The sequence below is a fragment of the Micromonospora kangleipakensis genome, from assembly GCF_004217615.1.
Classification (GTDB): domain Bacteria; phylum Actinomycetota; class Actinomycetes; order Mycobacteriales; family Micromonosporaceae; genus Micromonospora; species Micromonospora kangleipakensis.
This window is the reverse complement of the sequence record NZ_SHLD01000001.1, coordinates 3,844,263-3,957,352: the sequence shown is the minus strand read 5'-3', so window position 1 is coordinate 3,957,352 and position 113,090 is coordinate 3,844,263. Positions and strand designations below refer to the sequence as shown.

Sequence of the window (113,090 nt, the reverse complement as noted above, 5' to 3'; positions counted from 1 at the left end):
GTCTTGATCTGTTCCGCCTTGGACACCGTCTCGTTGGCTCGGTCGACGGCGGTCTGGATCTCGCTGCGCAGCTCGGGACTGTCGCGCAGCTCAGCGACGGACTTCTCGGGCAGCTTCCGCGCGGCCCGCCAGTGCGGCCACACGTGTTCGTCGATGGTGACCAGCGCGGTGACATAGGGGCGGGCGTCGCCGACGAGCATGCACTGGCTTACGAGGGGATGCGCCCGGATCGTCTCCTCGATCGGCGCCGGGACGAGGTTCGTGCCCGCCGCCGTCACGATGATCTCTTTCTTCCGGCCGGTGATGCGCAGATACCCGTCGTCATCGAGACTGCCCAGGTCCCCGGTGCGCAGCCACCCGTCACCTGTGTACGCCGCCTGCGTGGCCTCGGGGTTGTTCCAGTAGCCAGGGGACACCACCGGGCCGTACGCGAGGACCTCCCCGTCGTCGGCGATGCGGATCTGCACGCCGGGCAGCGGACGTCCAACGGTGCCGATCCGCATCGCCGAGGGCAGGTTCGCCGTCAAGGCCGGCGAGGTCTCGGTCAGCCCGTACCCTTCCAGCGCCGTCAGGCCGGCGCCGCGGAAGAAGTGCCCCAGCCGCTCCCCCAGCGGCGCCCCGCCGACGATCGCCATCCGGCACCGTCCGCCGAGGGCGTCGCGCAGTTTCCGGTACGCGACAACGTCGCACAGCGCGTGCGCCAGTCGTAGCAGAACTCCCGGACCTCGGCGGGTGTCCATGGCGCGGCTGTAGCGCACCGCCACCTGGTCCGCGAGGCTGAACAGCCATCCTCGGTGCGCGTCGTCAGCTCGCTGCCGCGCTCTGGTGTGCATCTTCTCGAACACCCGCGGCACGGCCAGGATGAACGTCGGGCGGAACCTGCGTAGCTGCTCCAGCACACCGGCCATTTCGGCGCTGTGCACCATCGTCGCGCGGGTGTGCACCATGCCGACCTGGATCAGCCGCGCGAACGCGTGCGCCAGCGGCAGGAACAACACGGTCGACGCACCTGGGTGCAACAGTTCAGGCAACACGCCCGTCGCGGCGCTGACGTCGCATTGGATGTTGCGGTGCGTCAGCACGCAGCCCTTCGGCCGCCCGGTGGTGCCGCTGGTGTACACGATGGTCGCCACATCCCCGCCCGACACCGCCCGCCGGCGGACGTCGACCTGCGCGTCGTCGATCACGCGGCCGTCCCCCGCCAGGGCGATCAGGTCACCGCCGTCGATCTGCCACACCCGGCCCAGCGCCGGCAGGTCATCGCGCAGACCGGCGAGCGTCGCGGCGTGTCCGGCGGTCTCCACCACACACCCCACCGCACCCGAATCAGCCAGGATCCATTGGAGCTGCTCCGCGCTCGAGGTGTCGTAGATCGGGACGGTGACCGCGCCGATCGACAACAGGGCGTAGTCGACGAGGGTCCACTCGTAGCGGGTGCGGCTCATCAGTCCCACCCGGTCGCCGTGACTCACGCCGGCGGCGACGAAGCCGCGCGCAAGGGTGAGCACGTCGTCGCGGAACTGCAGACAGGTCACCGGCAGCGCACCGCCGCGCGCGGACCGCTGCGCGGGCCACGACCGGGGAACCGGATCCGGACGCAGGAACTGCACCGCATCGGGATCTTCCCGGGCGTTGTCCCACACCTTGTCGCCCAGTCCGGCCACGTCGGTGTCGATGGCCTCAGGTTCGACCGCCATATCGCGCACGTCCACTCCCCGTCCTGGCCACAGCCGATCCGGAGGCCTACCGGGGCGGCCTCGCGGCCATCATGGCCCGGCCGACGGCTCAGGCGGCGGTGAACGGCAAAAGCTGTCGAGGTGCGGGTCCTCTTCGGTCGGCATGCCAACGATCCGGCAACAACTATTGACTACGGTATCCGTTGCAGTTCTATCCTCCGACGGAAGAATTCGTAGCCACTGGCCGCTCGGGTCACCATGATCCGTAGAAGAGTTGGAGCCTGTCGCCGTGTCGGAACCCGCGATCCGCCTGACCGGTCTGCGCAAGTCGTTCGATGCCGTGGAGGCCGTCGCCGGCATTGACCTGGACATCGCCGACGGCGAGTTCTTCTCCATGCTCGGGCCGTCCGGTTCGGGCAAGACGACCGTGCTGCGGATGATCGCCGGATTCGAGCTGCCGACCGCCGGCACCGTCACGCTCGCCGGTCGCGACGTCACCCGGCTCGCCCCGTTCGACCGGGACGTCAACACCGTCTTCCAGGACTACGCCCTCTTCCCGCACATGACCGTCCAGCAGAACGTCGAGTACGGCCTGCGGGTGCGCAAGGTGGCACGCGCCGAGCGCCGGGAGCGCGCGGCGGCGGCGCTGCGGACGGTCCGCCTCGACGGGTACGGCGAGCGCCGGCCCAACGCGCTCTCCGGCGGCCAGCGCCAGCGCGTGGCGCTGGCCCGCGCCCTGGTCAACCGTCCGGCCGTGCTGCTGCTCGACGAACCGTTCGGCGCGCTGGACCTGAAGCTGCGCGAGGAGATGCAGGTCGAGTTGAAGGCCATCCAGCGTGAGGTCGGCATCACCTTCGTCTTCGTCACGCACGACCAGCAGGAGGCGCTGACGATGAGCGACCGGGTGGCGGTGTTCAACCAGGGCCGGATCGAGCAGGTCGACACGCCGGCCGAGGTGTACGAGCGCCCGGGCACCCCGTTCGTCGCCGGCTTCGTGGGCACCTCCAACCTGTTCGAGGGTGGAACCGCCCGCGCCGTGCTCGGCCGCGACGGCGTGTTCTCCGTGCGTCCGGAGAAGATCCGCCTCGGCGGCGCGCCCGCGTCCGCCGAGGAGATCAGCGCGGCGGGCCAGGTCGTCGAGGTGATCTACGCCGGAGCGGCGACCCGCTTCGTGGTCGACCTCGACGCCGGGGCGCGCGTGGTCGCGATGCAGCAGAACCAGCAGACCTCCCCCGCCGACGTGGCGGCGCTGCGCGGCAAACCGATCCGGCTGACCTGGCGGGCCGAGCACGTCGTCGCGGTTCCCGCGAACTCCCGTTGACACCACCCGACCCCCGTCGGCAACCAGAAGGAGAGCGTAGATGCGCACCACCCGAGTCTTCACCGCGCTCGCCGCGGCCGGCCTGCTCGCGCTGGCCGGATGCGGCGACGGCGGCGGCGCCACCGGCGGCTCCGGCCCCGGCGGCATCAAACCGCCCAAGATCGACAAACTGGCGTCGCTCGGCGCCGGGGAGGGCCAGGTCAACATCGTCGCCTGGGCCGGGTACGTCGAGAACGGCTCCACGGACCCGAAGGTCGACTGGGTCACCGGCTTCGAGAAGGAGACCGGCTGCAAGGTCAACGTGAAGGTCGCCGGCACCTCCGACGAGATGGTGACGCTGATGAAGACCGGCGACTACGACGTCGTCTCGGCCTCCGGCGACGCCTCGCTGCGCCTGATCTACGGCGGTGAGGTCGCCCCGGTCAACACCGACCTGATCGCCAACTACAAGGACGTCTTCGACGGCCTGAAGCTCAAGCAGTGGAACTCGGTCGACGGGGTGGCGTACGGCATCCCGCACGGCCGCGGCGCGAACGTGCTGATGTACCGCACCGACAAGGTCACCCCGGCGCCGACGTCCTGGAGCGCGGTGTTCGACGCGAACTCGCCGTACCAGGGCAAGGTGACGGCGTACGACTCGCCGATCTACATCGCCGACGCGGCGCTCTACCTGATGAAGCACCAGCCGGAGCTGGGCATCAAGAACCCGTACGCGCTGGACGACAAGCAGTTCGCCGCCGCCGTGGACCTGCTCAAGAAGCAGAACGAGCTGATCGGTGAGTACTGGTCGGACTACACCAAGGAGGTGCAGGCCTTCAAGTCCGGCAACTCGGTCGTCGGCACCGCGTGGCAGGTCATCGTCAACCTGGCCAAGGCCGACGGCGCCCCCGTCGAGGCGGTCCTGCCCGAGGAGGGCGCGACCGGCTGGTCCGACACCTGGATGGTCTCCGCCAAGGCCAAGCACCCGAACTGCGGCTACCTCTGGATGAACCACATCATCGCCCCGGCGGCGAACGCCGCGGTGGCGGAGTGGTTCGGCGAGGCCCCGGCGAACAAGCTCGCCTGCGACCAGACGGCCGACAAGAACCACTGCACCACGTTCCACGCCGCCGACGAGGCGTACTTCGACAAGGTCTGGTTCTGGAGCACCCCCGTGGAGCAGTGCCTCGACGGCCGCACCGACGTCAAGTGCAAGGACTACGCGGCCTGGACCCAGGCCTGGACCACGATCAAGGGCTGAGACAGGTGACCGCTCTCTCCACCCTGGACCGGCCGGCGGGCGAGGACAGCATCCCCGCCCGCGGGCCGGTCCGCCGGCTCTCCTCCTGGCTGCACCGACACCGCGGCGCACGCCTCGCCGGGCTGCTCTCGGCGCCACTGCTCTGGCTGCTCGTGGCGTACCTCGGCTCGCTGGCGGTGCTCTTCGTCTCCGCGTTGTGGACGGTCAACAGCTTCACCGGCGACCTGGTGCGCGAGCCGACGTTCGCGAACTTCCGCACCATCCTGACCGAAGCGGTCTACCGCACCGTCACCCTGCGCAGCCTCGGCGTCGCCGCCGCGGTCACCGTCATCGACGTGCTCATCGCGCTGCCGATGGCGTTCTTCATGGCGAAGGTCGCCTCCCCGCGCAGCCGCCGGTTGCTGGTCATCGCGATCCTCACCCCACTGTGGGCGAGCTACCTGGTCAAGGCGTACGCCTGGCGGGTGATGCTCGCCAACGGCGGCCCGGTGGACTGGCTCTTCGGGGGTGCCGGCAACGGCCCCGGGTACGGGCTGGTCGCGACCGTTCTCGTGCTGAGCTACCTGTGGCTGCCGTACATGATCCTGCCCATCTACGCCGGGCTGGAGCGGCTGCCGGATTCGCTGCTGGAGGCGTCGGCGGACCTCGGTGCCCGGGGCGGGCGCACCGTCCGCTCGGTGGTGCTGCCGATGATCGTGCCGTCGGTGATCGCCGGCTCGATCTTCACGTTCTCCCTGTCCCTCGGCGACTACATCACCGTGCAGATCGTGGGCGGCAAGACGCAGCTCATCGGCAATCTGGTGTACGCCAACATCGGCGCGGCCAACAACCTGCCGTTCTCGGCGGCGCTCGCCACGATCCCCGTACTCATCATGGTCGGCTATCTGGTCGCGGTGCGCCGGTCCGGCGCGTTGGAGGAGCTGTGACGCTGTCACGCGGAGCGCGCTGGCTGCTGCGCGGAGCCATGGCGGTGGGCCTGGCCTTCGTCTACGTGCCGCTGGCCATCGTGCTGATCAATTCGTTCAACGCCGATCGCACCTTCGCCTGGCCGCCGCCGCGCTGGACCACCGACTGGTGGCTGCGGGCGTGGGAGAACGCGGGGGCCCGCGAGGCGTTGTGGACCTCGACGAAGGCGGGCCTCGGCGCGACGGCCGTCGCGCTGCTGCTCGGCACGCTGGTCGCGTTCGCGGTGCAGCGCTACCGGTTCTTCGGACGCGACGCCGTGTCGCTGCTCGTGGTGCTGCCGATCGCGCTGCCCGGCATCGTCACGGGGATCGCGCTGGACACCGCCTTCCGCTCGCTGATCGAGCCGCTCGGGGTCGGCAAGGGGCTGTTCTCGGTGATCGTCGGGCACGCGACGTTCTGCGTCGTGGTGGTCTACAACAACGTGCTGGCCCGGCTGCGCCGGCTCGGGGGCAACCTGGAGGAGGCGAGCGCGGACCTCGGCGCGGACACCTTCCAGACGTTCCGCTACGTGACGTTCCCGCTGCTGCGCTCGGCGCTGTTCGCCGGCGGGCTGCTGGCCTTCGCGCTCTCCTTCGACGAGATCATCGTGACGACCTTCACGGCCGGGCCGGGCGTCCAGACCCTGCCCATCTGGATCTTCAACAACCTCTTCCGACCCAACCAGGCGCCGGTCATCAACGTCGTCGCGGCGGTGCTGATCGTGCTCTCGATCGTGCCCATCTACCTCGCCCAGCGCGTCTCCGACACCGCCGCCGGTGGTCGCCTCTGACCCGCGCGCACCCGCTCCCACGGGGGCGTCCATGCCGAGCTCTCGGGTAGCGGGACACCGCAGCTTCCGCCGCCGACTCCGCGGTAAGTAGCTCGCCGGTTGCGTACCGCTACGGCGAGACGCACGACGTCGCCGTGAGCCATGGTGGGCGTACGCAGCGCAAACGCACCGCCGCCGAGGTGTTGACGTGACCTGATGCACATCGTTCAATGTCGGAATGGTGGGATGCGTCGAAGCGGCCTCGACACGTACCACGGTCACGGTCACTTCGATCGATTCCATTGTCACGTCATCGGGAGCCATCGTCAGGTTGCCGTGGGTGCGGTGGACAACCGGGTGACCGAGCGCCGGCGAAGGATGCTGCTCAGCGCAGCGCTGCACGTCGTCTCGCACGGGATCGCGGTCAGCTACTGCCTCATGACGTGGCACCAGCCACACCGGTCCCTCATGCTGGCGGCCTACGGCTTCGGAATGGCGTCCGGAATCGTGGGCCTGTGGGCCGCGAGGACAGTGACCACGAAGACCTCGGGGTACCGCGTCTCGTTCACGATCCTGCTGATCACGCTCGCCGTGGCGGCGCTCGGCGCGTACTGGGACGGCGGCGCCGCCTCACCGGCCGCCGTGGGTTTCGTGACCACGGCCGTGTTCGTTGCCAGCCACACCCCACACCTGCGGCTGATGATGGGGCTGGCGACGCTCACCGTCGGGTCCTACCTCGCCGTGGCCGCCACCGGACGACCGGTGCCCCCCGGTCACGTCTTCATCTACGTCGCGGCCATGGTGGTGCTGATCTCGGTGTGCTCCGCGCAGGCGCGGATACTGGCGCGGCAGCGATCCCAGCTCCGTTCGCTCGCAGAGCTCGACCCGCTCACCGGCGCCCTCAACCGGCGCGGCCTGGCCGAGTTCACCAGGCACCTGTTCCGGAACGGCTGTCGCCCCGGCCCGTCCCTGCTCTGTCTGGATCTCGACGACTTCAAGCTGGTCAACGACCGCCTCGGCCATGCCGCCGGCGACCGGCTGCTACAGCGGACGGTGGCGGCGACCCGTGAAGTGCTGCGCGCCGGGGACGCCATCGCCCGTATCGGCGGTGACGAGTTCGTCGTCGTGCTGGTCGACGCGGACGACGTCACGGCGCGGACGGTGCTGACCCGGATCGACGCGGCGGTGCGCCCGCATGCCCGCGCCAGCATCGGCTCGGCCACCGCTCCGCAGGACGGCGACACGCTCGATGCCCTGATGCAGGTGGCCGACCAGCGCCTCTATCGCATGAAACAGGAGCACCGGCCGGCCGGCGCCCCGCCCCGGGAAGACCGCCACGGCCTGCTGTCCAGCCGCTCGGACGCGCTCGGCGTGCGGGCGGCCGGTCAACGGCCGGGGTGGTCGCCCGGGTAGTCCCGCGAACCCGTACGAGGATCGGCGCCGCGGCCGGGCGGGGCCTTCCGTCGCACCGCCCGGCCGTGGCGGTCAGTAGAGCAGGTAGGGCTGCCGCTGCCGGTCGAACGTGGCCAGCTCGTCGGCCCAGGCGCCGACCACGTCGGCCACGTCGGCGCCCGCGTCGATCATCGTGCGGAGGCGGGGCGAGCCGGTGAGCTTGTCGATCCAGTACGGCCGCAGGGTGTCCCACGCGTCCTGCCGCCAGGCGAACGCCGGGTACTTCCGCGCCTCCACCAGCATCGCGACCCCGGTACGGATCGGGTCGTACGCGCCCCGGTCCACGATCTTGACCTCGACGCCCGCGCAGGGCTTGTTGAGCAGCGCCGGCTTCTGCCCGGCCGCGGTCGGCGAAAAGTACGCCTCCCGGAACTGCACCCCCGGCAGGTTCCGGGCGTTGAGCCGGTCACCCCAGTGGTAGTCAAAGTCCGTCGCCAGGCCACCGATCAGCTCGAACGGGCGGCAGGTGCCCCGCCCCTCGGTGATCGACGCGACCCCCTCGAAGAGACAGGTGCCCGGGTAGACGAGAGCGGTGTCCGTGGTCGGCATGTTCGGGCTGGGCATCACCCAGGGCAGATCGGTGTCGGCGGCGAGCCTGTCCCGCTTCCAGTGCCGGCACCGCACCACGTCCAACTCGACCGGCAGGCCCGCCTCGGCCGGCAGGAATTCGGCGTTGAAGAAGCGCGCCAGTTCGCCGACGGTCATGCCGTGCTGCTGCACGATCTCCTTGAGCCCGACCCCGGAGGTGTAGCCGGCGGTCATCATCGGGCCGTACGCCCGGCCGCCGACCGGGTTCGGCCGATCGAGCACGACGTACCGCTTGCCGACCCGCGCGGCGGCGACCATCGAGGTGTACATCGTCCAGATGTACGTGTAGAAACGCGCCCCCACGTCCTGGATGTCGAAGACCACCGTGTCCATTCCGGACTGCGTGAACATGGCCTCCCATTTGGCCTGCGAGGCGCCGTACGCGTCATAGACGGTGATGCCGGTCCGCGCGTCCGTGCCGGTGCCCTCGCTGCCGCCCGCCTGGGCCGAACCCCGGAAGCCGTGCTCGGGACCGAACGCCGCGACCACGTCCACCTGGCCCGAGCTGTGCATCAGATCGACCAGGTGCCGGTAGGCGGAGTCGACACCGGTCGGGTTGGAGATCACTCCCACCCGCTGCCCCCGCAGGTCGGCGAAGTCGGAGTGCACCAGCACGTCCAGGCCGGTCTCGACCCGGCGAATCCCGGGGTCGGCGCTGCCGGGCGAGCCAGTCACGGTCGTGGCGAGGGCGCCGGCGGTGACCGCCCCGGCGCCGGTGAGGAAGGTTCTGCGCTCCATCGCGTGCCTCCAAGCAGCTCAGCTCATCGAAACTTAGCTACATGCAGGTGGTCGGTCAAGGAAAGATACCTACGGGTGTTCAGTAGTCACCGGTGCTCGCCACGGCCTCGGCAGCGGGCCGGCCGTGCTCCTGCCGATGGGCGAGGTCGTCGAGGATGGCGGCGGTGGCGGTCGCACCGAACCGGGTGACGCCGATGGCGGCCATCGCGCGGAGGGTGTCGAGGGTGCGGACACCGCCGGCGGCCTTGACCTGGATGGCTGGTGACACCGCGGAGCGCATGAGAGCCAGATCCTCCATCGTGGCGCCCCCGGGCGCGAAGCCGGTCGAGGTCTTGACGAAGTGGGCGCCCGCTCGCTCCACCGCCCGGCAGCCGGCGACGATCTGTTCGCCGGTCAGGTAGGCGTTCTCGAGGATCACCTTCACGGTCGCGCGGTCAGCGGCTGCCACGACGGCGCGGATGTCCGCCTCGACCTCGCCCAATTTCCCGGACCGGAGCCAGCCGATGTTGATCACCATGTCGACCTCTGCGGCCCCCTGGCTGACGGCGAACGCGGTCTCCGCGGCCTTGATCCGGGTGGTCGTGCTGCCGTGCGGGAAGCCGGCCACCGTGCCGACGAGCACGTCGGTTCCCCGCAAAAGGTCCACCGCGAGGTCGACGTCGCCGGGCCGGACGCAGACTAATGCGACGTCGTAGCGGGCGGCGAGCGCGCAACCCTCGCGCACGTCGTCTCCGGTGAGTTCGGGCGCAGCAGGGAATGGTCGGGTCGCTGCACGAAGCAGTGACCGCGCTCGGCCGTACTCCGACGAGAGGGATGGCGACGCTGGCCGCCCGGCCGGCCACTCGGGACGACGCGCAGCTGCTCGGCGTCCCCGTGGGCTCGGCGTTGCTGGTCGAGCAGCGCGTCATCCTCGACGACCGGGACGAGCCCCTGGAGCTGACGGAGTCGCGGTACGCGGGCGAGCGATACAGCTTGAACGTGTCCTTCGGCGTCGAACGCCGCGCTGACCCGAAGCGGTCACGGCATCGGACCCGTAGACCGCGCTGCCCGGCCGCCCCAGGCCGATTCCGACCCGCGACGGGCCAGCCGCTGCCAGACTCGACCGGTGGGCGGCGACCGGTGGACCGGTCGGCTGGGGCCTGCCATCCCGGTCGCCCCAGCCGCGCGGGTGGACAAGTTCGAGGTGTTCTTCGACCTCGTCTTCGTCGTGTCGTTCTTCATCATCACCCGGGCCACCGCCGCCAACGTCAGCGGGCGGCAGCTGCTGCACGCGATGCTGGTGCTGGCCGTGCTCTGGTGGTGCTGGGTGGTGCACAGCGTGGTCGCCAGCCAGCTCCGCCTCGGCGAGGGCTTCGTCCCGGTGCTGATGGTGGTCGGCATGATGGCGCTGTTCACCTTCGCCCTGGCGCTGCCACAGACCTTCGGCAGCCTGCACCAGGGCTCGGCCGGACCCATCCTGGTCACGATCAGCTACGTGGTGGTCCGCGCCGTGCACCTGGCGCTGTACGTGCACGCGACGCGGGGCAGGCCGGACGCCCGCCGCAAGCTGCTCCATTTCGTGCCGGAGATCGTGATCACCACCCTCCTGCTGCTGATCGCGGCGCTCCTGCCACCGAAGATCGAGGATCCCGACCTCGGACTGTGGCTCCGCGACGGCCTGTGGATCGCCGTCGTCGTCCTGCAGTACGGCAGCGGGCTGACGGGCGGCACCAAGGGTTGGACGGTCACCTCCGCCGAACACTGGACGGAACGGTACGACCTGATCCTCATCATCGCGCTGGGTGAGTCCGTGATCTCGGTCGGGGTCGGTGGCAACCTGATCGGCCAACCGGTGACCTGGCCGGCGGTCCCGGCGGCCATGCTGGGGATCCTGTTCACCGCGGCGCTGTGGTGGGCGCACTTCGACATGATCGGGCCAGCCGCCCGGATCGCGCTGCACGCCGCACAGGGCGGCCCACGGGTGGCGATGGCCCGCGACGCCTACGCCTACCTCTACCTGCCGATGATCGCCGGAGTCGTCCTGTTCGCCATCGGCGCCGAGGAGCTCCTGCGTACGATCACCGACCCGGCGGGTGGGGTGGCCGAGCGGGCGCACGGCCCGGCCGTCCCGATGCTGTTCGGCGGGGTGATGGTCTACCTGGCCGCCGACGTGGCATTCCAGCTGCGCACCCTGCACACCGTCACGTGGACCCGGGTCGGCGCGCTCCTCGCGCTGGCGGCCGGGCTCCCCGTCGGTCGACGCCTGCCCGCGCTCGGCGCGCTCGGGCTGCTGACCGCCATCTGCGTCGCGCTCGTCGCCATCGAGGTGGTGGTACTGGCGGACTCCCGACGCGCCCTGCGCACAGCGGTGTTCGAAGAGCGGACCGAACACGAGGCCAGCGAGGCCGCCTGGCGCGCCCGCTGGCACGACGACGGCCCGCCGCAGCCGGCGGACTAATCCCCGGCACGCTCCGTAGTCGCCCGGGTTGCCCTGGCCCGCCCGGTCAGTCCGGCGGGATCGCCGCCACGATCCGGCGCACCCGCTGCGGATCGGTGAGGACGTCCACGTTGTCCAGGTACTGGTCGACGGTGCCCACCGGGGGCCGCGCGCGCAGCGCCGGGTCGCCGATCGCGGCACGCAGCGCGGCGGCGAACCGGCCGGCATCGAGTACCAGGAACGGCCGCCCGTGGAACTGCCGGGCCGTCGGGTCCACCGGCGGGGCCAGCCCCAGGTCGTTGGTCCAGCCGGCCACCGTCTCCAGCGCCCCGACCAGTCCGGCCTGCCGCTCGGACCAGCCGTCGGGGCCGAGCGCGCGGGTCAACGCGTCGACCACCGGGTCCGCCGGCGGCAGCCGGGCGAAGACGGTGCCGAGCCATTTCGCGTAGGGGGGCCAACGGCGGTGCAGCAGCAGACCGAGCCGCATCAGGTCCCGGGCCAGCCCGGCGGTCACCACCCGGCTGCCCAGCTCGTCGCCGACCTCGGCGCACCGGCCGGCCAGGTGCTCGGCCTGGCCGATCCGGGTCCAGGCGGCGGCCAGCACGTGCCGCCACACGTCGTCCGGGTACCAGGCCAGCCGGGCCCGGACGGCGGTGAGCGCCCCGTCGAGGCCGTCGTGGAAGACCGCGCCACCGGTCAGCTCGGCCAGCCGCTGGGTGGTCGTGGCGAGCCAGTCGTCCACCTCGACCCCGGTCCGCGGGTCGAAGCCGAGCCGGCCGCGCAGCCAGCCACCCAGCTCGTCCACGCTCACCCCGTGCCGGTCCCCGTCGGCGTCGACCACCCCGAGGCGGACGTCGGGGCCGCCGGCGAAGTGGGTCGGCCAGCCGAGGAACTCCGCCGGCAGCTCGCCGTCGAGGACCGCCCGGACGGGTCCCACCTCGTCCGGGGCGGCGACGAAGAGCTGGGTCCGCGGACCCCAGTCGTGGTCGGTGGAGCGCGTGGTGTCCAGGCCGAGCAGCTCGGACCCGCCGTCGAGCAGGCCGGCGGCATAGCGCAGCCCGGGCAGCCGCCGGGCCAGCAGCGGCGCCACCACCTCATCGTGGAACCGCCGGGCGAGCGCCAGCCCGGGTACGAACGTCATGCCGTCAGTCTCCCCGGCGGACGCGCCCACCACTCACCCCTCGGCCAACCGCGGACGCCCCGGCGAGGGATCGCCGTCCCCCACCTCGTCGTACGGCTGTGCCAGGCTGTCCGGGTGGCACAGCGACCCCCGATCCTGCTCATCGACTCCCCCAGCCTCTACTTCCGGGCCTACTTCGGCATTCCCGAGTCGGCCGCGAAGACCGAGGACGGCCAGCCGGTCAACGCCGTGCGCGGCTTCCTCGACATGCTCGCCCAGCTCGTCCGCACCCGCCGGCCGGACCGGATGGTCTGCGCGCTGGATTACGACTGGCGGCCGGCCTGGCGGGTGGCGCTGCTGCCGTCGTACAAGGCGCACCGGGTGGCGCCGGAGGGCGGCGAGGTGGTGCCGGACACCCTCTCCCCGCAGGTCCCGATGATCCTCGAGGTGCTGTCCGCGCTCGGCATCACCTTCGTCGGCGCCACCGGCTACGAGGCCGACGATGTGCTCGGCACGCTCTCGGTCACCCAGCCCGGCCCGGTGGAGGTGGTCTCCGGCGACCGGGACCTGTTCCAGCTCGTGGACGACGCCCGCCAGGTCCGGCTGCTCTACGTCGGGCGCGGGGTGGCCAAGCTGGAGGACTGCGACGACGCCGCGGTCCGCGCCCGGTACGGGGTCCCCGCCGACCGGTACGCGGACTTCGCGGCGCTGCGTGGTGACCCGAGCGACGGGCTGCCCGGGGTGCCCGGCGTGGGCGAGAAGACGGCCGCCCGGCTGATCGAACGGTACGGCGGGCTGCCCGGCATCCTCGCCGCCCTGGACGACGGGGACGCCGGCTTCGCGCCGGGGCTGCGGAACAAGCTGGCGGCGGCCCGGGACTACCTGGCGGTCGCGCCGAAGGTGGTGGAGGTGGCGCGGGACGTACCGCTGCCGAAGCTGCCCACCGCGCTGCCGACGGCGCCCGCGGACCCGGACGGGCTGCTGGAGCTGGCGCAGCGGTGGAACCTGGCCGGCTCGTGCCGGCGGCTCGTGGACGCGCTCGCCGCGCGTTCCTGATCAGACCCGACGAAGGGCGGCGTCCCGGTGACCGCCGCCCTCCACGCACACCCGTGTCAGCGGGGCGGGTTGCCCCGGCGGGACGGGAACGGCGTGCCGGGCTGGCCCAGGGTGGACCGGCCGCGCAGGCCGACCGGGTCCGGGGCGGGCTCGGGCGAGGCGACCGCCGTCCGCTCCGCGCCCCGCCGCGCGTCCAGGTACGCCGCTCCGGCGCGGTCGTCCTCGGTGGGCGCGGCGAGCAGCGCGTAGACCAACCCGACCACCCCGAAGATCACCGCGAGCACGATCGGCACCAACAGGCCGCTGACCTCGGTCCCGGCGAGTTGCCCGCGGCGCTCGTGCAGGTGCACCGAGAGCGCGCTCATCCCGGTGAAGTGCATCCCGTTGACCGCGATCCCCATCACCAGCGCGGAGGCGGCGATCGCCAGGCCGCGGCGGACGGTCATCGACAACCAGAGCGCCACCGTGGCCGCCACCACCGCGATGAGTACCGACAGGGCGACCCGGATGCGGTCGTAGCCGAGGGTGCCGTCCAGCCGCATCGCCGCCATGCCGGTGTAGTGCATCGCGGCCACGCCGAGGCCCGTGAAAAGGCCGCCGGCGACGAGCCGGAGCGCGTTGAGGCGGCCGGTGCCGACGATGGCCAGCCCGATGCCGACCGCCACGACGGCGATCCCGGTGCTGGCCGCGGTGATCGGTACGTCGTAGCGAATCCTCGTCCCGTCGACGGCGAAGCCGAGCATCGCCATGAAGTGCATGGCCCAGATTGCCGTGCCGCCGATGGCCCATGCGGCCAGCAGTCCCCACCACGTCCGCTGGCCGGCGCTGCGCGCGGCGCGGATCCGCCCGGCGCAGACCAGCCCGAGCGCCGAGCCCAGCACGGACAGGGCGTAACTGAGCGCGGGCGTGATCGACCCGTACTCGAAATGCTGGATGTGCGCCATCGCAGTCGTCCCCCCGTTGACTACCGTCGCGCGGCAAGGCTGCCCGAGCCATGATCGGGGAGGTGGATGAGCAGGCGCAATCGTACATCCGGGCGAATCCGGGTATCCGTCGCGGTGACGCTGCGATGCGTCGATGTCCGACGAGCGGCGCCCGAAAGGGATGATCAGGCGGCGGCGTGGTACGCCAGCACGCCCCGGTTGACGGCCGCGATGGCCTGGCGGGCGGTGGAGCGCAGCTCCGCCGCCGCGCCGCCGGAGTCGGCGAGCTGGCCGAGCAGGTCGACCACCTGCCGGGCCCAGCGCACGAAGTCGCCCGCGGGCATCTCGCCATCGATCTGGTGGCCACTGGCGAGCACCTTGGCGAGCGCCTCGCCCCGCGCCCAGCGGTAGATCGGCCAGGCGAAGCCGAGGTCCGGCTCGCGGGTGACCGCGAGGCCCCGGGCGGCCTCGTCCGCCTCGATCTCGCTCCACAGCTTGAGCGTCTCGTCGACCGCGTCGACGACCGCGCCGCGCGGCACCGAGGCCCGCTCGTCGACGTCCCGGCGGGCCTCGAAGACCACGACGGAGACGGCGGCCGCGAGCTCGGCCGGGGAGAGCCCGTCCCAGACCCCCCGGCGCAGGCACTCGGCGACCAGCAGGTCCGCCTCCGTCCAGATCCGGCCGAGCATCCGGCCCGCGTCGGTGACCCCTCCGTCGGCGGCGAGGTAGCCGCGGGCGGTGAGCAGCGCGACGATCCGGTCGAAGGTCCGCGCCAGCGAGCCGGTCCGGCCGGAGACCCGCTGCCGCAGCTCCTCGGTGTCGCGTTCGAGGCGGCGGCGCCGCTCGGCCCAGCGGGCGTGCTCCTCCCGCTCCGGGCAGCCGTGACACGGGTGCCGGCGCAGCTCGGTGCGGAGCTGGCTGAGCCGGTGGTCCTCGCCCTCGGCCTGCCGGGACCGCCCGCCCCGGCGACCGCCGTGCCGATCCAGCCCGGTGCCGCTGACCTCGGCGGCGAGATCCCGCCGGGCGGCCGGGGACCGGTGGTTGAAGTGCTTCGGCACCCGGATCCGGGCGAGCACCTCGGCCGGGGTGGTGAAGTCGCCGGGACTGACCCGGCCGGCCCACCGGTCCTGGGTGAGCACCAGCGGGCGCGGCTCGCCGAAGCCGCCGGTGGCGGGGTCGAGGACGACGGCCAGCCCGGCCCGCCGCCCGGACGGCACCCGGATCACGTCGCCGATCCGCAGCCGCTCCAGCGACGCGACGGCCGCCGCCTTGCGCTGGGTCTGGCCCTGCCGGGCGATGGCCCGCTCCCGGTCGGCGATCGCCACCCGCAGCGCGAAGTACTCGTCGAAGTCGCCGTGGTGGCAGGCCGCCTCGACGCCGTACGCCTCGATGGTCTCGGTGTTGCGCTGCACCTGCCGGGCCAGGCCGACCACCGAGCGGTCCGCCTGGAACTGCGCGAAGGACGACTCCAGCAGCGCCCGGGCCGGCTCCGCGCCGACGGTACCGACCAGGTTGACCGCCATGTTGTACGACGGCCGGAAGCTGGACCTCAGCGGGTACGTCCGGGTGGAGGCGAGCCCGGCGACGTGCCGGGGGTCGGTCTCCGGCGACCAGACCACCACGGCGTGCCCCTCGACGTCGATGCCGCGCCGGCCGGCCCGCCCGGTGAGCTGGGTGTACTCCCCCGGGGTGAGGTCGACGTGCGCCTCGCCGTTGAACTTGACCAGCCGTTCGAGGACGACGCAGCGGGCCGGCATGTTGATGCCCAGCGCCAGGGTCTCGGTGGCGAAGACCGCCTTGACCAGGCCGCGGACGAAGAGCTCCTCGACGACCTCCTTGAAGACGGGGAGCATGCCGGCGTGGTGGGCGGCCAGGCCGCGCTCCAGCCCGTCGAGCCACTCCCAGTAGCCGAGCACCGACAGGTCCTCGCCGGGGATGGCGGTGACCCGGGACTCGACCACCCGACGGATCTCGGCGCGCTCCTCCGGAGAGGTCAGCCGGAGCCCGGCGGCGAGGCACTGCTGCACGGCCGCGGCGCAGCCGGCCCGGCTGAAGATGAACAGGATCGCCGGGAGCAGGCCCTCCCGGTCGAGCCGGTCGACGATGTCGGGGCGCATCGGGCCGCGCCAGCGGGGGCCGCGGCGCCCGGCGCCGGGGCCGGCGCTGCGCCCCTCGCCGAGCTCCAGGCGGCGCACCGTGTCGCGGGTGTAGCGCAGCAGCTCCGGGTGCACGTCGTGCTTGCGGGCGGCGTCGGCGTCGTGGAACAGGTCGAACATCCGCTTACCGACCAGCATGTGCTGCCAGAGCGGCACCGGCCGGTGCTCGCTGACCACCACCGCGGTCTCGCCGCGCACGGTGACCAGCCAGTCGGCGAACTCCTCGGCGTTGGAGACCGTGGCGGAGAGGGAGACCAGGGTGACCGAGGCGGGCAGGTGGATGATCACCTCTTCCCAGACTCCGCCCCGGAACCGGTCGGCGAGGTAGTGCACCTCGTCCATCACCACGTAGGCCAGGCCCTCGAGGGTGGTCGAGCCGGCGTAGAGCATGTTGCGCAGCACCTCGGTGGTCATCACCACCACGGGCGCGTCGCCGTTGATCGCGTTGTCGCCGGTGAGCAGGCCGACCTGCTCGGCGCCGTAGCGGTCCACCAGGTCGTGGTACTTCTGGTTGGAGAGCGCCTTGATCGGCGTGGTGTAGAAGCATTTGCGCCGGGTGGTCGGCCCCTCGGCCGCCTCGGCCGCCGCCGGCTGCCCAGGCGTGCCACGCAGGGCCAGGTGTACGGCGAACTCGCCGACCACGGTCTTGCCCGCGCCCGTGGGAGCGCAGACCAGCACGCCGCTGCCCCGCTCCAGGGACTGGCACGCCTCCCGCTGGAAGTCGTCGAGGTCGAACCCGAGGTCTCGGGCGAACTCGTCCAGGGCCGGGAAGGCGAAGGCCTGCGCGGCCCGGCGGCGCGCCGCGGCGTACCGCTCAGCGGGGCTCGACATGCCTCCAAGATTAATCGGTACGACCGACCACCACCTGACAAGGCCGTCCGGCAGGACGGTCGGAGGAGGTCGGTAGGGTGCACGACGTGCCGGACCATGCCGAACCGCCCCACGCCTCGAGCGGCGCCGACGACGTCGTCCGCCCGAGCACGTCCCGTCGGCCCGTGGAGGCGGTGCTCTTCGACTTCCACGGCACCCTCGCCCAGGTGGAGGAGGCGCGCGCGTGGGTGCTGGCGGCCGCCGCGGCGTGCGGGGTGGAGCTGGACCGGGTGCGGGCCACCTCGCTGGCCGACCGGCTGCTCACCGCCGGGCGGGCCGGCGGGCCGCTGCCGGCGCGGGTCCCGCCCCGGCTGGCCGAGCTCTGGGCCGATCGGGATCTCTACGAGCACGCCCACCGGGGCGCGTACACCGGGCTGGCCGAGACGGTGGACGCCGGCATCGACGGGTTCGCCGAGGCGCTCTACGAGCGGGTGCTGGTCCCGGAGGGCTGGGTGCCGTACCCGGACACCGAGGCGGTCCTCAAGGAGCTGCGGCGCGCCGGGGTGAAGGTGGCCGTCGTGAGCAACATCGGCTTCGACATCCGGCCGATCTTCGCCGCCTGGGGCCTCGACGGCCTGGTCGACGCGTACGCGCTCTCCTACGAGGTGGGGCGCTGCAAGCCCGACCCGGGGATCTTCCTGCGGGCCTGCGGGATGCTCGGCGTCGACCCGGAGCGTGCGCTGATGGTCGGCGACACGCCGGCCGACGCGGGCGCGGTGGCCGCGGGCTGCGCGGTGCTGGTGCTGCCGGCCGGCGACGCCGGCCGGGCCAACGGGCTCGGCGCGGTGCTCGACCTGGCGGTGGGGTCCTGAGCTGCTGTTTCCGGCGCTAAGCGGCGACCGGGGCCTCTCCCCCGCCACCCGGGAGGCCGTCCTCGCCGCGATCTGCGCCGACAGCCCGGCCGCCCGCGCGGTACGCCCACCCGACCGGCCGGTCCGCCATGCCGTCGCGCTGCGGGCCGCGCTGCCCGAGGTGGCCGGCGACCTGAGCCCGGCCGAGCGGGCGCTGCTGGCTGAGTGGCTGGACCGCTTGGCCGGCGCGCGGCCGTCCCGGGAGGGCACCCGCTGATCCGCCCCGGCGGGCCGCGCTGCGCTGTGGGCGCCCGCAAGCTGCCGTACGATGCTGCCTCGGTCGTCAACAGACCTCAGGAGGACGCGATCCTGCCACGTCAGGTGCTCGACACCCAGCTGGTGCCGGAGGCCGACCGCTTCGACCTCTGGGCGGACTTCGTCGTCGGCGCCACGCCGGCCAGCATCTGGACCGACCGGGCGACGCCGTTCAACGCCTTCGCGCAGCTGATCGACCTGGGCGGCGTACACCTGACCTCGTTCCGGTACCCGACGCTGCGCACCAGGCGGACCGCCCGGCAGATCCGGCAGGCCGACGCGGAGATGTTCCAGCTCGCCCTGCCGATCGCCGGGTTCAGCGCGATCAGCCAGGCCCGCAACGAGTCGACCATCGACCAGACCGGGTTCACCTTCTTCGACAGCTCCCGCCCGTACGAGGCGGAGCACCGGGTGGACGAGGAGACCTACACCTCGACGATCTGCGTGCGCATCCCACACGCGCGACTGCCGCTCTCCCCCGACCGGGTGAACCGGCTGCTCGCGGCGAGCATGCCCGCCGACCGGGGGACGGGCGGCCTGCTGGCGCAGTTCCTCCAGCAGGTGGCGGCGCACCCCGAGCAGTACGAGCCGACCGAGGCGCTGCGGTTGGGCGGCGTCGCCCTCGACCTGGTGTGCGCGACCCTGGCCAGGCATGCGGACGCCGAGGAGGCCCTCTCCCCGGAGACGCGACAGCAGGTCACCCGGCTGCAGGTCGTCCAGTTCATCGAGCGGCACCTCGCCCGCCCGGACCTCGACCCGGCCGCCGTGGCCCGGGCCCACCACGTCTCACTGCGCACCCTGCACCGGCTCTTCGCCGACGAGGACGAGACGGTCGCCGGGCTCATCCGCCGGCGTCGCCTGGAACACTGCCGGCGCGACCTGCGCAACCCGCTGCTGCGGGACCAGCCCATCCACGTCATCGCGGCGAGGTGGGGGTTCCCGGACCCGGCCCACTTCAGCCGCGCCTTCCGGGCCGGGTACGGAGTGCCGGCGCGGGACTACCGGGCCGGGGTGGCGCCGACGACCGGCGGGCCGCGCTGAGCGGCGGGCGCGACGTGACCCGCCCCCGGACCGGCCGGCCCGGCGAGCCCGGTTCCCCGGCGCCCGTCTAGCGTCACGGGCATGACGACCAGGCCGCACCCGTCGACGCGGCACGCACCGCGCGGCGGCCAGCTCGGAGCGGTCGGGCTGGTGCTCGGCGGGGCACTCTCGGTGCAGTTCGGGTCGGCGGTCGCCGCCCTGCTCTTTTCGCGTACCGGGGTGGCCGGGGCGGTGACCCTGCGGCTGACCATCGGCGCGTTGCTGATGCTGGTGGTGTGCCGGCCGCGGCTGCGCGGCCACGACCGCGCCGACTGGGCGGCGGTGGTGGCCTTCGGGCTGGCCCTGGCCGGCATGAACTCGATCTTCTACCAGGCCATCGACCGGATCCCGCTCGGCCCGGCGGTCACCCTGGAGGTGCTCGGACCGCTCGCGCTGTCGGTCTGCACCGCCCGCCGGCTGGCCGCCTGGTGCTGGGCCGGATTGGCCCTGGCCGGGGTGGCCCTGCTCGGCCAGGGCGGCTTCGACCGGCTCGACCCGGTCGGCGCCGCGCTCGCGTTGGGCGCGGGGGCGATGTGGGCGGCGTACATCGTCTGCTCGGCCCGGGTGGGCGGCCGGTTCCCGCGCGCCGACGGGCTGGCCCTGGCGCTCGCGGTGGCCGCCCTGATCACCCTGCCGATCGGGCTGGTCGGGGCGGGCGCCCGGCTGTGGCATCCGGCCGTGCTCGGGCTGGGCGCCGGGCTCGCCGTGCTCGCCTCCGTGCTGCCGTACACCCTGGAGCTGCTGGCGCTGCGCCGGCTGCCCACCGCGACCTTCGCCGTGCTGATGAGCCTCGGCCCGGCCATCGCCGCCCTCGCCGGCTGGCTGGTCCTGGACCAGGAGCTGCGCGCGGCGGAAGTCCTCGCGATCGGCCTGGTGATCGTCGCCAGCATCGGCGCGGTCCGGGCCGGCGCGCCGGCCGCCGAGCCGGTCGGCGGGCCCGACGCCACGCGGGCCGGCGCACGGTTCGACGCGCCGGCCGGCGGGGTGGACGGCACCCCGGCCGCCGGGGCCGCGGCCGGCAACGGCGGCGACGAGCCGGACAGCTCCGCCGCCGCGGGGTCGGACGGGCGGCTCAGCGCAGCAGCCGCACCGCCTGCGGCACGGCGCTGATCCGCACCGGCAGGTCGAGGGCCCGCTCCCCGTCGGCGTACGTGGTGATGCCCTCGGCCGCCAGCTCCACGGTCCGCGCCCGGTAGCTGCGCACCAGCGGGTGGTCGACGTGGGTGCCCTGGTAGATGCGAGGCTTCACCCGCATCAGGGTGCGCCGGTCGAACCGCCCGCCGACCACCACGTCCAGCAGCCCGTCGGTCGGGTCGGCGTCGGGGCAGATCCGCATGCCCCCGCCGTAGCTGGCGCAGTTGCCCACCGCGACCAGCACGGCGTCGAGGTTCAGCTCCTCGCCGTCGAGGCGCAGCGTGTACCGGCGGGGGCGCAGCCGCGCCAGCTCCACCAGGATCGCCAGGTCATAGCGGCGGGGGCCGCGCGGCCAGCGCATCCGGTTGGCCCGCTCGTTGACGATCGCGTCGAAGCCGGCGGCCAGCACCGCCCCGTACCAGCGGTGCCCGCCGTCCGGGGAGCTCATCCGGGCCAGGTCGACCGGGCGGGTCCGGCCGTCGCGCAGCGCGGCGGCGATCACGTCGACCGCGGCCAGCGGGTCGGCCGGGTAGCCGGTGTCGACCGCGAAGTCGTTGCCGGTACCGGCGGGGACGGGACCGAACGGCACGGCCGTACCGGCGACCGCCTGCAACGCCCGGTGGACCGTGCCGTCGCCGCCGACCGCGACCAGGGCGCCGACGCCGTCCGCGACGGCGGCGTGGCACGCCGCCTCCGCCTCCGCCGGGGTGCCCGCCGTCAGCACCCGCACCGGGCGGCCGCCGGCAGCCAGCCGCTCCAGCAGCCGGGGCAGCAGGCCACGGTGCCGGCCCCGGCCGGCGGTGGGGTTGGCGAGCACGGCGACGGGGCCGGACGGAACATGATCGTGCGCGGTCACGGCGAGCACCGTACGGTACGACCCACGCCGTCCACCAGGGGAGACGCCGCTACGGCCGCCCGGCGGGTCCCGGCGTCCCCATGCCGACCGGCGGCGCGGCCCGCGCGATGATCATCTCGACCGTCGGCGTGGCGAGCGCCCGGGCGACCCGGGCCAGCCAGGTCACCTGGTCAGCCGCGCCGAGGTCACCGGCCTTCGGGTCCTGGAACGGCACCTCCACGGCCGGATCTCCGGGCACGGCGGCGGATCCGCCCTGCCGCCGGGCGCGCAGCGCCGCCCCGATCACCGCGGCTTCGACGACCACGGCCTGCTCCTCGACCGGGAGGCCCTGCTCGCGCGCCACCCGCCGGGCCGCCGCGGCCACCTCCGCCGACATCCACGGCCGCAGGCCCGCGTACCCGTCGAGGATCTCCACGGTGATCCTGACCCGCCGCAGCGAGGCGTCCCGGGCGACGGAGAGGAAGCCCCGCAGCCCGGACGGCGGCGGGAGAAGCGCGATCTGCGGCAGCACCGCGTGGATGCGCCGCCACAGCGGATGGAGCCGGTAGTAGTCGCGCAGCGCACCCGCCCACGCCCACAGCCGGTACAGACCCACCAGCGGCCCCCAGGACGGGATGGTGGAGCCGATCAGCGCCAGCAGGATCGAGGTGGTGAAGCAGAGGATCACCAGCGAGTCGACGGCCGGGACGAGGCCCGGCTGGAACACCCCCGCGACGACGGCGACCAGTTTGCCCGCGACGTACAGCAGCCCCCACATCGCGGCGACGGTGATCAGCCGGAGTCCGAAGCGGAGCAGCGGCCGGTGGGCGATGCCGGCGTACCGGTTTGCCAGGAGCGCCATCTGCGCGAGCGACCAGCCCAGGTAGGCCAGGTACACGTAGAGGCACGGGGCGTCGAACGGTTCGGCGTAGTAGGCGCGGGAGAGCACGCGCGGATCGGCCAGGTCGGCCGCGGGCGGCGTGCGGATGAACAGGACGATCATCGTGGCCACGGCGATCGCGAGGAGCACCGAGCGCCGTCGGACGCGCCGCTCGGTGGCGGCGTCCGTGCCCGTCATGTAGAGGTGGAACGCCTGCCCCGCGGTGACACAGACCAGGGTGAGGCAGTTGCCGGTCAGCCGCGCCACGTCCAGCACGCCCAGGCGCTGGTCGAGCCACGGCCCGACCGGCTGGACGGTGAGCGCAAGGGTGATCGACCACAGGGCCACGCAGAGCGCGCGCAGCGGTCGGTTGCCGGGATCGCGGGCCAGATCGCGCAGCTTGTAGAGGCTCATCCCCCAGCAGGCCAGCGGTACGACGACCATGGCGACGGGGACGATCCCCGACATCAGGGCCACCGGCCTTCCAGCGTGGCGATCAGCCGGGCGGAGACCTCGGGGTCCGCCGGCGTCGTGGCCGGAATCTCCGACCAGGACTCGGCGCGCTGCACCGCGACGGTCCCGAAGATCTCGGCCCGGCGTTCGACCGGTTCGTCGTACCCGCTGCGGGCCAGCATGATCTGCGGCACGGACGGATCCACCGCCGGCATCAACATGGCCGCGAGCTGGTCGAGGTCGCCCGGCACGGAGACGTCGTCGAACATCATGTGCCCGTACTCGTGGCCGATGATCAGGCTCTGCCGTACCTTGCTGGCGCTGGCGTCGTAGAACACGTAGTCGGCGAACTCGCCGGCCACCCACAGGCCGTGCGGGGCGAGCGCCGGCAGATGTTGGGCGATCAGGTGCACCGGGCGGCCCCGGCGGCGCTCGATCCGGTCGTGCAGCTCGGCGAAGGTGAACGTCGCGGGCAGGTCGAGGGCGGCCAGGAGTCGCTCGGACTGGTCCCGCAGGTCGCCGAGGGCGCTCCTACGTCGCATCGCCTTCTCCCGTCGACCGCGGCCGGCGTGGCCGGTGTTCGAGCACCGTGGCAGGGTTCGCCAGCACCCGCTCCGCGCCGGCGGGTGGGCCGGGGCGCGCGACGACGGCCAGCTGCCGCACCCGGGTGGCGAAGACCTCGGCCTGCCACTCCTCGTCGGGCGTGTAGACGACCCGCGTCGACCGCTCGCGCAGGGCCGCCAGGTCGGCACCGTCCAGCACGCCACGCAGGCCCTGCGCGACCGCCGGGTGACCGACGTGGCCGAAGACCATGTGCCCGACGCCGTGCAGGGCGAGATGGTCCCGGTGCAGGCTCGGACCCGGCGACCCGACCAGGATGTGGTCCGCGGTGGAGCCGCGACACCACGGGGCGGTCCCGCCGAGCCGCCACCACCGGTCCAGGCGTACGCAGCCCGGGGTGACCGCTCGGTGCCCGGGCGCCAGGACGTCAGTCACCGGCGGCGGACCGTTCGAGGTCGTGCCGCTGGTCGTCCCGGCGGCGGCGCGCCGCGGCCTCCAGCCGTTGCACCTGCTCGATCATCGCTACCACCGCCGCGTGCCCCTCGGGTGACAGCCGGGCGTCGGCCAGCCGCATGGCGACCTGCTTGATGTGCGGATCGGCCAGGGCGTGGACGAGGTCACCCTCGTCCTGGCTGCCGGCCTGCTCGGCGAAGAAGGCGGGCGGTCGCCCGAAGAAGCCGGCGATGGCGTCCACGACGGACCGCCGCGGGTCGGGGGCCCGCCCCTGCCGCAGGTTGCTCAGATGGGTGTGGGAGATCCGGCAGCCACGGCGGGTCAGCTCGGTGGCCACGTACCGGACGCTGTACGGCCTGCCGGCCGGATCCCGGGAGGTGCGGAACAGCCAGTCGAGACGCTCGGCGAACGTGTCGCCAGGTGGCTCGGGGGCTTCAGGCATGGGGACTCCTCGCGCGGCGGAAGCCAACGTTTACACGAGAGCCCGAACCGGAATCAAGCATTGACAGCTCCACTTTACGCATGCGTACGATTACGACCGCCTTTGGCAACCGCCGTGGCCACGCCCGTTCGGGGTTGGCACGACGTGATGCCAGGGCGCTCCCCCGGCGGCCTCCGGAGGACGTGGCGAGGAACGGGGGCGCGACGTCGGCCGCAGGTGGCCGGAGGGAGCACGGCGCGGCAGGTCGTCGTCGGTCGGGCCCGGTGGCTCCGTCCCGCCGACGAGCTGCCCGCCCGGCCACGCAGCGTAACCGCGGACAGTCCGGCGGCGCGCTGCGTGGCCCGTATTTCTGCCTCGGTGGTTGGCCCCAGCCCGCCGTCGACGCCCCGGACCGGTGACGACCCTCGTCAGAAGGTGATGCGGACCTTGAGCGCGGTGCGCTCGTCCATCGCCCGGTAGCCGTCCGGCACCTGGTCGAGGCTCGCCGACCGGTCGAAGACCGGCGACGGGTCGATGGTGCCGTCCAGCACGCCGGCGAGCAGCTCCGGGATGTACGCGCGGGCCGGCGCCACGCCGCCGCCGAGCGCGACGTTGCGGCCGAACATCTGGCCGATGTCGACGCCGGCGCTGCCGCCGTGCGGCACGCCGACGTAACCGACCGCGCCGCCGTCGCGGGCGATCGAGATCGCGGTACGCATCGACTCCTCGGTGCCGACGGCCTCCAGCACGGCGTGCGCGCCCTGCCCCTTGGTCAGCTCCCGGACCGCGGCGATCGCGGCGTCGCCCCGCTCGGCGACCACATCGGTGGCGCCGAAGGAGCGGGCGATGTCGGTGCGGGCGCTGTGCCGGCCCAGCGCGATGATCTGCTCGGCGCCGAGCCGCCGGGCGGCGAGCACCCCGCAGAGCCCGACGGCGCCGTCGCCGACCACGGCGACGGTGGCGCCGGGGCGGACCCGGGCGGCCAGGGCGGCGTGGTGGCCGGTGGACATCACGTCGGACAGGGCCAGCATCGCGGTGAGCAGCCGCTCGTCGCCGGCCGCCTCGGCGGGGAGCTTGACCAGGGTGCCGTCGGCGTGTGGGACGCGGACGGCCTCCCCCTGGCCGCCGTCCGAGCCGGGCTCGCCCCAGAAGCCGCCGTGCGGGCAGGAGGTCTGCAGGCCCTCGCGGCAGAAGTCGCAGACCCCGTCGGACCAGACGAACGGCGCCACCACCAGGTCGCCGGCCCGGACCGAGGTCACCTCGGCGCCGACGGCCTCGACCACGCCGAGGAACTCGTGACCGATCCGCTGCCCGGGCTGGCGCTTGGCCACTCCGCGGTACGCCCACAGGTCGCTGCCGCAGATGCAGGCGAGCACGGTGCGGACGACGGCGTCGGTGGAGGTGCGGACGGCGGCGTCCGGCACCTCCTCGATGCGGATGTCGTTCGGGCCGTGGATCACGGTGGCGCGCATGAAGGGAGTCCTCCGGGTGGGCGGTGATGGGCTGTCGGGCGCCGACGGCGCGCCCCGGCGAACGCTAGACCGACCCGGAACGACCACCAACCCGCCGCGCCGCGAGGGTGGCCGGGCTCACCATCGCCCGCCGTCCGCGTGGGCCAACCCGCTGCCGATCACGTCGATCCGGCCCCACCGCCCGGGGATGTCCAGCAGCTCCACCCGGCCGAACCGGGCCGGCACCCGCGGCGCCATCACCAGGTGCTCCCCGGCCGGCTCCAGCCCGAGCAGGGCCCGCAGCAGCAGGAACGTCGCGCCGGTGGCCAGCGCCTGCGGGCTGTTCGCCGCCGGATAGCGCACCGGGTAGCGGGTCAGCTCCCGGGGATAGCCGGCGAACGCCTCCGGCAGCCGGCCCTGGAAGTGGTACGCCGCGTCGATGATCCCCTCGGCGATCCGCCCCGCCTCCTCGGCGAGGCGGTAGCGGCGCAGCCCCCAGGCGATCAGCGCGTTGTCGAACGGCCAGACCGCGCCCACGTGGTGGCCCAGCGGGTTGTACCGCGCCTGCCCGTCGGCCAGCGTCCGCACCCCCCAGCCGGAGAAGAGCCGGGGGCCGAGCAGGTGCGTGGCGACCTGCGCGGCCCGGGACTCCTCGACGATGCCGCTCCACAACAGATGCCCCATGTTGGAGGCGAGCGCGTCGACCTGCCGGCCGTCGGCGTCCAGCGCGAGCGCGTAGTAACCCCGGTCGGCGATCCAGAAGTCCCGCTCGAAGCGCTCCCGCAGCGCCGCCGCCTCCCGCTCCAGCCGGTCCGCGTACGCCGGATCGCCCCAGAACTCGCGGGCCAGCCGGGCCCCGCGCAGCTTCGCGTCGTACGCGTACCCCTGCAGCTCGCAGGTGGCCCGGGGCGGTGCCGGCAGCCGGCCGTCGGCGTAGCAGATCGCCTCCGGCGAGTCCTTCCAGCCCTGGTTCTCCAGCCCGGTCCGCGCGTTGCGCCGCTGGTAGCGGACGTAGCCGTCGCCGAGGAGGTCGCCGTACTCGTCAATCCAGTTCAGCGCCGCCCGGGCCTCGTCCTCGAGGTCCCGCACCAGGGCGGCGTCGCCGGTCCACCGCTCGTACTCGTCGAGCAGCACCACGTATAGCGGGGTGGCGTCGGCGCTGCCGTAGTACGGCGACTCGGGTCGCTCCTCGAAGGCCGCCTGCTCGCCGTAGCGGAACTCGCGCAGGATCTTGCCCGGCTCCTCGTCGCGGAAGTCGTCGAGCACCGAGCCCTGGTCGATGCCGAGCATCCGCAGGGTGGCCACCGCCAGCTCCGGGGCGACCGGCAGCGCCTGGAAGCTGGTCAGGATACTGTCCCGCCCGGTGATGGTGGCGACCCAGGGCAGGCCGGCGGCGGGCATCGCCTGGTCCGGGAGGGTCAGCGGGGAGTACCGCAGCGCGGCCAGGTCGACCAGGCTCCGGCGGTAGGTAGTGGTCACGGCGTCCCAGTCGCAGCTCAGCTGCGGCGCCCGGGCCAGCCAGCCCGCCAGGTCGTCCTGCTGCTCCGCGTTGGTCCGCCGGGGGGGCCGGTCCAGCTGCTCCCGAACGTCCCGGCCGTCCGGCCGCAACACCAGCGCCCGGACCCGAAGGGTCGTCGTCCACTCCCCGTTCGCGTCCACCCGCACGGTGTACGTCAGCCCGTTCTCGTCGACGGCCGCCGGCTCGTCGGCCGAGATCACCGTCTCCCGGTGGAACTTCTCCCGGCGGTAGCCGAGCCGCAGACAGCCCTCCTCGACGCGCCGATAGAGCCGTCCCACCGGCTCACGCTCCTCGCTGACCGCTTGGATCGGGGCGAAGTCGCTCGCCGCCTCCAGCCGTACGCTGAACTCCACCGGCTCCCGGTCGTGATTGAGCACGGTCAGCCGCTCCTCGAAGATGCCGCCGGTGATGGACCGCTCCCGGATCACCGAGGCCTTCGCGTCCACGTAATGGGTGGGCTCGCCCGGCACCAGGAAGAATCGCAGTGCGAAGTAGTCCCGTTCGGCGATGGAGAGCGGGTTCAGCCGTTCGCCGTTCAGCCGGAGGCGCCACAGCGACAGGAAGCGGGTGTCGAAGTCGAAGAAGCCGCACACGTTGGCGGCGGTCGCCTCGATGTCACCGTTGTCCCCGCTGAGCACGAAGATGTTGCCGTCCAGCACCCGGGCCACATTCGGGTTCACGCCGACTCCTGCCGGTCGCCAGCCATGGCGCGCGGGTGCCGGGCCCCCGGCGGCGCGGCGACGAGCCGCTCCAGCAGGACGACGAAGCCGAACTGCCCATCGATGGTGAGGTCATTGCGCAGCCACGCCGCCAGCGGCTTCGCCTCGCCCCGGGTTATCCGCGCGAAGGTGGCCCGGTCGGTGCAGATCAGCGCGTCCGCGTCAAGCGGCTCCCGGGACACCGCGACCCGCCCGTCGGCGATGGTCAGGTGCCAGAGGTCGACCCCGTCGTCTCCGGTCAGCTCGAACCGGACGGTACCGCGGGTCTTGCGCAGCAGACGCTCGTACCCGCCGCCGGCGAGTCGGTCGAAGAACGCTCCGATGGGATCCGACACCGCACCGCCTCCCGCGAGATCGCCGTCGGGGCGGACGGCCCCGAGGTGGACCGTGGCGACCCGTGCAGCGGCGACGACCGACGCGTCCGTGCCCTCCCGGCGCCGACCCAGCCTATCGCCGGGCCAGCGTGGAGAGGTCCGGATCGGGCAACTGCGGGGGCGGCGCGGGGTGCCTGCGGTGGGCGGGCAGGATGGCGGGATGCGCCTGGTCTCCCTGCTGCCGTCCGCCACCGAGATCGTCTACGCCCTGGGCCTCGCCGAGGACCTGGTCGGGGTGACCTTCGAGTGCGAGCTGCCGGCGGCCGACCGGGCCGGCAAGACCGTCGTCGTGGGCGGCCGGGACACCCGGGGGATGAGCCCCGGCGAGATCGACGCGTACGTCAAGGGGCAGCTCGCCGCGGGCGCCGACCTCTACACCCTGCACGCGGGCGCGCTCGCCGGGCTCGACCCCGACCTGATCCTCACCCAGGACCTGTGCCGGGTCTGTGCCCTGCCCGCCGGGCGGGTCGCCGACGCGTTGGACCACCTCGGCTGCCGGGCCGACGTGCTGTCGCTGGACCCGTACACGCTGGAGGAGGTGCTCGGCACCATCCTCGCGGTCGGGGCGGCGGCCCGCGTACCGGATCGGGCGGAGGCCCTGGTGGACGGCCTGCGGGCGCGGCTGGCCGGGGTCAGCGCGGCGGTGGCCGGCCGGGCCCGGCGCCGGGTCGCGGTGGTGGAATGGGTGGACCCGCCGTTCGGCGCCGGTCACTGGATCCCCGACCAGGTCCGGGCCGCCGGCGGCAAGCCGGTGGCCACCCACCCCGGCGCCCGCTCGACACCCACCACCTGGGCGGCGCTGCGGGCGGCGGCGCCGGAGGTCGTGCTGGTCACCCCGTGCGGCTTCCACCTCGACGGGGCGGCCGAGCAGGCCGCGGCGGTGGTCCCGCACTTCCCGGACGCGGAGGTCTGGGCCGTCGACGCGGATGGGCTGATCGTGCGGGCCGGCCCCCGGCTGGTCGACGGGGTCGAGGCGATCGCGGGGATCCTGCACCCGGGCGCCGTGCCGGCCCCGCCGGCGGGCAGCATCCGCCGGGTGGCCTGACGCCGCCCGGCCCGGTCCGCCGACGCGCGGTCGGGTCGCCGCCCGTCGGTGGGCCCGCTGGCACAGGTCCCGCTCGGCCCGGCCGGCGAGGTAGTCGCCGGCCGCGGGCGGGTCAGGCAGGTCGGTGCGAGGGCCGGCCCTCGGGGCCGAGCGGGGCGAGCCGACGCCAGCGCGGCAGCTCGGTGACCACGGTGGACAGCGCCACGGCGGTCACGACCAGCGCGGCCGGCCACGGCCACGCGAACCAGGCCGACACCGCCGCGGCGACCAGTTGCAACCCCACCAGCGCGATGGTGACCGCCCCGGGCACGGGGACCAGGACGTGGTTCTTGTCGCCGGGGGTGGCGAAGACGGTCGGCAGCCCCACCAGGACGACCACCGAGGCGACCGCCAGCGGCACCGAGTGCGGGGCGAGCGCCCACGGCGTGGCCACCCAGGCGATCAGCTCGCTGAGGAACCGCAGCGCGGAGGAGAGGTCCGGTCGGCCCGGCGATCCGTTGTCGATCACCGGGCCAGTATGCCGGGACTGATCACCGTCGTGCCGGTGCACCCGAGCCGGATACCGGTTGCCGGCCGGCGCGGGCGCGGGCAGGGTATCGAGATCGGCGGGAGGTGGGCGGTGGATCTGCGGACCAGCCTGCACCGGGCGGCCGGTCTGCGGGCGCGCACGGTGGTGTTGGTGGAGGGTACCAGCGATCGCCACGCGCTGGAGGCGGTGGCGCGGCGGGGTGGGCGATCCCTGGCCGGGGTGGCGATCGTGCCGATGGGCGGGATCACCAACATCGGGCACTTCCTCGACCTGTTCGGCCCGCGGGGCCTCGGCCGCGACCTCGCGGGCCTCTACGACGTCGCCGAGGAGGGATTCGTCCGCCCGCTCGCCGCTCAGCTCCACCGGTTCATCGGCACCCGGTCCGGACGGAAGGCGCGGTACGCCGACCTGCTCGCCGGCGCGCTCCCGCCCGCCCGGGTGCCGCCGGCGCTCGACCGTCTCCTGGCGCGGCTGTGACCGGTCCGGCGCACACCCCCGGCTACGCCGAACGCCGCCCCGGTCGGGGCGGCGTCCGCGTCGGTGTTCCGAGGAGCCCGGTCAGGTCATGTCGTCGTAGCGGCGCTCGATCGGCGCGGGCGCGGCGACCGGCTCCGGCGCCCCGACCGGGGCGACCGTCTCCACCCGCGCACCGGCCTCGACCGGCTCGGCGGTCAGGTCCAGCGGCGACACCTCGTCGTCGCTGAGGTCCGAGTAGATCTCCCGACCCCGGCCGCGCCGCCTGTCGTTGAGGAAGGCCACCGCCACCGCGCCGAAGTAGAGCGCGGAGAGGCAGATGGCCAGCGCGGTCATGCCGAACGGATCGGGCGTCGGGGTGACCACCGCGGAGAAGGCGAAGAAGACGAAGATCGCCACCCGCCACCAGCCGAACAGCCGCTTCGCGCTGGCCAGCCCCACGAAGTTGAGCATCAGCACGATCAGTGGGAACTCGAACGCCACCCCGAACAGCAGGATGAGATTCGTGACGAACGAGATGTACCGGGTGATGTCCAGCGTCGTGGTGATGTCACCGCCACCGGAGACGTTGAGCAGGAACTCAAGGCCCTTGGAGGTGACGAAGTAGGCCAGCACCGCGCCGCCGCCGAACAGCGGCGCCGCCAGGCCGGTGAAGAAGTACGCGTACCGCCGCTCGTGCCGGTGCAGGCCCGGCGCGATGAACGCCCAGAGCTGGTACAGCCAGATCGGCGCCGCGATGATCAGCCCGACCCAGAGCGCCACCTTCATCTGCAACAGGAACAGGTCGGCCGGCCCGAGCTGCACGAAGTTGCAGGTGCCGTTGACGAGCCGCGCCTTCGGCAGGTCGCAGTACGGCTTCTGCAGCAGGTGCAGCACCGGACCGGACAGCCAGACGCCGAAGCCGAAGCCGACCACGATCGCCAGGGAGGCGCGGAACAGGCGGTTGCGCAGCTCATGGATGTGCTCCATGAGCGTCATCGAGCCGTCGGCGGCCCGCTCGAAGGTGCTCGGGCCGCGCTTACGGAGCGCGAAGGCCACGGTGCTGAGCCCTTCGGTCAGTTGTCGCGGACGCGCTGCACCGGGTCGACCGGCGGGGCGACCGGCTGCTGCGGCTGCGGGGCGTACTGCTGCTGCTGCGGGGGCTGCTGCGGCGCGTAACCCTGCTGCGGCTGCTGACCGGCGTACGGCTGGAGCGGCTGGTAGCCGGCCTGCGCGTCGGCCTTCTCGGCCAGGTCACGGTCGTCGTCGTGCAGGCTCTTGGTCTCAGCCTTGATGATCCGCAGCGAGCGGCCCAGCGAGCGGGCCGCGTCGGGGAGCCGCTTCGCGCCGAAGAGCAGGATCAGCACGACCACGAGTACGGCGATGTGCCACGGCTTGAGGGCACCCATGGGAAGCTCCAGTCGCTCTGAGTCGTTGAGGGGCGGTCGCAGCCCATCGTACGTGCGTCGAGAGCGCTTGCCACCCCGCCGGGTCGGTCGGTGCGGGCCCGGCCGGTGAAGTCTCGACCAACCCGGAGTGTCCCGTCAACCGTCTGCGGGGCGCGTTCCTGCGCGCAACGGCCGCCGAACGCGCAGCTGACGCGCCCGGGACCGACACCGATCGATCACTTACCCCGCTTGGCCTTGATCAACGCCACCCGCTCCTGGGCGGTGGCAGCTCGGGCCTGCAACGCCTCCGCCTCGGCCTGCCGCCCCTGCAGCGCCACCGCAGCCCGGCGCAGCCGGGGCAGCCGCGCCAGCACCGGCCGCACCGCCAGGGCCAGCACGACGAGCGCGAACAGCACCACCGCGAGCACGATCCACGTCACCACGGCGGTCAGCCTACTGGGTGACCGCCGCCCCCGCCGGATCGGCGGGCGCCGCCGGCGTCGCGTACGCGTCGAGCGCGGCGACCGCCTGGGCGCGGACCTGCTCGGCCAGCTCCGCCGGGGCGACCACCGTGACGTCCGGGCCCAGCCCGAGCACGAAGCGGCGGGCCCAGCCCAGGTCGGTGACCCGCAGGGACACCAGCCACTGCTCGCCGTCGGCCTCGACCCGCTCGCACGGGTAGTACTCGGTGATCCACCGCTCGCCCCGGCCGATCCGCAGGGTGATCAGCGGCAGGTCCGGCGAGGGGCGGAACACCCCGTCGGAGAGGTCGTGCGGGCGGGCCTGCGGCGGCACCACCGCCGCCTCCGCCAGCTCGGTGACCGCGTCGATCCGATCGGCCCGGAACAGCCGGACCGCCTCGGCCCGCCGGCACCACGCCTCGACGTACGCCCGGCCGCCCACCATCAGCATCCGCAGCGGGTCGATGGTCCGCTCGCTGGTCTCGTCCCGGGCCGCGGTGTAGTAGGTGATCCGCAGGGCGCGGCCGCGCTCGACCGCGGCGCGCAGCTCCCGCACCCGGGCGGTGTCGCCGGGCAGCCGGACCTCCACCGGGGCGGCCACCAGGTCACCGGCCGCGTTCTCGATCTTGGCGAGGGCCCGCTCGACGGCCTCCCGGTTGGCCACGCCCGGGGTCTCCGCGAGCATCCGCAGCGCCACCACCAGGGCGAGGGCCTCGTCCGGGGTGAGCCGCAGCGGCCGGTCGATCCCCGCGTCGTAGGTGATGGTCACCCGGTCACCGTCGAACGCCATGTCGATCAGGTCACCCGGGCCGTAACCGGGCAACCCGCACACCCAGAGCAGCTCCAGGTCCTCCCGCAGCTGCCGCTCGGTCACCCCCAGGTCACCGGCCGCCTCGGCGATCTCGATGCCGGGCCGGGCCAGCAGGTAGGGCACCAGGTTCAGCAGCCGGGCCAGCCGGTCCGCCGAGGCGCGGCCGCCGCGGGCCGCGGGGCGGGTCACCGGGCACCCCCGGCCACCGCCAGCTCGTCGTGCCGGGCGGCGATCTCCTTCAGCCGCTGGATGACCGCCTCGCGGACCTCCGGCGGATCCAGCACCCGCACGTCGGGGCCGTACCCGACGAGCTGGCCGGCGAGGGAGTCCGGATCGGCGTACGGCAGGACCAGCCGGTCGCCGTCCGGCCCGGTGGTGCTCTCCACCGCCCAGCGGCGCAGCCCGGCGGCCCGGCCCGGCGCGACCAGCACGGTGGCCCGCCCGGTCCGCTCCACCGGCCCGGACCAGCGGGCGACGTGGCTGATCAGGTCCACCCCGGCGGGCGGATCGTACGCCCCGGGCTGGCCGGTCACCCGGACCGCGCCGACCACCCGGGACAGGCGGAAGCAGCGGGTGGCGTCCCGGTCCAGGTCGTGGCCGACCACGTACCACCGGCCGCGCCAGCAGACCACACCCCACGGCTGCAGCCGGCGGCGGCTCGACGCGTCCCGGTCCGGCACCCGGTAGTCGAAGTTGACCTCCCGCCGGTCCCTGGCCGCGGCGGTCAGCGGGGCGAACGCCGGGTCGACCGTGACCATCGGCTCCAGCCCCAGGGTGGCCTGCGGGTCCACGTCCACCCCGGCGGCGCGCAGCTTGGCGAGCCCGGAGGAGGCGGCCGCGGCCAGGCCGGCGTGCTGCCACAGCCGGGCGGCGATGCCCACGGCGGCGGCCTCGTCCGGCTCCAGGGGGATGTCGGGCAGCGCGTACTCGCGGTGCGCGATCCGGTAACCGGGCTCGGCGTCGAAGACGCTCGCCGTTCCGGTCTCCAGCGGCACCCCCAGCTCGCGCAGCTCCGCCTTGTCCCGTTCGAACTTGCGCTGGAACGCCTCGTGGTCCTTGGCGTCGTCCGGATCGTGCTCATAACCGGGCACGGTCGCGGCGATCTGCGCGGCGGTCAGGAACCGTCGCGTGGAGAGCAGGCAGATCACCAGGTTGACCAGGCGTTCAGTACGGCTCCGCGACACGTGTGAACGCTAGCAGCCCGCGCGCCGTGGGTGTGCACCCGCGGGCGCGGCGCGCGGAGCGTCGGGGCCGGGGCGAGCCACGCCACAGCCTGTGGACCGGTCTCCAGTCGTCGGGCGGCCGGCCGGAACCGGCCATAGGGTGAGCGCATGGCGGAAGCGGAAGCCAGGACCGAGAGCGTCCGCACGGTCGTCGTCGCCGGCGCGGCGAACCTCGCCATCGCCGTCGCCAAGCTGGTCGCCGGGCTGATCTCCGGGTCAGCCGCGATGCTCTCCGAGGCCGCCCACTCCGTCGCCGACACCACCACCGAGGTGCTGCTCTACCTGGCGCTACGCCGGGGCGCGCGGCCCGCCGATACCCGCCACCCCTTCGGGTACGGCAAGGAGAGCTACGTCTGGGCTTTCCTCGCCGCGCTGTTCACCTTCGTCGCCGGCGCCGGCTTCGCCATCACCCACGGCGTGACCACGATCATCATGCACGAGCACACCGGTGCCTACCTGGCGTCGTACCTCGTGCTGGCGGTCTCCTTCGTGATCGAGTCGGTCTCCCTGACCCGGGCGGTCCGGCAGGTCCGCCGGGAGTCCCGCCGCTGGCGGGCCAGCCCGCGCCGCTATCTCCGGCTGACCGCCGACACCACCGTCAAGGCGGTCTTCCTGGAGGACAGCGCCGCCCTGATCGGTCTGCTGATCGCCGGCGCCGGACTCGGGCTCTCCCACCTCACCGGGGACGAGCTCTACGACGGCATCGCCTCGATCCTCATCGGCGTGCTGCTGCTGACGGTCGCCACCATCCTGGCCCGGAGCAACGTCTCGCTGCTGGTCGGCCGCGCCGTCTCGGAACGCGTGCACCGGGAGATCGAGCGGGAGCTGGCCGGACTGCCGACGGTGGACCGGGTCGACACGCTGATGACCATGCTGCTCGGCCCGGAGGACATCCTGGTCGCCGCCAAGGTCGACTTCCACGACGACGCCACCGGCGCCGACATCGAGGCCGCCGCGGACGAGGCCGAGCGCCGGCTCACCGACCGGTACCCGGAGATCGGGTACGTCTTCCTCGACCCCACCCGGTCGATGCCCGGCGCCGGCGGCCGACGCGCCCGCCGCACCCAGGACGAGGGCGATCGTCCGGCGGATCAGGAGGCCGGCGCCGGCGGCCAGTCCTGACCCGGGGACGCCCGGCCCGGCGGACGCGGATAGCGTGCCGGGCATGGTGCGATGGCGGTCCGGAACGGTCACGGCGGTGCGGCGGCGGTGGGCCGGCGCGGCGGAACTCGACGTCGACCTGCCCGACGGCGCCCGGATGCGCGCCCTGGCCTACCCGGCGCTGGTCGGCGACCCCGAGCCCGGCGACCGGGTGCTGCTCAACGCCGGCGCCCTGCTGATGGGCCTCGGCACCGGCGGGTACGCCCTGGTCGTGGCCCTGCCCGACCGGCTGCCGCCGGACCCGCCGCGGGCCCTCGACACCCGCGACGCCGGCCACCTGGTGAAGGCCCGCTACACCCCGCTGCAACCCATCCTGCTCGGCGTGGACGAGGAGGCCTCCCCGCACCACGACCTGCTCGCCGCCGCGGAGAGCCTGGACGGGATGCCGGTGGTCACCGCCGACCTGCACTCCGCCCTGCCGGCGATCCTCGCCGGGATCCACGCCGACGCCCCGGACGCCCGGGTGGCGTACCTGCTCACCGACGGCGGGGCGCTGCCCGCCTGGTTCTCCCGCACCCTCGCCGGGCTCGCCGACCACCTCGCCGGCACGGTCAGCGTCGGCCAGGCCTTCGGCGGCGACCTGGAGGCCAGCACCCTGCACAGCGGGCTGCTCGCCGCCCGGCACGTGCTCCGCGCCGACGTCGCCATCGTCGCCCAGGGACCCGGCAACCTGGGCACCGGCACCCGCTGGGGCTTCTCCGGCGTCGCCGTCGGCGAGGCGGTCAACGCCGTCGCCACCCTCGGCGGCCGCCCGGTCGGCTCGCTGCGGATCTCCGGCGCCGACCCCCGCCCCCGGCACCGCGGCGTCTCCCACCACAGCCTCACCGCGTACGGCCGGGTCGCGCTCGCGGCGGCGGACCTCGTCGTGCCCGACGGCCTGGACCCGGCGCTCGCCGCGGCGGTCGACGCGGCGCTCGCCCCCCTCGCGGGGCGGCACCCGATCGTCCGGGTGCCCACCGACGGCCTCGACGCCGCGCTGCGCGCCGCCCCGGTTGCGCTGTCCACCATGGGTCGCGGCCTGGCCGCCGACCACGCCTACTTCCTGGCCGCGGCGGCGGCCGGCCGGCACGCGGCCCGCCTCAGCGGCTGACCGGCGGCGGGGTCAGCCCGCGTCGTAGCCGTGCGCCACAAGGTGCCGGGCCGCCATCTCGTACGCCCGCGGATCCTCCGGCGTGAACGCGGCCAGCCCGTCGACGTACCGGTTGTACATGCAGAACGCGGCGGCGATCAGCACCGTGTCGTGCAGCTCCAGGTCGGTGGCGCCCGCGGCCCGGGCGGCGTCGACCAGCTCGCCGGTCACCTCCCGGCCGCCGCGCTGGACGGCGGCGGCGATCCGCAGCAGGGCCCGCAGCTTCTCCCCGACCGGCGCGGCGTCCACGTCGGCGCGCACCTGCTCGACCAGGGACATCCCCGCCGGCAGTTGGGCCGCCGCCGTCGCCGAGTGGGAGGCGCGGCAGAAGCCGCAGTCGTTCAGGGCCGACACGTACGCGGCGATCAGCTCCCGCTCCCCCGGCGTCAGGGTCGGGTGCGGCGCCCGCAGCAGCGTCTCCGCCAGGGCGTTGAGCGGCCCGGCGGTCTCCGGGCGGAACCGGGTCAGCCCCCGGATGCCGGGGTGCTGCCGCTCGTCGAAGCCGAGATCGATGTGCGCGATGACGTCACGCTCCCTTCCGCTCCGCGACCGGCATGTCCCACCCGCGATCGAGCCCGGCGAAAGACATAGACGATCATGACCCGGCGGCACTGTCAAGGCCGTCCCGGCCGCGCCACCCTCAGCCGACCCGCACCTCGTCAGGCTGGGCGACCAGCCGGGAACGGGTCAGCCGGCGAAGAGGATCAGCGCCAGCCAGGCGCCCACGATCAGGACCAGCGCCGCCGCCAGCACCCAGGTCGGCACCGTGTACTCGCCGCGGCGGTTGCGGTCGATCTCGGCGCGGATCTTCTCGCGGCGGCGGTCGATCCAGTTCAGCTTCTCGGTGCCGCTGTCGCGGCCGGAGGGTTCGGAAGTGTTCATCGCGTCGCCAGCGTACCGGGACGGGCGGCGCCCCCCGGCACCCGCCGCCTTCGCCGTCACATGCTGGCGATCAGCCGCTCCACCCGCTCGTCGTACGCCCGGAACGGGTCCTTGCAGAGCACGGTCCGCTGCGCCTGGTCGTTCAGCTTCAGGTGCACCCAGTCGACGGTGAAGTCCCGCCGCTTCTCCTGCGCATGCCGGATGAACTCACCGCGCAGCCGCGCCCGGGTGGTCTGCGGCGGGGTCTCCTTCGCCTCGAAGATCTCCGGGTCGGTCGCCACCCGGTCCACCTCGCCGCGCCGCTCCAGCAGCCCGTACAGGCCGCGGCCGCGCCGCAGGTCGTGGTACGCCAGGTCCATCTGCGCCACCCGCGGATGCGACAGCGGCAGGTCGTGCTTGCGCTGGTACCGCTCGATCAGCTTCAGCTTGGTCACCCAGTCGATCTCCCGGGCCACCGGGTCCAGGTCGCCGGTCTCCACCGCCCGCAGCACCCGGCCCCAGAGCTCCACCACCCGCTTCGCGGTCTGGTCGCCGCCGCGCCGCTCCACGAACTCGGTCGCCTTGGCCAGGTACTCCTGCTGGATATCCAGCGCGCTGACCTCCTTGCCGGAGGCCAGCCGCACCTTGCGCCGGCCGGTGATGTCGTGCGACACCTCGCGGATCGCCCGGATCGGGTTCTCCAGCGACAGGTCCCGCATCACCACCCCGGCCTCGATCATCCGCAGCACGATGTCGGCGGTGCCCACCTTCAGCAGCGTGGTCACCTCGTTCATGTTCGAGTCGCCCACGATCACGTGCAGCCGCCGGTACCGCTCGGCGTCGGCGTGCGGCTCGTCCCGGGTGTTGATGATCGGTCGGCTCCGGGTGGTCGCCGAGGAGACGCCCTCCCAGATGTGCTCGGCCCGCTGCGACAGGCAGTAGACCGCCCCGCGCGGGGTCTGCAGCACCTTCCCCGCTCCGCAGATCAACTGCCGGGTGACCAGGAACGGGATCAGCACGTCGGCGAGCCGGCCGAACTCGCCGTGCCGGGAGACCAGGTAGTTCTCGTGGCAGCCGTACGAGTTGCCGGCCGAGTCGGTGTTGTTCTTGAACAGGTAGATCTCACCCGCGATGCCCTCGTCGTGCAGCCGCTTCTCCGCGTCGACGAGCAGCCCCTCCAGGATCCGCTCACCGGCCCGGTCGTGAGCGACCAGATCGGTGACCGAGTCGCACTCCGGTGTCGCGTACTCCGGGTGCGAGCCCACGTCCAGGTAGAGGCGGGCCCCGTTGCGCAGGAACACGTTGCTCGACCGGCCCCACGACACCACCCGCCGGAACAGGTACCGCGCGACCTCGTCGGGGGAAAGCCGGCGCTGCCCGCGATAGGTGCAGGTGACGCCGTACTCGGTCTCGAGGCCGAAGATTCGCCGCTCCATGATGTGACATTAGCCGCCCGAGGCCCCACATGGGCAGCGCTCAACCCAGCCGTCTCATCGGCGGCCGTCCCGCGCGCCCCGCGGCACCGGCGGTCCCGCCGCGCCCCGACCGGCGAGCCGGTACGTTCCCAGCCGTGAGGATCCTCGTCACCGGCGGCGCCGGCTTCATCGGATCGGCGTACGTGCGGCGGCTGCTCCGCGGCGCCGAGCCGGCCCTCGACGTCGACATCGACGCGGTCACCGTGCTCGACGCGTTCACCTACGCCGGCACCGAGGGCAGCCTCGACGCCGTCCGCACCGACCCCCGGCTGCGGGTGGTCCACGGCGACATCCGCGACGCGCCCCTGGTCGACGCCGTCGTCGGCGGCCACGACGTCGTCGTGCACTTCGCCGCCGAATCACACGTGGACCGGTCCATCACCGGCGCCGCGGCCTTCGTCACCACCAACGTGGTCGGCACCCAGACCCTGCTCGACGCCGCGCTGCGGCACGGCGTACGCCGCATGGTGCAGGTCTCCACCGACGAGGTGTACGGCTCCGTGGCCACCGGCTCGTGGACCGAGCGGGCGCCGCTGGACCCCAGCTCGCCGTACTCGGCCGCCAAGGCCGGCGCCGATCTGCTCGCCCTCGCCTACCACCGCACCCACGGCCTGGACGTCGTCGTCACCCGGGGCGCCAACACCTACGGCCCCTACCAGTACCCCGAGAAGATCGTGCCGCTCTTCGTCACCAACCTGCTCGACGGGCACGACGTGCCGCTCTACGGCGACGGCGGCAACGTCCGGGAGTGGCTGCACGTCGACGACCACTGCCACGGCGTCGCGCTGGCCCAGACCCGCGGGCGCGCCGGCGGCGTCTACCACCTCGGCGGCGGCGCCGAGCTGACCAACCGGGAGCTCACCGGGCGGCTGCTGGCCGCCTGCGGCGCCGGCTGGGACCGGGTCCGACCGGTCGCCGACCGCAAGGGCCACGACCGGCGCTACTCGCTGGACAGCACCACCAGCCACCGCGAGTTGGGCTGGTCCCCCACCGTCGACCTGGAGCAGGGCCTCGCCGCCACCGTCGACTGGTACCGCCGGAACCGGGCCTGGTGGGAGCCGCTCAAGCCGCACCGCTGACGGCTCGCCGGACCCCGACGCCGGTCGGGGTCCGCGACGCCGGTCGGCGGCGACCCGCCCGTTACGCCTCCGGCTGCTCGGTCTGCTGGCCCTCCAGGTCGGCCGAGCCCGCCGACGTGGTCGGCTTGTTCGCCTCCTCCGTCGGCACCGTCGGCGTCTTCGCCCGCCCGGCAGCGGGCGCACCGTCCGCGCCGGCCTCGCCGTCCAGCAGCCCCGTCAGCGCCGCCCCGGTGATCCGGCGGAACGTCCGCCCCACCCGGCGCCGGTCCAGGACCGCCACCTCGAGCTGGTTGGCGGCGATCGTCCGCGACGCCCCGCCCTCCCCGCCGACGCTGCTCAGCGCCTGCATGGCCACCCGGACCGCCTCGCTGAGCGACATGTCCGGCCGGTGCTGCGACTTGAGCACCCCGGAGATCGACTCGGCCTGGCCGCCCATCGCCATCCGGCCCGGCTCGTCGTTGACCGAGCCGTCGTAGGTCAGCCGGTAGAGCGCGTCGTCCTCCGGCGTCGCGCCCACCTCGGCCACGCAGATCTCCACCTCGAACGGCTTCGACTGCTCGGTGAAGATCGCACCCAGGGTCTGCGCGTACGCGTTCGCCAGGGCCAGGCCGTTGACGTCCCGCCGGTCGTAGCTCAGGCCGTTCAGGTCGGCCATCCGCACCCCGGCGCGGCGCAGGTTCTCGAACTCGTTGTACCGGCCCACCGCGGCGAAGCCGATCCGGTCGTAGATCTCGCTGACCTTGTGCAGGGTGCTGGAGAGGTTCTCCGCGACGAAGAGCACCCCACCCTCGTAACTCAGGACCACCGCGCTGCGACCCCGGGCGATGCCCTTGCGGGCCAGCTCGGAGCGGTCGCGCATGATCTGCTCGGGCGAGGCGTAGAACTGCATGGCCACGGCGGCGGTTCTCCTTCGGGCGCTGTGCTGCGGACTGCTGACTGGTCAGGTGGGAGCGGGGTCAGCCGCCCGGGTTCTCCATCCGGCCGGAGACGACGCTCTCCGCGATCGTCGCCGTCTCGGCGTCGGTGAGCCGGTGGGTGCCCTCCGCCGTCGCCGTCATCACCACCGGGTAGATCCGGCGGGTCAGATCCGGGCCACCGGTCGCCGTGTCGTCGTCGGCCGCGTCGTAGAGCGCCTCGACCGCGAGCCGCCTCGCGTCGTCGATCGACAGGCCGGCCCGGAAACGCTTCTTCAGCGCCGACTTGGCGAAGAGCGAGCCGGAGCCGATCGCGTCGTAGCCGGTCTCCTCGTACGGGCCGCCGGTGACGTCGAAGCTGAAGATCCGACCGGCCCTCGTCGGGTCGCTGGCGGCCAGGTCGAAGCCGGCGAAGAGCGGGATCACCGCGAGACCCTGCATCGCCGCGCCCAGGTTGCCGCGGATCATCGAGGCCAGCCGGTTGGCCTTGCCGTCGAGCGAGAGCATCGCGCCCTCGATCTTCTCGTAGTGCTCCAGCTCCACCTGGAACAGTCGCATCAGCTCGATGCCGATGCCCGCGGTGCCCGCGATGCCGACCAGCGAGTACGCGTCCGCCGGGTGCACCTTCTCGATGTCCCGCTGGGCGATCAGGTTGCCCATCGTGGCGCGCCGGTCGCCGGCCATCACCACGCCGCCGGCGGCCGCAATGGCCACGATGGTGGTCGCGTGCGGCGCCATGTCGGCGGCCATACCGGGCGGCAGCGGCCGTCGGCCGGGCAGCATCTCGGGGGCCACCTTGCTCAGGAACGCTGTGAAGGAGGACGTCCCCGCGTTGGTGAACACATCTGGAAGACGCCCGGATGGATCAAAACCCGCTGCCACGTGGTTCCTCTCAGGTACGTGATCGCCCTGGCCAGCCTCGCGGGACTGTCACGGAACTGGCCAAGACCACCGTTGCAGTTGAAGCAGAGTATCCCGCGCACCCACCCGGTGCGATGATCGTGGTCCACATGTTCCGGATCGGGGTGGCCGCACACCGCGCAGACGCCGCCCTGCTCGGCCAGAAGCTCCCGGAACTCCTGCTCTCCGATCCCGTACCGCCGCCGCAGGTGGTACTCGCGGTCGCCGCCGTGCAGCCGCTGCTTGGTCTCCCTGGTCCGGCTGTTGTGGCACGGCTTGCAGTACGAGTGTCGCCCTGGCGACTTTCTGGTGCGCGGAAAATCCTCGAGCGGCTTGACCTGGTCGCAGTCCGGGCACCATTTCAGACCGGCCGGTACCGGAGCCGCCGGCTTCCGCTGGGCGCCAATCCCGCGCTTACGGCGGCTCGCCTCGGAGCGGGCCGCCGCGCAGGTCTTGCAGTAGTAGGCCAGCCCGTCCGCTCGCCGCCGGTTGCGGTGGAACTCCGTGACGGACAGGCGGCGCTCACACTGCGGACAGATCTTGCCGATTCGCTGGACGAACCGGACACATGATATCATTCACCCCCTTTCTGAACGTAGCCCCTGACAAATTCCTCTGCGTTCTCTTCGAGGACGGAGTCGATCTCGTCGAGCAGGTCGTCGACGTCCTCCGTGATCTCGGCGTGGCGCTCGGCAACCTCCGGGTTGGCCTGCGCGGTGACGTCCTCGATCTCCTCGCCCTGGGTCGACTTGCCGGACTGGGTCTGGCCGCCTTCTTGCGTAGCCATCAGGTGCCTCCTCCACGATCGCCTGCGACGAACTTACCTCGCGGGAGCGACGAAAAGCCCGCCGCGCGCCGTCTTCCGGCGTACGACGGGCCTGCGTCCGGCGGCGGTCAGCCCCCGGTCAGGGTCTCCAGCAGATCCTTGGCACTGGCGCACCGGTCGAAGAGCGCGCCGACGTGCTTGCGGGTGCCCCGCTCCGGCTCCATCATCGGCACCCGGACCAGCGACTCCCGGCCCACGTCGAAGATCACCGAGTCCCAGCTCGCCGCGACCACCTCGGAGGCATACTGGGCCAGGCAGCGGCCACGGAAGTAGGCCCGGGTGTCCTCCGGGGGCTGGGTCATCGCGGTCCGGGTCTGCTCGTCGGTCAGCAGCGTCTTCATCGACCCCCGCGACACCAGCCGGTGGTAGAGCCCCTTCTCCGGCCGGACGTCGGAGTACTGCAGGTCGACCAGCTGGAGCTTGTGCGAGCCCCAGGCGAGCTTCTCCCGCTCCCGGTACCCCTCGAGCAGCCGCAGCTTGGCCACCCAGTCCAGCTCGTCGGCGCAGAGGAACGCATCCCGGCCGAGCCGGTCCAGCACGCTCTCCCAGCGGTTCAGCACATCGGCGGTCTGCTCGTCGACGTCGCTGCCGTACCGGTCGTCCACGAAGGACCGGACCCGCTCCAGGTACGCCCACTGCACGTCCAGGGCGGTCAGCTTGCGCCCGTCGCGCAGTCGCATCAGGTGCTTCAGCCCGGGGTCGTGGCTGACCGCGCGCAGCTCGCTGACCGGGTCGGCGATGCCCAGGTCCGGGCCGAGGGCCTTCTCCTCGATCATGCTGAGGATGAGCGCCGTGGTGCCGACCTTGAGGTAGGTGGAGATCTCCGACAGGTTGGCGTCGCCGATGATGACGTGCAGCCGGCGGTACTTGTCGGCGTCCGCGTGCGGCTCGTCGCGGGTGTTGATGATCGGCCGCTTGAGGGTGGTCTCCAGCCCGACCTCGACCTCGAAGAAGTCGGCGCGCTGGGAGATCTGGAAGCCGTTCTGGCCGCCGTCCTGGCCGATGCCGACCCGGCCGGCGCCGCAGACGATCTGCCGGGTGACGAAGAACGGCGTCAGGTACGCCACGATGTCGGCGAACGGGGTCTGCCGCCGCATCAGGTAGTTCTCGTGGGAGCCGTAGCTGGCGCCCTTGTTGTCGGTGTTGTTCTTGTAGAGGTGGATCGGCTGGGTGCCCGGGATGGTGGCGGCCCGCCGCGCCGCCTCGGCCATCACCCGCTCCCCCGCCTTGTCCCAGCGCACCACGTCAAGGGGGTTGGTCACCTCGGGGGTGGAGTACTCCGGGTGCGCGTGGTCGACATACAGCCGGGCGCCGTTGGTGAGTATGACGTTGGCCAGCCCGAGGTCCTCGTCGGCGAGCGCCTCGGCCGGGTCGTAGGCCGCGCCGGAGTAGGTGAAGCCGCGGGCGTCGCGCAGCGGCGACTCCTCCTCGTAGTCCCAGCGGGCCCGACCACCGCGGTTGAGTTCCGGGCGCGCCCCGTAGGCGTTCACCACCTGTGAGGAGGTGACCATCGGGTTGGCCCCGGCCTGGCCGGGCACGGAGATGCCGTACTCGACCTCGGTGCCCATGATCCGTCTTACGCTCATCGACTGCCCGCTCCCGCTCGCCCGTCCCGGTCCCCCCGTCAGGTCGAGCGTAGTCGCCGGCACGCGGGAAGGGGGCTCGGCGCGGTGCGGGCGTACGGTGTGGCGGGCCGGCGACGGACGCGCGGAGGCCCGCGGCGCGACGCGCCACGGGCCTCCGTCTGCTGGTCGGGCCTACAGGTACTGGCCGGTGTTGCTGGCGGTCTCTATCGACCGGCCGGCCTCCGCGCCCTTGCCGCCGGAGACGAGCGTGCGGATGTAGACGATCCGCTCGCCCTTCTTGCCGGAGATGCGGGCCCAGTCGTCGGGGTTGGTGGTGTTGGGCAGGTCCTCGTTCTCCCGGAACTCGTCGACGCAGGCGTCGAGCAGGTGCTGCAGCCGCAGCCCCTTGCGCCCGGAGGTGAGGAACTCCTTGATGGCCATCTTCTTGCCCCGGTCGACGATGTTCTGAATCATCGCGCCGGAGTTGAAGTCCTTGAAGTAGAGGACTTCCTTGTCGCCGTTGGCGTAGGTGACCTCGAGGAAGCGGTTCTCCTCGGTCTCCGAGTACATCCGCAGCACGACCGCGTCGATCATCGCCGCCACGGTGGCCTGCGGGTCGCCGCCGTGCTCGGCCAGGTCGTCCGGGTGCAGGGGCAGCCCGGAGAGGATGTACTTGGAGAAGATGTCCTTGGCCGCCTCGGCGTCCGGCCGCTCGATCTTGATCTTCACGTCGAGCCGGCCCGGGCGCAGGATCGCCGGGTCGATCATGTCTTCCCGGTTGGAGGCGCCGATGACGATGACGTTCTCCAGGCCCTCCACGCCGTCGATCTCGCTGAGCAGCTGCGGGACGATGGTGTTCTCCACGTCCGAGGAGACGCCGGACCCGCGGGTGCGGAAGACCGAGTCCATCTCGTCGAAGAACACGATCACCGGGGTGCCCTCGCCGGCCTTCTCCCGGGCCCGCTGGAAGATCAGCCGGATGTGCCGCTCGGTCTCGCCGACGTACTTGTTGAGCAGCTCGGGACCCTTGATATTGAGGAAGAAGCTGGTGTGCTTCTCCTCACCACGCCGCTCGGCGATCTTCTTGGCCAGCGAGTTGGCCACCGCCTTGGCGATCAGCGTCTTGCCGCAGCCGGGCGGGCCGTAGAGCAGGATGCCCTTCGGCGGCCGGAGCTGGTGCTCACGGAACAGGTCGGCGTGCAGGAAGGGCAGCTCCACCGCGTCGCGGATCTGCTCGATCTGCGACTGGAGGCCGCCGATGTCGGTGTAGCCGACGTCGGGCACCTCCTCCAGGACCAGCTCCTCGACCTCGCTCTTCGGGATCCGCTCGTACGCGTACGCCGAGCGGGGCTCGATCATGAGCGAGTCGCCGGCCCGGATCGGCGAGCCGATCAGGGTCTCGGCGAGGTGCACGATCCGCTCCTCGTCGGAGTGCGAGACCACCAGCGCCCGGTCGCCCGGGGCGCCGCCGGGACCCGCGAGGATCTCCTTGAGCATCACGACCTCGCCGACCCGCTCGTAGCCGAACGCGTCGACGATGTTGAGCGCGTCGTTGAGCAGGACCTCCTGGCCGCGCCGGAGCTCGTCGACCTCCAGCGAGGGCGAGACGGCGACCCGGAGCTTGCGCCCGCCGGTGAACACGTCCACCGTGCCGTCGTCGTGCTTCGCCAGGAAGACGCCGTAGCCACTGGGTGGCTGCGCGAGGCGGTCGATCTCCTCCTTGAGCGTCACGATCTGCGCGCGAGCCTCCTTGAGGGTGCTCACGAGCCGGTCGTTGTTCTCGGTCAGCCGCGCCAACTGTGCCTGGGTGGCCGCCAGCCGCTCTTCGAGCTGCCGGACGTGTCGGGGGCTTTCGGTCAACTTGCGCCGCACCAGAGCGAGTTCCTCTTGAAGGAACGCGACCTGCGTGGAGAGATCGTGGGCCTCCTTCTCCCACCGTGCGGCGCGCGAGTCCGCGTCGTCGCTGCGTGCCACGTCCCACCTCCCCGGGGGGCTTGAACGTTCTGACCTAACACTAGCCGCTATGAGCTCGATTCGGTCCCGCGCAACGCGCTCGTCACCGAAGCTTGATCGCCAAGGGCTGGTCGACGGGCGGGTACTGGCGTTCGGGTACCGTCGGACCGTGGGACGGGAGAACATGGGGGGTGCACGATGACGCAGGTCGCGACGGACCAGCTTCAGGTCTGGGTGGACCAGGACCTCTGCACGGGCGACGGGCTCTGCGTGCAGTACGCGCCGGAGGTCTTCGAGTTCGACGTCGACGGCCTGGCGTACGTCAAGGGCGCCGACGGTGAGCTGCGGCTGGCCCCGGGCAGCCGGGTGGGCGTGCCCGAGCACCTGCGCCTCGAGGTGATCGACTCGGCGAAGGAGTGCCCGGGCGAGTGCATCCACGTGGTGCGCGGCAGCGACGGCGTCGAGGTGGCCGGCCCGGACGCCGAGGAGGACTGAGCCGCCCGCCTGCCGGCCCGGTGGCCGGCGGGCGCCGGAGCCTGGCGGACCAGGGTGAGTCAGCCGGCGGGGCTCAGAGCACCGGGCGGCCGACCACCGAGGCGACCAGCCGGGCGAACTCCTCCAGCCGGGCGATCTGTCCCGCGCCGCCGTCGTCGAGGGTCTTGCCGAAGCGCAGCGCGTCGTGCCGCGGCCCGGCGACCATCTCGTCCCCGGCCGGCGCCTCGTCCAGCGAGGTCAGCAGCAGGTAGACGTCGATGCTGTCGACCCGGATCTCGCCGGTGTCGGCCCGGGTCAGCCGCCGCCGGCAGCCGACCTCGGTCACCGTGGAGACCGGCACCACCCGCAGCGACGAGGTCATCGAACCGGGCGGCCCCTCCCCCGGCGGGACGTCCTCGCCGTGCCAGAGCACGAGGCGGCTGCCGTCGCAGACGACGACCTCCTGCCACACCCCGTTGACCTCGTTCACGAAGCGTTCCAGGGTGAAGCCGAGCACGGAGGCGCCGCGCAGCACCCCGCCGAGCGCCTCCAGGGCCACGTCCGGGTCCCGCAGGTAGGCCCGCGCCGCCGACTCCAGGTCGGTGTACGGCGACCAGTCGGGGAAGACCGCGGGCAGGTCGCCGTTGCCGAAGCCGGGGCTGCTCATGCCGCCGCCCCCGCCCGCCGGGCGTCCGGCCGGACCCGCCGGCCGTCACCGTCGCCGAGGCCCGCGCGGGGCCGGATCCCGTCGCGTGCCCCGATCCGCTCGCTCATGCCACCGTCTCCGCCCGTTCGGTGTCGTCCCGGCGCCGGTCCGCGCCGGGACACATGATCGCCTGCCTCATGCCGGGTCGACCAGCCAGCCCGTCACGGCTGGTCCAGCTCCTCCGCCGGTACGGCCGCCGCACCCTCGCCGACCTGGTCGGCCGCCGCCTGCCGGGCCGCCTCGGCCTCGCGCAGCGCCTGCCGGCGCTGGACGTACGCCTCGGTGCCCTTGCTCGGCTTGCGGCGGCGCGGCGGCGCGGTGACCCCCGGGGCGAGCTTGCGCGCGGAGACCAGGAACGCGGTGTGCGCGATCATCCGGTGGTCCGGGCGGACGGCCAGGCCCTCGGCGTGCCAGTCGCGGACCAGCGACTCCCAGGCGCGCGGCTCGGTCCAGCCGCCGCGCTCGCGCAGCGCCTCGACCAGCTCGGAGAGCTGCGGGGTGGTGGCCACGTAGCCGATGAAGACGCCGCCGGGCACCAGCGCCCGCTCGACCATGTCGAGGGTCTCCCACGGGGTGAGCATGTCCAGGATGATCCGGTCGAAGCCGGTCTCCTGGCACTGCGCGACGTCGCCGACGTGCAGCCGCCAGGCGGGGTGCGGCCCGTTGAAGAACGCCTCGACGTTGCGCCGGGCGATCTGGGCGAAGTCGTCGCGCACCTCGAAGGAGTGCAGCTCGCCCTCGGTGCCGACGGCCCGCAGCAGTGAGCAGGAGAGCGCGCCGGAGCCGGCGCCGGCCTCGAGGACCTTCGCGCCGGGGAAGATGTCGCCCATCGCGACGATCTGCGCGGAGTCCTTCGGGTAGATCACCTGGGCGCCGCGCGGCATGGAGAGCACGTAGTCCGACAGCAGCGGGCGCAGGGCCAGGAAGGCGGTGCCGCCGCCGGTGGTGGTCACCACGCTGCCGTCGGGCAGGCCGATCAGGGTGTCGTGGCGGAGGATGCCGCGGTGGGTGTGGAACTCCTTGCCGGGCTCCAGCGTCACGGTGTGCATCCGCCCCTTCGGGTCGGTCAGCTGCACCCGGTCGCCGGGGCGGAACGGCCCCCGGTGCACGGGTGGCAGCGCCGGGACGGCGGGGTCGGCCGGGACGGTGGAGGGCTGTGCGGTCACGTGTTCATCTTCCGTTTGGGTTCCAGGAGCTGCGCCAGATCCGCGATGTGCAGAACGCCGACGACATCTTCGCCTGCCGTCACGACGTACTGTGCGCCCGGGTGGGTCTGCACGGTCTGCATCACCCGTTCGCCGTCCGTGCCGACCGGCAGCGTCGGGACCGTGTCCAGGCCGCGGGAGACCGCGTCCACCGCGAGCCACGGCCGGCGGTCCGGGGGTACGGCGTCGGCGCGGGCCGGGTCGACCAGGGCGACCGGCCGGCCGGCGGAGTCGACGACGGTGAGCGCGGCACGGGGGTCCGGGCCCTCCGCGCGGCGGCGCTGCGCCTCGGCCAGCGGGGTGCCGCTGGGCACCGGCAGCACCGGTCGGGCCAGCCGGGCGAGGTCGATCAGCGGGAGGCGGCGGCTGATCCGGGCCAGCCGGATCGACTGCCCGGCGCCCCGCCACAGGGTGAACGCCACCAGCAGCAGCAGCGGTAGCAGCAGCGGCGGCAGCGCCCGGCGCAGGGTGAGCGCGACGACCAGGGCCAGGGTGCCGAGGGCGACCGCGCGGCCCACCCAGCCGGCCACCTCGGTGCCCCGGTGCCGGTCCCGGGTGAGCGCCCAGACGGCCGCGCGCAGCGCGCGGCCGCCGTCGAGCGGCAGCCCGGGCAGGCTGTTGAAGATCGCCACCACGACGTTGCTCGCCGCGAACTGGAAGGCGAGCTGGTCGGCCAGGGTGCCGTCGGGCAGGGCGAGGGTGGCCGCGACGCCGACGGCGCCGAGCAGCGCGGAGACCGCCGGGCCGGCGAGCGAGACCAGCAGGTCGACCCGGGGGCTCGGCGCGTCCCGGTCCATCTCGGTGTACCCGCCGAGCAGCTCCAGGGTGATCCCGCGCACACCGATGCCGTACCGGCGGGCAGTCAGCGCGTGCCCCAGCTCGTGCAGCAGCACGGAGCCGAGCAGGGAGACGACGAAGCCGACGCCGACCAGGTAGCCGGCCACCGGGCCGAGGTCGAGCTGGCGGCGCGCGAGCACCGCGTACGCGACGGTCACCACCAGGGTGAGCAGGAGCATCGAGGCGTCCAGGTGCAGGGGCACCCCGAACACCCGGCCCACGGTCAGGCCGAGACGACGCCCGCGCCGGCGTGGTGGTCGGGACGGCTGCTGCACCGCACCGATGCTACGCGGCACGGATCATGTGCCGGTGCGGCGACGGCGGCCCTGTCACACCGGTGCCCTAACCTTCCGGACATGACGGCGGAACCGGTGATCGACGCACAGGACACCCTCGCCACGGCGGTGGTGCCACCCACGGTACGGGCGTCGCTGTCGCCGTCGCGCGCGGCGGACTTCAAGACCTGCCCCCTGCTCTACCGGTTCCGCAGCATCGACCGGCTGCCCGAGCGTCCCACCGTGGAGCAGGCCCGGGGCACGCTGGTGCACGCCGTGCTGGAGCGGCTGTTCGACCTGCCGGCGGCGGCCCGCACGCCGGAGTCCGCGGGCGACCTGGTGGCCCCGCAGTGGGACCGGCTGGTCACCGAGGAGCCGGAGCTGGCGGGCCTGTTCGCCGAGGGCGACGCCGCCGGGGTCGCCGAGTTCCTCCGCTCGGCCGCCACCCTGCTGGAGGGCTACTTCGCGGTGGAGGATCCGCGCCGGTTGGAGCCGGCCGAGCGGGAGGCGTTGATCTCCGCGGTGGTCGACGACGAGCTGCTGATCCGGGGCTACCTGGACCGGCTCGACGTCGCGCCGGACGGGGCGCTGCGGGTGGTCGACTACAAGACCGGCGGGGCGCCGCGGGAGGCGTTCGAGGCGCGGGCGCTGTTCCAGCTCAAGTTCTACGCCCTGGTGCTGTGGCGGACCCGGGGGGTGGTGCCGCGGGTGCTGCGGCTGCTCTACCTCAAGGACGCCGAGATCTGCGACTACACCCCGGACGCCGAGGAGCTGCTGCGCTTCGAGCGCACGGTGGTGGCGCTCTGGCAGGCCATCGAGCAGGCCACCGCGCGGCAGGATTTCCGACCCCGACCCAGCCGGCTCTGTGACTGGTGCAGCCACCAGGCGCACTGCCCGAGCTTCGGTGGCACCCCGCCGCCGTTCCCGACCCTCGCCACCACGGACCCGCTGCGCGACGCCCGCTCCGGGCCGGTAACCCCGGGCGCCGACGAGTGAACCTCCTCCCCAGGGAGGAGGGCGGGTTCGGCATCGGCGACGAGGGGTCCCGCCGGGCGGCGGTTAGCGTTCCGGTGTGACAGATCGGCTGAGGGCGTGGGCACGGCACCGACCGCTGGCTGTCGACGGCTGCTTCGCGGTCGCCCTGGTGCTGGTGGATCTGGTCTTCCTCCTGCTCACCCCGCGGGAGCTGCGCCCCGGGCAACTGTCGGCCGAGCTGGGCTGGAGCGTGCTCTGCGCCGCGCCGGTGGCGCTGCGCCGGGTCGCCCCGTGGCCGGCGGTCGGCGCGGCGGTGGCCACGCTGGGGGTGCCGGCGCTGCTCGGGCACGCCCCGACCACGCAGGGCGTGACCTTCGTCGTGCTCACGTACACGATGGCGGCGCACCGGCCGCTGCGGGCGGCCACGCTGGCCGCGGTGCTGCTGTGGGTGCCGGTGGCGCTGGTTGTCACGGTCGCGCCGCTGGACGGCGTGCTCGACGTGGGCCCCGCCTACCTGCTGCTCAACAACCTGCTCACCGCCTCGGTGGCGTACGCGGTGGGCCGGGCCGTGCAGGCCCGGCGGCAGTCGACGCAGGCGCTGCGCGAGCGGGCCCGGGTCGCCGAGGCGAACCAGCGCTCCCTGGCCGAGCGGGCGGTCGCCGACGAGCGTCGCCGGATCGCCCGTGAGCTGCACGACGTGGTCGCCCACCACGTCAGCGTGATGGGGGTGCTGGCCACCGGCGCCCGCCGGGTGCTGCGCCGGGACCCGGACACGGCGGACGAGGCGATCGCCACCATCGAGGAGACCAGCCGGGCCACCCTGCGGGAGATGCGCCGGCTGCTGGACGTGCTGCGCACCGACGCCGAGCCGGCCGCCGACCTCGCCCCGCAGCCCGGGCTGGCCGGCATCGAGGCGCTGGTCGAGCAGGTCCGGGAGGCGGGCCTGCCGGTGACCGTGCGGGTGGACGGCAGGCCCGGCCCGATGGAGGAGGGGGTGGCGCTGACCGTCTACCGGATCGTGCAGGAGGCGCTGACCAACGCGCTCAAGCACGCCGGCGCGGCGACCGCGCTGGTCCGGCTCACCTTCGCCGACGGTTCGCTGGCGGTGGAGGTCACCGACACCGGCCGCGGCCCGGGTCCGGCACCCGACCGGATCGGGCACGGACTGGTCGGCATGCGCGAGCGGGTCGCCCTCTACGGTGGGGTCCTGCGGACCGGTCCGCGGCCGGGCGGCGGCTTCCGGGTGTACGCGAGGATCCCGCTGGAGCCGGTCGGGGTGGTCCCCGCGTGACCGGCCGACGAAGTCGGGGGCCACGCCGGCCCGGGACGCGGAACCGGCCCGACGGGCCGGGGCGGCACGAGGAGCACGACGGGGAGATCCGATGACCGACCGCACGACGCCGGCACGGCCGGTGCGGATCCTGCTCGCCGACGACCAGCCGCTGCTGCGGACCGGATTCCGGATGGTGCTCGGCACCGAGGACGACCTGGACATCGTGGCCGAGGCCGGGGACGGCCTGGAGGCGGTGGAGCTGTCCCGGCGGCTGCTGCCGGACGTGGTGCTGATGGACATCCGGATGCCCCGGATGGACGGCGTCGCGGCGACCCGGGCCATCGTCGACGCCCGACTGCCGGTGCGGGTGCTGATCCTGACCACCTTCGACCTCGACGAGTACGTGGTCGGCGCGCTGCGGGCCGGGGCGAGCGGATTCCTGGCCAAGGACGTGCCGGCGGAGGACCTGGTCACCGCGATCCGCACGGTCGCCGCCGGGGAGGCGGTGGTGGCGCCGCGGATCCTCAAGCGGCTGCTGGACCGCTTCGCCGACGTGCTGCCCGACCCGGCGGCGAGCCCGCCGAAGGCGCTCAGCGCGCTGACCGAGCGGGAACGGGAGGTGCTGGTGCAGGTCGCCCGGGGCCTGTCCAACGCGGAGATCGCCCGGGCGCTGTCGGTCAGCGAGACCACCATCAAGACCCACGTCGGGCACGTGCTGACGAAGTTGGGGCTGCGCGACCGGGTGCAGGCGGTCGTGCTGGCGTACGAGACGGGGCTGGTGCGTCCCGGCGCGTGAGCGGCGGGCGGGCCGCCCGCCCACCGCGGAGTTGTCCTTGTCACCTACCGTGACCATCGGCGGCGCGGCGGGGTTGACCATGACGCGACGTCAGGTCCTAGCGTCGGCGTCGACGAGGACGTCCCGGCGGTGCGGGAATCCGGTCGACCACGGCCGGGTCAGGGGCAACCCTGAGTCGGCATCGGGGCCGACCCGCAGCAGGATCTCCGGCATCGGATACGTCCGGGGGTGGACGGATCCTCCAGCCGCCGGGCCGAGGATGGAAACTGCCGCACCGGCCAGCGGGGGCGGTGCGGAAACAGCAGGCAAACGGAAGAGGTAGATGACGTGACCGCGACGGTGGGTCCGCAGGTGCAGGCCGCGGCCCGGGCCAACGACGTGTGGAAGCTGTACGGCAGCGGCGAGGCGCAGGTCGCCGCGCTGCGGGGGGTGACCGCGGAGTTCGAGCGCGGCCGGTTCACCGCGATCATGGGCCCGTCCGGCTCCGGCAAGTCGACGCTGATGCACTGCCTGGCGGGCCTGGACTCGGTGACCCGGGGCACGGTGTCGATCGGCGAGACGACGGTGACCGGGCTCGGCGACTCCGGGCTGACCAAGCTGCGCCGGGACAAGGTCGGCTTCATCTTCCAGCAGTTCAACCTGCTGCCCACGCTCACCGCGCAGGAGAACATCCTGCTGCCGCTGTCGATCGCCGGCCGCAAGCCGGATCCGGCCTGGTACGACACGGTGATCGACACGGTCGGCCTGCGGGACCGGCTGAAGCACCGGCCGGCGCAGCTCTCCGGCGGCCAGCAGCAGCGGGTGGCCTGCGCGCGGGCTCTGGTCGCCCGCCCCGAGGTGATCTTCGCCGACGAGCCGACCGGCAACCTGGACTCCCGCTCCGGCGCCGAGGTGCTGAACTTCCTGCGCAACTCGGTCCGCGAGCACGGCCAGACCATCGTGATGGTCACCCACGACCCGACCGCCGCCGCATACGCCGATCGGGTGATCTTCCTCGCCGACGGGCAGATCGTCTCCGAGCTGGTCGAGCCGACCGCCGACACGGTGCTGGACACCATGAAGAAGCTGGACACCCCCGCCGAGGTGGCGCGCTGATGTTCCGCGCCACGTGGAAGAGCCTGCTGGCGCGCAAGGTGCGCCTCCTGCTGTCCGGCCTGGCCGTCGTGCTGGGCGTCATGTTCGTCTCCGGCGCGTTCGTGCTCACCGACACCCTGGGCCGGTCGTTCGACGCGGTCTTCGCCGACGGGTACTCGCACATCGACGTCATCGTCTCCGGCAAGCCGAAGGTCGAGCTCAGCGAGGCCGAGGGCGAGCAGGTGCCCACCCCGGTGCCGGCATCGGTGGTCGACCAGGTGAAGGCGAAGGTGCCGGGCGCGGCGGAGGTCACCGGCCTGGTCAACGCCGACGGCGCCCGGCTGATCGGCAGCAACGGCAAGGTGGTGACCTCGTTCGGGCCGCCGCAGCTGGGCGAGAACTGGGTCGGCGAGGACGACCTGCTCGAGCTCCGCGACGGCAGCCGGGAGCCGCGGGCCGACGACGAGATCGTCGTCAACCAGGCCCTCGCGGACGCGGCAAAGGTCAACGTCGGTGACCGCGTCGGCGTGCTGACCCTGGAGCCGAAGAAGGAGTTCACCATCGTCGGCGTCTTCGGCTACAGCGGTGGCCGGGACTCGATCGGCGGGGTGAACGAGGTCGTCTTCACCACCCCGGTGGCGCAGCGGCTGATGCTCGGCAAGCCGGACACCTTCACCAACGTCAGCGTGAAGGCCGCCGACGGCGTGTCGGCCGAGCGGCTGCGCGACGACGTGTCGGCCGCCCTGGGCGCCGGCTACGAGGTGAAGACCGGCGAGCAGGCCGCCGCCGACCAGGCGGCCAGCCTGAAGGAGGCGCTCTCCTTCTTCAACAAGGTCCTGCTCGGTTTCGCGGCGGTGGCGCTGCTGGTCGGCACGTTCCTGATCCTCAACACGTTCTCGATCATCGTCGCCCAGCGCACCCGGGAGCTGGCCCTGATGCGGGCGATCGGGGCGAGCGGGCGGCAGATCATCGGGTCGGTGGTGCTGGAGGCCATCGTGGTCGGCCTGATCGCCTCGGTGCTGGGGCTGGCCGCCGGCATCGGCGTCGGCGCGCTGCTGGCGTACCTGTTCGGGAAGCTGGCCGGCGGGCTGAGCCTGGCCGGGCTCGGCGTGCCGCCGGCGGCGGTGATCGGCGCCTTCGGCGTCGGCCTGGTGATCACCGTGGTGGCGGCGCTGCTGCCGGCGCTGCGGGCGTCCCGGATTCCGCCGATCGCCGCGATGCAGGACGTGGCCACGCCGGACCGCCCGCTGACCAAGGTCACCGTGGCCGGCGGGATCGTCACCGCGATCGGCGCCACGCTGCTCTTTCTCGGCCTGAACGGCCACGCCGGCGACAACACCCTGGCCACCATCCTCGGCGGCGTGCTCTTCGCCTTCATCGGGGTGGCGCTGCTGACCCCGCTGATCAGCCGGCCGGTGGTCGGCCTGCTCGGGGCGCTCTTCGCCTGGTCGGTGCCGGGCAAGCTGGGCCGGCTGAACTCCGGCCGCAACCCGCGCCGCACGGCGATCACCGCCGCCGCGCTGATGGTCGGCATCGCCCTGGTGACCGGCGTGACGGTGATCCTCGACTCGGCCAAGGGCAGCATCAGCAAGGTGGCCGCGGACACCATCAAGGCCGAGCTGGTGATCTCCGGGGCGCAGAGCGGGCCGCGCCCGCCGAGCTTCGACCCGGGGGTGCTGGAGAAGGCGGCGGCGATCCCGGGCGTGCAGCTGGTCGACGGCGAGTACGGCGACATGGCCACGGTCAACGGCACCCGCACCTGGGTGGGGGCGTCGAGCAACGTCGCCGCGCTGCAGCGGATCTTCGGCGCGAAGGCCACCGCCGGCGACATCAGCCGGCTCGGCCCGGACCAGATGCTGTTCAGCTCGGACACCGCCAAGTCGCGCAACGTGTCGGTCGGCTCGCAGGTGACGGTGCAGCTGTCCCGGGGCGAGGCGCGGACGTACACGGTCAGCGGCATCTACCAGAGCTCGCAGCTGACCAACCCGGTGGTGCTGCCGCCGCAGGCGGCCACCGACTTCGCCATCCCGCAACCGATCCAGGGCTTCGTGCAGCTCGCGCCCGGCGCCCGGGTCGCCGACGTGCAGCCGCGGGTGGAGACCCTGCTCGCTGACAGCCCGGAGGTGTCGGTGGCGGACCGGGACGCGTTCATCAAGCAGCAGACCAGCCAGCTGGACACCCCGCTGCGGATGATCCAGATCCTGCTGGCGCTGGCCATCGTGATCGCGGTGCTCGGCATCATCAACACCCTGGCCCTGTCGGTGCTGGAGCGGACCCGGGAGCTGGGGCTGCTGCGGGCGATCGGGCTGCGTCGGGCGCAGACCATGCGCATGATCACCGTCGAGGCGGTGGTGATCTCGATCTTCGGGGCGCTGCTCGGCGTGGCGGTCGGCACCGGGCTGGGCGCCGCGGTGGTCCGGGCGCTCAAGGACGAGGGGATCACCGACCTGGTCCTGCCGTGGGGCCAGATGGGGGTCTTCCTCGCCCTGGCCGCGATCATCGGCGTGATCGCCGCGGTGCTGCCCGCGGTGCGGGCCGCGCGGATCAACGTGCTGGGCGCCATCGCCCACGAGTGACCCGCACGCGACGAAGGGGCCCCGCCGGTCGGCGGGGCCCCTTCGCGTGTCGCGGTCAGGCGGGCGGTTCGCCGAGCAGCGCCGCCAGCAGCTCCAGGTCCGCCCCGGTCAGGCTCTCCAGCTGGTGTACGCCGTCGGTCGGCGGCAGCGGCACCTCCGCCGGTACGGCCAGCACGGCCGCCCCGGCCGCGAGGGCGCTGGCCACCCCGGTCGGCGAGTCCTCGATCGCCACGCAGCGCCCGATCGGCACGTCGAGCAGCCGGGCGGCGGTCAGGTACGGCTCCGGGTGCGGCTTGGCCGCGTCCACCTCGTCGCCGCAGACCACCGCGTCGAAGCTGTCCCGCCCCAGCGTGTCGAGGGCGACCTCGACCAGCGGTCGGCCGCTGGAGGTCACCAGGGCGGTGGGGATGCCCGCCGCGCGGACCGCCCGCAGCAGCGCCAGCGCGCCCGGTCGCCAGCGCAGGCCGGTGCGGAACAGGTCCAGGATGCGGGCGTTGATCCAGGCGGCGCTGGCCTCCGGGTCGCGCTCCGGCTGGCCGAGGTCGTCGTGCAGGATCCGCATGGAGTCGGCCATGCTGGTGCCGATGATCGCCTTGCGGGCCGCGTCGGACATGCTGCCCCCGTACACCGCCGCGAGCTCCTGCAACGCGACGTCCCACAGCTTCTCGCTGTCGACCAGGGTGCCGTCCATGTCGAAGAGCACGGCGGCGGGATGCTTGCTGCTCAGCGGAGCCTCCTGAACGGGTGCGGACCTACCGGCCGATCCTCTCAGCCGGGCCGCACCCGCCGCGCGCCGTACCGGCCCGGCGTGACCTGCGGCATCATCGCGGTCAGCTCAGGCCGCAGGCGCCCAGGGACTTCTCGTAGCCGCGGAAGAACGAGTCGGTGCGCTGCTCGGCGGTGCCGTGCGAGCCCTCGGCGAACCACGGCTGGTCCGGGTCGTCGCCGACCGCGAGCAGCCCCTCCCGGAACTCGTCCAGGTCGCCCTGGTCGAGGGTGAGCACCCGGGACCGGACGCTGTCGCCGATGTACGCCCCGGCCATGCAGTCGGCCTGCAACTCCTGCTGGATGGTGAAGTTGTAGCGGATGCCGAGGCGCACCTGCACGCCGTGGGCGTACTCGTGGCCGAGCAGGTAGAACAGGAACGCGTCGCCGACCTGCCGGAACGCCGCCACCGACCAGTTCACGTCGTAGGCGATGAAGTCCCCCGCCGAGCAGTAGACGGCGTTGTTGCGGGGCAGCCCCTCCCCGCCGCAGGACACCTCCCCCGCCCGGGTGTACGGCACCACCCGCCGGATCGGCTGGAACCGCTCGCCGGAGGCGCGGAACTGGTCGGTCCAGTAGCGCTGGGCGATGCCGACGGCGTCGTTGAAGTCCTTCTTGAACTCGGCGACGCTGGTGGTCCCGTCCTCCTGGGTGGTCGGCGCGCCCGGGGAGGCCGGCTGTCGGGACTGCTCCGGGCGGGGCTGCTGCGGCTCGCCCTCGCTCACCCCGCCGACCATGCAGCCGGCGGCCACCACCGCCGCCACGAGCAGACCGGGGAGCAGGCCCGGTCGCCGACGTCCAGCCCTGTCCCCCACGGTGTCCTCCCCGGCGCCTCGAAGCTCTGCCTGCGCAGTACCCCGACCGCTCGCGGATGATACCCACCCGTGATCACGCACCACCGCCGGTGATCGTTCACATGTCGGCAGTGGCGACCAGCAGCAGTGCCCGGTCCGGGTCCAGTTGGACCGTCGCCCGGCTGCTGTCGTCGTACTCGGGGCTGCGGAGCCACCGCACGCCGTCCGGCAGGTACGGCGCGAGGCCGGGCCACACCACCATCGGTGGCGGCTTGCCGAAGTCCGGCGTCGCCGCGGGCACCGGCTCCCAGCGGTACGCCTCGGCGAGCGCGCGGGCGTCCGCCGGAGCCAACCGCACCACGCCCTGGTACACCAGGTCGGTGGGCCCGGGCGCCCGAGAACAGGCGAGGCTCGGGAAGTCGACCTGCCAGTGGATTTCCGCGTAGTCCCCAATGCCCGACACGTCCTGCCCGGTCCACACCCGGTCGGTGCGGACCTCGGCCTCGTCCGCGGCCACCTGCGCCGCGCAGTCCCGCTGCTCCGCTTCACCCGCCCGCAGCATCCAGAGCCCGCCACCGCAGGACGCGAGCACACCGGCACCGGTCACACCGGCCAGGAGCACGAGCAGCCGTCGGGTCCGCCGGGTCATGCGGGCAGCGTAGTTCCCCCGCCACGGGTCAGCCGGTGAAGCCGTGGCCACCGCGGTTCCAGCCGTCGCTCTGCGCGTGCTGCCGCTCGGCCTCGCGACGGCGCCGCTCGGGCGGCCCGGACGACCTCCGGGTCGTCGTCGCAGCTCAGCCTCCGACGGTCACGCCAGCCGACGTACGGCCACCGCGACGAGCACGGCCACGACCGCGAGCACCACCAGACAAGGTCCGCATGCCCCAAACGGTAGGACGGTCACCCACTCCACGAGGGGCGACGGGCCGGGGACGGAAGGTTCCGTCGGTGGCGCGCGCCCGGGTCAGGATTGGCCGAACTGGTCGCGTTGCCGCACGTCGCCCTGCGTGCCGTGCCGCTCCGCCTCGTACCGCTGCTGCCGGGCGCGGGCGTCCCGGGCGGCAGCGGACTCCTCGCCGGAGGTATTGCGGGCCCGGTCACGCCAGGCCACGAAGCCGTACCCGGCCGCGAAGACCGCGGCCACCACCACGAGCACCACCAGAGTCGTCAGCATGCCCTGCACGGTAGGACCCGCGCACACGGCGAGGCGCGGCTACGCTGCCGTCCATGATCGTGACGGACTTCGACGCGCACGAACGGTCCCGCTGGGCGGGGCGGGCGGCGGCGTACGAGCGTAGTTTCGGCCGGCTCTGCGCGTACCCGGTGGAGGCGCTGCTGGACGCGGCGGGGGTGCGGGCCGGACGGCGGGTGATCGACGTCGGCACCGGACCGGGCACCGTCGCGGCGCGGGCGCTGCAGCGCGGCGCCGAGGTGGTGGCGGTCGACGCGGAACCGGACATGCTGGACGCGGCCCGGCGCAACGCTCCGGGCGCGGAGCTCCACGAAGCCGTCCTGCCCCACCTGCCATTCCCGGCCGGCGATTTCGACGCGGCGGTCGCCAACTTCGTGCTCAACCACGTAGCGGACCCGGCCGCCGCAGTGGCCGAGCTGCGCCGCCTGGTGCGACCCGGCGGACAGGTGGCGGTCACCATCTGGCCGACTCCGCAGCCACCGCTGCAACGGCTCTGGGGCGAGGCGGTCGCCGCCGCCGGCGTCCAAACGCCGGCGGACCTGCCCCGCCTGGCGCCGGAGCACGACTTCCCCCGTACCGAGGACGGCCTGACCGGCCTGTTGGCGGCGGCCGGCCTGACCGACGTGCGGTGCCTGACCATGTCCTGGGAGCACCGCGCCGACCCGGAGGCCTGGTGGGACGGCCCCGCGAACGGCATCGGGACCATCGGCCTGGCGCTGCAACGGCAGCCCACGGCGGTGCGCGAGCGGATCCGCCAGCAGTACGACCTGCTCAGCGCCCGCCACCGCGACACCGACGGGCAGCTCGCGCTGCCCACCGCCGCCCTGCTGGCCTGCGCTCGGGCGGCCTGATTCCCGCCTACGCTCGGATCCGGTGGCGGTGGATGTCCGGGACGGCTCCTCGGCCCCGACGTCTCAGTGCCGGCGCCCGACGGGGCGCCGGCCGAGAGGAGAGACCGTGAAGTACATGATCATGCTGTACGGGTCGCAGCAGGACTACGACGCGATGGCCGGCCGGCCCGGCGGGAAGCCGCCGATGTCGGCCGAGCAGGTCGCGGCCATGCACGCGCACATGGAGTCCGTCCACAAGGAGCTCGCCGAGTCCGGCGAACTCGTCGACGGCCGCGGCCTGACGGCTCCCGTGCACGCCCGGCGGGTGCAGTTGCGTCACGGAGCCCCGGTGGTGACCGACGGGCCGTATCCGGAGACCCAGGAGGTGCTGGCCGGGTTCACGGTCGTCGACTGTGCCAGTTTCGACCGGGCCACTCAGATCGCCGCCCGCTTCGTCAACCCGGACGCCGACGGCGAATACGTGGACGTGCGGCCGGTTGCCGAGGGCATCGAGGATCTCGACGGGTGAGTCGTCGTCGTGCCCGGTGACGCCGTCGAGGACCTGCTGCGCCGACTGGCGCCGCAGGTCCTCGGCGCCCTCGTGCGCCGGTATGGACACTTCGACACCGCCGAGGACGCCACCCAGGAGGCACTGCTCGCCGCCGCCACCCGCTGGCCGGTCGACGGCCGCCCCGACGACCCGAAGGCCTGGCTGATCACGGTCGCCTCCCGGAGGCTGACCGACCTGCTCCGCACCGAGCGGGCCCGCCGTCGCCGCGAGGACACCGTGGCCCGCCGGCTGCCGCCCGACCGGTGGCTCGCCCCGGCCGCGGACAGCGCGCCGCCCGACGCCGACGACACCCTGATCCTGCTCTTCCTCTGCTGCCACCCGTCGCTGCCGCCAGCGGGGCAGATCGCGCTCACCCTGCGCGCGGTCGGCGGCCTGAGCACGGCCGAGGTGGCCCGGGCGTTCCTGGTGCCGGAGGCGACCATGACCCGCCGGATCACCCGGGCCAAGCAGCGCATCCGGGGCAGCGGGCTGCCGTTCGCGCCGCCCGTCGGGGCGGACCGGGCCGCCCGCCTGGACGCCGTCCTGCACGTGCTGTACCTGATCTTCAACGAGGGATACGCCAGCACGTCGGGGCCGCAGCTGCACCGCGCCGACCTGTGCGGCGAGGCGATCCGGCTGGCCCGGATGCTGCACGAGCTGACCGACGACCCCGAGGCGGCCGGGCTGCTGGCGCTGATGCTGCTCACCGACGCCCGTACCCCCGCCCGGACCGGCCCGGGCGGCGAGCTGGTGCCGATGGCCGAACAGGACCGTGGGCGCTGGCGGGGTGAGCAGATCGCCGAGGGAGTCGCCCTGGTCAGCCGCGTGCTGCCGCACGGCGCGGTCGGCCCGTACCAGCTCCAGGCGGCCGTCGCCGCCCTGCATGACGAGGCGCCGAGCATGGACGCGACGGACTGGCCGCAGATCGTCGCCCTCTACGAGCTGCTGCTGGAGGTCGCCGACAACCCGGTGGTCCGGCTCAACCACGCCGTGGCGGTGGCCATGGCCCGCGGTCCCCACGCCGGGCTGGATCTGCTCGACGGGCTGGCCGCCGACCGGCGGATCGCCCAGGACGCGCGGCTGCCCGCGGCCCGGGCGCATCTGCTGGAGCTGGCCGGGGAGCCGGAGGCGGCGCGGCAGGCGTACCTGGCGGCGGCGGGGCGTTCGATGAATCTGCCGCAACAGCGCTATCTGCACTCGCGGGCCGCCCGGCTGCGCTGAACCACGGCCCCGGGCCGCCGCCGCCGGCGGCCGGCCTCCGGGCGGAACTCGGGCTTTCCCGCCACGGCGTGGTGGCGCCGCCGTAGCGTCGGATCCGTGCCTGGCTCGGCCTGAGCGGGGCAGGCCCGCCGGCGCCGGAGAGACCAGCCTCTCCGGCCGTACGATCTCGCGTGGACGCCGCCGGTGACGTAGGGCTTCTCCTCGTTCTCCACCATGTGCAGGCGCCACGCGCCACCCACCCTGAGGTCCACTGTGGTCGCCACCGTGGCTGCGTGAGGTATGGGCTACCTGGATGACGGTGGCTTGCCTGGGTGTACTGCCGGCCCTCCTCTACGCTCGGTTCCGCTCGCGGCGCTGAGCATCCAGTCAACCTCCGCACTGCCCTTTCGAGCGGCACACAGTTCAGGAATTGGTGGTGTCGCCGGGCGGGCAAGCATCCTGAACTGTCGCCGGCGCTGGTCATCGGCGTGAGGCCAGCGTGAGCCTTGACCGCCGTTGGCCCTCGCCCGACTGTGGGATCGGGCACGCATCGGGCACCAAGGCCGGCGATCGCTGGGACCGTCAGCCGGATGAACATCTGCTGGTGCGTCCAGGGGCCCATCTGCCGCGTCGACGGCATCCACCACTGCCGGCCGATTCCGGCCACCACTGAGGCTGCCACGGTGCCGATGCGGCTGTGGCTTGAGCAGACCTGGCGCCCGGCGGTCGGCGCGCCGATGCTCGTCCAAGAGGTGACCGAGTCCGGCGACGCGCGGTACCTGTACCTGCCGACGGAGCAGGGCCGGGTGCTCGCCTACCAGGTGCGCCGGCTGATCGACCTCTCGAAGGGCGGCCGGAGGTGACCCGGCCGGAGCGGTGGTGGCGGCCGTCGACCACCCGTCGCCCGTCGCAGCGTGCCAGGTCGCGCCGGATGCACTCCGACAAGGAGCTGGACACGACGTTCGACACCGGGTACGCCGACGGGCTGGAGCGTTGCCGGCAGCGCGACGAGCAGCTGCGCCGGCTGGCCGAGGCGTCCGAGGAAGGCCCGGACGCGGTCACCGCGCTGGCGCGTGAGGTGGGCGTCATGCCGGCGGACGAAGTTGACGGTGACCAGATGCTCGCCGACCTCGAGCGGTGGCTACGCGAGCAGGACTGACCGAGGCCGAAGGGGCGCCCGATGCTGACCCATCGGGCGCCCCTTCACTTTCGGCGTCGGCGGGTGGCCCACCAGAGCGCCGCCACCGCGATGGCGAACGGCACCACGAAGCAGAGGGCGACGGCGATCGACGGCAGCTTAGTTGACCCCATGGCTGGGGAGCCTACGAGCCGACGTCACCTCTCGGCCGCCGATCCGCCGGATCCGTGGGTGGCCGTGCCGGCACGTCCGAATGGCCGCGCGGCCCGCTCGGTCCGATCGGTCCCGGCGGTCCGCCCGGGCGCGGCTGGCCGGGGTGCCTCATGCGGGCACTGCACGGCAAACCTCAACCATGGTTGAAGTTCGTGTATGATCACCAGCAAGGCGGCACCTCGACCATGAGAGGCTGCCTTGTCTGATCTTCTGGCGCAGCTGCGGGACATGCGTGTACAGGCGCGCACCGCGGCCGACGCGATCCTCACCCGCGCGGCGACCGAAACCCGCGACCTCGCCCCCGACGAGCTGTCCGAGCACGCGCGGCTCGTCGCCGAGGAGCGCGAAGCGACCGACGAGCTGGACGCCCTGCGCGACCAGCAGATCGCCGAGCTGCGCGCCACAGTCGCCCGGCGACCCGGGGCCCTTGCCGGATCCACCCCCGGATCGCCGGTGCTCACCCGTGACCAGCCGATGAGCGACTGGTGCCAGACCCGCGGCCTGTGCCGGCCGGAGCAGGCGATCAGAGTGCGGACCGTACGCGGACTGCGGAGGGATCTTGACAATGAAACCGCAGGTCAGACAGTCTGCCAGGGCTCCCCCGCCTATTTGGCGTTGAAGTAGTTCGCCTCCGGGTGGTGCACCACGATCGCGTCCGTGGCCTGCTCCGGCACCAGCTGGAACTCCTCCGACAGCTGCACCCCGATCCGCTCCGCGCCCAGCAGCTCCACGATCTTCGCCCGCTCCTCCAGGTCCGGGCAGGCCGGGTAGCCAAAGGCGTACCGGCAGCCGCGGTAGTCGGTGCGCAGCAGGCCGGCCAGGTCCGCCGGGTCGTCGTCGGCGACCGTACGCCCGCCCGGCAGGGTCAGCTCGGCGCGGATCCGTCGGTGCCAGTACTCGGCCAGGGCCTCGGTGAGCTGCACCGACAGGCCGTGCACCTCCAGGTAGTCGCGGTACTCGTTGCCGGCGAACATCTTCGCGGTGTACTCGCTGATCGGCTGCCCGACGGTGACCAGCTGCAACGCCACCACGTCCAGCTCGTCGCCCTTTGGCCGGAAGAAGTCGGCCAGGCAGAGCCGCCGCTCCTGTCGCTGCCGGGGGAAGGAGAACCGGGCCCGCTCGGCGTGCCCGTTCTCGTCCAGCACCACCAGGTCGTTGCCCTCGGCATACGCGGGGAAGTAGCCGTAGACCACGGCCGCCTCGAGGACCTGGTCGGCGATCAGCCGGTCCAGCCAGTACCGCAGCCGCGGCCGGCCCTCGGTCTCCACCAGCTCCTCGTACGACGGTCCCTTGCCGCCGCGGGCGCCGCGCAGCCCCCACTGGCCGAGAAAGGTGGCCCGCTCGTCGAGCAGCGCCGCGTAGTCGGCCAACGGCACCCCCTTCACCACCCGGGTGCCGAAGAACGGCGGGGTGGGCACCGCCGCGTCGGTGGCCACGTCGGAGCGGACCGAAGCGTCGTCCAGCTCCGGCAGCGCCTCGCTGACCATCGCCCGCTGCCGCTCCCGCCGGGCCCGCCGCGCGGCCAGGGCCGCCTCCCGCTCCGGGTCCACCACCGGCGCGCCGCCGCGCTTGGCCACCATCACCCGGTCCATCAGAGAGAGTCCCTCGAACGCGTCGCGGGCGTAGTGCACCTGGCCCGGGAAGACCGACCGCAGGTCGTCCTCGACGTACGCCCGGGTGAGCGCCGCCCCACCGAGCAGGACCGGCCAGCGCTCCGCGACCCCGCGCGACGCCATCTCGGCCAGGTTCTCCCTCATGATGACCGTGCTCTTGACCAGCAGCCCGGACATGCCGATGGCGTCTGCCCGGTGCTGCTCGGCGGCGTCGAGGATCGCGTTGATCGGCTGCTTGATGCCGATGTTGACGACCTCGTAGCCGTTGTTGGACAGGATGATGTCGACCAGGTTCTTGCCGATGTCGTGCACGTCGCCCTTGACGGTGGCGAGCACGATCCGGCCCTTGCCGCCGTCGTCGGCCTTCTCCATGTGCGGCTCCAGGTAGGCCACCGCGGTCTTCATCACCTCGGCGGACTGGAGCACGAACGGCAGCTGCATCTGGCCGGAGCCGAACAGCTCGCCGACCACCTTCATGCCGTCGAGCAGCAGGTCGTTGATGATGGACAGCGGCGACCGGCCGCCGGCCATCGCCGCGTCCAGGTCGGCCTCCAGGCCGTTGCGCTCGCCGTCGATGATCCGCCGCTTGAGCCGCTCGTCCAGCGGCAGCGCGGCCAACTCCTCGGCCCGGGTGGCCCGCGCCGAGGCGGCGTCGACACCCTCGAAGACCTCGATGAACCGCTGCACCGGGTCGTACCCCTCGCGGCGGCGGTCGTAGATCAGGTCGAGGGCGATCTCGCGCTGCTCCTCGGGGATCTTCGACATCGGCAGGGTCTTGCTGGCGTGCACGATCGCCGAGGTCAGCCCGGCCTGCACGCACTCGTGCAGGAAGACCGAGTTGAGCACCTGCCGGGCCGCCGGGTTGAGTCCGAAGGAGACGTTGGAGATGCCCAGGGTGAAGTTGACCCCCGGGTAGCGGGCGGCGATCTCCCGGATCGCCTCGATGGTCTCGATGCCGTCCCGGCGGGTCTCCTCCTGCCCGGTGGCGATCGGGAAGGTCAGCGCGTCGATCAGGATGTCGGAGCGGCGCAGCCCCCACCGGGTGGTCAGGTCCTCGATCAGCCGGCCCGCGATCCGGACCTTCCAGTCCTTCGTGCGGGCCTGGCCCTCCTCGTCGATCAGGAGGGCGACCACGGCGGCGCCGTGCTCGGCGACCACCGGCATCACCCGGGCGTAGCGGGACTCCGGGCCGTCGCCGTCCTCGAAGTTCACCGAGTTGACCACGCAGCGCCCGCCGAGCATCTCCAGCCCGGCCTCGACCACCGCCGGCTCGGTCGAGTCCAGCATGATCGGCAGCGTGGAGGCGGTGGCGAACCGGCCGGCCAGCTCCCGCATGTCCTGCGTGCCGTCCCGGCCCACGTAGTCGACGCAGAGGTCCAGCAGGTGCGAGCCGTCCCGGGCCTGACTGCGGGCGATCTCCACGCAGGCCTGCCAGTCGGCGGCGAGCATCGCCTCGCGGAACGCCTTGGAGCCGTTGGCGTTGGTCCGCTCCCCCACCATCAGCACGCTGGCGTCCTGCGCGAACGGCACGTGGTGGTAGATCGAGGAGACGCCCGCGTCCTGCCGCGGCTCGCGGGGGCCGGGGCGGGCGCCGTGCAGCCGCTCCGCCACCACCCGGATGTGCTCCGGGGTGCTGCCGCAGCAGCCGCCGACCAGGGAGACGCCGTACTCGGCGACGAAGCGCTCCAGGGCGTCGGCCAGCTCCACCGGGGTCAGCGGGTAGACCGCACCGTCGGCGGTGAGCTGCGGCAGGCCGGCGTTGGGCATCACCGACAGCGGCACCCGGGCGTGCTGGGAGAGGTAGCGCAGGTGCTCGCTCATCTCCGCCGGGCCGGTCGCGCAGTTCAGGCCGATCAGGTCCACGCCGAGCGGCTCGATCGCGGTGAGCGCCGCGCCGATCTCGCTGCCGAGCAGCATGGTGCCGGTGGTCTCCACGGTGACGTGGCAGATCAGCGGGACCTTCCGGCCGGTCTCGGCCATCGCCCGGTGCGAGCCGACCACCGCGGCCTTCACCTGGAGCAGGTCCTGGCAGGTCTCCACGATCAGCGCGTCCGCGCCGCCCTCGATCAGGCCGGCGGCGTTCTCCTGGTACGCGTCGCGCAGCGTCGCGTACGCGGCGTGCCCCAGGGTGGGCAGCTTGGTGCCGGGGCCGATCGAGCCGAGCACGAAGCGGGGCCGCTCCGGCGTGCCGTACGCGTCGGCGGCCCCCCGGGCGATCCGCGCGCCCGCCTCCGACAGCTCCCGGATCCGGTGCTGGATGTCGTACTCGGCGAGGTTGGCGAGGTTGGCGCCGAAGGTGTTGGTCTCGACGCAGTCCGCCCCGGCCGCCAGGTAGGCGTCGTGCACCCCGCGTACGACGTCCGGCCGGGTGACGTTGAGGATCTCGTTGCAGCCCTCCAGCCCCTCGAAGTCGTCGAGGGTCAGGTCGGCAGCCTGGAGCATCGTCCCCATCGCCCCGTCGGCGATGAGGATCCGGTCCGCGAGCACATCCAGCAACGAAGTCCGCACAGAGCCAGGTTAGTGCGACGTCTCGCGCCCCGGTCGAGCCATGCTGGCGTTCCCACATACTGTCAGCGGGATCACCGGGTCCGTATGACCGTTTGGCGAGGCTGGTCCGATCCACCACCGGCGCGGCCGACGGGCCGCGTCCCGCGCCGGCACGTAGGCTGACGGACGTGAAGGACATCAGGGACGCCAGCGTGCCCGGCGGGCGGATGTCGCGGCAGCGGCCCGGCGCCGCTCCCGACGAGCAGGGCGAGGTGACGGCGTGACCGAGTTCGACGGGCTGCCGGTGCTGCGGTCCCCGGTCGCCATCGCGGCCTTCGAGGGCTGGAACGACGCCGCGGACGCCTCCACCGCCGCGGTGGAGCACCTGGAGCAGGTCTGGCAGGCCCGGCAGGTGACCGAGCTGGACCCGGAGGACTTCTACGACTTCCAGGTGAGCCGGCCGACCATCACCATGGCCGAGGGCGAGACCCGCCGGGTGGAGTGGCCCACTACGCGCTTCATGGTGGCCAGCCCGGAGGGCACCGAGCGGGACGTGGTCCTGATCCGTGGCATCGAGCCGAGCATGCGCTGGCGCACCTTCTGCGAGCAGGTGCTGGAGATCTGCCACAGCCTGGAGGTCGAACGGGTGGTGCTGCTCGGCGCGCTGCTGGCCGACGTGCCGTACACCCGGCCGCTGCCGATCAGCGGGAGCGCCTCCGACGCGGAGGCCGCCCAGCGCTACCAGCTCACCCCCACCCGCTACGACGGGCCGACCGGCATCGTCGGGGTGCTGCACGACGCCTGCGCCCGCGCCGAGGTCGACGCGGTGTCGTTCTGGGTGCACGTGCCGCACTACGCGAACAACCCGCCCTGCCCCAAGGCGACCCTCGCGCTGCTGCACCGGGTCGAGGAGGTGCTCGACCTGCCGGTGCCGATGGCCGACCTGGCCGAGGAGGCGGCCGAGTGGGAGCAGCGGGTGCGCAGCGCCGCCGAGCAGGACGCCGAGCTGGGCGAGTACGTCCGCGAGCTGGAGGAGCGGGTCGGCGACGCCGGCATCACGCCGCTGACCGGGGACGAGATCGCCCAGGAGTTCGAGAAATACCTGCGCCGCCGCGGCGGGTCGGCCGGCCCGACCGCCGGCTCCTGGTAGTCAGCCCTCCCCCCTGGTGCTCAGCGGGCCCCGGACGTCGCCGTCCGGGGCCCGCTTTTTCGCGTGTCACGAGTGACGGCGACACACCCGCTAGGGCATCCTAGGAACCTAGCTGTCATGAGGAGGCGGGCGTGCAGATCAACCCGGGGGCCGCCGAGTTCCCGCACCGGCAGATCGCCGCGCAGCTCAAGGGCCAGGTCCGCCGCGGCGACTGGGCGCCGGGCGAACGGCTGCCGTCCATCCCGGCCATCGCCGAGATGTTCGGCGTCGCCAAGCAGACCGTGCAGCGCGCCGTCGACCAGCTGCGGGTCGAGGGCATTCTGATCACCAAACCCGGCTCCGGTACGTACGTCCGCGGCACCCGACGCCGGCTCAACCGGCTCGCCCGGGGCCGGTACGGCGGCTTCCGTGGCTACCACACCGACCTGGCCGCCCGGTACAAGCAGCAGCTCGTCTCCGTCGGCCGTGCCCCCGCCCCGCCCGAGGTCGCCGACGCGTTCGGGGTCTCCGACGGCACCGAGATGCTCTGCCGGCGGCACCTGGTCCGCACTGACGAGTCACCGGTCGAGGTCGGGGCGTCCTGGTTCCTGCCGGCGGACACCGCCGGCACCTCCCTCGAACGGGCCGAGGCGTTCGGCCGCCCGCTCTATCAGGAGGCCGAGGAGGCCACCGGCCGCCAGTACGCGACCGCGACCGACACCATCAGCGCCCGTCAGCCCAGCCGCGAGGAGGCGGAGACCCTGCAGATCCGTCCGGACACCCCGGTGCTGCACCTGCTGCACGTCGCTTACGACGAGGGGCGCAAACCGATCGAGGTCGCCCAGGCCACCTGGCCCGGCCCGATGACCACCCTCACCGAGGAGTACCGGATCCCCGCCCCCGCACCGGCCCACGACCCCGACCCCGGCCTGGTCCTCGGCTGATTCCAGGGAACCACCACCGGATCGGCGACCCGAACGTGCCGGTCCTCCATGATCGCCGGTGCGCTCCTCGCCGGTGCTGCTTGCTTGATCAGGATCCTGCGCTCGAAAGGGCCGGATCCCATTCCGGGGACCCGGCCAGCTGGTGTCCTGAGTTGGCTCAGCTGGAGTAGCCGCGCTCGGCGATCCAGTCGGCGACCTTGTCGTCGCTCATCCAGTAGTTCTTCGTCGGGTCGTACGGGTCGGCGATCTTCATCGTGTCACCGCCGTCGCGGAAACCAATGATGGTGAGATAGTGCCCGCCCGGGTACGAGTACTGGTTGCCCTTGGTGTCGACCGCGGTGCCCGTGATGTTGGCTACCACGCCGCGCTGGGCGTCGACCGCCTCAACTACATCGGTGCGCAGCTTGTCCACCTGAGGCGGTTCGGCCTCGGCGGTCTTGATCTCGGTGGTCTCGTAGCCACCGCCGGTCATCTCATTGAGCACCCGGGTGGTGTCGTCGACCGAGTTGGTGCCGGCCTTGGTGGTGCCCAGCTTGTCGGCGACCTCGCGTTGGCTCACGACCTGGCCCTGGGTGGACAGGGCGATCCGAGTTGCGGCTGGCGCGCAGTAGTAAGAGTTCGGCTGTCGCTGGTAGTCGTAGTGGAGCACCCGCTTGCCCTCGTCCGCCGGAGGCGGCGGCGACGGGGGCGGCGCAGGGGGCGGCTGTGCCTGCTCAGCGAAGCCCGGCTTGCTCTGGACCTGCGGAGGCCGCGCGGCCGTCACCGGACCGGCAGACGCCTGGGCAGCGATCGCCGGACCAGCGACGGTCCCGCTGGCCACCAGGGCAACGGAGAGCACGCTCTTGCGGAAAATCGAGTTCATCGTGAAGCTCCCATCGGGTTGGCTTCCCGGCTGTCGCTTGGCGCTTACCCACGCCCCCGTCGGAGAAAACGCCACAACCTACCCGAGTAGAAGGGGGGCCGGGGTGGATTTACGCAAACACGCGCGGGGGCGACCCCATTTAGGGTAGGAGGGCACCCGCGATCAGGAAGATCGCCTATGACGCAAATGCGGCAATGCGTTGTGGCGCGAAGATTGCCTTGATAACGACCATGAGTGGTCGACTGGCCGGCACGCCGGTTTGATCGGGGAAAGACCTCCGGGCGCTATTGTTCGCCCCGGATCCATAGTCTCCCCTTAATGCCTGGCTTCCGCGCCATCCCGGTGACCGCGGAATGGTTGCGCGAGAGCGTGGCGGGAAAACGATGAAGACGCCGAAGTCAGTCGGTCTGGCCACGGGTTGGACTGCGCCAGGAGGAGTCCGCTTCATCCACCCGTCAGTCCAAGGTCAGCTTCAGCGCTGGCCGGGCGGTCAGCGAGTGGCTGTTCATGAAGGCCAGGTCGATCGCCGGATCGCTGATCGTGATCGGCGAGGTGGAGGGAATCCCGTCGGGGAACGGCAGGTCCGGCGTCAGCGTGATCGTGACGCCGAGCAGCCGTCCGACGAAACGGGTGGCGTAGACGGCCACCTCACCGGTCAGCGTCAGCCGGTCGGTGGCGAACCGCATGGTACGGCCAGCCGGGCCGGGCGCGCGGAGCAGAAAGTCGTCGGTGATCGCGCGGTCCATGCTGAACTTCAACGTCCTCAGGGTGCCGCCGGTGGTAGGCAGGTCGACGATCCCGCGGATGCGGAGTCCGGTCATGGTCACCGTCGAGGCGGTCACGGTGGACAGGGTCTCTGCCACCACCGGCTGCCCCGGATCGGCGGGAATTAGCGGCAACGGCTTGCCTGCCTCCACGGCGGTCGGGGTCGCGTTGGGGTTGGCGGAGTCGAGAGCAGGGAACTGCGGCCGGGGGCTGGCCAGCTCGGTCGCGGGCGGCCCAGGGCTGGGCGCCGCCGGAGACTCCGGCGGCGCCGTGGCCCCCTCGTCGTCATCCTGGCCCCCGTCGAACAGGTCACCGATCCCGCCGAGAATGAGGACGTTGCCCGGGTTCACCTTGGCGTACCCGCTTGCGCTGATCGAGGATGAGCGGGGTGTGCCGGCCGGCTCGGGCCGGTTCGCGTTCGGTAAGCCACTCAGTGCCGGCCAGGTGGGCCCGTCCAACGTCGGGGTGGGCACCACGGACGCCCGCGCCGGGCTGGTCCCGGCGAGCCCCACGGCGGCGGAGATCCCGAGCAGCACCGCGAAGAACCGCGGATCGCGGTGTCGGCGCCTGCGGCGCGCGGCCTCCGGCCCCTCCGCTTGCCGGAACGTCCCGGCCCCCGCGGTTTCCTCGTACCCGGCAGGCGCCGGCTGAGAGACGCGTGGCCCCATCCTGTCCCGCCCGGACATCAGCTCGTGGACGAGGGCCGGCTGCCCGCGCTCGGGGCCGCGTCTGGGGCCGGTAGGTCGGCTCCCGCACGGGCCGACGACCCGTCCCGCCCCGTCCCGTCGTCCGGTGTCCCGTCCCCCGCCGTCCCGTCGCCGCCCCCCTCGTCCCGCGCCGTTTCGTCGCCGGCCGCCTCGTCCCGCGCCGTCCCGTCGCCGGCTGACTCGCTCCCGCGGGTGGCGGTCGGGTGCGTGTCCGGCGCCCAGGCGAAGCCGAGGGCGCTGCCCAGCAGGCCGAGCAGCAGACCGACGAAGAAGCCGCCGAGGTTCACCCCGATCAGCGAAAAGAGCGTGGTCACGGCGGCGACCACGGCGTAGAGGATCCGATGTTGCAGCCTGAACCACATCAGCAGTCCGCAGGTCACCAGGATGGTGGGGACCAGCCAGGACAGGAAACCGGTCGGCCCCATCTGGAAGGCGAGACCAGCGAGCGACATCTGGGTGGTGCCGAAGATCTCCAGACCGGCCAGTGCGGTGAACAGGCCGCCCCAGAACGGCCGGGTCCGGCGCCAGTGGCGGAAGCCGCGCCACGGGGCGTCGCTCCGCTTCGGCGGGACGGGTTGTGGTTCGGCGCTTGTCACCTTTGCCTCCTGCGAGTGAGGGGTCGAGCGCAGCCACCACCTCACGGAGGGCGGGGCGGTGATCAGCTCAGAAGCACTCCTTGGCGGCCGCGCCGACGTTGACCTTCAGCTTCAGCCCGGTGAGATTGAACGTCCCGGCCTGGGTGGAGCGGGCCACCTGGCGAAGGTTCTTGATCGTCACCGCGTCGGCCTGCTGGCCGAAGGCCTTCCTGGGACCCTTCACGGGCCCGCGGTCAAGGGTCGATGCGTCCTGGTTGATGTTGATGTTCGTGAACTCGACGTCACCCTCGAGCGCCTCGGCGTCGATCAACAGGTCGCTCGCGGTGGCGGGCCTGCCGCCACCGCCGGCGTTGGTGCTGAGCACCACGGGAGCACCGGGCACCTTCACCGACTGACAGAGGTCAAACAGCTGCGCCCGCCGGATACCGGTGACCGCCACCGGATGCTTCGTGCCGTCGACCTCCTCGGCGACGCCGCCGAACTGGACGAATCCCTCACCGCGCAGCTCCGAGGCGGAAACCTTGAACGTCTGGCCGGAGACGGCGAACGAGGCGGCCACCGCACCCTGTGCCATGCCGAACACGATCGCGCCGGCGACCGCGGTCGCCGGTACTGCCAGCGCGGCGAACCGCCGCCACCGAGTACGGCCTGAGGTGTCGAAGTGCTCCTGCACGATTCCTCCTCGGGGTGGATGTCGCGCCGGGAGGCCGGGCGGGCTCGGACAAAGGTCCGCCACCACCTGACGAGCAGGGGGACGAAGACTCGAGAATCGGTCCGGCCGGCGGCGCACGTCACAAGACGCCGCTTACCCGACGCTAACACGATGTAGACATGCGGAAGCGGGTTCCTCACTGAGCGTTAGGTGCATCGGCGACCCTCGACGCACAATGGCTTCCAAGCGGACATCCCGGACAGCGGCGGTCGACATGACGACAATTGGTCCTCACGAACCGGGCACACACTGCTCGCGGGGTAACTCCGCTCGCCCGTTCGGCCGGGCTGGACCATCCCCGCTGCCACCTGGGACACCTTCGTCTCGGAAACCACGACTTCTCGCGATGCCCTGCGCCGTCACCCCACCGCGAACCATGATGCCCGTGTCGGCCTCGGTTCCGCGTCTGTGAGGCGACGTCAGGGCACTTCTGCAGCCGATGTGCCAGCCGCGACCGAGCAGTCGCTTTGACGCCGGCTGAAAAGGGAAAGGTCCTGATGCGACTCAGGATTCGTTCGTCCCGAGCCCCATGCCCTCAAGCGAAGCTGACAGGCCGGACACCGAACAGGCGGAGACTCCCGCCGCGGAACCTCATGGCGTTTCAGCGCAACGGCCCGTTCCCGCATCAATCGAAGAGGTTGTTGTATGTACGCACGAAAGCGGCGCTACCTCCTTCCCGCGCTGGTGCTGACGCTCATCCTGCCGGCCCTGTCGACAGAGGCCACCGGAGCGAGCACTGTGGCTCCACCGGCCGGATCCTGCGCGAATCCTACGAGTGGTCGGGGGGCAGATGCGGTCGGTACGAAGTTCATGGTGGCGGCCGCCAATCCGCTCGCCGTCGAGGCAGGTTGCAAGATCCTCGCCCAAGGTGGCAGGGCCGCGGACGCGGCGGTAGCCGTTCAGGCCGTGCTCGCTGTCGTGGAGCCACACGCCTCCGGGCTGGCCGGCGGCACACTCATCACCTACTGGGATCCCGACAAGGACAAGGTCCGGTTCTTCGACGGCTTGGCCAGAGCTCCGCAGAACGTGACCGAGAATGTCAGGACGCCCACCGAGCAGGAGCGCAAGGCACTCCGGACCGACCGCTTCCCGAATGCGGCCGGGGCAAGCGGACGGTCGTTCGGTGTTCCGGGCACGCTGCGAGTGCTCGCGACGGTGCACAGCGAGTACGGCACCCTCCCGTGGGATCAACTCTTCGACGACGCCATCCGGCTGGCCGCGAACGGTTTCCCCATGTCCCCGAGCCTGCATGGCGGTTTCAAACAGCGCTTCAACGGACGGAAGCGCTGCAACTACCCCGACCTGCGCCCCCGCTACTGCAACGGCGACGAACCGAAGCCGGAGGGAACGACGCTGTACAACCCCGAGCTCGCGGACGTGCTGCGGGAGGTTCGGGACAACGGCGCGGACGCCTTCTACGACCCGAACGGCAAGATCGCACCAGCAATCGCGCAACATGCGGCCAAGGGCCCCATCAAGCTGAAAGGGAACACAGCGGGCCCGGTAGTCATCCCCAGTCTCATGACGGCCCAGGACTTCGCCGACTACCAACCGGTGGAGCGCCCCGAGGTGTGCAGGAAGGCGTTCGACGTGTCGGTCTGCACCTCGGCGCCGCCAGCATTCGGCGGAGTGGCGACCCTGCAGATGCTCGGCTTGCTCGAACGCGGCCAGGTGCGGAAGACCAAGCCCGGCTCGGCGGACCGCATCCACCTCTCGGTCGAGGCCAGCCGCCTGGCGAACTTCGACCGCCGCGCATACGTGGGGGACCCGGACTTCCAGGCCGTGCCCATAGCCGGGCTGCTCGACGGCAAGTATCTCGACAATCGCTTCGCCCTCTACTCCCCGGACAAGGCAATCCACCCGGTTGAACCGGGCAACCCCCCGGGCGTGGCGCCACCCGGACCGTCTGTCAGCGATCAACCCGCCACGACGGACGTCGGTGATCCGACGAGCAACGCGAGCATCGTCGACGCCGCCGGCAACGCCGTGTCCATGACCACGACCAACAACACCCACTTCGGGTCCCACCTGGAGGCACGGGGAATGATGCTCAACAACGCGTTGAACAACTTCACGGACACGGAGTCCGTCTCACCCGGCAAGCCCGTGAACGTCCAGGAACCGAAGAAGCGACCCACCGCCTCGCAGGCACCGACGATCGTGCTTGACCGCGAGGGGAAGAAGTTGCGGCTCGTGGTCGGCGCTGCCGGCGGCTCGCACATTCCCGACTACGTCACGCAGACATTGGTAGGGGTAATCGTCGATGGCATGAGCCCGGCCGAGGCACTCAATCAGGGGCATTACAGCGGGCAGGACATCACGCGCAAGTGTGACGGGAAGAGGGACGCGCCCTCCGAGCTCGAAGCAGACAGGCGGATCGCAGTGAACCTGCCCGACCTCGTATTGCGCGAGCACCCGTGTCCCAGAGTCATGGCACTGGACAGTGGTCTCACCGCGATCGAGGTCCGAGGAAACCAACTGCTGGGCGCGGCGGACCAGCGCAGGGATGGCGCCGCGGCCGGGCGTTAGGTCGTCCGCCGCCAGGAAGGGAATATCTTCGATGCGTGCATTCGTCCGCGTCCTGCTCGTCACCGCGCTGGTCGTAACCCCGGCACGGGCGCAGGGCGACGACATCGTTCGCGAGCGCCGGTCACCGCAACCGGCGGCGACGACCGCGCAACGGGGGGCGGGCACGCCGCGCCAGGTCAGCATCCTGGGCTCCGGTGACATCCTGGTGCACCCGCCGACGTGGCGGCAGGCGCGGGCCGACGCCAAGGCGGCCGGCCACGCCGGGTACGAGTTCGACCCGATCTTCGCCTCGATTCGTCCCGCCGTCGAATCGGCGGACCTGGCCATCTGTCACATGGAGGCCCCGATGGGGCCCGGCGAACCCAGGGACTTCCGACGCTTCAAGGCACCCACCGACCTGGCCGCCGCGGTCAAGACTGCCGGCTACGACACCTGCTCCACCGCCAGCAACCACTCCCTGGATCAGGGCGAGCAGGGCGTGTACGACAACCTCGACGCGCTGGACGCGGCCGGTCTGCGCCACACCGGCACCTTCCGCAGCGCTGCCGAGCAGGCCACGCCAACGATTTACGAGGTCAACGGCGTCAAGATCGGTCACCTTTCCTGGGCGATGCACTTCAACGGCCTGGAACCGCCAGCCGGCAAGGCGTGGCTGGCCAACCGCATCGACGTCGCCGCGATCCGCACCGCCGCCGCCGCTACCCGCAAGGCCGGCGCGCAGATCATCGTGCTCTCCGCCCACTGGGGCACAGAGATGAGTCACACACCCGACGGCCAGCAACTGTCCTGGGCCAGACAGCTCATCGCCGACCCGAACATCGACCTGATCATCGGTCACCATGCCCACGTCGTGCAGCCCTTCGAGCGGGTCGGCGACGAATGGATCGCCTACGGCGTTGGAAACACCCTCGCCCGCCACGATTTCCCCAAGGACGCCAACCGGGAGGGGGTCCTGGCCAAGTTCACGTTCACCGAACAGCCCAACCGGCGGTGGGTCGTCACCCGGGCCGAGGCAATTCCCATCTGGCTCTCCCTCAGACCGACCATCCGCGTCCTCGACCTGGCCCGCACCCTCCAGCACATACCCGCCGGCGACCGCCGCCGAGCCCTCTACACCGCGGCCCAGGATCGAATCGCCGGCTATCTCGACGGTCGCGGCGCGATCTCCGCCGGGCTTCGTGTGGAGCGTTGACAAGGCTGCTGCCAAGCCGAGCCGCTGAGGGTCGTGCACGTCGGACGTCGAATTCATCTCCGCAGGGTGAGGTTCTCTCACCCCGCCACGTTCGACCATCGGGTCCTACCGCTCGATGCGTCGGCAAATCGGGCCCGGCGGAAGCTCCGCGTCGCCCTCGAGTTCATCCCGGCGGGGTGAAGTGTCCTCACCCTGGCGAGTTCGATGATCGAAATGGACCGCGCAACTTCGATGCCGCCGAGAGCGAAGGGTCGCCATGAAGAGAAAGAGCGGAGGCGAACAGCCGGCGCCTGACCGGAGTCGCAATCAGTCACGATTCCGGGGACGCGCACCGGTAGCATCCGTGCCCTCCGATCCGCCACAAGAGCAGGTGGTCCCCTGGCGGCGACGGGCGCTTGACCAGCAGCTGCCGACCGCCGGATTCCCCGCGGGCTCCGGCAAGCCGTCGTTGGTGTTTCTCTGGGCGACCATGTTCCTGGCCGCGGCGATCGCGCTCGGATTCGCGGTGAACAACCAACGCGGCGTCCCTCCGGCGGTGGTGGATTCTCAGCGGGACAACGTCTCGAAGGTCGCCGCCAGCATGCGACTGACCATCAATCACTACGTGGATGGCCTCGATCAGCGCATCGCGACCCGGTCCCCGTCGACGCCCGACCCTGAGTTCGTCAAGCAGGTGGTGGGAGACGGGACGGAGTGGAACGGGGCGGCGATCGTGGAGACCGCCTCTCGCCGCCAGCTGGCGACCGCTGGCACCGGTGTGCCCATGCAACTGCTGCCGCCGACGCTACCCGTCAGGGACACCTTTCCGATCACCACACCCGATGGGCCGGCGCTGGTCCGAAGCATCGCGCTGGACGGCCAACGCACTCTACTGGCGGCGCAACCGCTCGACATCGACGAGCTTCGGCTCAACCCCAGCGCCCGACAGGGCATCTTCCTGATCACACCGGACGGCAAGAGCACGCTGATGCAGGGGGTCAGTGCGGTACCCGACGTCCACCTACCGGTGGTCTTCAAAGGGCTGGCGCAGTCCCAGTCCACCGAGGGTCACCCGATCAGGGTGACGGAGTGGTTGAACAAGCAGCTGGTCGTCTCCTCGGCTCCGGTGGGGGACACCGGAGCGACGGTCGCCACCCTCCTCGTCGCCGACGAGACGGGCGGCACCTCCACGGTGCACGGCTTCCTGCTCGGCCTGACCCTGCTGGCGGTGACGGTGCCGAGCTTCCTGCTGATGCGGCTGGCGCTGGTCAGCCCGGTGCGGTCGCTGCTGAAGCGCGCCAAGGCCAATGCGTGCGGCGAGGTCCCCACCAAGCGCTACCCGCTGCGGGTGTCGGAGTCCCACCGGATCGCCCGGGCGCTGGCCCTCACGTCCGCCAACCCCTCGTCTGCCACCGCCCGCCGCAAGCGATGGCGCTGGCAGTGGCGGCCAACCGTGACTCAGGGCCTGGTCCTGGCCACCGTCGTCGCCCTGCTCTGGCCGGCCGCGGCCGTGGCGTACGCGCTCAATGCACCCGAGCCGCCGATACCCAGCCAGCTCGTCAAGGACGAGGAGAGCCGGGCCGAGGCGGCGAGCAACGTCATGGGTAAGGCGCTCAACAACGGCCTGCAGACGGTGACCCGCCTCTCCCAGGCGGCTGAGGCAGCGCCCGACCCGACGCAAGTGGGTCCACAGCTCAAGCAGGAGGTGGCCGACAAACATCGATTCCGCGCCCTGTACCAGATCGACCCGAACGGGGCGGTGGTCACCACCGCGGGACGTGAGCCGCTCCGGAAGGAACCGCTGCACGGTGAGACCGGCCTCGACCTGGACGGCGAAACCGCTCGGGTCCCGCTGGTATACGCCTTCCGGGTGGCCCCCAACGGCGTCGCTACCGTCGGTGAGTTCGACATCGACTACCTGCTGGGCATGCTGCGCGCGGTGGACGGGCAGGTGCGGATCGTCGACGACGATCTGCGCACGGTCTTCGACTCGAACGGCTTCCGCGCTTTCCAGCCGTTGGAGGGCACCGCCCGGGTCGCCGCCGCCGAGGCGCTGAAGGGCGGCACCGTGGGGATGGCGAAGACGCCCGACGGCAAACCCGCTTTGATCGCCGCCGCCGGCCTCACCAAGCCCAACCCGGTTGCCCCACTGAAGTGGTCGCTGGTGGTGGAGCAGGACCTGGCCGGGCTGCGGTTGCCGCAGAGCGACGGGCGGCGTTGGACTCTGCTCGTCGCCGGCGCTACCGCAGGCGTCGTGTTGCTCACCCAGGTGTGGCAGTACTTCGTCTTCGCGCGGCCGCTGCGTCGGCTTGCCACGGAGGCCGACAGGATCAGCGACGGAAAGGTCGAGGAGCCGATCTCGCCACAACGGCACGACGACATCGGCGCGCTGGCGATGTGTCTGGAGGTCTGCCGTCAGGTCCGGCATACCGGTTCCAGCCGTCTGGGCGGTGCGAGCCGGCTGCGCGGACCGGAGGACGACCGCACCGTCGTGCTCCCCGAGGTCCCGCAGCAAGCCGAAGTTGATCGGGCCACGCTGTGGTATGGCGATCATGCCCGCCCCGACGATCGAGACGAAAGGAGCTGACGTGGCATACCTCTACGTCGTTTTCGTCCTCTGCTGTGGGGCTCTGTTCGTCGCCGGGATCGTCGAGCAGCGCAACCACTATCGCAACCTGGACAGGATTCCGGACCGCGTGTTGGTCAACGGTATCCGGGGCAAGAGTTCGATCACTCGGCTTTGTGCCGGCGCGCTGCGGGGCGGTGGCCGCGTGGTGGTGGCCAAGACCACCGGCACGGCGGCCCGCTTCATCTTCCCCGACGCCAGCGAGGAGCCGGTGCACCGCAAGTTCGGCATCGCGAACGTGGTCGAGCAGATCGGCATCGTACGTCGGGCTGCCGTGTACCACCCGGACACTCTGGTCATGGAGTGCATGGCCGTGATGCCGGCGCTGCAGGAGGTCAACCAGAGCAAGCTGATCCGATCCAACATCGGGGTGCTGTGCAACGTGCGCGAGGACCATCTCGCCGAAATGGGGCCTACTTTGGACGACGTCGCCCGCTCCCTGAGCCGATCCATGCCGGTGGGAGGGGTCTGCGTCACCGCTGAGCGGGAACGGCTCCCGATCCTGCAGGAAGAAGCCGAACGGCGCGACTGCCGCCTCATCGCGGTTGATCCCGAGTCGGTGAGTGACCACGAGATGGACGGATTCGGCTGGATCACCTTCAAGGAGAACGTCGCCATCGCATTGGCCGTTGCCGGGGAGCTGGGAATCGACCGGCAGAGCGCGCTCAAGGGCATGTGGGAGGCGCCGCCCGACCCGGGCGTGCTGTCCGTGGCGCGGGTGATGCACGGCGACAAGCGGTTCCGGTTCGCCAACATCTTCGCCGCCAACGACCCTGAATCCACCTTCATGAACATCCAGCAACTGGAGGACCAACAGCTCATCACCCGTCCGCTGACGATGGTGATCAACTGCCGGCCGGACCGGATCGAACGCAACGGTCAGATGGGCGAGCTGAGCGGCCGGGTGCGACCGGAGAACATCATCTTGATCGGAGAGGTGACCAAGAGCGCCCGTACGACGGTCCCGGCGGACCTTCAGGACCGGGTTGTCGACCTCGGTGGCAAGCCCGACCCGGCCAGCCTGCTGGAGAGCGTGACGGCAGCAACCCCGGACGACTCCTCGATCATCGCCGTCGGGAACATCCACGGGCAGGGTGAGGTGCTGGTCCATCAGCTGGCGGGACTGCCGGGCTGGACCTGCGAGGACGGCTCACCATCCGCTTCCACCATGCCCCGTAAGCCGACCGAAGAAAGGATTCAGCGATGAACTTCGGCGGAGAACTCAGCGCCCAGATGGCCACCGCGAGCCTCGGCATCGGACTGGTGTTCGCGCTGCTGTGCTATCTGACCACCAACCTCTCGCCCGGCGGCATGATCACCCCGGGCTGGATCGCGTTGACGCTCATCGAGGACCAACTGCAGGCGGTGATCGTTGTGGCGGTGACCATTGTCACCTACCTCATCGCCCGGCTGATGCACCGCGTGATCATCCTCTACGGGAAGCGGCTGTTCGCGGCGATCGTGCTGGTCAGCGTCCTTCTCCAACTGACCATGTTCGTCATCGTCCAGCGTGACCTCCCGCTGCTGTTCGCCCACCAGACGCTGGGCTTCGTCATCCCGGGACTCATCGCGTACCAGCTCGTGCGTCAGCCGCCCAGGGCCACCATCCTGGCGACCATCGTCGTGACTGCGATCACGTTCGGTATCGCGTATAGCGGCGTCGTCGCGGGATTCGTGCCGGTGACCTGACCGCTCCCAGGAACCAGCCCCGAAAGGAGAAGCAGGAATGAGCTACCGCACGCACCTCCGCAGGCCGGCCGTGCTGAGCGTCGCCGGGCTCGTCCTGCTGATCGCGGCGAGCGCGCTCACCTACGTCGTGGCGCGGCCGTCGCCAGCGGACGAACCCGTGCTGACCCTGGGCGCGGCGAAGGCGGACGGTCAGGCGCGCGGCGCGTCGGGCTACACCTACCAGCGGTCGAAGGATCCGGACCGTACGGAGATCGTCGACTCCTCCGGGCAGCCCGTCGCGATCATGACCGACAACGCACGTACCGCGCACATCTACGGCCCGTCCCGGACGTTCGAGGAGCCGCGCTTCACGGATGCGAAGCTCGAGACCGACATGTGGGTTCGGCTCGCGCCGCAGGCATGGCATGCCGGCGCCGAACAGGAGCAATGGTTCATGGACTGGTTCGCCGCAGCCCGCCGGGATCGCTCGCCGGACGTGCTGGCGATTGCCTTCGAATACGTCGACGGCGCACCGGTGAAAAAGGACAACCAGGGGCAGCAGTACTCCGGTGACGCGTCGTTCGGGCCGCCGGACCCCTTGGACCCCGACGGTCGTGCGGAGCGCTCCGACTTCTACGACTACCTGGGTCAGGCGTGGTCGTTCCTCGACGGCAAGAGCGCAACGCCCGACCCGCAGCGCCAGTTGGCACTGGACTGCTCCGGCTTCCTGCGCATGGTCTACGGCCACCGGCTCGGCTATCCGCTGCGCGGAACGAACACCCCGGGCGAGGGTCTGCCGCGGCGGGCCCACGCGATGGCCGAGGTGGGCCCGGGCGTCCAACTGGTGCCCAACACCGGTCAGCGGCCCCGAGGAATCGACCGGCTGCTCCCCGGCGACCTGGTGTTCTTCAACGCGGAGGTGATCCCGACGGGCCAGATCGACCACTCCGGCATCTACCTCGGCATCGACGACGGCGGGCACCACCGGTTCATCTCCAGCCGGTCCCAGACGGACGGCCCCACCATGGGTGACCTCTCCGGTGCACCGCTGCTGGACGGCGTCGGCTACTGGCCCGACAGATGGCGCACCGCCCGCCGGCTCTGATCGGGCAGGTGCGGCCGGAGCCGACGGTGTCGTCCACTCGCGCCGCTGATCGGGCAGGTGCGGCCGGAGCCGATCGTGTCGTCCGGTCGCACCTGCCCGATCCGCGCTTGCGGAGACCGGGGCGGGTCGACCGCAGCAGGCGCTAGAGGCGGATGCCGAGGAGGGCGTCCACGGTGGCGGCGAAGAGGGCGGGGGCCTCGGCGTCGTCGGCGACACCGGCGAGGGCCTGCATTGCCCACTCGTCGGCGACCGCGAGGGCGCCCGGCGTGTCCAGGTCGTCGGCGAGACGGGCGCGTACCCCGGCAAGCAGCTCGGCCCCGGATGGCCCGGCGGGGACCGCGGCGGCTCGGCGCCAGCGCGCCACGCGCTCCTGCGCGGCGACCAGCAGGTCGTCGGTCCAGGAGCGGTCGGCGCGGTAGTGGCCGCTGATCAGGGCCAGCCGGACCGCCATCGGGTCGACCTTGTCGGCCCGCAGCCGGGACACGAAGACCAGGTTGCCCTTGGACTTGGACATCTTCTCGCCGTTCAGGCCGATCATGCCGGCGTGCACGTAGTGGTCGGCGAACGGCGCCTGGCCGGTGAGGCGTTCCGCGTGCGCGGCGGAGCACTCGTGGTGCGGGAAGAGCAGGTCGTTGCCGCCGCCCTGCACGTCGATCCGGTCGCCGAGCAGGTTCAGCGCGATCACCGCGCACTCGATGTGCCAGCCGGGGCGGCCGGCGCCCAGCTCGCCGCCGGGCCAGGACGGCTCGCCCTCCCGGGCGCCGCGCCACAGCAGCGGGTCCAGCGGGTCCCGCTTGCCGGCCCGGTCCGGGTCGCCACCGCGCTCCGGGAAGATCTCCAGCATCTGCTCCCGGGTCAGGTTCGACTCGTACCCGAACTGGGGGGCGGCGGAGATGTCGAAGTAGACGTCGCCGGTGCCGTCGTCGAGGCGGTACGCGGCGCCGTCCTTGAGCAGGACGAGGACCTTCTCGGCGATGTCCGGGATCGACTCGACCGCGCCGACGTAGTGCGCCGGCGGGATGATCCGCAGCGCCTCCATGTCCTCGCGGAACAGTGCGGTCTCCCGCATCGCCAGGACCTTCCAGTCCTCGCCGTCGCGCTCGGCCCGCTCCAGCAGCGGGTCGTCGATGTCGGTGACGTTCTGCACGTAGCGCACGGTGACGCCGGCGTCCCGCCACATCCGCTGCACCAGGTCGAAGGTGATCATGGTGGCGGCGTGCCCGAGGTGGGTGGCGTCGTACGGGGTGATACCGCAGACGTACATCGAGGCGGTGCCGTCGGGCTCGCTGGGCTGGAGACCCTGCCGCGCCGAGTCGTACAACCTCAGCGGCACGCCCTCACCCGGCAGCCGTGGCACCTCGTGTCCCGCCCAAGACTCCATGACCGTCAGCCTAACGAGCCGCCCACGCCCCCGTTGCCGCCCTGGGCGTGATCAACGCGACAACCGCTCACATGGGCGGCCAGGGCATCGCCGGCCAGTCCTCCGGCGGCTGGGGGAACCGCCCGGTCTCCCGCAGCCGGTCGACGCGGCCGGCCAGCGCGGCGACCTCGCCGATCGTCAGGTGCTCGGCCAGCTCCTCGCCGAGCGGTCCGGCGACCTGACCGGCCAGCGCGTCGACCATCTCCACCGCGTCGGGCGGCAACTGCCGGCCGGCCCAGCCCCAGAGCACCGTGCGCAGCTTCTCCTCGACGTGGAAGCAGACCCCGTGGTCCACGCCGTAGATCCGGTCGTCCGGCCCGATCAGCACGTGTCCGCCCTTGCGGTCGGCGTTGTTGAGCACCGCGTCGAGGACGGCGAGGCGGGCCAGCCGAGGGTCGTCGGCGTGCGCCAGCGCGTACGCGACGCCTTCGTCGTCGCGGGCCGCGGCGACCGGGAACCAGCGCGGCGGCACGGCGTCCGCCGGCACGAACCCGACCAGCGACTCGGCATCCTCCGGCTCGTCGATCCAGAGCTGGCACGAGCCCGGACCGAACGGGCCGTCCCGCAGCACCGTGGGCGGCACCAGGTCCCAGCCGGTGGCCCGGGAGACCAGGTAGGCGGCGACCTCGCGGCCGGCGAGCGTGCCGTCCGGAAAGTCCCAGAGCGGGCGCTCGCCGCGCACCGGCTTGTAGACGCAGCGGGCCGTCACCCCGTCCAGGGTGAGGATCCCGCGCAGGGTGGTGTTGGAGGCGTCGACCAGCCGCCCCTCGAGGTCGAACTCACCGTCGCTCAGCAGGCGGAGAGCGACGGCGCTGTCCTGTCGGGGCTGGAGTTCCGACGACGTCACCGGTGATAACCGTTGTGCCGGGGGCAGAGGTGGCCCGCCGGGTCCAGCGGCTGACCGCAGAGCGGGCAGGGCGGACGGCCAGCGTTGACCACCCGGCGGGCCCGCTCGATGAACGCGCGGGTCGCCGCGGGGGTCAGCCGGACCCGCAGCCGGTCGAGGTCCTCGTCCGGCTCCTCCGGCTCCTCGTCCTCGTCCTCGTCGTCCTCCACGTCGCCCAGCTCGACCTCGGCCTCCGCCTCACCGACGGCGATCGCCTCGATCACCACGGTGGCGGTGTCCACGTCGAAAGCCAGGCCCAGGGTGCCGACCCGGAACTCCTCGTCGACCGGGGTGTCCAGCGGGTCGTTGTCGCCGACGACCATCGGCGCCGCCTCCGGCAGCTCCACGCCGAACCGGCGTTGCGCCTCGGAGAGCAGCTCCTCCAGCTTCTCGGCGAGCAGGGACACCTGGACCTTCTCCAGCGCGACGCTGACCAGCCGGCCACCGCCGCGCGCCTGGAGGAAGAACGTACGCTCCCCCGGCGGGCCGACGGTCCCGGCGACGAACCGCTCCGGCGGCTCGAAGGCGTGCACCTGGTGGGTCATACCCACGACCCTATCCGGCGCGTGGAGGCGTCGCGCACCGCACCGACGGTGGTTCCGCCCAGGGCGAAACGCCGCCAGCCACCCGGCGCCGCCCCGGGCGTGGCGACGCGGCTCACCGGGCCGCCCCCGCGCCACCGCCCACCGCGGCGTCGGAGTCGACCGCCCGGGTGGCCCGCCGACGCCGCTTGCGCGGCGGCGGCACCAGCCCGGTCAGGTCCCCCCCGGTGTCGTTGAGCCGGACCAGGAAGGGCCGCAACGGGGTGTAGCGGATCGCCGTCACCGACGCCGGATCCGCCACGATCCGCTGGAACAGATCCAGATGTACGCCCAGCGCGTCGGCGACGATGGCCTTGATCACATCGCCGTGGCTGCACGCCAGCCAGACCGCCTCCGGCCCGTGCTCAGCGCTGATCCGGGCGTCCCAGGACCGCACCGCCGCCACCGCCCGCGCGGACATCGCGGCCATCGACTCCCCCTCCGGGAAGACGGCGGCGCTCGGATGCTGCTGCACCACCGGCCAGAGCGGCTCCTTCGCCAGGTTCTTCAGCGGCTGCCCCTCCCAGCTGCCGTACCCGCACTCGATCAGCCCCTCCTCCACCACCGGCTCCGCCTCCGGCAGGGCCAGGTCGAGGGTCTGCCGGCAGCGGATCAGCGGGCTGGTCACCACCGCCGCGAGGGGAACGCCGCGCAGCCGCTCCCCGACCGCGGTGGCCTGGGCTCGACCCGTCTCGTCCAGCTCGACCGGCTGCCGGCCGGCCAGGCCGCCGTCGGCGTTCGCGGTGGTCCGGCCGTGTCGCAGAAGGAGAAGGGTCGCCACGGTGACCACCCTAGGGCGTCGGGGGGTCGGGTGTGCTCGCGGTTGCCGGCGTGCTGCTGTCGCTTCGCTTGGCGGTTTCTCGGTGGTTGCGGCTTGTCGGCGGTGCGGCTGGTTGCGCCTGTTGCGGTCCGTTGTTGGGTGCGGTGGGGGGGTGTGGCCCGCCGTGCCCGGCTCCGGGCGGTCAGGCTTGATCCCTGCACCGGCCACGGCGGGCCACACCCCCGTTGTGCGCGGGCTCCGCGCTCCGGCGCCGGGTAGGGGTCGGTTCTTTTTCCGGGTACGCGGTGCCGCCCCCTGCTGGCGTCAGCCCCTGGTCGGGTCGTCGTCTGGTGCCCTGCCGGCTCGGGCCCGCGCCGTGCCGGTTGGGCGTGATCGACTCCGTGTCCCCGATGTGGCGATGTCCGACAGGCGCGGATTCCGCCACATGGGGGATCTGGTGCCGGGTGTCCGTTCCGGCCCGTCGGGCGGCGGGCGGTCTGGCTCGGGTGTCCGTTTCTGGGTGTGACCGGCGGCATCCTGACGGCGGAATCGTGGCGGGGGCGGGGTCGTTACATCTGGCGTACGACCGAGTACCTGGCCCGCTCGACCGGGCCGATGGTCGGGCCCCGGAATGATGGCGGCCTGCCGGTCGTTACATATGGTCCCGGCGCCGCGAAGAGGCCCCCGCCCCGCGGTCGGACCGGGCAGAGACTTTCCCCCTTGAACTTAGTGAGCGCCTGACGGTGCTTGCGTATGTCCCGGCCCCCACCGGGTGTGCGCCAACCCCCAAGGAGCTTTCCCATGACTTCGATGATTCGTAAGAGCGTGCTGGGTGTTGCTGGTCTGGCTTTTGCCGGTGGTGTGTTCGCCGGTCCGATCGCCGCTCACGCCGACACCGGTCCCGTCACCGGCAAGCCGGTCGCGGTGCAGGCTGACAAGCCGGACAGCGGCAAGCTGATCCCGCACGGTGTGCAGGGCAAGCAGTCGCACATCTCGCTGAACGATGAGCAGACCGGCAACGCGAAGGCGATCATCGCCGCGACGAAGAAGGCGGGTCTGCCGGAGCGGGCCGCGGTGATCTCGATCGCCACGAGCCTGCAGGAGTCGAAGCTGGAGAACCTGGGTCACCTGGGTGACCGCAACGACCACGACTCGCTGGGCCTGTTCCAGCAGCGCCCGTCCTCGGGTTGGGGTACGCCGGAGCAGATCACCGACCCCGAGTACTCCACCACCGCGTTCCTGAAGGGTCTCAAGCAGGTCGACGGGTGGCAGGACATGCCGCTGACCGAGGCCGCCCAGACGGTGCAGGTGTCGGCCTACCCGGACGCCTACGCCCAGTGGGAGAAGCAGGCCGCCCACATCGTCGCCCAGCACTGGAACAGCTGACCCATAAAGCAACACGCCGCTGGCCGGCACCCCAAGACACGGGGTGCCGGCCAGCGGCGTATCCACGTACAGGCGAAAGAACCGTGACCGCCGGACGGACGGTCGCCCCAGCCCCCACCGCAACCAACAAGATCAGGTAGCGCTGATCGTGCCGGTGAGGAGCAGGGAGAGAACCAGGGCGCCAAGAGCCACCCGGTAGAGCACGAAGACGTACAGCGTGTGGTGGGCGACGTAGCGCAGCAGCCAGGCGATGGCCGCGTAGCCGATGGCGAAGGCGATCACCGTCGCGACGATCATCTGCGCCCCGCTCGGCGCGGCGGTGCCCGGCGCGGACGGCTCGAAGACGTCGGGGATGCTGAACACCCCCGACATCACCACCGCCGGGATGGCCAGCAGGAACGAGTACCGCGCCGCCGCCTCCCGGGTCAGGTTGAGCAGCAGGCCGGCGGTGAGCGTGCCGCCGGAGCGGGACACGCCGGGGATCAGCGCCATGGCCTGGGCGAAGCCCATCACGACGCCGTCGCGCAGTCGGAAGTTCTCCAGGGTGCGGGTCTGCCGGCCCCAGTACTCGGCGAAGGCCAGCACGAACGCGAAGACGATCAGCGTGAACGAGACCACCCACAGGTTGCGGCCGGCGGTGCGGATCTGATCCTTGAACAGGAACCCGAAGAGCCCGATCGGGATCGAGCCGATGATGACATACCAGCCCATCCGGTAGTCGAGGCTGGCGCGGACCGAGCGATCCCGGATGCCCAGCAGCCAGGTCCGGACGATCCGCCAGATGTCCTTGGCGAAGTAGATGAGCACGGCCGCCTCGGTGCCCAGCTGGGTCACCGCGGTGAACGACGCACCCGCGTCCCGACCGAAGAAGATCGCCGAGGTGATGCGCAGGTGACCGGACGAGCTGACCGGGAGGAATTCCGTGAGCCCCTGGACGATGCCCAGGACGATGGCCTCGACCCAGGTCACTCGCCGACTCCGGAGAGTTCCAGGGCCTCGGCGACGGTACGCAGGGTCTGCACGCCGCTGTCCCGGTCGGCGACGAAGAGGGTCACCGACAGGGTGGTGACGCCGGCGGCTGCGTACTCCCGCATCCGCTCGGCGATGCGCTCCTTCGGGCCGAGCAGCGAGGTGCGGTCGATGAACTCCATCGGGATCGCGGCGGCCGCGTCCCGCTGCCGCTTGGCCAGGTAGAGGTCCTGCACCTCGCGGGCGGCGTCGCCGTAGCCCATCCGGGTGGCGAGCTGGTTGTAGAAGTTCTGCTGCCGGCTGCCCATGCCGCCGACGTAGAGGGCGGCGTACCAGCGGACCAGCTCGGCGCAGGAGGCGATGTCGTCGCCGACCACCACCGGCACGGAGGGCACCACGTCGAAGCCGGCGAGCTCCTTGCCGACCTTGGCCCGGCCGGCCCGGACGGAGGCGAGCTGCTCCTCGGCGAACTCGGGGGCGTAGAAGACGGCGAGCCAGCCGTCGGCGATCTCACCGGCGAGTTCGAGGTTCTTCGGGCCGACCGCGGCCAGGTAGATCGGGATGTGCTCGCGCGGCGGGTGGAAGCCCAGGCGCAGCGCCTTGCCGGGCCCGTCGGGCAGCGGCAGGGTGTAGTGCTCGCCGTCGTACGCGACCTCCTTGCGGGCGATCGCCAGCTTGACGATGTCCACGTACTCCCGCGTGCGGGCCAGGGGCTTGGCGAAGCGGACGCCGTGCCAGCCCTCGGAGACCTGCGGGCCGGAGACGCCCAGGCCGAGCCGGAACCGGCCGCCGGAGAGCGCGTCGATCGTGGCCGCCGTCATCGCGGTCATCGCCGGGGTCCGGGCGGGGATCTGCATCACCGCGGCGCCCACGTCGATCCGCTGGGTCTGACCGGCCATCCAGGCCAGCATGCTGGGCGAGTCGGAGCCGTAGGCCTCCGCCGCCCACACCACCGAGTAGCCGAGCCGGTCCGCCTCCTCGGCAAGCGCCAGGTGGTCGGCTGGCGTGCTCCACGCCGTCTGGTATCCGAGGCTGAGCCCGAGTCGCACTGGTCCTCCCACCATCCGCACCACAGGTCGCATCAGGTTACGCAATGCGGGCGGTGCTCCCGATCACCGGCTCACCTCGAACGCGTCACACCCGTTCGGCCGGTGGGGCAGGAACTTGACTTCGGGCGAGGATATCCGTGACGCCGGCTTCGAAATAAGGTTCACGCATGCAACAGCGACCGCTCGGCCGAAGCGGGCTGGCGGTTTCGCGGCTCGCGCTCGGCACCATGACCTGGGGACGGGACACCGACGCGGACGACGCGGCCGCCCAGCTGAAGAGCTACCTCGACGCGGGCGGCAACCTCGTCGACACCGCCGACGTGTACGCCGACGGCGACGCCGAATCGGTCATCGGCTCCCTGCTGGGCAGCCTGGTCCCCCGCGAGGACTTGCTCATCGCCACCAAGGCGGGGCTGCGCCCGGGCAGCGGCCGCCGCCGGGACGGCTCGCGCGGGCACCTGCTGCGCACCCTGGACGCGTCGCTGCGCCGGCTCGGCACCGACCACGTCGACCTCTGGCAGGTCCACGGGTACGACCCGGACACCCCGCTGGAGGAGACCCTCTCCGCCCTGGACCACGCCGTGTCCAGCGGGAAGGCCCGGTACGTCGGGGTGTCGAACTTCGCCGGCTGGCAGACCGCCCAGGCCGCCGCCTGGCAGGCCGCCTGGCCCGGCCGGGCCCCGGTGGTGGCCGCCCAGGTGGAGTACTCGCTGCTGGAGCGGGGCGTGGAGCGGGAGGTGCTGCCGGCCTGCGCGGCGATGGGGCTGGGCGTGCTGCCCTGGTCGCCGCTGGGCCGTGGGGTGCTCACCGGCAAGTACCGGCACGGCCGGCCGGCGGACTCCCGGGCCGCCTCGCCGCACTTCGAGCGGTTCGTCGCCACCTACCTGGAGCCGCGCTGCTCGAGCATCGTCGAGGCGGTGGCCACGGCCGCCGGCGGGCTGGGCGTCTCCCCGCTGGAGGTGGCGCTGGCCTGGATCCGGGACCGGCCGGGGGTGACCGCCCCGATCCTCGGCGCGCGTACCGTCGGCCAGCTCCTCGGCGCGCTCCAGGTGGAGCGGATGACCCTGCCCGAGGAGATCGTCACCGCCCTGGACGACGTCTCCGCGGTCCCGGTCGGCTACCCGGAGCGCGACGGCTGACCCGTGCGCCGGGGCGGCGCCGGTCCGGGGCACGCCGGCCGCCCGGGCGGGACGCGACGTGGATCACCGGCAGGGGGTGGCGAACCGCCGCCGGCCTGGGCAGCATGGAACGCATGGACTACGAATACGCGCCGCTGCGGTTGCCGCCGAACGTCGACCGGTTGACCGCCGCGGCGCAGCTGGCGATCCAGGCGGAGTTCTCCGGATGGGAGTTGGCCCGGGTGCGGCTGTTCCGGGACGGTACGCGGCAGGTGATGCTACGCCGTCGGCGGATCAACCAGCCGCAGCCGGGCCTGTCGTACTGAGCGACGGCGAACGCCGGCGCGGACGGACGGCCCCGGGCCCGGCCGGATGGTCGGGCCCGGGGCGCGTCACGGCCTAGTGGGCGTGGTCGTGCTCCTCGTCCAGCTCCAGGAACGGGTGCTCGTCGAGCCGGCCCACGAGGCGGTCGTCGGCGGCCGGCTGGAACGGGCCCACCGCGTCGTCGTCGTCGAAGGACTCCAGGTCGACCGGGGTGCCGACCTCGCTGACCATCACCACCCCGTCGAGCGGTTCGAGCTCCGGGACGTCCAGCGCGCTGAGCGAGCCGTCGCCGCTCTGCAGCAGCTCCAGCACCGCCTCGCCGACGCCCTCGACGGGGGCCGGCTCGTCCTCCTCCGGGGTGCCCTCCCGGCGGGCCGCCTCGGCCACCCGGAGCAGGGCGGAGACGCTCGGCACCCGGTAGTCGCGGCGCTGCCGCACCGAGATCACCCGCGGGTGCGGGTCGGTCGCCTCGACGCCCTCGACGCCGCCGAAGCGCTCGTCGGCCTCGTTCGGGTCGATCGACTCCACGTCCCAGGGGGTGACCTCGCCGAACGCGTCGAGCAGCTGCTCGTCGTAGGCGAACGAGGCGTTGTTCAACGCGACGTACGCCTGCCAGACGTCGTCGTCGTCGATCCGGCCCTCGGCGGCGCGGACGGCGGCCAGGTGGGCGCGGGCGGCGGCGATCACGCGCTCGAGAGCGGCGTCCAGCTCACCGTGCTGGTCGGTCATGTGAGGCAGTCCCTTCGCGATGGGGGAGGGTCCGCGCCGCCGGTGACGCCGCGGACACGGTTAGCAACTGCGGAGAAACCGGTCGAGAACCCGCACGCCGAACTGTAGCCCGTCCACCGGAACCCGCTCGTCGATGCCATGGAACAGGCCGGAGAAATTGAGGTCGGCGGGCAGCCGCAGGGGCGCGAACCCGAAGCAGCGGATGCCGAGCAGAGAGAAGGCCTTGGCGTCCGTGCCACCGGAGAGCATGTACGGCACGGGGCGGGCGCCCCGGTCCTCGGCGCGCAGCGCGGCGGACATCGCCTCGACCAGGTCGCCGTCGAAGGTGGTCTCCAGGGCGGGCTGCCGCTGGATGTACTCGATGGCGATGTCCGGCCCGACCAGCTCGCGCAGCTGCCGCTCCAGCAGCTCCGACTGGCCGGGCAGGCTGCGGCAGTCGATGGTGGCGGTGGCCCGGCCGGGGATGACGTTGTCCTTGTAACCGGCGGCCAGCCGGGTCGGGTTGGCGGTGTTGCGGATGGTCGCGCCGATGATGTTGGCGATCGGGCCGAGCTTGGCGATGGCGGTCTCCGGGTCCTCCGGGTCCAGCTCGACGCCGAGCAGGTCGGAGACCTCCTCCAGGAACGCCCGCACGGTGTCGGTGACCACCACCGGGAAGCGGTGCCGGCCGATCCGGGCGACCGCCTCGGCCAGCGCGGTGACCGCGTTGTCGTCGTGCACCATCGAGCCGTGGCCGGGGCGGCCCTTAACGTGCAGTCGAAGCCAGTCGATGCCCTTCTCGGCGGTCTCGATGAGGTAGAGCCGCTGGGACTCGTTGACCGAGTAGGAGAAGCCGCCGACCTCGCCGATCGCCTCCGTGCAGCCGTCGAAGAGGCCGCGGTGCCGCTGGGCGAGGAAGTGCGCGCCGTAGTCGCTGCCGGCCTCCTCGTCGGCGGTGAAGGCGAGCACGATGTCGCGCGACGGGCGGACCCCGGCGCGCTGCCAGCCGCGGACCACGGCGAGCACCATCGCGTCGAAGTCCTTCATGTCGATCGCGCCCCGGCCCCACAGGTAGCCGTCGCGGATCTCGCCGGAGAACGGGTGCACCGACCACTCGTCCGGGTCGGCGGGGACCACGTCGAGGTGGCCGTGCACCAGCAGCGCGTCGCGGCCCGGGTCGGTGCCGGGGATCCGGGCGACGAGGTTGGCCCGGCCGGGCGCCGACTCGTGGAGCTCCGCGTCGACGCCGACCTCGGCCAGCTTCTCCGCCACGTACTCGGCGGCGCGCCGTTCGCCGACGCTGGTGTCGTTGTCCCCGGTGTTGGTGGTGTCGATCCGCAGCAGGTCGCGGCAGAGGTCGACGACCTCGTCGGTGGGGTCGGGTCGGGCGGATGCGGCGTCGCTCGTCATGGGCACTTCATACCAGCCGGGCCGGTCCGGTGGCGCGCCCCGCCCGGCTCCCCCGGCGCGCGCCGCCGACCGGGACGGCGTACGGCCCGGTTTCGCGCGCGGGGCGTGCGGGTACCGCCGCAGTCGTCCCCGCACCGCCCACCGGGCCGCCGGCCTCCGCCGGCCACCAGTCGAGGAGGGCACCATGACCGTTCCCCTGCCGCCGCTGCCACCCGCCGCCGACGACGCGTACCGGCCCGGCGGCCGGAGCCTGGCCGAGCTCGTCGACCGGGAGCACCGGCAGCTGCTCGGCCTGGCCGACGAGGTCACCGACCCGGGGCTGGCCGCGGAGCGCCGTCGCGAGGTGGTGGACGTGCTCACCGCCACGGTGTCCCGGCACCTCTCCGCCGAGGAGCAGTACCTCTTCCCCGCCGTCCGGGCCGCCGTGCCGGAGAGCGCCGCGCTGGTCGACCGGGAGATCGAGGCGGACGCGGCGCTGCTCACCGCCCTGAAGGGACTGTCCGGGCCGGACGACCCGGCACTGGCCGAGGTGGCCGACCGGCTACGCCGGCACGTCGGCCGGGTCGCCGCGCTGGTGACGCCACTGCGCGAGGTGGCCACCGACGCCGACCTGATCCGGTTGGGCAACCGGTGGCAGATCGCCGAGGAGGCGGCGCCGACCCGGCCGCACCCCGGCACCCCGGCCACCCCGCCGTGGAACAAGATCGTGGAACCGGCGGTGGGCGTGGTGGACAAGCTCCGGGACGCGCTGACCGGCCGGCGTACCCAGCTGGCGGACCTGGAGCGGCAGCCGAAGGCCTGACCCGGCGCCCGTACGCATCGGACCGGGCCGATGCCGTTCCGGCCCCTTCCGTCCATCGATGAGTGGCCCTACGGTCACCGTATGAATCTGGAGCTGCGACACCTGCGGGTGGTCTGCGCGATCGCGGAGACGGGGAGCGTGACCAAGGCAGCCTCGACGCTCGGTCTGGCCCAGCCGGCCCTGACCGCCCAGCTCCAGCGCATCGAGCGGATCCTGGGCGGGCCGCTGTTCGAGCGGGACCGCCGGGGCGCCCGCCCCACCGCGCTGGGCGAGCTGGTGCTGGCCCGGGCCCGGGTGCTGCTGCCGGCGATGAAGGGCCTGCAGGACGAGGCGGCGCGGCTGGCCGGGGCGGGCGACCCGCTGGGCCGGTACCGGTTCGGCGGGGTGAACAGCCCGATCCTCGGCCGGCTGGTGCACCGGCTCGCCGCCGAGCAGCCGCAGATGCAGATCACCACGTACGCCTCCTGGTCGGTGGACGAGCTGGCCCAGCTCGTCGCCGGCGGGCGGCTGGACTTCGCCCTCATCGGGGTCTGCGGCGACGCGACCCCGTCGGCGGAGTTCGGGCTGAGCTGGCGGGAGGTCGCCGTCGACCCGATCTTCGTGCTGCTGCCGCAGACCCACCCGATGGCCGACCGGGACGAGGTGCGGCTGGGCGACCTGCGGCGGGAGCAGTGGGTCGCGGCGCCCGGCGAAGGCTGCTTCGGCGACTGCTTCGCCGCCGCCTGCGCCCGCGCCGGCTTCACCCCCCGGAAGGTGTACGAGACGGACGTCCGCGGCTGCGTGGACCTGGTCGACGCCGGCGAGGCGGTGGCGCTCTGCCAGGCCACCTTCCGTCCGGTCACCGGGCTGGTCACCCGCCGGCTGGCCGGGACGCCGCTGCGCTGGCGACTGCTGCTGGGCTGGCACCCGGACGCGCCGGCCGCCCGGGCCGCCGAGGCGGTGCTGGAGACGGCGGTGGCCGCGTACACCGATTCGCTCGCGCCGCACCCGGACTACCTGGCCTGGCTGCTGCGCCACCCCGACTTCGGCGCCCAGCCGACGGCGGCCGGGCCGCCGGGCGGGGTGCGAACCGCCTGACGGCGGGTATCAGGGCAGCATGACCGATCTGTACCCCGCGGCCGACCAGCGGGAGCTGCTGCGCCAGGCGGCCGCCGCGCACTCCGCCGCCTCCCGGGACGTCGAGACCTTCCTGCGCCGGCTGCCCGACGTGCCGGACCCGGCCGACATCACCGAGTACGCCAACCTGCTGACCCGCGAGGAACAGGCCCGCGTCGACCGGCAGGCCGCCGCCGACGCCGCCGGCCTGCAACTGCCCAGCATCGAATCCGAGTAACCGACCACGCGAACGGCACCCGGGGGCGTTCCCGGGCGCCGTTCCGGTCGTGGCTCAGCGTTCGACCAGGACGTCGTGGCCGAGGTCGAGCAGCGAGTGCCGCCACTCGTCGTCGGCGTTGCCCCGGCTCGGCTTCGCGTCCACCAGGGACTGGATGCGGTCGATGGCGTCCCGCATCACCTCGATGTCCTCCCGGGTCAGGTCCACCTTCCGCTTGCTGAGCACGTGGAGGATCTGCCGCCCCGGCTCGGGCAGGTTCAGGTCCGGGTTCGGGCCGAACGCCTCCTCGCCCGACCCCCGCGTGAGCAGCCACTGCCGCAACTGCTCGGAGGGGACGTTCACCTGGGCGTGGAAGTCGTCCCAGATCACCTCGACCTCGGGATCCAGCCGCTTCTCGCGTACCATCACGCCTCCTCTCCCGCCGGCGGCCCGGACGGCGCCGGCTCGCCCTCGTCGGTCCGCTGCTTCAGCCCTTCCGGCGGCACCTTCACCCGGGACGGGTTCGCCGTCGGGGGTGCCACGATCGGTTCGCTGCGCTCGGTGTCGTCCTCCCGGGACTCCTCCGGTTCGGTCATGTCCGCCCTCCGGTTCATCGCGGGTGGGACGTCGTCGCCGCCGTGTAGTCGCGGTCGCCGGCGATCACGTCGAAGGCGATCTGCCCGTCGCGGGCGTCGACCTTCACCTTCTGGCCGGGCGAGATCTGGTTCTCCAGCAGCATCCGGGAGAGCCGGTTGTCGACCTCCCGCTGGATCACCCGACGCAGCGGCCGGGCGCCGAACTCGGGCTGGTAGCCGTGCTCGGCGAGCCAGTCGATGCCGGCGGTGGTGAACTCCACCTGGATGTCCTGCGCGTGCAGGCGGCGGCGGGTCTCCTCCAGCATCAGCTCGGTGATCTGCCGCAGCTGCTCGGCCTCGAGCCGCTGGAAGATGATGATCTCGTCGATGCGGTTGAGGAACTCGGGCCGGAAGTTCTCCTGCAGCCGTCGCATCAGCCGCTCGCGCAGGTCACTGGCCTCCTGCGCGGCGCCCGCCTCCCCGGCGGTGGCGAAACCGATCGCCCGCTGGGTGCCGGTGATCAGCTCCGAACCCAGGTTGCTCGTCATGATCAGGACGGTGTTCTTGAAGTTCACCGTCCGGCCCTGGCTGTCGGTGAGCCGACCCTCGTCGAACACCTGGAGCAGGATGTTGAACACATCCGGGTGCGCCTTCTCGATCTCGTCGAGCAGCACCACCGCGTACGGTCGGCGGCGTACCGCCTCGGTGAGCTGGCCGGCCTCCTCGTAGCCGACGTACCCGGGCGGGGCGCCGACCAGCCGGCTGACCGTGTGCCGTTCCTGGAACTCGCTCATGTCCAGCCGGACCATCCGGTCCGACTCGCCGAAGAGCGCCTCGGCCAGCGCCCGGGCCAGCTCGGTCTTGCCGACACCGGTCGGGCCGAGGAAGAGGAAGCTGCCCATCGGCCGGTTCGGGTCGGCCAGTCCGGTACGGGAGCGGCGCACCGCCTCGGCGACCGCGGTGACCGCGTCGTCCTGGCCGACCACGCGCTCGTGCAGGTAGCCCTCCAGCCGGAGCAGCCGGTCGCGTTCCTCCTCGTTGAGCTGGTTGACCGGGATGCCGGTGGCCCGGGACACCACCTCGGCGATCTCCGTCGGCCCGACCGTAGGCACCTCGGGGCTTTCACCGTCGCCGCGTGCGCGGCGGACCTGCTCCTCCAGCTCGGAGACCCGGTCCCGCAGCTGGGAGGCACGCTCGTACTGCTCACCGGCGACCGCCTGCTCCTTGTTCCGGCGTACCTCGTCGAGCTGCTGCTCCAGCTCGCGCACGTCCTCGGCGGGCGTGCGGGTGCGCAACCGGACCCGGGCGCCGGCCTGGTCGATCAGGTCGATCGCCTTGTCCGGCAGGTAGCGGTCGGTGATGTACCGGTCGGAGAGCTCGGCGGCGGCCACCAGGGCCTCGTCGGTGAAGCGGACCTGGTGGTGCGCCTCATAGCGGTCCCGCAGGCCGCGCAGGATGGCGACGGTGTCCTCCACGCTCGGCTCGGGCACGAAGACCGGCTGGAAGCGGCGGGCCAGCGCGGCGTCCTTCTCGATGCTGCGCCGGTACTCGTCCAGCGTGGTCGCGCCGATCACCCGCAACTCACCCCGAGCCAGGGCGGGCTTGAGCATGTTGGACGCGTCCATGCCGCCCTCGCTGCCGGCTCCGCCCGCGCCGACCAGGGTGTGGATCTCGTCCAGGAAGACGATCAGCTCGTCCTTGTGCGCCCGGATCTCGTCGATCACCTTCTTCAGCCGTTCCTCGAAGTCGCCGCGGTAGCGGGTGCCGGCGACGAGCCCGGGCAGGTCGAGCTGCACCACCCGCTTGCCGATCAGGGTCTGCGGCACGTCGCCGTCGCAGATCTTCTCGGCCAGCCCCTCCACGATGGCGGTCTTGCCGACGCCGGCCTCGCCGATCAGCACCGGGTTGTTCTTGGTCCGGCGGGAGAGGATCTCCACCGCCTGCTCGATCTCGTCGGCCCGCCCGATCACCGGGTCGATCTGGTCGGCGCGGGCCAGGTCGGTGAGGTCCTGGCCGTACTTGTCGAGGGTGGGGGTGCCGCGGTCGGGCCGGGGGCCGCCCTGGCCGCGTTCCGCGCTGGCCGCCTGCAGCGACTCGGGCTGGATCCGGCCGGCGGCGAGCATCCGGCCGGCCGGCGATTCCGGGTTGAGCGGCAGCGCCATCAGGATGTGCTCGGGGCCGATGTAGTTCGCGCCCATCGCCCGGGAGAGCTGGTGGGCGTCGAGCAGCGCCCGCTTGGCCGCCGGGGTGAGCGACAGGTTCGGTGGCACCTCCCCGCGGGGGGCGCCTTCACCGCGCCCGCCGAGGGCGTTGACCAGGGCGTCCGGGTCGGCGCCGGCGCGGCGTACCAGGTCGCGCAGGGGTTCGCGTTGCAGCGCCGCCCAGAGCAGGTGGTCGGTGTCCAGGTCGTTGCTGTGCTTCTGGGCCGCCCGGCGGGCCGCGTCGGCCAGCATCTCCCGCGCGTCGGCGGTCATCAGCCGGGTGATGTCGACCCGGTGCGCCGGCCGGCGTCCCCCCTCGCTCCGGCCGAAGTAGCGGGCCAGGAATTCGTCCCACGGGTCGGAGCCGACGTCGCCGGGTCCCATCATCTCTGTCCTCCGGAGTCGGGCGCGGCCGGTCGCCGAAGGCAACCGGTGGGCGCGGCACGGTCGGCGGTGGCTACCCGGCGGTCGGCGCGACAAACACCCCCGGGTGGCACGCTGGGGGCATGGAGACCAGTCCGCTGCTCATCGTCGACGGCGCCAACGTGGTCGGTTCCCGGCCGAACGGCTGGTGGCGGGACCGGGCCGGTGCGGCGGCCCGGCTGCGCGACGCCCTCGTGCCGCTGGCCGAGCGGGGTGTGCCGCCGGAGCTGCTCCCGCCGGTGGAGGTGGTGCTGGTGGTGGAGGGGGCGGCGCGGGACGTCCCGGGCGTCCCGGGGGTCCGGGTGGTCTCCGCGCCCGGTTCGGGCGACGACACCATGGTCGACCTGGTCGCGTCCGCGCCGGACCGCCGTCGGGTGGTGGTGACGGCCGACCGTGAGCTGCGCGCGCGGGTGGGCGCGCTCGGGGCCGAGGTGTACGGCCCCCGCTGGCTCCGCCCCGACCCGACCGGCTGACCTGCCCGCCCGTGGTGGCCACCGCCGGGGCCTGGCGGGCTGGCGCCGGAGGGCCGGCTACCGCCCGATGGGACGGCGGGTGACTCGTGGACCGGACCGGGCGGCCCGTCGACGGGACCGCGACGGGCCGGGCCGGCGGGCCTTCCCCGCACGTCAGACACCGAATCGGACAGCCGGGCAGGAACACCGCGAGGGCGGATTTTCGCTCACCCAGCGGGATGGGTTGTAATGGAGATCTCCCCGCCCCCAGGAGGTCCCCGTGGCGAGCGTCGCCGAGCTGAAGGCAGCCATCGATGTCGCCGTCCAACAGATAGGTGACGGGCAGACAGCCGTGCAGGCGGCCGGCGAGAAGCTGGCCGAGGCGCAGCAGACGCTGGCCGGCGCGCTGGAGGGCAGCGGGCACGAGACGGTCGAGGCCGCGCACGCCTCGCTGACCCAGGCCAGCCAGGAGCTGGAGGAGTGCCTCGCCGCGACACTGGTGGCGGTCGAGCAGGCGCAGCTCTACGTGTCGACCCTCTAGGGCCGGCCGTGTCCATCATCGAGGACGTCGGCGCGCAGGTCCGCGCCGCTGCCGAGGAGATGCCGCTCGCCCAGCTGGCGCTGGCGCTGGAGAAGTTCGGCCAGGCCACCGAGCGGCTGCGCTGGGTCCGGCAGGAGTCGGCGAACCCGATGGGGGTGCCGGAGCTCTCCGCCGCCACCGAACACGCCGAGACCGCCGGGTACGCGCTGCGGGTCGCCCAGGAGCAGCTGGCCGGCTATCTGGCCGCGATCGGACTGGCCGCGGACGGCTCGACCGCGCCGCGCCCGGAGGACCGCCGGCCGAAGCACGACGCGCCCCGGGACGCGCCGCCACCGGCGCCGGCGGCTGCGGCGGAGCCGGGCGCCGACCCGACGATGCGGCGCTGGTGGTCGGTGCGGGTGGCGGAGCTGACCGGCGGCCGGGAGGGGCCGCCGGACGAGCCGGACGAGCGGGTCGGCGACGCCCGCGAGCTGCTGCGCCGGGTGGTCACCGGGGTCCGCGCCGGCGACCGGGACCGGCTGCACACCGAGCTGCGCCGGGCGCACGCCGACGTCGGGCTGGGGCTGGCCGCGGTCGCCCCGCCGCTGCTGCGCGACCTGGCCGGCGAACTGCTCGGCCACCCGCCCCGCGCGGACGACCTGGGCCGGCTGCGCCGGGAGTTGGACGGCCGGGTCCGGGACCTGCTGCCCGGGCTGCCACCGCCGGTGCTGGACACCCTGCTCACCCGGGTGTGCCGGATGCCCCCGCCCCGCCGCTCCGGCGACCAGGAGCAGCCGCACGCCGCCGACCCGGCGGTCACCGCCGGGGTGGTCACCGGGGTGCTGCTCGCCCGGCTCGGCCGGGACCTGCCGACCGACGCCGACCAGCGGCAGCCGGCCCGGGGCTCCGATGGCTGACGTCCGCGGTCAACTGGTCACCCGGGTCCGGGGGATGCTCTCCGAGGCGCTCGGCGCCACCCGTAACCGGCTGGCCGACGCCGACGCCGAGCTGGCCGCCGGCACGGAGCGGCTGGCCCGGGTGCGGCGCGCCGCGGCGGCCGTACCGGAACGGGTCGGCGCGGCCCGCGACCGCCGGCTGGCCGAGATCGACGCCCGGCACACCGCGCGGATCGCGGAGCTGGCCCGCCGGGCCGCGGCGGCCGCGCAGCGCGAGGCCCCCGGCGCGGCGTCGGCGCCGTGGTCGCGGTGGCAGGCGACGCCCCCCGGCCGGGCCGAGACGCCCGGCGCGGTGCGGATCGGCACGGTACGGATTCCCGACGCCGAGCCGGTGCCGGCGCTGGTGCCGCTGCTCGACGGGGGCCACGTGCACCTGGCCGGCGGCGACCGGGCGGGCATCGCCGCGGTGGTGCCGGCCCTGCTGCTGCGCTCCGTCGGCCGCGCCGACCCGGGCGGGGTCCGCCTCTTCGGGTACGACCCGGAGCACCTCGGCGGCGGACTGGCCGGGTTCGCCCCGCTGGGCACCGCCGGGCTGCTCACCTTCGTCGGCCCGGGCGGGCTCGGCCGGCTGCTGGACGACCTGGTGGAGCAGATCCGCCGGATCAACGAGACCGTGCTGGCCGGCGAGTACAGCTCGCTGCGCGAGCTGGCCGCGGCGACCGGACGGCGCCCGGAGCCATGGCGGGTGGCGGTGCTGCTCGGCGGCGACGAGCTGTCCCGGCACGAGCGCGGCCAGCTGGACCGGGTGGTCCGCACCGGCGCTGCGTGCGGGGTGCACCTGGTGGTCCGCGGGATCGAACTGCCCGACGACCCGACCGTCTCCCGGGTCGTGGTGGAGCCGGACGACGCCCGGATCGGCGGGCTGCCGGTCACCCTCGACGACCCGCCGCCGGCCACTCTGGTCACCGAGACCTGCCGGGAGGTGGCGTCGCGGGTCAACGCCGGCCCGCCGCCGGCGCCCTTCGCCGACCTGCTCCCACCGCCCGAGCGGATGTGGCAGGAGGACTCGGCGCACGGGCTGACCGCGCCGATCGGCGAGGGACCGCACGGCCGGCCGGTGCTGCTCACCCTCGGCGACTACCCGCCGCACGCCCTGATCGGCGGTCCGTCCGGCACCGGCAAGACGAACCTGATCTTCGCCTGGATCGGCGCGCTGGCCTCCCGCTACTCCCCCGCAGAGCTGGAGTTCTATCTGCTGGACTTCAAGGAGGGGGTGTCCTTCGCCCGGTTCGCTCAGGGTCGGCGGGACCCGAGCTGGCTGCCGCACATGCGGCTGGTCGGAATCAACGTCAACACCGACCGGGAGTTCGGGCTGGCGCTGCTGCGCTTCCTCGCCGAGGAGCTGCGCCGCCGGGCGGACGCCGCCAAGAAGCACGAGGTCACCAAGCTGGCCGAGCTGCGGGCGGTGGACCCGACCGGGCACTGGCCGCGGATCGTCGCGGTCGTCGACGAGTTCCAGGCGCTGCTGGCCGGGCGGGACGTGGTGGCCCGGGAGGCCGCCGACCTGCTGGAAGACCTGGCCCGGCGGGGCCGGTCGCAGGGCATCCACCTGGTGCTCGCCTCGCAGGACGTCCGCGGCATCGAGGCGCTGTGGGGGCGGCCCGCCCTGGTCGCCCAGTTCACCCTGCGCATCGCGCTGCCCAAGGCGCTGCGCATCCTGGCCGAACGCAACGACGCCGCCCAGTCGCTGCCCCGGCACCACGCCGTGGTCAACGCCGAGTCCGGGCTGGCCGAGGGGAACGAGGTGGCCCGGATCCCGTCGGCCAGCGACTGGGAGAGCTGGAGCGAGCTGCAGCACCGGCTGTGGCGGATGCGCCCGGCCGACGCCGCCCCGGCCCGGCTCTTCGACGGCGACGCGATCCCGCGGCTCGCGGACGCGCCGGACTTCCGGGCGCTGACCGCGCCGGAGGAGGGGGTGCCGCGCAGCCCGGTGGCCCTGCTCGGGGAGATCATCGACGTGCAGGCCCGCTCGGCGGCGCTGCGGCTGCCCCGGGCGCCCGGGCGGAACCTGGCGGTGCTCGGCACCCGGGTCGACGAGGCGTGCGCGGTGCTGGACGCCGCCGCCCGGTCCCTGGCCCGTCAGCACCGCCCCGGCACCGCCCGCTTCTCCATCGCCTGCCTCGACCAGGACGCTGACCCGGCCGCCCGGGCCCTCTACGAGGACCTGGCCGACGACGCGGCCTGGTACGACGAGGAGACGCTCCCCGAGCTGATGGCCGAGGTGGGCGACTCGCTCGGCGCGCCGGGCACCCGCAACACCCCGCACTACCTGCTGCTCTACGCGGTCGACGCGGCGTCCGGTCAGCTCGCCGGGCGGGCCGGGCGGCGTACCGGGCTGGAGCAGCTGCGCCGGATCCTGCACGACGGGCCGGAACGGCGTACCCACGTGCTGGCCTGGTGGCGCGGGGTGGCCCGGATGCGGGTGGACCTGGGCGGGCCGGCCGCCCGCACCGACCAGATCGGCGCATGGGTGGCGCTCGACGTGCAGGGCGCGGAGCTGGGCTCCTCGCTCTACCCGGGCACCGGCGGGCCGGACTGGTACCCCCGTTCGTGGCGGGGCCTCTACTTCGACCGGGCGGTGCACCGCACCGGACAGGTGATCATCCCTTATGGTCCGTCCCGTTGACATCCTCCCGGCCCTATAGGACCGGGATTCCCACGGTCGCCCGTCGAGTTTCCTGCTTCGTCACTGACCGCCTCGTCCGGGAGGGCTCCCGTTGAGGGCTTACACCAGCTCCACAGGCAGACACCGCCAGCCCGGCGGCCAGAATGTTCCGCGCCGCGTTCACGTCACGGTCGTGATTGATGCCGCAGTCGCACGTCCATGTGCGGACGTGCAGCGGCATGGTGTCCCGTACGGCTCTGCATGTCGAGCACAGTTTGGAGGAGGGGAACCAACGGTCGACCGCAATCAACTTACGGCCGTACCACTGGGCCTTGTACTCCAGCATGCTGCGGAACTCGCGCCACGCCGCGTCGCTGATGGCGCGGGCGAGTCTGTGGTTTTTCAGCAGGTTCCGAACGGTCAGGTCCTCGATGACGATCGTTTGGTTTTCACGAACGAGCCGAGTGGTGATCTTGTGCAGGTGGTCGCGTCGCCGGTCTGCGATGCGAGCGTGAACCTTGGCGACCTTGCGGCGCGCCTTGTCGCGGTTCGCCGAGCCCTTGGCCTTCCGCGACAACTCCCGATGGGCGCGGGCGAGCCGGGCACGGTCGCGCCGCTCATGCCGAGGGTTGGTGATCTTCTCCCCGGTCGACAAGGTCAGCAGGTTGTCAAGCCCGGCGTCTATCCCGATCGCCGCGGTGGTCGGGGGCAGCGGCTGAACGGTCGGGTCCTCGCACAGCAAGGACACGAACCAACGCCCAGCCGGGTCTTGAGACACCGTCACCGTCGATGGCTTCGCACCCTCGGGGAGAGGGCGGGACCACACGATGTGCAGCGGCTCCGCCATCTTCGCCAACGTCAGCCTGCCGTCCCGGAAGCGGAAAGCGCTGGTCGTGTACTCCGCCGACTTCCGGCACCTCTTCCGCGACTTGAAACGCGGGTACTTCGCGCGTTTGGCGAAGAAGCTGGCGAAGGCCGTCTGAAGATGACGCAGGGCCTGCTGGAGTGGGACCGAGGAAACGTCGTTGAGGTAGGCCAGTTCCTCTGTCTTCTTCCACGCGGTCAGCATCGCCGACGTGGCGTTGTAGGAGACGCGTTCCTGCCGGAGTGTCCACGCCTCGGTACGCGCCGCCAACGCAAGGTTGTAGACCTTCCGCACGCATCCGAACGTGCGCGACAGCTCAGCCGCCTGCGCGTCCGTGGGATAGAAGCGGTACTTGAATGCTCGCTTCACGCGCGTGGTCTTCATGGCTTTCGAACTATCGCATCAACCTGTGACAACCTGCGGGTTGTCGGGAGGGGGCTCGGGTCCACAGTGCCGGCGACCGGCCATCCCTGCCCTGCTCCTCAGGCGTGCGACTCCTTCCGGCGCTGATGCGGGGTTTCTCAAAGGAGTTCCGATGAACGAACCCGTCGCCAGTGAGACGTACGCCGCCCAGATCCGTCGGCTCGCCGAGCTGACCTCCCGGGTCGCCGCCCAGCGCGAGGAGGCGCACACCTGGTACGCGCAGCAGTGCGCCGCGGCCGACCGGGCGGTCGCCGAGGCCACCGCGCAGGTACGCCGCGCCGGGGCGGAGGCGGCCGAGGCGCGGGAGCTGGTGGAGCGGGTCGACGCCGAGGCCGCGCACCTGTGGCAGGAGCTGCGGACCCGGCTGGGGGCGAGCGCGCGGCGGCTGGGTGATCCGCCCGGCCCGGCCCGGGACGCGTCCGGTGACCCGGTGCCGCTGCTGCACGGGGTCCGGGAGCTGCTGGACCGCACCCGTCAGCCGGGTGAGCTGCCGGGCTCGCTCAACCCGCTGCTGGTGCTCTGCGGGGTCGGCGGAGCCGTCGTCGCGTACGTTCTGGGGGTGGGGGCACGGGCGGTCGGCGCCGGATCCGGCGGTGACCTGGCGGTCGGGATGCCGGTGCTGGGGCTGGTGGTGACGCTGCTCGGGCCGCTGGTGGGGTTGGCGCCGGCCCGGCTCCTGGCCGACCGCCGGCACGCCGTCCTGGGCCCCCGCCCGATCACCGTGGTGCTGACCGCCGGCCTGGTGATGACGGTCCTCCTGCTCGCCCTCGCCCCCCGCTGACCGTCCCTCCCCCACCTCGCGGCACCCGCCTGCGGTTGATCATGAAGTTATTGCCGTGACACGCCAGGCGGGTGACAACAACTTCATGATCAACGAGGCCCGGTGCGGGCTGCCGCGAGGTGAAGGTGGTCAGGCGGGGGTGAGGACGGCTTCCTTGAGGAGGCGGCGGGCGAGGACGATGCGGTCGGCGTCGTCATCGAGGCCCGGGAGGTCGCCGATCCGGCTGACCTCGCCGGCGAGGACGGCGCGCAGGGCCGGCTCGCAGGTGCCGGGCAGGGTGATGGTGCGGTCGAACAGGCGCAGCGCCACCGTCCCGTCCCCGGTCGGGGTGAGCTGCCAGCGCAGGCCGGCCCGCGGGGCGACCCGGGTCTCCGCGTCCAGCGTGGACAGCGCCGCCGCCTGGGCCAGCGGGCGGATCGGCGCCGGTCGGGCCGCCGGCCAGGCCCGGTTGCGCAGCCGGGCGGCGACCGCGGCGGGGTCGGCCCGCAGCAGCCAGTCGCGCAGCGCCTCGACCGTCTCGGTCAGCTCCGGCTCGATCGCGTCCGGGTCGGCGACGTCGGTGCCGAAGGGCAGCCCGGCACGCAGCCGGGCGTCCTCGGCGGCGAGCGCGAGCAGCTCCTCGACCAGGGCGTACCGGGTCAGCGCCCGGATGCCGACGGTCAGGTGCAGCGAGCTGGACTCCTGTGCCTGGGCGCTGTGCAGCCAGCCGCGGGGCAGGTAGAGCGCGTCGCCCGGTTCGAGCACCACGTCCAGCGCGGCGGCCCCCTCGGCGGTGGCGGCGACCTCGGCGGCCCGCCCGCCCCAGGGCTGCTTCTCCAGCGGGTCGGGCAGCACCGGCGGATGGATCCGCCAGTGCTTGCGGCCGTCCACCTGGAGCACGAAGACGTCGTGGGTGTCGTAGTGGGTGGCGAAGCCCTGGCTGCCGGCCGGGGTCAGGTAGGCGTTGACCTGCAACGGCTGCCGCAGCGCGGTGCCCAGGTCCCGGGCGAAGTCGACCAGCGCGGGCCAGATCCGGTGCAGGCCCTGCAGCACCAGGGTCGCGCCGGAGGCGTACAGCTCCAGGACCTTCTCGTCGAGGACCTGGTCGTCGATCTCGGCGCCCGCGCCGCCGCCGCCGGTGTAGCGCGCCGTCGGCACGAGCTCGCCGTTCCTGGCCACCCGCAGGAACGGGGTACGCAGACCCCGTCGGCTGAGCAGCTCGTCGGCGTCGGCGGGGCTGAGCAGGTCGGTGAAGCCGCGCGGGTTGGGCAGCTCGGCGGCGCGGGAGAGCAGCGGCGCGGCGCCCCAGTGGGCGGCGGCGAACTTCGCCGGTTCCACCGAGATGCACCGGGCGAGGGCGTCGGTGGCGGAAGACAGAACCGCCGGGCGGCCGAGGCCGCCCGGCGGGTCGATGTGCGTCACGACGATCCGTCAGCGGGCGCTGCCGTCGGCGCCGCCGTCGCGCTGGCCCGGGGTCGCGCCACCGTCGGCCGGACCCTCGGCGCCACCGTCGGCGCCACCGTCCTGCTGGCCCGGGGTCGCGCCACCGTCGGCCGGCCCCTCGGCGCCACGGTCGGCCCCCTGGTCGGCGCCACGCTCCGCGCCACGGTCCGCGCCACCGTCGGCGCCACCGTCCTGCTGGCCCGGGGTAGCCCCGCCGTCGGCCGGGCCCTCGAGGCCGCCGCCGCTGGTGGTCTGCATGTCGTCGTCGTTGAGTGCCATGGGTGCTCCCTCGGGTGTGCCGCCCCGTCGTCCGTCGGGGTCCGTCGTGCAGCGGGTGGTACCCCACGCGCGATCTTCTCTAACCACACGGTAGACGTCGGAACCCGGCGACACGGACGGTTCGCCGGGCCCCGAACCTGGACCATCCGTTGCGGCAGGCCACGCCTGCGGGCGCAGACCGCTGTGCGGTGTCAGGATGTACCGGGAATTGGCCGGCAGGAGGGTCGCATGGCGCAACCGGAGGTCGAGCCGCTGGAGCCGCTGCCCGAGGACTGGCAGCGCGGCCTGGCGGTGGTGGCGCACCCCGACGACCTGGAGTTCGGCGCCGCGGCGGCCGTCGCCCGCTGGACCGAGCAGGGCAAGGAGATCGTCTACTGTCTGGTCACCAGCGGCGAGGCGGGCATCGACGGCTTGCCGCCGGAACGGACCCGGGAGATCCGCGAGCGGGAACAGCGCGGGTCGGCCGCCCTGGTCGGGGTGCCGACCGTGGAGTTCCTCGGCCTCCCCGACGGCCTGCTGGAGTACGGCGTCGCGCTGCGCCGCGAGATCGCCGCGGTGGTCCGCCGGCACCGCCCCGACGTCGTCATCACCAACAACTTCCGGGACACCTGGGACGGGGCGTACGCGCTCAACCAGGCCGACCACATCGCCACCGGCCGCGCGGTGCTGGACGCGGTCCGCGACGCCGGCAACCGGTGGATCTTCCGGGAGCAACTGGTCGACGGCGTCGGGCCGTGGAACCGGGTACGGCAGGTCTGGGCGGCTGCCTCCCCGCAGTCCCGGCACGGGGTGGACGTCACGGCGACCTTCGACCGGGGCGTGGCGTCGCTGCGGGCGCACGAGGAGTACCTGCGCGGGCTCGGGAACGGCGGCCTCGACCCGGAGGAGTTCCTGGAGGGGATCAGCCGGCCCGCCGGCACCCGTCTCGGGGTCCGCTACGGCGCCGCCTTCGAGGTCTTCCACTTCGACCTCTTCTGAACGGTCGAGTCGCGCCTCCGGGTCACGGCGCCTTGCAGGCATGGCGGTGGAGCCGAGCTGCCAACTTCGGCGAGAGTCCGCGTGGGACCTGTGCGCTTCGGAAGGATCGGCCCCAGGGAACGTTCCGCACGCGAGCCGTCCGAGGTGCTGCCATGTCCCAGCCGGCGAGTCATCCACGGGCCCCGTCACGCACCTGGTACCGGCCGATGGTCGCCCGCCCCAGCGACGAGCCGTATCGGAGGGTGACTCCACTCGAGCTGCTCTTCGACCTGTGCTTCGTGGCCGCGGTGCGGCAGGCCGCCGACCGGCTGCACCACAACCTGGGCGAGGCCGACATCGGCCACGGGATCGGCCTCTACCCGGCGGTGTTCTTCGCGATCTGGTGGGCGTGGATGAACTTCACCACGTTCGCCTCCGCGTACGACCCGGAGGACGACGTCTACCGGCTCACCACCCTCGTCCAGATCGCCGGGGCGCTGGTGATCGCCGGTGGGGTGCCCCGCGCCTTCGACCACGGCGACTTCTCCGTCATCACGTACGGGTACGTGATCATGCGCCTGGCGATGGTCGGGCAGTGGTTGCGCGTCGCCCACAGCGACCCCGAGCGGCGAGCCACCGCCTTGCGCTATGCCGTGGGCATCATCGTGCTGCAGGCGGCCTGGATCGCCCGGCTGGCACTGCCCGACGGATGGCCCTGGCTGTTGCCCGGCTTCCTGGCGGTCGCCGTCGCCGAACTGCTGCTGCCGTTCTGGGCCCGGCGCCCCGCTCCGATCATCTGGCACCCGCGCCACATAACCGAGCGGTACGGCCTGTTCACCATCATCGTGCTCGGCGAGTCGGTACTCGCCGCCAGCCTCGCCGTGCAGACCGCCTTCGACAGGGGGACCAAGGCGAGCGCCCTGCTGTCGATCGCCGGTGCCGGTGTGGTGATCGTCTTCGCCATGTGGTGGCTCTATTTCGACCGTCCGGTCGAACACCTGGCAACCTCGCCGCGCGTGGCGCTGCTGTGGGGATACGGCCAGTACCTGATCTTCGCGTCGGCGGCCGCGCTCGGCGCGGGTCTGGCCGTCGACGTCGACTACCAGACCGGCGCGGCACACCTCGGGCGCGTCGCCGCCGGGTACGCGGTGGCCGCGCCGGTCGCCATCTACCTGATCGCGGTCTGGACGCTGCACATCCGCCCGTACGAGCAGCTGAAGATGACGGTGCCGTACTGGTCCACCGCGGCGCTCGTGCTGCTCACCCCCCTCACACCCGCGCCGTCCCGCCTGACCGCTCTGCTCCTCGCCGCCCTCGTCGCCACCACCGTCATCGCCACCCGACGCAGGATGGGCGCTGCGACCGGTCCCTAGGTCCCGCGGTGCCGGCTCGCGTGGCGGCGTCCCAGCGTGCCCATGCGTGCCCGATCGCCGGCCACCCGCCTGGACCTGGTCGTTTCCAGATGCACACCGCACGGCCGGACCTCGCGTGACACCCTCGGACAGGACAAACCTGACCGAGGAGTTGGAGGAGCATGAGCACCACGGCTGGATCGGTCGGCGCCTGATGGGCTTGGTGGCGATCCTGCTGGCCTCGCTGGGAGTGGCCCTACTGCTGGACCGGTTCACCGGCGTGCTCGTCCGGCGAGTCGCCCGCAGCCGCTACCAGTGGTGCCTGACGCCGTTGTATAGGGCCTGCCGACGTCCCGCGATCATGGTGCTGCTGCTCGGAGCGCTGTACTTCGCGATGCCGACAGGGCCGGACTGGTGGATTCGAGCAGTCCGCCACGGGGTCCAGCTGCTGCTGATCGGCGGTACCGCGTGGCTGATCGTCAAGGCCCTGTACGTCACCGAAAGCATCATCTTCAGCCGGCTGCCGGAGGCGGCGGTCTCGGACCGCCGCATCCGGCGCGCCCGCACCCAGATCCGGCCGGTGCGGCGCCTCACCGCGACCGTCGTCACCATCCTGGCGATCGGCCTGATCATGGTCACCTTCCGGCCGGTACGCCTGTTCGGTCTGTCGGTGTTGGGATCGGCCGGAGTGGTCGGCGCGGTGATCGGGCTCTCCGCGCGGACCGCCCTGGGCAACGCCTTCGCCGGAATCCAGGTGGCCTTCGCTGACTCACTGCACGTCGGCGACGTCCTGGTGATCGAGGGTGAGTGGGGCCGCGTCGAGGAGTTGAAGCTGACCAACGTCGTCATCCGACTCTGGGACGACCGGGTGCTCATCCTGCCCACGACCTACTTCACCGAACGCCCGTTCCAGAACTGGACCCGGAACGAAAGCCGGGTGGTCGGCCAGATCAAACTTCACGTGGACCACACCGCCGACCTGGATGACCTACGCACGGAGGCCCGGCGGCTGGTCGAGGCGTCGCCACTCTGGGACCGCGACCAATGGGTGCTGCAGATGGTCGACGCAACCGCACAGAGCGTGGTCATCCAGATCCAGGCCTCCGCCGCCGACGGCCCGAGCGCCTGGGACCTCCGCTGCGACCTCCGCGAGGGCCTGATCCGCTACCTTCGGGATGAACACCCGCAATGGCTCCCCCGCACCCGCAGCGAATACAAGCCCTGAACCTCCGGCAGCGGTACGCCGCAACGAACCTCCAAGGGCGCGATCACAATGATCCTGGTCGGCACCTCCGGCTGGCAGTACCGGGACTGGCGGGAGTGCTTCTACCCGGCGAAGCTGCCGCAGCGGCTCTGGCTGGAGCACTTCGCCGATCGGTTCGCCACGGTCGAGGTGAACAACGCCTTCTACCGGCTGCCCGAGCGGGACACCTTCGTCGCCTGGCGGGCACGCACCCCCGACGACTTCTGCGTGGCGGTGAAGATGAGCCGGTACCTCACCCACGTCAAGCGGTTGCGGGAGCCGGCCGAGCCGGTGGACCGGTTCCTCGGCCGGGCGAGCGGGCTCGGCGACCGGCTCGGGCCCGTGCTCGTGCAACTCCCGCCGAACCTGCGCGCCGACCCCGACGCGCTCGACGCGACGCTGCGGCTCTTCCCCGCCGACGTGCGGGTGGCGGTGGAGGCCCGGCACCCCTCCTGGTGGAGCGACGACACCCGGCGGGTCCTCGAACGGCGCCGGGCCGCGCTGGTCTGGGCCGACCGGCTGAGCCGGCCGGTGGCGCCGCTGTGGCGGACCACCGACTTCGGCTACCTGCGGCTGCACGAGGGGCGCGCCCGCCCGTGGCCACGCTACGGCCGGGCCGCGCTGGCGTCCTGGGTACGTCGGCTGGGCGAGACGTTCGGCGACGCCGAGCCGGCGTACGTCTACTTCAACAACGACCCCGGCGGCGCGGCGATCGTCGACGCGGTCGCCTTCGCCGCGCTGGCCCGGCGGGCCGGCCTCCCGGTCAGCCGGACGCCGAGGGCCCGCCCCACCGGAGTGGAGCGGGCCGGGACGGCGCCGGTCAGGGAATCATCCGGCCCAGGTCCCGCGGCATCTGCGACTTGACGTCCTGCCACTCGCCCTGGGTGACGTGCTGGCGCAGGGTGTCCAGCACCACCTGCACCACTCGCTCCGTGCCGCCCTCCACGTCGTACGGGAAGCCCTGCCGGACCTCGTAGAGGAAGTCTTCCCGGTTCAGCTTGATCGGCACGTTCTCCGGCTGCCAGCCTTCGAAGTAGATGCCGCGTACCAGCACCGGCAACTGCTGAGAAAACTCCACGCTCTGCTGCAGCGGCATCCGGTCGCGCAGCAGGTGCAGCACCGTGCGCAACGCCGCGTACGACTGGTTGCGCTGCTCCTTCGGCCAGCCGTATGCCTGCTCGATGTCCTTGAGGATCAGGTTCGTCTTGTCCAATGAGGACTCGACCGCGGAAATCAGCTGCTCAGCCATCTGCCCACCCCCGTGCGTCGGTTTCCCAGCGTCGGTCGTCGGTGCGGCGCGGCGGCCCGCTGGGCCCCCGCCAGGGCCGGGTCGGGCTGAACCGACCGGGCCGCTCGCCACGCCGGGGCACGTCGGACTTCCCGACCACGTGCAGCACCCCACCGCGGCGTGCATCCGCTACCACCCGCACCGTCATGGCCCACACCTCCTGTCGGCCTGCGGTCGCGTCGGTCGACGGACCGCACACACTGTCCATGCTCCGGGGAGAGCGGGTGAGCCGGCCTCACCCGCTCAGGGTGAATCAGTCCGCGCCGAGCAGGGCCTGCAACTGCTGGCCGTTGCGCTGGGCGTGGTCGCGGTAGCAGTTGTTCATCAGCACGTGCGTCTGCTCGGCCTCACCGGCCAGCTCGCGCAGCTTCGGCGCCCAGTCCCGCAGCTCCCGCTCGGAGTAGCGGTAGCCGAACTTCTCGTGGATGTCCTTGCTGGTCCACTTGTCGCTGTGCCCGTGGAACCGGACCACCGCCAGGTCCGCGGTCGCGGCCAGCACCGGCGGCACCGACGACCGGTGCCCCTGCGGCATGTCTACGCAGACGTACGCCAGGCGGTGCTGGCGCAGGAAGCCCAGCGTCTCGTCCCGGTTCGCCCCGTCGAACCAGGACGCGTGCCGGAACTCGAAGACCGGGCGCAGCGGGGCGCACCGCTTCGCCACCTCGAGCAGGTACTGCTTGTTGTCCCGCTTGATGGTGAACCAGGGCGGGAACTGGAACAGCAGCGCGCCGAGCCGGCCCGCCTCGACCAGCGGGTCCAGGGCGGACAGGAAACGCGTCCAGACCTCCTCGTACGCCTGCGGCGGCAGGTCGTCCGGGTAGACGTTCTTCTTGTCGGTCTCCGGGCGCAGGTCCTTGTAGAGCGCGGCGACCCGGGTCGGATGCCCGGTCAGCAGACTGAACGCCTTGATGTTGAAGGTGAACCCGGGCGGGGTGCGGGCCACCCAGAGCTGCGCCGTCCGCTCGGCGGGCGGCGAGTAGTAGGTGGCGTCCACCTCGACCAGCGGGAACTGCCGGGCGTAGTAGGCCAGCCGCTTCTCCGGGGTGTCCGCGGTCTGCGGGTACCAGCCGGAGTCGAGCAGGGTCCGGTCGGTCCACGAGGCGGTGCCCACCTTGATCTCACCCATGGGTGGAGTCCACCGCGCGTCGGACCGACCGGCAACTCGGGCGGCGCTCAGGCAGCCCGCCGCTCCCGGGTCTGCTTGCAGGCCACGCAGGAGGTGGCGGACGGGAAGATCTCCAGCCGCTCCACCGGGATCGGCGCGGAGCAACCCTCGCAGAACCCGTAGGTGCCCTCCTCGAGCCGGGTCAGCGCGTGCTCGAACTGGGCGCGACGGTCCAGGATGGTGCGCAGCAGGGACTGCGCGGTGTCCCGTTCGGCCGTCTTGGTGCCGCTGTCGGCCTGGTCGTCGCCGGCGGTGTCGCCGACCTCCACCAGGCGCAGCACCTGGCTCTGCAGGACGGCCTGGTCGTACTCCGCGGTCAGCTCGTCGTAGCGCGACCGCAGGGACTGCCGGATCTGGTCGATCTCCGCCTGGGACCGGCCCGTGGCTACCGTGTCGTGGACGAGCATCGCTGCCTGCCTTTCGTGGGGCCTCACATCGGTTCCGGGGCGGTGTAACGCCCCGGACCTGTCCGTCGATGCCCGGGTGAGATCACCCGTGCTCTGTGAGCGGGGCGATTACCCGCAGCCGGAAAGGATCAAACCGCCGATTTTTTCGCCCGTCGACGTCGCTGCCGTCCGGTTCGCCGGCCGGGCCGCTCAGCCGGCATCCCCGGGCTCGACCACGGCCGGGTGGCGGGGGTCGTCGACCCGGACCACCACGTCGGCGAAGGAGGCCGGAGCGACCTCGTCGGCGTACCGGGCGAAGGCGGGCAGCGTCCAGCGCAGCTCCGGGTCGGTACGCCGGGCCAGCGCGGCCGGGGAGAGCGCCAGGTGCACGGTGATGTCGAAGGGCAGCCCGCCGCCGAGCAGCAGCGCCCCGCTGACCAGCACTACGCCACCGGCGGGCAGCTCGACGTACCCGGCCCGGCTGGCCCGGTCGGTGGCGGCGTCCCAGAGCGACGGGAGCAGCCGGCCCGACCCGTCCGCGCCCGCCGGGTCGAGCACCTCCCGGCGCAGCCCGGTCTCGTCGACCCAGCCCTCGTAGTAGGCGTCGGGGTTGGTGCGGCCCTGTTCCAGCCGGAGCGAGGCGGGGCGGAGGAAGT

Annotated in this window: 109 protein-coding genes and 1 pseudogene (2 of these 110 cut by a window edge); 51 read left to right on the top strand and 59 right to left on the bottom strand. The window is 72.7% G+C overall.

Annotated features, from left to right (window positions below; genetic code table 11):
• Positions 1-1,706, bottom strand: the 5' portion of a protein-coding gene (locus EV384_RS19020; protein ID WP_242624499.1) for an AMP-dependent synthetase/ligase. The gene continues 127 nt to the left of window position 1, outside the view; only the first 1,706 of its 1,833 coding nucleotides appear in the window; the start codon lies at positions 1,704-1,706; the stop codon falls past the left edge of the window.
• 259 nt (positions 1,707-1,965) lie between these two features.
• On the opposite strand from EV384_RS19020, the gene EV384_RS19015 reads away from it, so the two are divergent.
• The 5 genes from EV384_RS19015 to EV384_RS18995 all read left to right on the top strand — a co-directional run bounded on the left by EV384_RS19015 (position 1,966) and on the right by EV384_RS18995 (position 7,364).
• Positions 1,966-2,997, top strand: a complete 1,032-nt coding sequence (locus EV384_RS19015) for an ABC transporter ATP-binding protein (protein ID WP_130335196.1) — start codon at positions 1,966-1,968, stop codon at positions 2,995-2,997.
• Between the two features lie 40 nt (positions 2,998-3,037).
• Positions 3,038-4,237: an ABC transporter substrate-binding protein gene (locus EV384_RS19010; protein WP_130335194.1), complete on the top strand. Its 1,200-nt coding sequence runs from the start codon at positions 3,038-3,040 to the stop codon at positions 4,235-4,237.
• A 5-nt stretch (positions 4,238-4,242) separates the two neighbouring features.
• Positions 4,243-5,163, top strand: a complete 921-nt coding sequence (locus tag EV384_RS19005) for an ABC transporter permease (RefSeq protein WP_242624154.1) — start codon at positions 4,243-4,245, stop codon at positions 5,161-5,163.
• Complete coding sequence (locus EV384_RS19000) at positions 5,160-5,972, top strand: ABC transporter permease (protein WP_130335192.1); 813 nt, start codon at positions 5,160-5,162, stop codon at positions 5,970-5,972. Before EV384_RS19005 ends, EV384_RS19000 begins: the two co-directional genes overlap by 4 nt.
• Before the next feature lie 315 nt (positions 5,973-6,287).
• Positions 6,288-7,364: a GGDEF domain-containing protein gene (locus EV384_RS18995; RefSeq protein WP_165439978.1), complete on the top strand. Its 1,077-nt coding sequence runs from the start codon at positions 6,288-6,290 to the stop codon at positions 7,362-7,364.
• A 72-nt stretch (positions 7,365-7,436) separates the two neighbouring features.
• Here EV384_RS18995 and EV384_RS18990 read toward each other — a convergent pair whose 3' ends face one another.
• On the bottom strand, positions 7,437-8,729 hold the full coding sequence (locus tag EV384_RS18990; protein WP_130335188.1) for an exo-beta-N-acetylmuramidase NamZ family protein: 1,293 nt from the start codon (positions 8,727-8,729) through the stop codon (positions 7,437-7,439).
• A gap of 79 nt (positions 8,730-8,808) precedes the next feature.
• Entirely contained in the window at positions 8,809-9,453 is a 645-nt protein-coding gene (deoC, locus tag EV384_RS18985; protein WP_242624153.1) for a deoxyribose-phosphate aldolase, read from the bottom strand.
• A 32-nt stretch (positions 9,454-9,485) separates the two neighbouring features.
• On the opposite strand from deoC, the pseudogene EV384_RS36760 reads away from it, so the two are divergent.
• Positions 9,486-9,638 (top strand): annotated as a pseudogene (locus EV384_RS36760) (UTRA domain-containing protein); the annotation flags it as partial.
• 196 nt (positions 9,639-9,834) lie between these two features.
• Entirely contained in the window at positions 9,835-11,166 is a 1,332-nt protein-coding gene (locus tag EV384_RS18975; RefSeq protein ID WP_130335184.1) for a low temperature requirement protein A, read from the top strand.
• A gap of 46 nt (positions 11,167-11,212) precedes the next feature.
• Here EV384_RS18975 and EV384_RS18970 read toward each other — a convergent pair whose 3' ends face one another.
• A complete protein-coding gene (locus EV384_RS18970) occupies positions 11,213-12,286 on the bottom strand; it encodes a DUF4037 domain-containing protein (protein WP_130335182.1) in 1,074 nt (357 codons plus the stop codon).
• 114 nt (positions 12,287-12,400) lie between these two features.
• Between EV384_RS18970 and EV384_RS18965 the strand changes: the two genes are divergently transcribed.
• Entirely contained in the window at positions 12,401-13,321 is a 921-nt protein-coding gene (locus EV384_RS18965) for a 5'-3' exonuclease (RefSeq protein WP_130335180.1), read from the top strand.
• 56 nt (positions 13,322-13,377) lie between these two features.
• Here EV384_RS18965 and EV384_RS18960 read toward each other — a convergent pair whose 3' ends face one another.
• Together EV384_RS18960 and EV384_RS18955 are read right to left on the bottom strand one after the other, a co-directional pair.
• Positions 13,378-14,265: an MHYT domain-containing protein gene (locus tag EV384_RS18960; RefSeq protein WP_130335178.1), complete on the bottom strand. Its 888-nt coding sequence runs from the start codon at positions 14,263-14,265 to the stop codon at positions 13,378-13,380.
• A gap of 164 nt (positions 14,266-14,429) precedes the next feature.
• Positions 14,430-17,231, bottom strand: a complete 2,802-nt coding sequence (locus EV384_RS18955; RefSeq protein ID WP_130335176.1) for a DEAD/DEAH box helicase — start codon at positions 17,229-17,231, stop codon at positions 14,430-14,432.
• An 86-nt stretch (positions 17,232-17,317) separates the two neighbouring features.
• On the opposite strand from EV384_RS18955, the gene EV384_RS18950 reads away from it, so the two are divergent.
• The 3 genes from EV384_RS18950 to EV384_RS18940 all read left to right on the top strand — a co-directional run bounded on the left by EV384_RS18950 (position 17,318) and on the right by EV384_RS18940 (position 20,566).
• On the top strand, positions 17,318-18,082 hold the full coding sequence (locus EV384_RS18950) for an HAD family hydrolase (RefSeq protein ID WP_130335174.1): 765 nt from the start codon (positions 17,318-17,320) through the stop codon (positions 18,080-18,082).
• A gap of 360 nt (positions 18,083-18,442) precedes the next feature.
• Complete coding sequence (locus EV384_RS18945; RefSeq protein WP_165439977.1) at positions 18,443-19,417, top strand: AraC-like ligand-binding domain-containing protein; 975 nt, start codon at positions 18,443-18,445, stop codon at positions 19,415-19,417.
• Positions 19,418-19,498: 81 nt separating this feature from the next.
• Positions 19,499-20,566: an EamA family transporter gene (locus tag EV384_RS18940; protein WP_242624152.1), complete on the top strand. Its 1,068-nt coding sequence runs from the start codon at positions 19,499-19,501 to the stop codon at positions 20,564-20,566.
• Here EV384_RS18940 and EV384_RS18935 read toward each other — a convergent pair.
• From EV384_RS18935 to EV384_RS34910, 8 genes are all read right to left on the bottom strand, one after another.
• Positions 20,529-21,455, bottom strand: a complete 927-nt coding sequence (locus EV384_RS18935; RefSeq protein WP_130335170.1) for a diacylglycerol kinase — start codon at positions 21,453-21,455, stop codon at positions 20,529-20,531. The genes EV384_RS18940 and EV384_RS18935 overlap by 38 nt on opposite strands.
• 40 nt (positions 21,456-21,495) lie before the next feature.
• On the bottom strand, positions 21,496-22,773 hold the full coding sequence (locus EV384_RS18930; RefSeq protein WP_130335168.1) for an MAB_1171c family putative transporter: 1,278 nt from the start codon (positions 22,771-22,773) through the stop codon (positions 21,496-21,498).
• The gene (locus tag EV384_RS18925; protein ID WP_130335166.1) at positions 22,773-23,300 is read right to left on the bottom strand and encodes a hypothetical protein; all 528 of its coding nucleotides are present in this window, start codon (positions 23,298-23,300) and stop codon (positions 22,773-22,775) included. Before EV384_RS18925 ends, EV384_RS18930 begins: the two co-directional genes overlap by 1 nt.
• Positions 23,290-23,754, bottom strand: a complete 465-nt coding sequence (locus EV384_RS18920; RefSeq protein WP_130335164.1) for a hypothetical protein — start codon at positions 23,752-23,754, stop codon at positions 23,290-23,292. Before EV384_RS18920 ends, EV384_RS18925 begins: the two co-directional genes overlap by 11 nt.
• Positions 23,747-24,214 (bottom strand): hypothetical protein, encoded by a 468-nt coding sequence (locus EV384_RS18915; RefSeq protein WP_130335162.1) that lies wholly within the window; start codon positions 24,212-24,214, stop codon positions 23,747-23,749. Before EV384_RS18915 ends, EV384_RS18920 begins: the two co-directional genes overlap by 8 nt.
• A 407-nt stretch (positions 24,215-24,621) precedes the next feature.
• On the bottom strand, positions 24,622-25,665 hold the full coding sequence (locus EV384_RS18910; RefSeq protein WP_130335160.1) for a zinc-dependent alcohol dehydrogenase family protein: 1,044 nt from the start codon (positions 25,663-25,665) through the stop codon (positions 24,622-24,624).
• Between the two features lie 117 nt (positions 25,666-25,782).
• Positions 25,783-27,843, bottom strand: a complete 2,061-nt coding sequence (locus EV384_RS18905; protein ID WP_130335158.1) for an amylo-alpha-1,6-glucosidase — start codon at positions 27,841-27,843, stop codon at positions 25,783-25,785.
• Positions 27,840-28,217 (bottom strand): SCP2 sterol-binding domain-containing protein, encoded by a 378-nt coding sequence (locus EV384_RS34910; RefSeq protein WP_165439976.1) that lies wholly within the window; start codon positions 28,215-28,217, stop codon positions 27,840-27,842. The genes EV384_RS18905 and EV384_RS34910 overlap by 4 nt, the downstream gene beginning before the upstream one ends.
• A 178-nt stretch (positions 28,218-28,395) precedes the next feature.
• Between EV384_RS34910 and EV384_RS18895 the strand changes: the two genes are divergently transcribed.
• The gene (locus EV384_RS18895) at positions 28,396-29,301 is read left to right on the top strand and encodes an ABC transporter substrate-binding protein (protein ID WP_278045609.1); all 906 of its coding nucleotides are present in this window, start codon (positions 28,396-28,398) and stop codon (positions 29,299-29,301) included.
• 112 nt (positions 29,302-29,413) lie between these two features.
• Here the strand turns inward: EV384_RS18895 and EV384_RS18890 are convergent, their stop codons facing one another.
• Positions 29,414-29,809 carry a hypothetical protein gene (locus tag EV384_RS18890; protein WP_074316118.1) on the bottom strand — a complete coding sequence of 132 codons (396 nt, stop codon included), beginning with the start codon at positions 29,807-29,809 and terminating at the stop codon, positions 29,414-29,416.
• A gap of 111 nt (positions 29,810-29,920) precedes the next feature.
• Here EV384_RS18890 and EV384_RS18885 point away from each other — a divergent pair, with 111 nt between their 5' ends.
• The gene (locus EV384_RS18885) at positions 29,921-30,307 is read left to right on the top strand and encodes a TOPRIM nucleotidyl transferase/hydrolase domain-containing protein (protein WP_242624151.1); all 387 of its coding nucleotides are present in this window, start codon (positions 29,921-29,923) and stop codon (positions 30,305-30,307) included.
• A gap of 81 nt (positions 30,308-30,388) precedes the next feature.
• On the opposite strand, the gene tatC is transcribed toward EV384_RS18885, so the two are convergent.
• The 5 genes from tatC to EV384_RS18860 all read right to left on the bottom strand — a co-directional run bounded on the left by tatC (position 30,389) and on the right by EV384_RS18860 (position 34,127).
• On the bottom strand, positions 30,389-31,342 hold the full coding sequence (gene tatC / locus EV384_RS18880; RefSeq protein ID WP_130335154.1) for a twin-arginine translocase subunit TatC: 954 nt from the start codon (positions 31,340-31,342) through the stop codon (positions 30,389-30,391).
• 17 nt (positions 31,343-31,359) lie between these two features.
• On the bottom strand, positions 31,360-31,692 hold the full coding sequence (gene tatA, locus EV384_RS18875; protein WP_130335152.1) for a Sec-independent protein translocase subunit TatA: 333 nt from the start codon (positions 31,690-31,692) through the stop codon (positions 31,360-31,362).
• Between the two features lie 215 nt (positions 31,693-31,907).
• On the bottom strand, positions 31,908-32,114 hold the full coding sequence (locus EV384_RS18870; RefSeq protein WP_130335150.1) for a hypothetical protein: 207 nt from the start codon (positions 32,112-32,114) through the stop codon (positions 31,908-31,910).
• A gap of 10 nt (positions 32,115-32,124) precedes the next feature.
• Positions 32,125-33,132 carry a helix-turn-helix transcriptional regulator gene (locus tag EV384_RS18865; protein ID WP_130335148.1) on the bottom strand — a complete coding sequence of 336 codons (1,008 nt, stop codon included), beginning with the start codon at positions 33,130-33,132 and terminating at the stop codon, positions 32,125-32,127.
• Positions 33,129-34,127, bottom strand: a complete 999-nt coding sequence (locus tag EV384_RS18860; RefSeq protein WP_130335146.1) for a helix-turn-helix transcriptional regulator — start codon at positions 34,125-34,127, stop codon at positions 33,129-33,131. Before EV384_RS18860 ends, EV384_RS18865 begins: the two co-directional genes overlap by 4 nt.
• Before the next feature lie 147 nt (positions 34,128-34,274).
• Between EV384_RS18860 and EV384_RS18855 the strand changes: the two genes are divergently transcribed.
• Positions 34,275-35,288 (top strand): cation diffusion facilitator family transporter, encoded by a 1,014-nt coding sequence (locus tag EV384_RS18855; protein WP_130335144.1) that lies wholly within the window; start codon positions 34,275-34,277, stop codon positions 35,286-35,288.
• A gap of 43 nt (positions 35,289-35,331) precedes the next feature.
• Entirely contained in the window at positions 35,332-36,417 is a 1,086-nt protein-coding gene (locus EV384_RS18850) for a DUF3866 family protein (RefSeq protein WP_130335142.1), read from the top strand.
• Between the two features lie 12 nt (positions 36,418-36,429).
• On the opposite strand, the gene EV384_RS18845 is transcribed toward EV384_RS18850, so the two are convergent.
• From EV384_RS18845 to pafA, 3 genes are all read right to left on the bottom strand, one after another.
• Positions 36,430-36,978, bottom strand: coding sequence for a carboxymuconolactone decarboxylase family protein (locus EV384_RS18845; RefSeq protein WP_130340673.1), 549 nt, complete (start codon positions 36,976-36,978; stop codon positions 36,430-36,432).
• A gap of 165 nt (positions 36,979-37,143) precedes the next feature.
• Positions 37,144-37,338, bottom strand: a complete 195-nt coding sequence (locus tag EV384_RS18840) for a hypothetical protein (protein WP_130335140.1) — start codon at positions 37,336-37,338, stop codon at positions 37,144-37,146.
• Positions 37,339-37,394: 56 nt separating this feature from the next.
• Positions 37,395-38,753 carry a Pup--protein ligase gene (gene pafA / locus EV384_RS18835; protein ID WP_130335138.1) on the bottom strand — a complete coding sequence of 453 codons (1,359 nt, stop codon included), beginning with the start codon at positions 38,751-38,753 and terminating at the stop codon, positions 37,395-37,397.
• A gap of 134 nt (positions 38,754-38,887) precedes the next feature.
• On the opposite strand from pafA, the gene rfbB reads away from it, so the two are divergent.
• Positions 38,888-39,871 (top strand): dTDP-glucose 4,6-dehydratase, encoded by a 984-nt coding sequence (rfbB, locus tag EV384_RS18830; RefSeq protein ID WP_130335136.1) that lies wholly within the window; start codon positions 38,888-38,890, stop codon positions 39,869-39,871.
• A 61-nt stretch (positions 39,872-39,932) separates the two neighbouring features.
• Here the strand turns inward: rfbB and prcA are convergent, their stop codons facing one another.
• The 6 genes from prcA to arc form a co-directional block, all read right to left on the bottom strand.
• Positions 39,933-40,766 carry a proteasome subunit alpha gene (gene prcA, locus EV384_RS18825; protein WP_130335134.1) on the bottom strand — a complete coding sequence of 278 codons (834 nt, stop codon included), beginning with the start codon at positions 40,764-40,766 and terminating at the stop codon, positions 39,933-39,935.
• 61 nt (positions 40,767-40,827) lie between these two features.
• Positions 40,828-41,667 (bottom strand): proteasome subunit beta, encoded by an 840-nt coding sequence (prcB, locus tag EV384_RS18820; protein WP_207232365.1) that lies wholly within the window; start codon positions 41,665-41,667, stop codon positions 40,828-40,830.
• On the bottom strand, positions 41,586-42,263 hold the full coding sequence (locus EV384_RS18815; protein ID WP_130335131.1) for an endonuclease VII domain-containing protein: 678 nt from the start codon (positions 42,261-42,263) through the stop codon (positions 41,586-41,588). Before EV384_RS18815 ends, prcB begins: the two co-directional genes overlap by 82 nt.
• On the bottom strand, positions 42,260-42,472 hold the full coding sequence (locus EV384_RS18810) for a ubiquitin-like protein Pup (protein ID WP_089014758.1): 213 nt from the start codon (positions 42,470-42,472) through the stop codon (positions 42,260-42,262). The genes EV384_RS18815 and EV384_RS18810 overlap by 4 nt, the downstream gene beginning before the upstream one ends.
• A gap of 107 nt (positions 42,473-42,579) precedes the next feature.
• On the bottom strand, positions 42,580-44,097 hold the full coding sequence (gene dop, locus EV384_RS18805) for a depupylase/deamidase Dop (protein ID WP_130335129.1): 1,518 nt from the start codon (positions 44,095-44,097) through the stop codon (positions 42,580-42,582).
• Between the two features lie 171 nt (positions 44,098-44,268).
• Positions 44,269-46,050 carry a proteasome ATPase gene (gene arc, locus EV384_RS18800; RefSeq protein ID WP_130335127.1) on the bottom strand — a complete coding sequence of 594 codons (1,782 nt, stop codon included), beginning with the start codon at positions 46,048-46,050 and terminating at the stop codon, positions 44,269-44,271.
• Positions 46,051-46,227: 177 nt separating this feature from the next.
• Here arc and EV384_RS18795 point away from each other — a divergent pair, with 177 nt between their 5' ends.
• Positions 46,228-46,524, top strand: a complete 297-nt coding sequence (locus tag EV384_RS18795) for a ferredoxin (protein ID WP_130335125.1) — start codon at positions 46,228-46,230, stop codon at positions 46,522-46,524.
• A gap of 73 nt (positions 46,525-46,597) precedes the next feature.
• Here the strand turns inward: EV384_RS18795 and EV384_RS18790 are convergent, their stop codons facing one another.
• The 3 genes from EV384_RS18790 to EV384_RS18780 all read right to left on the bottom strand — a co-directional run bounded on the left by EV384_RS18790 (position 46,598) and on the right by EV384_RS18780 (position 49,526).
• Complete coding sequence (locus EV384_RS18790; protein ID WP_130335123.1) at positions 46,598-47,170, bottom strand: hypothetical protein; 573 nt, start codon at positions 47,168-47,170, stop codon at positions 46,598-46,600.
• Positions 47,171-47,370: 200 nt separating this feature from the next.
• Entirely contained in the window at positions 47,371-48,375 is a 1,005-nt protein-coding gene (locus tag EV384_RS18785; RefSeq protein WP_130335121.1) for a tRNA (adenine-N1)-methyltransferase, read from the bottom strand.
• Entirely contained in the window at positions 48,372-49,526 is a 1,155-nt protein-coding gene (locus EV384_RS18780) for a site-2 protease family protein (protein ID WP_423202906.1), read from the bottom strand. Before EV384_RS18780 ends, EV384_RS18785 begins: the two co-directional genes overlap by 4 nt.
• Positions 49,527-49,607: 81 nt before the next feature.
• Here EV384_RS18780 and EV384_RS18775 point away from each other — a divergent pair, with 81 nt between their 5' ends.
• The 5 genes from EV384_RS18775 (at position 49,608) to EV384_RS18755 (ending at position 56,220) form a co-directional block, all read left to right on the top strand.
• Complete coding sequence (locus tag EV384_RS18775; protein ID WP_130335119.1) at positions 49,608-50,522, top strand: RecB family exonuclease; 915 nt, start codon at positions 49,608-49,610, stop codon at positions 50,520-50,522.
• Positions 50,523-50,598: 76 nt separating this feature from the next.
• Entirely contained in the window at positions 50,599-51,792 is a 1,194-nt protein-coding gene (locus tag EV384_RS18770; RefSeq protein ID WP_130335117.1) for a sensor histidine kinase, read from the top strand.
• Between the two features lie 91 nt (positions 51,793-51,883).
• Positions 51,884-52,570: a response regulator gene (locus EV384_RS18765; protein ID WP_130335115.1), complete on the top strand. Its 687-nt coding sequence runs from the start codon at positions 51,884-51,886 to the stop codon at positions 52,568-52,570.
• A 327-nt stretch (positions 52,571-52,897) separates the two neighbouring features.
• Complete coding sequence (locus EV384_RS18760; protein ID WP_130335113.1) at positions 52,898-53,665, top strand: ABC transporter ATP-binding protein; 768 nt, start codon at positions 52,898-52,900, stop codon at positions 53,663-53,665.
• Complete coding sequence (locus EV384_RS18755; protein WP_130335111.1) at positions 53,665-56,220, top strand: ABC transporter permease; 2,556 nt, start codon at positions 53,665-53,667, stop codon at positions 56,218-56,220. Before EV384_RS18760 ends, EV384_RS18755 begins: the two co-directional genes overlap by 1 nt.
• A gap of 55 nt (positions 56,221-56,275) precedes the next feature.
• Here the strand turns inward: EV384_RS18755 and EV384_RS18750 are convergent, their stop codons facing one another.
• The 4 genes from EV384_RS18750 to EV384_RS18735 form a co-directional block, all read right to left on the bottom strand.
• Positions 56,276-56,923: an HAD family hydrolase gene (locus tag EV384_RS18750; RefSeq protein WP_130335109.1), complete on the bottom strand. Its 648-nt coding sequence runs from the start codon at positions 56,921-56,923 to the stop codon at positions 56,276-56,278.
• 127 nt (positions 56,924-57,050) lie between these two features.
• Entirely contained in the window at positions 57,051-57,800 is a 750-nt protein-coding gene (locus EV384_RS18745; RefSeq protein ID WP_130335107.1) for a neutral zinc metallopeptidase, read from the bottom strand.
• 97 nt (positions 57,801-57,897) lie between these two features.
• On the bottom strand, positions 57,898-58,428 hold the full coding sequence (locus tag EV384_RS18740) for a hypothetical protein (protein WP_130335105.1): 531 nt from the start codon (positions 58,426-58,428) through the stop codon (positions 57,898-57,900).
• 315 nt (positions 58,429-58,743) lie between these two features.
• Positions 58,744-58,953, bottom strand: coding sequence for a hypothetical protein (locus tag EV384_RS18735; RefSeq protein WP_130335103.1), 210 nt, complete (start codon positions 58,951-58,953; stop codon positions 58,744-58,746).
• 53 nt (positions 58,954-59,006) lie between these two features.
• Here EV384_RS18735 and EV384_RS18730 point away from each other — a divergent pair, with 53 nt between their 5' ends.
• The 6 genes from EV384_RS18730 (at position 59,007) to EV384_RS18705 (ending at position 63,526) form a co-directional block, all read left to right on the top strand.
• Positions 59,007-59,822: a class I SAM-dependent methyltransferase gene (locus EV384_RS18730; protein WP_207232364.1), complete on the top strand. Its 816-nt coding sequence runs from the start codon at positions 59,007-59,009 to the stop codon at positions 59,820-59,822.
• Between the two features lie 115 nt (positions 59,823-59,937).
• Positions 59,938-60,330: a YciI family protein gene (locus EV384_RS18725; RefSeq protein ID WP_242624497.1), complete on the top strand. Its 393-nt coding sequence runs from the start codon at positions 59,938-59,940 to the stop codon at positions 60,328-60,330.
• A 9-nt stretch (positions 60,331-60,339) separates the two neighbouring features.
• Positions 60,340-61,572, top strand: coding sequence for an RNA polymerase sigma factor (locus EV384_RS18720; RefSeq protein WP_130335099.1), 1,233 nt, complete (start codon positions 60,340-60,342; stop codon positions 61,570-61,572).
• A gap of 569 nt (positions 61,573-62,141) precedes the next feature.
• A complete protein-coding gene (locus tag EV384_RS18715) occupies positions 62,142-62,414 on the top strand; it encodes a hypothetical protein (RefSeq protein ID WP_130335097.1) in 273 nt (90 codons plus the stop codon).
• 68 nt (positions 62,415-62,482) lie between these two features.
• Positions 62,483-62,710, top strand: a complete 228-nt coding sequence (locus EV384_RS18710) for a hypothetical protein (protein WP_130335095.1) — start codon at positions 62,483-62,485, stop codon at positions 62,708-62,710.
• Between the two features lie 420 nt (positions 62,711-63,130).
• A complete protein-coding gene (locus EV384_RS18705) occupies positions 63,131-63,526 on the top strand; it encodes a hypothetical protein (protein ID WP_130335093.1) in 396 nt (131 codons plus the stop codon).
• Here the strand turns inward: EV384_RS18705 and metH are convergent.
• Entirely contained in the window at positions 63,508-67,023 is a 3,516-nt protein-coding gene (gene metH / locus EV384_RS18700; protein WP_207232363.1) for a methionine synthase, read from the bottom strand. The genes EV384_RS18705 and metH overlap by 19 nt on opposite strands.
• Before the next feature lie 259 nt (positions 67,024-67,282).
• Here metH and EV384_RS18695 point away from each other — a divergent pair, with 259 nt between their 5' ends.
• Together EV384_RS18695 and EV384_RS18690 are read left to right on the top strand one after the other, a co-directional pair.
• Entirely contained in the window at positions 67,283-68,152 is an 870-nt protein-coding gene (locus EV384_RS18695) for a PAC2 family protein (protein WP_130335091.1), read from the top strand.
• Positions 68,153-68,283: 131 nt separating this feature from the next.
• Positions 68,284-69,075 (top strand): GntR family transcriptional regulator, encoded by a 792-nt coding sequence (locus EV384_RS18690; protein ID WP_130335089.1) that lies wholly within the window; start codon positions 68,284-68,286, stop codon positions 69,073-69,075.
• Positions 69,076-69,232: 157 nt separating this feature from the next.
• Here EV384_RS18690 and EV384_RS18685 read toward each other — a convergent pair whose 3' ends face one another.
• The 4 genes from EV384_RS18685 to EV384_RS18670 all read right to left on the bottom strand — a co-directional run bounded on the left by EV384_RS18685 (position 69,233) and on the right by EV384_RS18670 (position 72,588).
• On the bottom strand, positions 69,233-69,937 hold the full coding sequence (locus EV384_RS18685) for a C39 family peptidase (protein WP_130335087.1): 705 nt from the start codon (positions 69,935-69,937) through the stop codon (positions 69,233-69,235).
• Between the two features lie 455 nt (positions 69,938-70,392).
• Positions 70,393-71,238 (bottom strand): hypothetical protein, encoded by an 846-nt coding sequence (locus EV384_RS18680; protein ID WP_130335085.1) that lies wholly within the window; start codon positions 71,236-71,238, stop codon positions 70,393-70,395.
• A 149-nt stretch (positions 71,239-71,387) separates the two neighbouring features.
• Positions 71,388-72,005, bottom strand: a complete 618-nt coding sequence (locus EV384_RS37310; protein WP_423202905.1) for a DUF6114 domain-containing protein — start codon at positions 72,003-72,005, stop codon at positions 71,388-71,390.
• Between the two features lie 67 nt (positions 72,006-72,072).
• On the bottom strand, positions 72,073-72,588 hold the full coding sequence (locus EV384_RS18670) for a DUF6230 family protein (RefSeq protein ID WP_423202904.1): 516 nt from the start codon (positions 72,586-72,588) through the stop codon (positions 72,073-72,075).
• A gap of 774 nt (positions 72,589-73,362) precedes the next feature.
• On the opposite strand from EV384_RS18670, the gene EV384_RS18665 reads away from it, so the two are divergent.
• From EV384_RS18665 to EV384_RS18640, 6 genes are all read left to right on the top strand, one after another.
• Positions 73,363-75,246: a gamma-glutamyltransferase family protein gene (locus tag EV384_RS18665; RefSeq protein WP_130335083.1), complete on the top strand. Its 1,884-nt coding sequence runs from the start codon at positions 73,363-73,365 to the stop codon at positions 75,244-75,246.
• The gene (locus tag EV384_RS18660) at positions 75,224-76,438 is read left to right on the top strand and encodes a CapA family protein (RefSeq protein ID WP_242624150.1); all 1,215 of its coding nucleotides are present in this window, start codon (positions 75,224-75,226) and stop codon (positions 76,436-76,438) included. Before EV384_RS18665 ends, EV384_RS18660 begins: the two co-directional genes overlap by 23 nt.
• Positions 76,439-76,781: 343 nt before the next feature.
• Positions 76,782-79,004: a HAMP domain-containing protein gene (locus tag EV384_RS18655; RefSeq protein ID WP_242624149.1), complete on the top strand. Its 2,223-nt coding sequence runs from the start codon at positions 76,782-76,784 to the stop codon at positions 79,002-79,004.
• Position 79,005: 1 nt separating this feature from the next.
• Positions 79,006-80,250 carry a poly-gamma-glutamate synthase PgsB gene (pgsB, locus tag EV384_RS18650; protein ID WP_130335081.1) on the top strand — a complete coding sequence of 415 codons (1,245 nt, stop codon included), beginning with the start codon at positions 79,006-79,008 and terminating at the stop codon, positions 80,248-80,250.
• A complete protein-coding gene (locus EV384_RS18645; protein WP_130335079.1) occupies positions 80,247-80,732 on the top strand; it encodes a poly-gamma-glutamate biosynthesis protein PgsC/CapC in 486 nt (161 codons plus the stop codon). The genes pgsB and EV384_RS18645 overlap by 4 nt, the downstream gene beginning before the upstream one ends.
• Before the next feature lie 37 nt (positions 80,733-80,769).
• Complete coding sequence (locus EV384_RS18640) at positions 80,770-81,816, top strand: NlpC/P60 family protein (protein ID WP_130335077.1); 1,047 nt, start codon at positions 80,770-80,772, stop codon at positions 81,814-81,816.
• A gap of 142 nt (positions 81,817-81,958) precedes the next feature.
• Here EV384_RS18640 and mshC read toward each other — a convergent pair whose 3' ends face one another.
• The 4 genes from mshC to EV384_RS18620 all read right to left on the bottom strand — a co-directional run bounded on the left by mshC (position 81,959) and on the right by EV384_RS18620 (position 85,493).
• Entirely contained in the window at positions 81,959-83,197 is a 1,239-nt protein-coding gene (gene mshC, locus EV384_RS18635) for a cysteine--1-D-myo-inosityl 2-amino-2-deoxy-alpha-D-glucopyranoside ligase (protein ID WP_130335075.1), read from the bottom strand.
• Between the two features lie 67 nt (positions 83,198-83,264).
• Positions 83,265-84,083 (bottom strand): SCO1664 family protein, encoded by an 819-nt coding sequence (locus EV384_RS18630; RefSeq protein WP_130335073.1) that lies wholly within the window; start codon positions 84,081-84,083, stop codon positions 83,265-83,267.
• The gene (locus EV384_RS18625) at positions 84,080-84,667 is read right to left on the bottom strand and encodes a DUF3090 domain-containing protein (protein WP_130335071.1); all 588 of its coding nucleotides are present in this window, start codon (positions 84,665-84,667) and stop codon (positions 84,080-84,082) included. Before EV384_RS18625 ends, EV384_RS18630 begins: the two co-directional genes overlap by 4 nt.
• 112 nt (positions 84,668-84,779) lie before the next feature.
• Positions 84,780-85,493 (bottom strand): histidine phosphatase family protein, encoded by a 714-nt coding sequence (locus EV384_RS18620; RefSeq protein ID WP_130335069.1) that lies wholly within the window; start codon positions 85,491-85,493, stop codon positions 84,780-84,782.
• 771 nt (positions 85,494-86,264) lie between these two features.
• On the opposite strand from EV384_RS18620, the gene EV384_RS18610 reads away from it, so the two are divergent.
• The gene (locus EV384_RS18610; RefSeq protein ID WP_130335067.1) at positions 86,265-86,849 is read left to right on the top strand and encodes a hypothetical protein; all 585 of its coding nucleotides are present in this window, start codon (positions 86,265-86,267) and stop codon (positions 86,847-86,849) included.
• A gap of 132 nt (positions 86,850-86,981) precedes the next feature.
• On the opposite strand, the gene EV384_RS18605 is transcribed toward EV384_RS18610, so the two are convergent.
• Positions 86,982-87,818, bottom strand: a complete 837-nt coding sequence (locus EV384_RS18605) for an undecaprenyl-diphosphate phosphatase (RefSeq protein WP_130335065.1) — start codon at positions 87,816-87,818, stop codon at positions 86,982-86,984.
• The gene (locus EV384_RS18600) at positions 87,815-88,867 is read right to left on the bottom strand and encodes an LLM class F420-dependent oxidoreductase (RefSeq protein ID WP_130335063.1); all 1,053 of its coding nucleotides are present in this window, start codon (positions 88,865-88,867) and stop codon (positions 87,815-87,817) included. Before EV384_RS18600 ends, EV384_RS18605 begins: the two co-directional genes overlap by 4 nt.
• Before the next feature lie 167 nt (positions 88,868-89,034).
• On the opposite strand from EV384_RS18600, the gene EV384_RS18595 reads away from it, so the two are divergent.
• Positions 89,035-90,006 carry an aldo/keto reductase gene (locus EV384_RS18595; RefSeq protein WP_130335061.1) on the top strand — a complete coding sequence of 324 codons (972 nt, stop codon included), beginning with the start codon at positions 89,035-89,037 and terminating at the stop codon, positions 90,004-90,006.
• 113 nt (positions 90,007-90,119) lie between these two features.
• Positions 90,120-90,311: a DUF5703 family protein gene (locus EV384_RS18590; RefSeq protein ID WP_088993715.1), complete on the top strand. Its 192-nt coding sequence runs from the start codon at positions 90,120-90,122 to the stop codon at positions 90,309-90,311.
• Between the two features lie 73 nt (positions 90,312-90,384).
• On the opposite strand, the gene EV384_RS18585 is transcribed toward EV384_RS18590, so the two are convergent.
• Complete coding sequence (locus EV384_RS18585; RefSeq protein ID WP_130335059.1) at positions 90,385-91,038, bottom strand: hypothetical protein; 654 nt, start codon at positions 91,036-91,038, stop codon at positions 90,385-90,387.
• Positions 91,039-91,098: 60 nt separating this feature from the next.
• Positions 91,099-92,427, bottom strand: a complete 1,329-nt coding sequence (locus EV384_RS18580; RefSeq protein ID WP_130335057.1) for a M20/M25/M40 family metallo-hydrolase — start codon at positions 92,425-92,427, stop codon at positions 91,099-91,101.
• Positions 92,428-92,611: 184 nt separating this feature from the next.
• On the opposite strand from EV384_RS18580, the gene EV384_RS18575 reads away from it, so the two are divergent.
• The 3 genes from EV384_RS18575 (at position 92,612) to EV384_RS18565 (ending at position 94,562) form a co-directional block, all read left to right on the top strand.
• On the top strand, positions 92,612-93,229 hold the full coding sequence (locus tag EV384_RS18575) for a hemerythrin domain-containing protein (protein ID WP_130335055.1): 618 nt from the start codon (positions 92,612-92,614) through the stop codon (positions 93,227-93,229).
• Between the two features lie 81 nt (positions 93,230-93,310).
• Positions 93,311-94,306, top strand: a complete 996-nt coding sequence (locus tag EV384_RS18570) for a LysR family transcriptional regulator (RefSeq protein WP_130335053.1) — start codon at positions 93,311-93,313, stop codon at positions 94,304-94,306.
• A 19-nt stretch (positions 94,307-94,325) separates the two neighbouring features.
• Positions 94,326-94,562, top strand: a complete 237-nt coding sequence (locus tag EV384_RS18565) for a hypothetical protein (protein WP_130335051.1) — start codon at positions 94,326-94,328, stop codon at positions 94,560-94,562.
• Between the two features lie 54 nt (positions 94,563-94,616).
• Here EV384_RS18565 and EV384_RS18560 read toward each other — a convergent pair whose 3' ends face one another.
• From EV384_RS18560 to EV384_RS18555, 3 genes are read right to left on the bottom strand one after another with little or no spacing between them, the layout of a single operon-like run.
• Entirely contained in the window at positions 94,617-94,967 is a 351-nt protein-coding gene (locus EV384_RS18560; RefSeq protein WP_130335049.1) for a DUF3140 domain-containing protein, read from the bottom strand.
• Positions 94,967-95,137 (bottom strand): hypothetical protein, encoded by a 171-nt coding sequence (locus tag EV384_RS34905; protein ID WP_165439975.1) that lies wholly within the window; start codon positions 95,135-95,137, stop codon positions 94,967-94,969. Before EV384_RS34905 ends, EV384_RS18560 begins: the two co-directional genes overlap by 1 nt.
• 14 nt (positions 95,138-95,151) lie before the next feature.
• Positions 95,152-97,704 carry an ATP-dependent Clp protease ATP-binding subunit gene (locus tag EV384_RS18555; RefSeq protein WP_130335047.1) on the bottom strand — a complete coding sequence of 851 codons (2,553 nt, stop codon included), beginning with the start codon at positions 97,702-97,704 and terminating at the stop codon, positions 95,152-95,154.
• A gap of 119 nt (positions 97,705-97,823) precedes the next feature.
• Here EV384_RS18555 and EV384_RS18550 point away from each other — a divergent pair, with 119 nt between their 5' ends.
• The 4 genes from EV384_RS18550 (at position 97,824) to EV384_RS18535 (ending at position 102,294) form a co-directional block, all read left to right on the top strand.
• Complete coding sequence (locus EV384_RS18550) at positions 97,824-98,213, top strand: hypothetical protein (RefSeq protein ID WP_130335045.1); 390 nt, start codon at positions 97,824-97,826, stop codon at positions 98,211-98,213.
• 259 nt (positions 98,214-98,472) lie between these two features.
• On the top strand, positions 98,473-98,733 hold the full coding sequence (locus EV384_RS18545) for a hypothetical protein (protein ID WP_130335043.1): 261 nt from the start codon (positions 98,473-98,475) through the stop codon (positions 98,731-98,733).
• Between the two features lie 8 nt (positions 98,734-98,741).
• Positions 98,742-99,629 carry a hypothetical protein gene (locus tag EV384_RS18540; RefSeq protein WP_130335041.1) on the top strand — a complete coding sequence of 296 codons (888 nt, stop codon included), beginning with the start codon at positions 98,742-98,744 and terminating at the stop codon, positions 99,627-99,629.
• Positions 99,622-102,294: an FtsK/SpoIIIE domain-containing protein gene (locus tag EV384_RS18535; protein ID WP_130335039.1), complete on the top strand. Its 2,673-nt coding sequence runs from the start codon at positions 99,622-99,624 to the stop codon at positions 102,292-102,294. The genes EV384_RS18540 and EV384_RS18535 overlap by 8 nt, the downstream gene beginning before the upstream one ends.
• Before the next feature lie 13 nt (positions 102,295-102,307).
• Here the strand turns inward: EV384_RS18535 and EV384_RS18530 are convergent, their stop codons facing one another.
• Positions 102,308-103,522 carry an RNA-guided endonuclease InsQ/TnpB family protein gene (locus EV384_RS18530; RefSeq protein ID WP_130335037.1) on the bottom strand — a complete coding sequence of 405 codons (1,215 nt, stop codon included), beginning with the start codon at positions 103,520-103,522 and terminating at the stop codon, positions 102,308-102,310.
• Between the two features lie 151 nt (positions 103,523-103,673).
• Here EV384_RS18530 and EV384_RS18525 point away from each other — a divergent pair, with 151 nt between their 5' ends.
• Entirely contained in the window at positions 103,674-104,342 is a 669-nt protein-coding gene (locus tag EV384_RS18525) for a hypothetical protein (protein ID WP_130335035.1), read from the top strand.
• A gap of 129 nt (positions 104,343-104,471) precedes the next feature.
• On the opposite strand, the gene EV384_RS18520 is transcribed toward EV384_RS18525, so the two are convergent.
• Positions 104,472-105,743, bottom strand: a complete 1,272-nt coding sequence (locus EV384_RS18520) for a cupin domain-containing protein (protein ID WP_130335033.1) — start codon at positions 105,741-105,743, stop codon at positions 104,472-104,474.
• 9 nt (positions 105,744-105,752) lie between these two features.
• On the bottom strand, positions 105,753-106,043 hold the full coding sequence (locus tag EV384_RS18515) for a hypothetical protein (protein ID WP_130335031.1): 291 nt from the start codon (positions 106,041-106,043) through the stop codon (positions 105,753-105,755).
• Between the two features lie 228 nt (positions 106,044-106,271).
• On the opposite strand from EV384_RS18515, the gene EV384_RS18510 reads away from it, so the two are divergent.
• The 4 genes from EV384_RS18510 (at position 106,272) to EV384_RS18495 (ending at position 110,459) form a co-directional block, all read left to right on the top strand.
• The gene (locus EV384_RS18510) at positions 106,272-107,021 is read left to right on the top strand and encodes a PIG-L deacetylase family protein (RefSeq protein ID WP_130335029.1); all 750 of its coding nucleotides are present in this window, start codon (positions 106,272-106,274) and stop codon (positions 107,019-107,021) included.
• Between the two features lie 242 nt (positions 107,022-107,263).
• The gene (locus tag EV384_RS18505; RefSeq protein ID WP_242624148.1) at positions 107,264-108,373 is read left to right on the top strand and encodes a low temperature requirement protein A; all 1,110 of its coding nucleotides are present in this window, start codon (positions 107,264-107,266) and stop codon (positions 108,371-108,373) included.
• A gap of 115 nt (positions 108,374-108,488) precedes the next feature.
• Positions 108,489-109,577, top strand: coding sequence for a mechanosensitive ion channel family protein (locus EV384_RS18500; protein WP_242624147.1), 1,089 nt, complete (start codon positions 108,489-108,491; stop codon positions 109,575-109,577).
• Between the two features lie 48 nt (positions 109,578-109,625).
• Complete coding sequence (locus EV384_RS18495) at positions 109,626-110,459, top strand: DUF72 domain-containing protein (protein WP_130335025.1); 834 nt, start codon at positions 109,626-109,628, stop codon at positions 110,457-110,459.
• Here the strand turns inward: EV384_RS18495 and EV384_RS18490 are convergent.
• The 4 genes from EV384_RS18490 to EV384_RS18470 all read right to left on the bottom strand — a co-directional run.
• Positions 110,416-110,844: a DUF2267 domain-containing protein gene (locus tag EV384_RS18490; protein ID WP_130335023.1), complete on the bottom strand. Its 429-nt coding sequence runs from the start codon at positions 110,842-110,844 to the stop codon at positions 110,416-110,418. The two genes, EV384_RS18495 and EV384_RS18490, sit on opposite strands and share 44 nt — an antisense overlap.
• Positions 110,845-111,136: 292 nt before the next feature.
• Positions 111,137-112,009, bottom strand: a complete 873-nt coding sequence (locus tag EV384_RS18480) for a DUF72 domain-containing protein (RefSeq protein WP_130335019.1) — start codon at positions 112,007-112,009, stop codon at positions 111,137-111,139.
• A gap of 47 nt (positions 112,010-112,056) precedes the next feature.
• The gene (locus EV384_RS18475) at positions 112,057-112,455 is read right to left on the bottom strand and encodes a TraR/DksA family transcriptional regulator (protein ID WP_130335017.1); all 399 of its coding nucleotides are present in this window, start codon (positions 112,453-112,455) and stop codon (positions 112,057-112,059) included.
• Positions 112,456-112,644: 189 nt separating this feature from the next.
• Positions 112,645-113,090: the 3' portion of a nucleoside/nucleotide kinase family protein gene (locus EV384_RS18470; RefSeq protein WP_130335015.1), read on the bottom strand. 193 nt of this gene lie beyond the right edge of the window; the window shows 446 of its 639 coding nt (coding positions 194-639); its start codon lies off the right edge, out of view; the stop codon is at positions 112,645-112,647.

Excerpts from the sequence above, each read along its gene's own strand:
- EV384_RS19010 (WP_130335194.1), top strand. The coding sequence starts at position 3,038 with ATGCGCACCACCCGAGTCTTCACCGCGCTCGCCGCGGCCGGCCTGCTC.
- EV384_RS18990 (WP_130335188.1), bottom strand. The coding sequence starts at position 8,729 with ATGGAGCGCAGAACCTTCCTCACCGGCGCCGGGGCGGTCACCGCCGGC.
- EV384_RS18970 (WP_130335182.1), bottom strand. The coding sequence starts at position 12,286 with ATGACGTTCGTACCCGGGCTGGCGCTCGCCCGGCGGTTCCACGATGAG.
- EV384_RS18960 (WP_130335178.1), bottom strand. The coding sequence starts at position 14,265 with ATGGCGCACATCCAGCATTTCGAGTACGGGTCGATCACGCCCGCGCTC.
- EV384_RS18955 (WP_130335176.1), bottom strand. The coding sequence starts at position 17,231 with ATGTCGAGCCCCGCTGAGCGGTACGCCGCGGCGCGCCGCCGGGCCGCG.
- EV384_RS18940 (WP_242624152.1), top strand. The coding sequence starts at position 19,499 with ATGACGACCAGGCCGCACCCGTCGACGCGGCACGCACCGCGCGGCGGC.
- EV384_RS18930 (WP_130335168.1), bottom strand. The coding sequence starts at position 22,773 with ATGTCGGGGATCGTCCCCGTCGCCATGGTCGTCGTACCGCTGGCCTGC.
- EV384_RS18925 (WP_130335166.1), bottom strand. The coding sequence starts at position 23,300 with ATGCGACGTAGGAGCGCCCTCGGCGACCTGCGGGACCAGTCCGAGCGA.
- EV384_RS18915 (WP_130335162.1), bottom strand. The coding sequence starts at position 24,214 with ATGCCTGAAGCCCCCGAGCCACCTGGCGACACGTTCGCCGAGCGTCTC.
- EV384_RS18910 (WP_130335160.1), bottom strand. The coding sequence starts at position 25,665 with ATGCGCGCCACCGTGATCCACGGCCCGAACGACATCCGCATCGAGGAG.
- tatA (WP_130335152.1), bottom strand. The coding sequence starts at position 31,692 with ATGGGTGCCCTCAAGCCGTGGCACATCGCCGTACTCGTGGTCGTGCTG.
- EV384_RS18855 (WP_130335144.1), top strand. The coding sequence starts at position 34,275 with ATGGCGGAAGCGGAAGCCAGGACCGAGAGCGTCCGCACGGTCGTCGTC.
- EV384_RS18850 (WP_130335142.1), top strand. The coding sequence starts at position 35,332 with ATGGTGCGATGGCGGTCCGGAACGGTCACGGCGGTGCGGCGGCGGTGG.
- EV384_RS18840 (WP_130335140.1), bottom strand. The coding sequence starts at position 37,338 with ATGAACACTTCCGAACCCTCCGGCCGCGACAGCGGCACCGAGAAGCTG.
- pafA (WP_130335138.1), bottom strand. The coding sequence starts at position 38,753 with ATGGAGCGGCGAATCTTCGGCCTCGAGACCGAGTACGGCGTCACCTGC.
- EV384_RS18815 (WP_130335131.1), bottom strand. The coding sequence starts at position 42,263 with ATGATATCATGTGTCCGGTTCGTCCAGCGAATCGGCAAGATCTGTCCG.
- EV384_RS18810 (WP_089014758.1), bottom strand. The coding sequence starts at position 42,472 with ATGGCTACGCAAGAAGGCGGCCAGACCCAGTCCGGCAAGTCGACCCAG.
- dop (WP_130335129.1), bottom strand. The coding sequence starts at position 44,097 with ATGAGCGTAAGACGGATCATGGGCACCGAGGTCGAGTACGGCATCTCC.
- EV384_RS18795 (WP_130335125.1), top strand. The coding sequence starts at position 46,228 with ATGACGCAGGTCGCGACGGACCAGCTTCAGGTCTGGGTGGACCAGGAC.
- EV384_RS18790 (WP_130335123.1), bottom strand. The coding sequence starts at position 47,170 with ATGAGCAGCCCCGGCTTCGGCAACGGCGACCTGCCCGCGGTCTTCCCC.
- EV384_RS18775 (WP_130335119.1), top strand. The coding sequence starts at position 49,608 with ATGACGGCGGAACCGGTGATCGACGCACAGGACACCCTCGCCACGGCG.
- EV384_RS18765 (WP_130335115.1), top strand. The coding sequence starts at position 51,884 with ATGACCGACCGCACGACGCCGGCACGGCCGGTGCGGATCCTGCTCGCC.
- EV384_RS18755 (WP_130335111.1), top strand. The coding sequence starts at position 53,665 with ATGTTCCGCGCCACGTGGAAGAGCCTGCTGGCGCGCAAGGTGCGCCTC.
- EV384_RS18740 (WP_130335105.1), bottom strand. The coding sequence starts at position 58,428 with ATGACCCGGCGGACCCGACGGCTGCTCGTGCTCCTGGCCGGTGTGACC.
- EV384_RS18735 (WP_130335103.1), bottom strand. The coding sequence starts at position 58,953 with ATGCTGACGACTCTGGTGGTGCTCGTGGTGGTGGCCGCGGTCTTCGCG.
- EV384_RS18730 (WP_207232364.1), top strand. The coding sequence starts at position 59,007 with ATGATCGTGACGGACTTCGACGCGCACGAACGGTCCCGCTGGGCGGGG.
- EV384_RS18725 (WP_242624497.1), top strand. The coding sequence starts at position 59,938 with ATGATCATGCTGTACGGGTCGCAGCAGGACTACGACGCGATGGCCGGC.
- EV384_RS18715 (WP_130335097.1), top strand. The coding sequence starts at position 62,142 with ATGAACATCTGCTGGTGCGTCCAGGGGCCCATCTGCCGCGTCGACGGC.
- EV384_RS18710 (WP_130335095.1), top strand. The coding sequence starts at position 62,483 with ATGCACTCCGACAAGGAGCTGGACACGACGTTCGACACCGGGTACGCC.
- EV384_RS18705 (WP_130335093.1), top strand. The coding sequence starts at position 63,131 with ATGCGTGTACAGGCGCGCACCGCGGCCGACGCGATCCTCACCCGCGCG.
- EV384_RS18685 (WP_130335087.1), bottom strand. The coding sequence starts at position 69,937 with ATGAACTCGATTTTCCGCAAGAGCGTGCTCTCCGTTGCCCTGGTGGCC.
- EV384_RS18665 (WP_130335083.1), top strand. The coding sequence starts at position 73,363 with ATGTACGCACGAAAGCGGCGCTACCTCCTTCCCGCGCTGGTGCTGACG.
- EV384_RS18660 (WP_242624150.1), top strand. The coding sequence starts at position 75,224 with ATGGCGCCGCGGCCGGGCGTTAGGTCGTCCGCCGCCAGGAAGGGAATA.
- EV384_RS18645 (WP_130335079.1), top strand. The coding sequence starts at position 80,247 with ATGAACTTCGGCGGAGAACTCAGCGCCCAGATGGCCACCGCGAGCCTC.
- EV384_RS18640 (WP_130335077.1), top strand. The coding sequence starts at position 80,770 with ATGAGCTACCGCACGCACCTCCGCAGGCCGGCCGTGCTGAGCGTCGCC.
- mshC (WP_130335075.1), bottom strand. The coding sequence starts at position 83,197 with ATGGAGTCTTGGGCGGGACACGAGGTGCCACGGCTGCCGGGTGAGGGC.
- EV384_RS18625 (WP_130335071.1), bottom strand. The coding sequence starts at position 84,667 with ATGACCCACCAGGTGCACGCCTTCGAGCCGCCGGAGCGGTTCGTCGCC.
- EV384_RS18610 (WP_130335067.1), top strand. The coding sequence starts at position 86,265 with ATGACTTCGATGATTCGTAAGAGCGTGCTGGGTGTTGCTGGTCTGGCT.
- EV384_RS18595 (WP_130335061.1), top strand. The coding sequence starts at position 89,035 with ATGCAACAGCGACCGCTCGGCCGAAGCGGGCTGGCGGTTTCGCGGCTC.
- EV384_RS18590 (WP_088993715.1), top strand. The coding sequence starts at position 90,120 with ATGGACTACGAATACGCGCCGCTGCGGTTGCCGCCGAACGTCGACCGG.
- EV384_RS18585 (WP_130335059.1), bottom strand. The coding sequence starts at position 91,038 with ATGACCGACCAGCACGGTGAGCTGGACGCCGCTCTCGAGCGCGTGATC.
- EV384_RS18580 (WP_130335057.1), bottom strand. The coding sequence starts at position 92,427 with ATGACGAGCGACGCCGCATCCGCCCGACCCGACCCCACCGACGAGGTC.
- EV384_RS18575 (WP_130335055.1), top strand. The coding sequence starts at position 92,612 with ATGACCGTTCCCCTGCCGCCGCTGCCACCCGCCGCCGACGACGCGTAC.
- EV384_RS18570 (WP_130335053.1), top strand. The coding sequence starts at position 93,311 with ATGAATCTGGAGCTGCGACACCTGCGGGTGGTCTGCGCGATCGCGGAG.
- EV384_RS18565 (WP_130335051.1), top strand. The coding sequence starts at position 94,326 with ATGACCGATCTGTACCCCGCGGCCGACCAGCGGGAGCTGCTGCGCCAG.
- EV384_RS18560 (WP_130335049.1), bottom strand. The coding sequence starts at position 94,967 with ATGGTACGCGAGAAGCGGCTGGATCCCGAGGTCGAGGTGATCTGGGAC.
- EV384_RS34905 (WP_165439975.1), bottom strand. The coding sequence starts at position 95,137 with ATGACCGAACCGGAGGAGTCCCGGGAGGACGACACCGAGCGCAGCGAA.
- EV384_RS18555 (WP_130335047.1), bottom strand. The coding sequence starts at position 97,704 with ATGATGGGACCCGGCGACGTCGGCTCCGACCCGTGGGACGAATTCCTG.
- EV384_RS18550 (WP_130335045.1), top strand. The coding sequence starts at position 97,824 with ATGGAGACCAGTCCGCTGCTCATCGTCGACGGCGCCAACGTGGTCGGT.
- EV384_RS18535 (WP_130335039.1), top strand. The coding sequence starts at position 99,622 with ATGGCTGACGTCCGCGGTCAACTGGTCACCCGGGTCCGGGGGATGCTC.
- EV384_RS18530 (WP_130335037.1), bottom strand. The coding sequence starts at position 103,522 with ATGAAGACCACGCGCGTGAAGCGAGCATTCAAGTACCGCTTCTATCCC.
- EV384_RS18525 (WP_130335035.1), top strand. The coding sequence starts at position 103,674 with ATGAACGAACCCGTCGCCAGTGAGACGTACGCCGCCCAGATCCGTCGG.
- EV384_RS18515 (WP_130335031.1), bottom strand. The coding sequence starts at position 106,043 with ATGGCACTCAACGACGACGACATGCAGACCACCAGCGGCGGCGGCCTC.
- EV384_RS18510 (WP_130335029.1), top strand. The coding sequence starts at position 106,272 with ATGGCGCAACCGGAGGTCGAGCCGCTGGAGCCGCTGCCCGAGGACTGG.
- EV384_RS18495 (WP_130335025.1), top strand. The coding sequence starts at position 109,626 with ATGATCCTGGTCGGCACCTCCGGCTGGCAGTACCGGGACTGGCGGGAG.
- EV384_RS18490 (WP_130335023.1), bottom strand. The coding sequence starts at position 110,844 with ATGGCTGAGCAGCTGATTTCCGCGGTCGAGTCCTCATTGGACAAGACG.
- EV384_RS18480 (WP_130335019.1), bottom strand. The coding sequence starts at position 112,009 with ATGGGTGAGATCAAGGTGGGCACCGCCTCGTGGACCGACCGGACCCTG.
- EV384_RS18475 (WP_130335017.1), bottom strand. The coding sequence starts at position 112,455 with ATGCTCGTCCACGACACGGTAGCCACGGGCCGGTCCCAGGCGGAGATC.